This is a genomic window from Promicromonospora noduliphila, assembly GCF_056951025.1.
Window position 1 is genome coordinate 2,058,428 of sequence record NZ_CM167806.1, and the last position, 113,674, is coordinate 2,172,101.

Consider the following 113,674-nt stretch of genomic DNA (forward strand, 5'->3'; position numbering starts at 1 on the left):
GAGGTCTCTCATACCCGTCTCATCGGTGGCTCACCGCCGGCCTGTTCCCTGGACGTCGTCGGCACCCGCCGGCAGGACACGAAGGGGTGATGACCATGAAGAAGCCGATGATGGTAGGCCTGACGGGAGTCATGATGGTCGGGCTCGTCGGCGTGACGGCACCCGCCGTCGCGGGCGACACCTACGCCAAGCGGCCGGAGACGCTCGCCGGCGTGGTGGTGACGATGGACGACGACGATGACGACCCGACGACCCGCAGCCGCGCCAGCAAGTCGACGGCCGGGACGGGCTCCAGCCGCTCGCGCGCCGACGGCACCAACAGCCGCTACACCGCGGTGAGCCGCGACAGGGACCGGTCGCGTGGCGACAAGACGAAGGACCGTACCCACGACGGCCCGCGCAAGGGCCTGGTGCGTGACTGGAGCGCCAACACCACCAACGACCGTTCGCGCCACGACACGCGGCGATGACGGTTCCGACGGCAGTCCAGGCACCGAACCCGGAGCAGGGCGAGTCCTGGGCGTTCTCGCAGGGCGACCCGATCACCGCCGAGCTGACCGCGATGCGGCTGCTCGGCGGCGGGTCGTCCTACGAGGCGTACCTCGCCTTCGACGAGGTCACCTACGGCCCCGTCGTCGTGAAGGTCCTGCGGCCGAATCAGGTCGCCGACGGAACGAGCCGGCGCGGGCTGCGCCGCGAGGTCGAGGCGCTCGCGGCGGTCACGCACCCGGTGGTCGTGCGGGCCCTGCGGCACGAGCTCGACGAGGACCGGCCGCACCTCGTGCTCGAACAGATCGACGGGCCGCGGCTCTCGACGCTGATCCGCCGGTACGGGCCGCTCCCGGAGCACCAGTACCTGCCCCTGGGGATCCAGCTCGCCGGCGCACTGCACTACCTGCGGCGGGTGGGCTGGACGCACCTCGACGTCAAGCCCAGCAACGTGATCATGGGATCGCCGGCCCGGCTCATCGACCTGTCCGTCGCGCGGCGCATCGATCGCGCCAGGGACCTCGGGTACCCGATCGGCACCGACGACTACATGGCCCCCGAGCAGTGCGACCCGCCGGCCACGGGGCGCCCGGGCTTCGAGAGCGACGTCTGGGGCGTGTGCGCCACGCTGTTCCACGCGATCTGCGGGTACCGGCCGTTCCGCTCGGGGGACCCGGCGTCCGACGACGTCGCGGCGCGGTTCCCGCAGCTCGTCGACGACCCGGAGGAGCTACCGCGCTCGGTGCCGGCCGAGGTGGCCGAGGCCGTGCGGGCGGGGCTCGACAAGGATCCGGCGAAGCGCCCGCTGCCGCATGAGCTGGCGGAGGCGCTCGAGCCGGTGCTCGCGCGGCAGCCGCGGGCTGTGCTTGGGGGGTTTCGGGTGCGGTGAGCGGCTCGGGAAGCTCGTCGTGGTGGTCCTAGTCTCCGCGGACGTTCGCGGTGCAGCGACGTACGTTCCTGTGACGTCGGTCTTCGGCTCCTGAGGTGACGACCGGGGAGCTATACCGACGTCGAAGAAGTAGTACTCGGGGCATGGGACTACCCGGACGCTGCTGGTTACGGAGCTGACGGGTGCGGCGCCGGACCTCGACCGGTGCCGTCAGGTGTCGGTGCCGGAGTGGATCGTCGTCGAGCGCTGGGCAGCCCTGAGGCGGCGGCGAGCATTGCGCGCGTGCCGGAGTGAGCGACGATGCCGAAGCAATGCCTGCCACAACGCGAGCCGGTCTCTTGACTCCTGGGGCATGAGTGTCCGGGAGAGATGAACGATGAGGCTGGCCACGATGGCTGTCACGATCAGCCCCGTCGGTGCCCAAGGGGCCAGGATAGTTTGGAGGCTCGTCATATTGACCTCTCGAGGGAGAGACCATCTCCACGGTCCGGGCTGGCGCAACGTGGACCAAGCGGCGTCACACCCGAGTGTGGGTGGTGTCCAGAATCTAGCGGCTTCTGCGAGCCGGTCGCGTGCCAGGTCATGCGTGAATTGCACCAGCAGTTGAGGTGCTCGGGGAGGGCATATCTAAAAATGCCCTCCGGCATTCTGGAATCGCTACCGTGGCGACTTGGGCTGGGAGTTGTTCCAGCAGATGGCCGGAACAACGATGGCCGTGGTGACGGCGACCAGTCCGTGCCATTCCGGCATGCGGTGGCGGTCAGGATCTCGTCGGCCGTCGGGTCGCCGAGGAACGGCCGCGGCGGGCGGTCGTCGCCTGCAGCGATGCGAGGGTGATGAACGGGACTCCTCGTGGGGCTCCACTCATCGATCCCTGAGCGCCGCAGCCTTCCCCACGAGGAACCTCCGCTCCGGTTCCGTAGGTGCCAGATCGGCCCCCCGCAGAAACGCCGTCCGGGCCTCCCGCGCCCGTCCCAGCCGCTCGAGCATCGCGGCCCGCGACGCATGCAAGAGGTGATAGCCGTCCAGCCTGTGCGCGACGCCGTCGATCAGCCCCAGCGCCACCTGCGGCCCGTCGGTCTCGGCCACCGCAACGGCGTGGTTCAGCCGTACCACGGGCGTCGGCATCATCGCGAGCAGGCGCTCGTAGAGGCGCACGACGGCGGGCCAGTCGGTCTCGTCGTAGGTGGGGGCGGCGCAGTGCAGTCCCTGGATGGCGGCCTGGAGCTGGAACTGGCCCGGCCGGCCGCGCCGCAGGCAGGTGAGCACCAGGCGCTGGCCCTCCGCGATCAGCGGGGCGCTCCAGCGGCGCCGGTCCTGGTCGCGCAGGAGCACCACCTGGTGCCCGTCGCGCGCCGGCATGCGGGACTCGCACAGCAGCATGAGCGCGAGCAGGCCCACGGCCTCGGGCTCGTCGGGCATGAGCCCGACGAGCAGCCGCGCCAGCCGGATCGCCTCGGCGCGCAGTTCGCCCCTGACCGTCCGGTCGTCGGCGCCGGCGTTGTAGATCAGGTACAGCGTGGTGAGCACGGCGCGTAGCCGCTCCGGCAGCTCGGCCTGGTCGGGTACCCGGTAGGGAATGTGGGCGGCCCGGATCTTGTACCTGGCCCGGGTCAGCCGTTTCGCCATCGTTGCCTCGCTGACCAGGAACGACCGGGCCACCTCGGCAGGCGTCATCCCGGCGACGAGGCGGAGCGTGAGCGCGACCTGGTGTTCCGGCCGGATGGCCGGGTGGCAGCAGGTGAACACGAGCCGCAGCTGGTCGTCGCGCAGCACGCCGTTCTCCTCACCCTCGCCCTCGTCCTGGCCCGGACGGCGGGTCCGCGACGCCTCGACCGCCCGGGCGCTCAGCTCGCGACCGCGCGCCTCGCGCCGCACGACGTCGACCGCGCGGTTCCTGGCCGTCGCGACGATCCAGCCCGCCGGGTTGTCCGGGACGCCGTCGCGCGGCCAGCGGTCCATGGCCGAGACGAAGGCGTCCTGCACCGCGTCCTCAGCCAGCGAGATGTCGCCGAAGACCCGGACCAGCGTGGCCACGGCCGGCCAGTGGGCCTCGCGAAAAGCGCGGTCGACATCGTCCATACCCGCCCCGGCTCGTCAGCCGACGTGGTCCCGCAGCCGGCCGGTCGCCCGTAAGGGGCGCACCTCGATCGGGTGGTTGGTGGCCTCCACGACCTTCCTCGACCAGGCCAGCGCCCCGTCCAGGTCCTGCGCATTGATGACGTAGAAACCGCCGATCTGCTCCTTGGTCTCCACGAAGGGCCCGTCGGTCGTCACCTTGTCCAGGCCAGTCCCGCCGCTCACGACGGTCGCCGCGTCGGGCCCGTGCAGCGCACCACTGAAGACGAACACGCCCGCGGCGTCCATCTCGTCCTCCAGGGCCATCACGCGCGCGCCGAAGGCCCGCATCTCGTCCTCGGTCGACGGGCCGCCCTCGACCTGACCCTCCACCTGGTACACCGACAGCAGGTACTGGTTCATCGCTACTCCCGTGATCCTCGCGCGGGCGGTTCCCGCTCTCACCTGTTGACGAACGGCCGACCCCCGATCAGGACACCCTCGTCCAAGAGTGCCAGGACCGCCTGCTCACCAAGCTGCAGCAGAGCTGGGCTGGTCTGTCCGGCGGTCGCTCACCCTCGGTCGCGGGCGCCGCTACTGCGTGCTCGCCGCGGACTTGGCGAGGGCCTCCAGCCGCCCGACGACCGTGGAGGGAGTCGGGAGAGCGAGGGTTTCCAACCGGAGCGCCTCCACACGATGCTTCACCGACCGGTCGGCGCGAACGCTCACTATGGCCTGCGCAATGGCGTCAGCGGTCACCGTCATCGGATCGAGGACGTGCCCCAGGCCCAAGTCTTGTACGCGGTCGGCGGTGAACGGCTGGTCTGCTCCCATCGGGAAGACGATCTGGGCGGCCCCGCCAAGCACGGACCTCACGAACAGTCCGCTGCCTCCATGGTGGAGCACGACGTCGGCGCGCGAGAGCTCTGCGTCGAGGTCGATGTACTGATCTACCCGGACGTGTGGGGGCTGTGGCCCAAAGCGGGCGGGATCCAGGTCCCGCCCGACCGCGACGGTCGCAGGCGTTCCGACTGTGGCCAGCGCGGCCAGGATCCGGTCGAACAGATCGCCGGACTCGCTGTTGAACTCGGTGCCGAGCGTTGCGACGACGTAGGGATCGGCGCGCGGGGCGGGTCCAGGCTCGGGACGCATCCACAGGGAATCACCTGGTGCGGGAAAGCGTGGATCACGCATGGCCGGCACGAACGGGATGACGAACAGATCGCCGCGCGGGCGGATCGGCGCCCGCATGCCGAGCTCCAGGCGAAGTGCCTCCAGCGCGCCGGCGAGTCGGTCCGGCCGGACGAGAGCTCCAGAAGCGATCACCGCCACGACGACGACGGGCACGCCCGCTTTCTGGGCGGCGGCCATGGCGCCGAAGTCGACCTCGTCGCACACCACCAGGTCGACGCCAGACAGCTCACCCCTGATCGATGCTGCTGAACGCTGCGCGGCGTCGCCCGCGAAGTAGTGCCCGACGACGGACAACTCGTGCTCGATGTCGACCGGTGCAAGCGGTGCGATCGCGTCGGCGAGCTGGGCTCGTCGATCCGGCCTCGCCGCGATCCGCTGGTAGACACCTACCGGCGCAGCAGCGGCAGCCGACTCGCGCCCCACCAGCGTGAGCTCATGGCCCGCTTCGGCGAGGGCGACGTGCAGCGGGAGCTGGGGCACAAGGTGACCAGCGCCACCGACGAACGAGCAGAGAACGCGCACCGGTCGACAGTAGCCAATCGCTCGCCGCGCCGAGCGCTGTCCGGACTTCACTCAAGTAGAACGTGTGTTCGAGTAGACTCCTGTCATGTCCGTACCCGGCGCCACGATCCTGCACGCCGACCTCGACGCGTTCTACGCGTCGGTCGAGCAGTTGCTGGACCCTGCCTTGCGCGGTCGGCCGGTCGCCGTCGGGGGCGGGCCTGGCGGAGGTGTGGTGCTCGCGGCCTCCTACGAGGCCAAGGTGCACGGGGTGCAGGGCGGGATGCCCGGGTGGCGGGCGGCCCGGCTGTGTCCTGACGTCGTGTTCGTGCGGGGGCACTTCCGGGAGTACCAGCGGCTCGGCGATGCCGTGATGGCGGTCCTGGCGGACGTCACGCCGACGGTCGAGCGGATCTCGATCGACGAGGCGTTCCTCGACGTGTCCGGCGCGACGCACCTGTTCGGCCCGCCCGCGGCGATCGGGGAGCGGATCCGCGAGCGCGTCCGCGCCGAGGTGGGGCTGCCCATCTCGGTCGGCGCCGCGCGGACCAAGCACCTGGCGAAGATCGCCTCTCAGGTGGCCAAGCCGGACGGCCTGGTCGTCGTCGCGCCGGGTGAGGAGCGGGCGTTCCTCGACCCGCTGCCCGTCGGCCTGATCTGGGGTGTGGGCCCGGTGAACGAGCAGCGCCTCGCCGATCTCGGCATCCGGACGATCGGTGAGCTGGCGCGGACGCCGTCATCGGCGGTGGAGCACATCCTCGGGCTCGCCGTCGGCCACAAGCTCAGTGCGATGGCGCAGGACGAGGACCCGCGCCGGGTCGTCACCTCCCGCCGCGCGCGCTCGGTGGGGGCGCAGTCGGCCCTGAGCCGGCGCCGGCCTGAGACCGAGGATGTGCGGGCGGTGCTGGCGCACCTGTCCGACCGGGTGTCGCGGCGGCTGCGCGCCAAGGGGCGCGCGGGGCGCACCGTGACGGTCGCGGTGCGGTTCGCGGGCATGCGGCGGGCGACGCGGTCGCTCACGCTGGCGGTGCCGGTCGCGGCCACGCTGACGCTCACCGAGATCGCCGAGCGGCTGGCCTGGTCGGCGATCGAGGACGCCGCGCCGTGCGAGATCACACTGCTGGGCGTCTCCGTGTCCAACCTTGCGAACCAGCGGGCGGTCCAGCTCGAGCTCGACCTCGAGCCGTCCGACCCGTGGCGTGCCGGCTCGGCGCCGGGCGCGGCACGGCGCGCCGTCGACGAGTCGATGGACGCGATCCGGACGCGGTTCGGTGGGGACGCCGTCGGCTACCTACCCGTGGTGCTGCGCCGCGGCGGCGCCGTGCCAGACGAGTTCCGCGAGCTCGCCGAGCACGACCTGTGAGCGGACGGTCTCAGGAGCGGAGCGGCACCACCCGGAGGGTCGCCTCGCGTGCCGGTGAGCGGGTCATCCGGCGGGCGCCGGAGTCGTCGCCGTACCGGGCGCGCAGCGCCTGGTCGACCTCCGCCTCACGGCCGAGATCCGGGATGAACGCGACGGCAATGCGCTGCCCGGCGACGTCGACCTGGCCGTGACCGGACCGCGTCGCGGCGCGGTACCAGGCGCCGTCAGGCCCGTGGAGGGAGCGGACCAGCTCGTCCTGGCCGAGCCGGACGTGCCCGATCGGCACGAAGGGTCGCAGGGTGCCGTCATCGCGGGCTCCAGCGACGCGGATCAGGCCCGTCCGGTCGAGCAGGGACCGCTCGGCCTGTGTCCACGGCCGGGTCTGGCGCGGGCCGCCGCTCATCGGGCTTCCTGCGGGGCGGGTGCGAGCAGGGCCGTCAGGATGCGGGCCAGCTCGGCCCGGTCCCCGGGCGCGATCAGCGCGAGCCTGCGCTCGAACGCCGCCGCCAGTGCCGCGAAGGAGCGGTCCCGCGCGGTGACGCCGTCGTCGGTGAGCACGAGCCGGTGCCGCCGTAGGTCGGTGTCGTCGATCTCGCGCCGCACGAAACCCTTGGCGACCAGGTTGCGCACGTAGACCGTGACGCTCGCCTTGGGGATCACCAGCTCCTTCGCGAGCTGGGCCGGGTACGGCGAGGCGGCGACCTCGGCGAGCACGAAGAACTCCTTCGGCTCCAGCCCGAGCTCCTCCAGCTCGGCGCCGGCCTCGTCCAGCACGGCGGTCAGCAGGCGGTGGTTCAGCGTCCACAGCTGCGCGGCGTCGACCGGCATACGACCTCCTGGCGTCAGGTGATACGGTCAATGTAGTTCCATACTGTACTACCTAACACTTCGGACTAACACAGCCTGGAATGAAATCACGAGAGAGGTTCTCACCATGCTTCAGCACCTGACGATCCCCCGCGGGCCGATCGAGCTCGCCGCCGACCTCTATCTCCCGGACGATCTGGATGATGCCGCGCCCCTGCGTGCCGTGGTGCTCTCGACACCGGGCAGCAGCGTGAAGGAGCAGATCGGCGCGAACTACGCCGCCCGCCTGGCCGACCGCGGCATCGCGGCGCTCGTGTTCGACCCCGCCCACCAGGGCCAGAGCGGCGGCCAGCCGCGCGACCTCGAGGATCCCTACCGCCGCGGCGAGGACATCTCGTACGCGATCGACACGCTCGGCACACTGCCCGGCATCGACCCGGGCCGCATCGGCGTGCTCGGGATCTGCGCGGGCGGCGGCTACGCGGTACACACGGCCCGGACCGACCACCGCATCAAGGCGGTCGGCACGGTGGTCCCGGGCAACATCGGCACGTCGTTCCGCGGCTTCCAGCAGGACGGTCCGGCCGCCGCCCTCGACACCATGGCCGAGGCCCGCACGCGGGAGAACCGGACCGGCGAGCTGGGCCGGGACAACTGGCTGCCCGACACGCTGGAGGACGCCGCCGCAGCGGGCCTGACCGACATCGACACCACCCAGGCCATCACCTACTACCGCACCGAGCGCGGCCACGACGAGCACTCGACGAACCGCCGGCTGTCCCGCAGCGACCCGCTGCTCCTGGGCTACGACGCGTTCCACTTGGTCGATCAGCTCATGACCCAGCCGCTGCAGGTCGTCCTCGCCGGACGCATCGGCAACACCGGCTCCTACGAGTCCGGCATGCGACTGTGGAAGCTGGCGCCCAACCCCGTAGACCTCACGGTGATCGACGGCGCCGGGCACTACGAGATGTACGACGTGCCCGAGTACGTCGACGCCGCCGTCGACCGGCTCGCCGACTTCTACTCGAACCACCTGTAGGCCGGAGAAGGGGACGGCACCACGCTCTACGGCGAGGACGACGCCGCCGAGCACCCCCTGCCCGACGCCCTACACCCGGACACCGCCACCCACCGGCTGATCGGCGAGCGGTTCGCCCGGTACGCCTTCACCGGGACGGGGCCGTTCGCCGGGGCGTGAGGACGGCGGGCGTGCGCCCGGTTACACCACCGCCGCGAACGGCTGGTATGAAGCCAGCGTTCGTCGGCCCATCCACTAGGGCCCGGTCGCGGCGGTCTCCGGGTCGGGTCGCAGGGTCACCGTCTTGTGGTGCTGCTCGCCGTTGCGCAGGAGTTCCACCTGCACCGTGTCCCCGTCGGACGCCTCCACGGTGAGCCGCGCCAGGAGTGCGTCGGTCGGCGCCGCCTGGTCGTCCAGCCGCGTGATCAGGTCACCCACCCGCAGGCCGGCGGCCTGCGCGGATCCGCCCGGCGTGATGGCGGTGACGACGAGTCCGGGCGGCGCGCCGAAGCGTGCGGCGGCGGCCGGAGGAAGGGCCGAGACGGCCATCCCGAACGACGGGTGCGCGACCCTGCCGTGGGTGAGCAGCTCGTCCGTGATGGCCAGGACCGTGCCGACCGGCACCGCGAAGCCGATCCCGACACTGCCGCCGATCGGCTGTCCCGCGCTGTCCGGCACCGTCGAGATGGCGGTGTTCACCCCGACCAGACGGCCCCGGCAGTCGACCAGCGCGCCGCCGGAGTTGCCGGGGTTGATCGAGGCGTCGGTCTGGATCGCACCCCTCAGGACGGTGGTGCCGCCGTCGCCGGTGGGAACGGTCACCGAGCGGCCGGTCGCGCTGACGATCCCGGCCGTCACCGTGCTGGACAGGCCCAGCGGCGCGCCCAGCGCGACGACGGGCTGGCCGACGGCGAGGTGGTCCGAGCCGGCCGGTTCGATCGAGGGCAGCGCGTTCTCGTGGTCGACCCGGAGCACGGCGAGGTCGGTCTGCGGGTCGCGGCCCACGAGCTCGGCCGGGAGCAGCTCGCCGTTGGCCAGCCGTACCTCGATCCGCCCGCCGGGGACGGCGGGCGCGATGACGTGGTCGTTGGTGACCACGGCGCCGTCCTCGTTGAGGATCGCCCCGCTGCCCGTGCCCGACCGTGCACCTGTCGCGCTGATCGTGACGATCGTCGGGAGCGTACGTGAGGCCACCCGAGCCACATCACAGACTCCCGATGCTTCGGGAGGGCGGAACAGGAGTCGTGCGCCGAGCACGCCGCCGGCCAGACCGAGCGCGAGCGCTGCGAGCACCGCGCAGGCAACGAGCACGGCCGGGCTGCGCCACCAGCGCTGTCCAGGTTCGTCGGGCCGCGCGGCAGGCATCGTGCCTCCCTGGGTGCGGTGCCTCGCAGGTGCGGGTCGTGCTGAGATCGGGACCGCCTTCAGGATCGCACGTGCGCGGGCCGACGGCGACGCCAGGTACCGACAGTGCGCCCATCAGGGCGTCACCATGACCGGCTCGCCGGTCACCCTTTCCGAAGGTGTAGGCGTCGATCCGCGTGGGGCTCGACGGCGACGGCATTGCCTGCGAACGTACTGCTGAGCGTCTGCAGGACGACGTCGACCCCGCCGCGCTGGACCTGCCGTTCGTGTCCTACCACCGCTGGGCGGAGCGCGGCCCGTCCACGGTGCGCGTGTTCATCCCCACGACCCGATCCGAGGAGACCCGATGACCGACCCGACCACGCCGGTCACGCCCACGCCACCCCACGGCGACCTGCCCGTCCGTGCCGATGGTGCCCGCCTGGTCTGGCGGGGCGGCGGCGAGACCGTCGTCGTCGAGCCGTGGGGCCGCGACAGCGTCCGGGTGCGTGCCACGCTCCTCGGCGACGTCGAGGACACCGACTGGGCGCTGCTGGTGCCCGACCCCGCGGCGCACGCCGACGCGCGTGCCGAGGTCCGTGCCGACGGCGCGACGCTCGTCAACGGCGGGATCCGCGTCGAGCTCACCGCGGCGGCCGGGTGGCACTGGAGCGTCGGCTACGAGGTGGCGCGCTGCGAGCTGGCCTTCTACGACGCCGACGGCCGGCTCCTGCTCCGCGAGCTGGGCCAGGGCGGCTCGCTCCAGCTCCGTGCCCGGAACTTCCGCCCCCGGCTGGGCGACGACGGCCACACCCTCACGGCGTCGTTCGAGTCCGACCCGGCCGAGAAGCTGTACGGGATGGGGCAGTACCAGCAGCACGTGCTGGACCTCAAGGGGTCCACGTTCGAGCTGGCGCACCGCAACTCCCAGGCGAGCGTGCCGTTCGTGATGTCGAGCGGCGGGTACGGGTTCCTGTGGCACGATCCGGCGATCGGGCGCGCGACGTTCGCGCGCAACCGCACCGAGTGGCACGCGGAGTCCACGCGGCAGCTCGACTACTGGGTCACCGCCGGCCGCACGCCCGCGCAGATCTCGCGCGCGTACGCCGACGCGACCGGGCACGCCCCGATGATGCCGGAGCGCGGGCTCGGGTTCTGGCAGTGCAAGCTGCGCTACTGGAACCAGGAGCAGCTCTTTCAGGTCGCGCGCGAGCACCGCCGTCGTGGGCTGCCGCTGGACGTGATCGTCGCCGACTTCTTCCACTGGCCGAAGATGGGCGACTACCGGTTCGAGGACGAGTTCTGGCCCGACCCGGCGGCGATGGTCGCCGAGCTGCGCGACCTCGGCGTCGAGCTCATGGTGTCGGTCTGGCCGCAGGTCTCGCTGGAGTCGGAGAACGACTCGTACCTGCGGCGGAACAACCTGCTGGTGCGCGCAGAGCGCGGGCTCGACGTGCACATGTCGTTCCAGGGCCCGAGCACCTTCCTCGACGTGACCAACCCCGAGACACGCGCCTGGCTGTGGGAGACCTGCCGGCGCAACTACGGCGCGCACGGCATCCGCACGTTCTGGCTGGACGAGGCCGAGCCCGAGTACGGCGTCTACGACTACGACGCGTTCCGCTACCACCTCGGCCCGGCGCTGCGGGTGGGCAACGTGTACCCGCAGGCGTTCGCGCGCGCTTTCTACGAGGGCCAGCGCGCCGACGGCGAGGAGGACGTGGTGAACCTGGTGCGCTGCGCCTGGGCCGGCAGCCAGCGCTACGGCGCGCTGGTCTGGTCCGGCGACATCTCCTCGACGTTCGAGGACCTGGCGCGGCAGGTCACCGCGGGCATCCACATGGGCGTGGCCGGGATCCCGTGGTTCACCACCGACATCGGCGGCTTCCACCACGGCGACACCACCGACCCCGCGTTCCACGAGCTGCTCGTGCGCTGGTTCCAGTTCGGCGCGTTCAGCCCGGTCATGCGGCTGCACGGCGACCGGCTGCCCGGGCACGAGGTCGCCGCAGCGGACGGCTCGCCGCGGCTGGGCTCCGGCGGCCCCAACGAGCTGTGGAGCTTCGGCGAGGAGGTGTACGGCGTCCTGGAACGCTACGTGCACCTGCGCGAGGCGATGCGCGACTACGTGCGCGACGTCATGCGGGCCGCGCACGCCGACGGCCAGCCCGCGATGCGCGGCCTGTTCCACGACTTCCCCGACGACCCGCGCGCCTGGGACGTCGACGACCAGTTCCTGCTCGGCCCGGACGTGCTCGTCGCACCCGTCCTGACGGCCGGCGCGCGCGAGCGCGACGTCTACCTGCCCGCCGGGGCGCGGTGGACCGACGCCGCCACGGGCGAGGTGCACGACGGCGGGGCCTCCGTGCGCGCGGCCGCCCCGCTCGACGTCGTGCCCGTGTTCCTGCGCGACGGCGCGCTCGGGCACCTGGTCGGCCGCACGAGTGGCCGCGTCGCCCCGGGGGTGCCCTAGCTGCGCCGGGTGCGGCCGGCCGGCGCGTCCGCGAGGCCGGCAGTGCGCCGCGAGGTCGGCACTCTGCATCGAGATCGGTCCAGCACTGGACCGATCTCGATGCGAACTGCCGACCTCGCAGGAGAGCGCCGTCCGCTACCGGCCGACCGGCGTGGCCCGTTTCTCATGGCGGAAGACCGGGGGAGTGAAACTCCATTGAGTTCTGGCGCCCGCCGACCCACCATAGGTTGGTCGCGATATTCGTGCTCCTGCATCCCTGGGAGCGCTCCCACCGGTTCTGCGCTCACTCTGAATGGGTTGACGGCATGTCGACGGATTCGCATCAAGGCATCCAGGAACATCCCGGTCCAGAGGGGATCGGCGTGCTGATCCGCAGCGCCCGTCGGCGACGTGGATGGAGTCAGGACATGCTGGCCGCCCGGCTGGTCAGGGTGGGCCTGGAGAGCGTCGACCGGATCCAGGTCTCCCGCTGGGAGCGCGACGAGCGCATCCCCGGTCCGCACTCCCGCGAGAGGTTGGCCCTCGTGCTGGACATGCCGGCTGATCGGCTCGATCAGGCCGCACGTGTCAGCCGGGCGCGACGGCGCGCTCTGCACCGCGGATAGAGCTCCGCACCGCAAGTAGAGCTCCGCACCGCAAGTGGAGCTCCGCACCGCAGGTAGACATCTCAGCGGCCGATGCCGCCCGGCGCACCCACGGCGGCGAGCTGCCAGGGGTCGGTCGCATCGCGAAGACGGTCGCGCTCCCAGGCGGTGGGGACGTATCCGGCCTGGTCGATCAAGCGGCGCAGCCAGGACCGGTCGTCGTCGCTCCACGCTTCGTGAGCCCTGACGGTGAGCTCGCTGCGGGCGAGCGCGAGGGCGTGGGCGGCGTGGACCCTGAGCGCCCACCGGCCGCCGCGAACCCGCTGCCACCAGGCCTGTGCGGGGAGGTCTGCGGCAGGTCCGATGCGGAGGGCGAGCAGCCAGCGGCGGGCCAGGTGCCGCGACTCGGCGTCGGCGCTGTCGACGTACGCATCGACGATGTCGGCGGCGGCCTCGTCGAGCCGGGGCGGGGCGGAGGCCATGACGATCGCGGCCTGTTCGCGGGCACGCATGGCGGCCAGCTGGGGCGGCGTGCCCGTGGGGACCCTTCCGCCCTGCGGCGCAGGACCGGGGTGCGAGGGCACGGCAGTCGTGTAGTACTCCAGGTCGCCGTCGCCGTTGACGGCGGCGACCAGCACGCCCCTGCTGCGCGCGGCCTCGACGTCGGCGGAGCTGTCGAGCCGATGGCCGGGGGAGCGGGGTCCGAAGGCTTCGGTCGGGTCGATGAGCTGGATTCCGGTGTCCGCCGCCCGGGCGATCGAGGCCGCCCGCCTGGTCGTGTAGGCGTGGCGGGCGGTGTACTCGTCGATGGCGCGGTCGACGGTGGTGATCCACCGGTCAGGCCCGGCGTCGGCAAGGAGACGCCAGACGCCGAGCATCGTCTCGTGCGTGGCGAGCTCGACCAGCCGAAGTCCGTCCTGGATGGCCAGTTCTCCGGAATCGATGCGGGACTGGAGCTCGGCGGGCAGGTTGAGCAGTGCCAGGCGCCGGGAGACGTGCGGCTGGCTGCATCCGCTCTGACGAGCGATCTGGCGCTGCGACAGCCCTGTCTCCAGGGCCTGCTGGAAGGACCGGGCCTCGTCCATCGGAGTCAGCGGGGCGCGGGCGATGTTGTCGGTCCGCATGAACGCCAGCTGGGCGGCAGGGTCGTGAGCCAGGCCGTCGCGGCGGACCGCGACGCTGACCATGGTGTCGCCGTCGTCGTTCGCGGCCTGGGCGAGAGCGGTCAGGCGCCGGTGTCCCGACAGGGTCACCCAGTCCTTTCCGGCCAGCGCGCCCGCGTGATCGGGCCACAGCGCGGCGACCGGCTCGGCGGGGATGACGACCGGGTCGATCAGGATGCCCAGGGCCTCGATCGACGGCGTGAGCTCGTCCAGGTCGCCCGGGCTGGTGCGCGGGTGGGCGGGGTGCGGGGCGATCTGAGTGATCGGGACGATCCGGTGTTCGAGTTCGGGTTCCGCCTTCAACTGCGCAGTCCCTTCGCTTAGCCCACCGAGCGACCAAAGTGACGTCAGCGGGACGTCGACGTCGGCCAGGAGCCAGGGTGAGCCTTACGCGCAAGCGTCATCCTCGCTCATTCGGGCCGCGGGCGACAGTGGCCAGTTCTGCGAGGGACGCGGGCGGCCCGGGTCTGGTACAGCACGTGCTGAAGGGGTCGCGGTGATACCGCGGTATCACCGCGACCCGTCGCTTCGCCGTCGCCCCAGGTGCCGCATGACGTGCGCCGGCCACAACTGGCCACTACCACGGGGCGGGGACCGACCTGAGTCTGGAGCCAGGCCGCCGCCCCTGCTGTCGCAGGGCACCAGGAGGCCGCACGGGGAACTTTCGAACCGGGAGTCCCTACGCCCGTTGCCTGGCCGCCCAGGCCGGACCCGACGACGAAGGATGTGCGATGTGCGTAGCGCAACAGAGCCGGAGGTTGTCGTGAGTGCTGAGTCCAGTGTCACGGTGCCTGGCATGCTCGCGGCCAGGGCCAAGGAGCGGCCCGACGCGACTGCGATCGAGGTTGTCGGTGCGGGCCGGCTCAGCTACTCCGGGTGGAATCGGCGTGCCCGCGCGGTCGGTCATGGCCTCATCGGCAGGGGCGTCCGGCCCGGCGACCGCGTCGTGGTCTGCGCCTCCGGTGACTGGATCGCCTTCGCGATCGGGTACGTCGGGGTGCATGCCGCCGGGGCGATAGCCGTCCCCGTGCTGGCGTCCAGCAGCGATGAGCAGATCGCTCGCGTGGCTGCGGAGGCCGGGGCGGTCGGCGTCGTCGCGGACGTCCCGGTGAGTGGGTGCCCCGGATGGTCCCTGGCGGTCCACGAGCTCGAGGCGGCCCAGCCGACCGGCCCGACCGGCGTGGAGGTGAGCGGGGCGGACGACGCCGAGATCCTCTTCACCTCTGGGACGACCGGACGGCCCAAGGGGGTGGTGTCCACGCACGACAACCTGACGCACGCCGTCCGGCAGCGCGGCGAAGGTGTGCCGGCGGCGGAGGCGCCGGTGCGTACCGTCCTGCACGCGCTGCCGCCCGCGACGAACGCGGGGCAGAGCCTCATGATGCAGGCGCTCAGCGCGGCCCCGCACACCATGGTCGTGCTCGAGAAGTTCAGCGCCGATGGCCTGCTGGGTGCGGTACAGAGGTTCAGGCCGGACGATGTGGTGCTGGTCCCCGCCTACGCGCTCGCGCTGTTGCGTGTCAGGGCGCGGTTCGACCTGAGCGGCGTGCGACAGGTGCGGACCACGAGCGCACCCATCTCGGCCGCGACGCTGGCCAGGCTCGCCGAGCTGTTCCCGAACGCCAGCGTCGTCAACATGTACACCTCGACCGAGAGCTGGCCCGCGCGCCTGCGGATGCGCTTCGACCCGAGCCGGCCGTTCTCGCTCGGCCGGGCGCACGGCGGCAGTGAGGTACGCATCGTCGACCGGTCCGGTGAGCCGGTCCCCGCGGGCACGTCGGGGTCGGTGCAGCTCCGGGTGGACGGCGTGCGCCCGCGCCGCTACTGGAACGACACGGAGAACAGCGCGAGCGTCTTCCGGCCGGATCGGTGGGTGAGTACCGGCGACGTGGGCCGTCTGGACGATGGCGGGTACTTCTACCTCGAGGACCGCAGCGCCGACACGGTGAACGTCGGTGGGCGCAACGTGTCCACCCTCGCCGCGCAGGGCGTCCTCGAGGAACACCCTGACGTGGAAGAAGCAGCGGCGTTCGGTATGCCGCATCCGACGCTCGGGCAGTACCTGGTCGCCACGGTGATCGGCTCCGACGGTCTCGACCCCGACCAGGTCCGCTCCTTCGCCGCCGCGCGGCTGGGTGAGGCCGACGCGCCCAAGCGAGTCGTCCGGGTCGAGCGGTTCCCCCGGAACGCGCTGGGCAAGGTGGTGAAGCGTGAGCTGGTCGGGACCGTCTCCGCGCTGCTCGCGCGAGGCGACGGGCGCGGCCGGGCAGCGAGCGAGCCGGCGAGCGACACCGAACGCGCGGTGGCCGCCATCTGGGAGCGGGTGCTGGACGTAGCCCCCGCCACGATCGGCCCGGACGCCGAATGGCTGTCGCTCGGCGGATCGTCGCTCGAAGCGGCCGAGGTCGCGCTGCTGGTCGGTGACGAGCTCGGGCGCGACGTGCCCGAGAGAGCGCTGCACACGAACCCGACACTGCGCGCCTACGCCGGAGCGGTGGACGGGGCGCCGCTCGCGAACGAGGGCCGGCCACGGCCGATCAGCCGCATCTCCCGGGGGGTGCCAGGATGATGAGCAGGCTGCACACCGCGACGCACTACCAGCGTTCCCTCTACGACGCGACCGGCGGGCGGGCGTCCGGCGTGAACGTCGGCGCGGCCGTCCGGATGCGTGGTCACGTCGATCCCGACCGCATCAGGAGCGCACTGGACGCGCTGACGGCTCGGCACGAGGCTCTGCGGACGACCCTGACGCGGCACGCCGCCACCGGCGCTGCACACCAGGTCATCGGCCATCACGTGCCGTTGCGCCTGCGCGAGGTCAGCGTCTCCGAGGTCCACGAGGACGAGCGGGAGTCGGCCTGTGCTGCGCTCCTGCAAACGGAACTGCGCCGCCCGTTCGTGCTGAAGGACAGCCCGCTCGCTCGGGCCCTCCTGGTGACCCTCGCCGACGACGAGCGGGTGCTTGCCCTGATCGCGCACCACGCGATCATGGACGGCTGGTCCGCGGGCGTGATCCGCGACGAGCTTCCGCACCTGTACGAGCACGGCACCAGCGCGACGCTTCCGCCACCCGTGCTCCATCTCGCCGACTACGCCGCGTGGGAGGCCGAGCTGGCCGACGACCCCGCGACACAGGAGCACTGGCGCGCGGCGCTGGCCGACGCCCGCCCCCGCCTCGCCCTCCCGCACGACGTGCCGCCCGTCGGGGCCGTCGCCCGCACCACGCCGCACCCGCTCCCGCTCGACGGCGGTCCGACGCTCGGCGCGTTGCACCCGCTCATGGTCGAGGAACAGGCGAGCACGACCGCCGTCCTGCTGGCGGCGCTCGCGGCGTCCCTGAGCGATCACGCGACGAACGAGCGGATCACGTTCGGCGTCATGCGGTCGAACCGCCAGCAGCGCGACATCCGCGCCACGGTCGGGTTCCTGGCCGGGCACGTTCCGGTCACGGTGGACCTGTCCGGTGACCCCACGTGCGCGGCGCTCGTCGGCCGGACGGCCGACGCCTACGAGCGCGCGATGTCGCGCCCGGCTCCGGTCGGCGTGCTCCGCGCGGTACTGCCGGACACGGGCCGAGGGCCCCTGTTCGACGTGTCGCTGAACTACAGCCATCAGCAGGCCCGCGACCAGGCGGACGCGGTCGTCCGGCGTGCCGGGACGGAGTTCTCCCCGTTCGACCTCTCCCATGAGGAGCCAACGGACCACCCCTGGTGGGACGGGGCCTCCCTGCTGGACTTCCAGCTCAGGTCCGATGCGGCCGGGAGACTGTCCGGCGCCCTCGTGGCCGACGGCCACCTGTTCGGCGGCTCGGAGGCGGCGAGGTTCGCCGAGCGGTTCGCCGCCGCACTGCGCAGGTTCGCCGACCGCCCCGGGGACCGCCTCAGCGACCTCGACACGGCGAAGGAGCCGGCCCGGTGAGCGCGGTCGCTGCCGAGGCCCAGGCCGGTGTGCTGCCGGTCACCTATCTCCAGCAGGAGTGGGTCGCGGCGGTCGGCGGACACGAGTCCAACCACAACATCCCGCACGCGATCGAGATCACGGGACCGCTGGACCTCGACGACCTGTCCGCCGTGCTCGCGGCCCTGGTGGAACGGCACGAGACCATGCGTACGGCCTTCACCCACACCGAGGTCGGGATCGCCCAGCAGGTCATCGCGCCGTTCCGCCCCGAGTTGACGTTCGAGGACTTCTCCGGCGTGCCGCAGCCAGCGCAGCGCGCCGCGCTCGAACAGCTCGCGGTCCAGCGTTGCGAGCAGACGATCGACCTGTTCACCCCGCCGCTCTGGTCGGCGGTCGTGGTCCGGCTGGCCCCTGAGCGCCACGTCCTGCTGACCGTCTGGCACCATGCCGTCTTCGACGGATGGTCCAGCTCGGTGCTGTTCCGCGATGTCCACCAGCTCTACCGCGCCCGGCTCGACCCCGGATACCCGCCCCCGCCCGCGGCGAGGGTCCAGGCGGGCGACTACGCCGCGTACGAGCGCAGCATCGGGCTCGGGAAGCACGCCGGGTTCTGGGCCAGGCAGTTCCCGGCCGATCCGCCACGCCTGCCCGTGGAACGCACCGGCCAGGACGACCCGCTGTGGCTGCAGGCGCACCCCCTTCCGCACCTGGGAAGGGACGCGGTCAGCTCGCTGCTCCGGCTCGGCGCGCAGCACGGTGCCAAGCCCGGCAGCGCCATGCGCGCCCTCGTTCTGGCATCGCTCACGCCCTACCTCGGCGACGACGTGACGATCGGGTGCGTCACTGCCAACCGGGACACCCCCGGGCTGACCCACACCATCGGTCTGGTGAGCGACCACGTGCCCGTCCGGGTCGACCTGCGGGACAACCCCTCGTTCGGGGAGCTCGCCGGCCGCGTCCACGAGGCGACCAGACAAGCGCACCTGCACCGTGTCCCGGTCGGGGTGCTGCGCCACGAGCTGCCCTGGGCGGCCCAGGGGGCCGCCCCGTTGTTCGACATATCGATCAACTACATGCCGCACGCTCCGGGCAAGGCCGTCACGATCACGGCACGGGACGGCAGCACCATCAGGATGCGGCCGCAGATGCTGCCGACGAACGCGCTCCGGCCGATGATGACGTCGGCGTTCAGCGGGGCCGTGCGTCTCGGCTTTCAGCTCCGTCACTCGCACGAGGGACATGTCTCCGGAGACCTGTGGGCGCATCGCCCCGCCTTCACCACGAGGACGCTCGACGAGCTGACGGGGAATCTCGGCCGCACCGCACGCGAGGTGCTCGCCGCTCCTCAGCGCCCGATCCGGGACCTTGCGCTCCAGGGGAGGGGAGCGGAGTAGCTGCGCCGCCCCACTATGCCGCCATCGCGAGCCGCTGCTGGGTCGCCCACGCCTTCGCGGTCATGGCCACCGGGATCTCGGGGTCGAGCAGCCAGGCGGTCTCCAGACCGTTGATGAAGGCGATGATCTCGATGGCCTTGAGACGGGTGTCGACGTCCGCGCGAATCTCGCCGCGGTCCTGGGCAGCCGCCAGGACCGAGCTGATCCGGTCCACGGTCAGGTGATATCGGCTGGCCAACCGCGGGTGGAGAACGCCGTCGTCGCCAAGGTTCTCGACGACCAGCACGGTGTGCATACCTACCGTGTGCGAGTGGCTGGCCCAGCGGGTGACGTTGTACGCAATGATGTCGAGGATGCCGAGACCTGAGTCGGGGTCCTGCCAGAGAATCTCTTCCTCGGCCTCGTCGCGCCGATCCAGCACCGCATTGAGCAGTGCCTCTTTGCTCGGGTAGTGATAGAGCAGGCCGCTTTGTGAGACTCCGGCTTCGGCGGCGATTTCTGCAAGATTGGTGCCGCGGGACCCGTTGCGCGCCACGAGCCGAGTGGCGGCCTCCACGATCAGCTCCCTGCGCGCATTTCCCTTTGCCGAAACAGATTTCTTGACGCCGACGGGCTCTAGTGCCGTCTGAAGGTGGTCCTGCCGTCTCATATCCATATCCTATCGTCAACGATTCCTTACTTGACAGCGCCCTGAAGGAGGGCTTTTACGAAGTGGCGCTGGAAGAAGAGGAACACCAGCAGGGAGGGGGCGATGATCAGCAATGACCCGGCGCACAACAGTGCGATATTCGTGCCGTGTTCACCCTGGAAAGCACCCAGGCCGCCGGCGACGGTGCGCATGGTCGGATCGTCGATGAGCACGAGCGGCAGCAGGTACTGGTTCCAGGTCGCCAGGAAGAACAAGATCGTGAGTGCCGACAAGGCGGGTATCGCGAGCGGTAGCTGGACGCGGCGGAAGATCTGCCACGCGCTGGCGCCGTCGAGCTTGGCGGCCTCCGTGAGGGCTGTCTCCACCGTGAGAAAGCTCGCCCGCATCCAGAACACGCCGAACGGCATGAGCAGCCCGATCAGCGGCAGGATGACGGCCCACCGGGTCCCGAGCAGCCCCATGTCGCGCAGGTTGTAGTAGAGCGGGGTGATGAGCGCCTCGAACGGCAGCGTCAGCCCGACGAGCAGGAGGGCGTTGACGAGTCTGCCGCCAGGCACGTTCAGCTGCGCGAGCCCGTATCCGGCGGCGGTGGCCATGGCGACGGCGGCGGGAACGACGCCCAGCACGATCAGGATGCTCGACTGGAAGAGCGCGAGGAAGTTCGCCGCGGTCCAGGCGTCGACGAAGTTGTGCCACTGCGGGTCCTCGGGCCAGGCGAGCCCTGGCGGTGTGCTGTTCTGCGGTGCGAGCGCAGCCGTGAGCATGCTGAGCAGGGGCAGGATCGCGAACGCCATGAGCGCCAGGAGGATGACGGCACGCGAGATGCGGTCCTGGACGGTTGACGTTCCGGCGTTCATTCGTTCCTCCCGATGCGCTGGATGGGCCAGATGACGAGCAGGACGAGCGCGGCGAGGAAGACGGCGAGGGCCGAGGCCTGGCCGATCCGCTGTTCCAGGAAGGTGAGCCGGTAGATCTCCACGCCGGGCACCATCGTCTGGTAGCCCGGGCCGCCCTGGGTCGCGATCTGGACCACGTCGAAGCTGGCCAGGGCCGCGATCGTGCCGATGGTCGCGCAGACGGCGATCTCCTGGCGGAGCCCGGGAAGCGTGACCGCGAAGAACTCGCCGACGCGGCCCGCCCCGTCCAGGCGGGCGGCCTCGTAGAGCGACGGGTCGATCTTGCCGATGCCGGACAGCAGGAGGACCGTGCAGAAGCCGAACGACAGCCAGAAGCCGATGACGCCGACGGCCGGCAGCGCGAAGGTGAAGTCGCCGAGCCACGCGCGCGTCAGGGACTCCAGGCCGACGGCGCCGAGCGCCTGGTTGACGAGCCCGTCGGTGGAGAACATCCACGTCCACGCGATACCGGCCGCCACGGGTGGCAGCACCTGTGGGATGAACAGCACGACCCGTGCGGTGGTGTTGAACGCTCCGACCCGGAGCTCTCGGATGAGGCTCGCTGCGACGAGCCCCAGGCCGACCGGAAGGACGGCGTAGAAGAAGATGAGGACGAACGCGTGGATGACCGACCCGAGCAGCTCGGGTTCGGTGAAGATCGCCCTCCAGTTGTCCAGGCCCGCTGGCGTCGCCGGCCCGATGCCGTCCCAGTCGTAGAACGAGAACTGGACGGACTGGCCCAGCGGGTACAGGACGAACACGGCGTACATGACCAGCGCAGGCGCTACCCAGACCAGGGCGCACCACCGCTGTGCCGGACGCCGTCGGCGGGCGGGCGCCGGAAGCCGTCGGCGGGCGGGACGTGCGGGAGGGGGCGGCCCCTCCGCAGTGGGACTCGGCTGCACCGGAGTCACGTTCCTCACCAGGTGGCCGGTGGATGACATCTACTTCTCCGCTTCATTCTCGTAGTCCTCCTGGATTGCCGCGGAGAACTCGGACGGCGAGGTCTTTCCGGCTACGAGAAGCTGCGTCTGCGGGATCAGTGTGTTCGCGTGCATCGAGGCGGTCGAGTTCGACATGAAGTCGACGAGACCGTCGCTCTCCAGCAGCGTCTGAAATGACTCGACGGTGCCGGAGACGAGGGATCCGGGCTCGGAGTCCGGCACGGACGCGTCCGCCGGCCCGGCGGGTGGCAGGCCCAGGATGTCGAGGGTGCTCTGGCGGGCGCCGGCATCTGTCTGGATGAAGTTCAGAAATGCTGCCGCCACGTCACGCTCGGGGGCCATGGTGGGAATCGCCAGCACCCCGGCGGCGGTCATCGCGGTGAAGGGGTCACCGGCCTCCTCGGGGGGAAAGAGGAAGAACCCGATCTCGCCCCGGCCTGTCTCCTGGAGTGTCGGGGCCTGCCAGTTTCCACTCGGGAAGAAGACGCCCTCGCCCTCGGCGAACCTGGCGGGAGCCTGTGTCTGGTCGATGCTGTTGACGTCCGCCGGCAGATAGCCCTCCTCACCCCAGCGCTGGAGGGTCGCGGCGGCGTCCACCAGTGCGGGTGTGTCGATGTTCGCGCCGGGCTTGTTGTAGTTCCAGTCCTGGACCACCTCGGTGCTGCCCGCATAGTTCATCTGGAGGTTCTGCAGCGGATACGCCAGCCCTCCGTCCTTGCCGTTCACCATGATCGGCAGGAGGCCGGCGTCCTTCGCCTTCTCCAGGCTCTCCTCGAAGGCGCCGAGTGTGGCCGGTGGCTCGGTCATGCCGATCTGCTCGGCGAGGGTCTTGTTGTAGTACATGCCCGTCAGCCCGAACCCCGGCCCGGCGCCGTACAGGTGGCCGGTGCCGCGCTGCCGGCCGTCGTCGTCCACGCGGGTGGAGGCGAACTGCGACTGTGGCCATTCCGTCCACCCGTACGCCTCTGCGTACGGGTCCAGATTGGTGAGGAGCCGGTCCTTGACCAGGTTCCCGAAGGATGCGAGCCGGACCAGGTCGGGCACGTCCGTGCCGGAGATCAGGCGAGGGACGTTCGTCGTCAGGTTGTTGAAGTCCTCGCCCGTCACCTTCACGGTGACGTTGGGATGCTTGCTGTGGAAGGCGGCGCCGAGCTCCTCGTAGAGCGCCACATCGGGTGTCGAGACGAGCACCTTGAGCGTGGCCGGCTCATCGCCGATGCTCGTGCTCACGCTCTCCGGCGTGTCAGAGAGCGGGCTCTGCGCGCCCGGCGCGCCGCACGATGCCAGGAGGGCGGCAAGAATGACCGGCAGCGCGGCCCGATAGCTCGGTCGCCGCCCCCGCCGAGGCTGAGTGTCGTTGGTACGCATGATGACTCCTCACAAGTGAATCTAGGACGACGGGGGCGCTTGGCGCGCCGCCTCAGGGGACGGTCGGTGGTCGCGGTCCGCCCCTGACGACGGGTGCGCGCCGATCGACTGCGCGCTGACCGCGAGACGTGCGTGATCCGGTTGCCGGCCGGCGAATGCTCGCCGTAGCGCCGAGCCGGCCTTTTCGATGGCGTCCATCGCGTCCGTCATGACGGCGAGGTTCTCGATGAACCCGTGGATCTGACCGACGTAGTCGTGGGTCTCGACGGGGACCCGGTCTCCGCGCAACCGCCTGGCGTACTCGACGGCTTCGCCACGAAGAATGTCGTGCTCGGCGGTGATGATGACGGCCGGAGAAACGCCGTACAACGTCTCGGCATGCAGCGGCGAGACCACCGGAGACCGCCGCATCAGCCGGTCAGGGACGTAGGCGTCCCACAGATAGCCGATCCGCTCGAACGCGGTTCTGCCGTAGTCGACCCTCCCCGCGAAGTTCGAGTACGACTCCACGAATCGCCGCTTGGCCGTGGTGTCCATGGTGCTGTCCAGAACCGGGTACACCAGCAGTTGCAGCGCAAGATCGAGCTGGGAGTCCCTCGCCCGGAGCGCGGACGCCGCCGCGAGGTTGCCGCCGGCGCTGTCGCCCCCGACGGCGACCCTGGAGAAATGACGTCGGGCCCAGCCGACCGCGGCCCATGAGTCGTCGAACGCCGCCGGAAACGGGTGCTCGGGCGCGAGCCGGTAGTCGATCGTGAGGACGGCGCATCCAGCACGGTTCGCGAGCGCTCGCGCGACGCCCTCGCAGCAGTCCAGGTCGCCCAGCATCCAGCCGCCGCCGTGGATCCAGACCAGAACGTCCTCTTCGTCGCCGCGTGGTCGGTAGAGCCTTGCGGGAACCCCGCCGGCCTCGATGGTCTCCACCGAGACGACGTCCTCCAGCGGACCGCGGAACGCCAGTACGTGGTCGCGGGCCTGCTTCCGCAGCGCGGCGACGTCGCGACCCCAGTAGTTCACCTGGGGTGCGAGGGACTCGAGGTACCTGCGCACCTGCGCGCTGGGCACGGGGCCGGTCGGTTTCGTCATAGAACTCCTCCTTGAGCTGAATGGGCCCGCCACGTCACCGGGCAGGCAAAGGGACCCACCTCCTTCGTGGGCACTGTGGGCGCTGTGGGCACCGACCGCGGTAGCAGCGATCGGTCAGGTGTCCGGGAACCTGGCAACACGCGAACGACAGGGCCGACACCGATGCCGTGGGCTGAGCAGGTCCTGGCCGGGCTCGACCGTTCGGGAGATGTCGGGGCCCCGGTCGTCCGTCCGGGGCACGAGAGACTCGGGGCTACCTGCGCACGTGCGTGCTGGGCGCTGAGTCGATGGGTGTTGTCACGAGCTCCTCCTCGAGCTGAATTGCTGGCGGTGCCACCAGGCACCGGATATGAGCGGCCACCCCTTCGTGGGCGCCCTGGGCATCGATGCGGAGCTTGCGGTCACGCACTCTGTCGGACCCTTGCTGCGGATCGCTGTGTTACCAAAACCGACTGAGTAGTCAGTCTGTTCCTTTGAATGTACCTCGCCGCCGCGCGGGTGTCCAAGTCCCCGGGGAGTCGCGTAACCGTTTTGTGATCCCCTGGTTGGCTGGCGCCTGCCGGGTCAGGCCGCGCGCCCGTTACGCGCCGGGCCAGCCCCTCAGGGCGAGGTCCGCGGCGTCCTGCAGCTCGGCGCGGGGCGTCCCGCCGGCGGCCTGGACGGCGATGCCGTTGCCGACCGTGATGATGTAGCGAGCCAGCTTGCCCGGGTCGGCGTCGGGCGGCAGGTCGCCCTCCTCGACGGCCCGGCGGAACCGCTCGCGCAGCAGGGTCACGGCCTTCTCACGCCAGGCGATCAGGATGTCGTGGGCCGCGCGCCCGGCGTCGCCGGTGGCCAGCGCGCCCTGCACGCCCAGGCAGCCGGCGGGGCCCTCGGGCCGGGTGGTCGTCCGCACGGCGCCGGCCAGGTAGGCCGCGGCGACCTCGCGCGCGGTCGGCCTCTTCAGCGCGCGCTCGGTGTAGGAGGCGGGACCTTCGCTGTAGCGCTCCAGCGCCTTGCGGAACAGCTCCTCCTTCTTGCCGAAGGCCGCGTACAGGCTCGGGCGACCGATGCCCATGGCCTTCTCCAGGTCCCCCAGGCTGGAGCCCTCGTACCCGTGCTCCCAGAAGACCAGCATCGCCCGCTCCAGCGCCTCGTCGACGTCGAACTCCCGCGGGCGGCCCTTTGCGGCTCCTTGTGCTGTCACGCCTCGACGATACGCCTTAGATACCTACCGGTACATAAGTCAGTCCCGCGCGGAGCCCGCCGTCGGACCAGGACGGTCCGGGGGCAGTCGATGCGGCGTCAAGGGTGGAGGGCGCCCAGGGACGGCGGGGACCGGCTGCCGACCGCGTACACGTCGCGCACGACGCCGATCACGGACGATGCGGGCACCGTCGAGACGCTGCGTGAGTCGTGCGAAGCGCTGCGGTGGTCGCCCATGACCCAGTACGCGCCGTCCGGGACGACGACGTCGAACGCCAGCGTGCTCGGCCGGTCCCCGGGGTACAGGTAGGGTTCGGCGAGCTCGCCGTCGTCGACGACGACGGCGCGGGTACCGCGCGCACAGCACCACACGTGATCACCGGGCATCCCGATCACCCGCTTGACCGACGGCGTCCCGTCGAGCAGGACCACCACGACGTCGCCACGCCGCACGGGTCCCACCAGGTCCGTCAGGACGTGGTCGCCCGGCTCGACCGAGGGCTGCATGGAGGTCCCCTCGACCACGTACACGCGGACCAGCCAGGTCTGGGCCGCCGCGAGGAGGGCGCCGATCGTGAGCACCGCCACCAGCAGGGCCACGGCAGGACGCCGCCGCGCTGCTCGCACCCGGACCGGCCCGGTCACGACGCCTCCGGATCGTCGAGCGCCTCCAGCATCCGGTGCAGGGAGACGATCTCCTGCTCCTGCTCGACGACCACGTGCCGCGCGACGGACACCACGTACTCGTTCGAGACGCGTGTGTCGGGGGCTCCGTCCAGGGCGGCGTGCGCCATCTCCAGCGCGCCCTCGTGGTGCGGCACCATCAGCTCGAGGTAACGGTGCTCCGCCGTCCGTGCGGGGGCTGCGCGGAGCGCATCGATCTCGGCCTCGGTGAGCATCCCGGGCATGGCGCCGTGATCGTCGTCGTTCCCACAGCCCGGCAGGCCGCTCGACGACGTCGTGCCGGCCTCCGGCCGCGCGCCGCCGGCATGGCCGGCGTGCCCACCCGGAACGGTGCCGGTCGTTCCCGGCCCGGCCGAGCCGGGCGCGGCGCCGTCGGGGACCGCGACGCCGTCGGGGCGCCGCGGGCCCGTACCGCCTGCGGTGAGCTCGGCATCGGCGTCGGCCAGGGCCTCGTCCCAGGCCGCGAGCCAGGCGGTCATGGTGGTCACCTCCTGGGCCTGGGCGAGCTCGACGTACTCGGCGAACCGGCGCCCACGCTCCGAGACGCCGTCCTTGGCGAGCAGGACGCGGCTCATCTCCACCGCCTGCTCGTGGTGCGGCACCATCATCCGCACGAAGCACACGTCCGCACCGCTCGGGCGCTCGGCGAGGACCTGCGCGGCACGTTCCCGGCTGGGGTCGGCGGACGCGCAGCCCGCCGACCCCAGCACGACGGCCACCGCCGCGCCCAGGGCGAACCGCCCGGGGCGGGCGCGGCGGAAGCCGTCGGGGGCAGAGCGCATGTCAGCCCTGGTCCTCCCGCACGTCACCGTTCACGTACTCCCGGCCCTCCGGGATGTTCGGGTTCTGGGCGGTGAAGTCGCGCGGGTAGAGCGTGAAGCCCTGCCAGTGGATCGGCATCGGGCTCTGGTCCTCGTCCCGGTTGACGTGGTGGAACCCGACGTTGACCCAGGCCACGGGGCTCTTGAGCTTCTCGTTGTTCCTGATGTAGTCGGTGACCCCTTGGCCGGCCTTCGCCGGCATCAGGTTGTAGGACGCGTGCACCTCGTCCGGGTGCGGCTGGGTGAACGCGATGTCGTAGTCGGTCTCCGGGTTGAGCGCGTAGGCGTTGTCCTTCTCCATGACGATCTCGTAGGAGCGGGGGTGCCGGTCCGCGTTCTTGCTCCTGGGGTTGACCACCCGGTAGGTCTCCCGCTTGTCCAGCACGACCTTGCCCTCGCGCGGCACCGTGGTGACCTCGGTCGCGATGACCGGCGTCCAGCCCGTGTCGCCGGTGGTGCCGTGGTCGCCGGTGAAGTCGGTCTCGATCTTCTCGACGGTCTGCTTGGCCCCGTTGTCGATCCCGAACGCCACCCGCCAGAACGCCGAGTGGTAGTGGTTCACCGCGAAGTCGTCCTGGCCGGTGTCCAGCGGCCAGCCGAAGTTGACCGCGTCGGTGTAGTCGTACGGGGACAGGTCGCCCGTCGCGCCGAGCCGGACGGAGATCTCCCCGTCGTCGTGGAACCGGTACTCGGTCTGGTACTCGTACCAGCCGATCCGGGACATGGTGTGCAGCACCAGGTCGGTGCCCTGGTCGATGTAGAGCTGCTCCCCGGCGACGTTCGACCGGTGCGCGAGGCCCGACGCCTGCTCGCTGACGCACAGCACGGGCGCGTTGGGCCGCTCCTCGGTGAGGTAGGCGTTGCGGACCTCGCCGTCCGGGCAGTCGACCGCCGACTGGTCCTGCATGCGCCGGCCGCCGACCTGGTAGGTGGTGACGTCGTTGTACTCGGTCAGGCCCGTGTCGTAGGGGACGTTGAGCTGGGCGAGGCCGATCGAGTCGAGCACCATGATCGGCCGCTCGCCCGTGCCCGGCCGGTAGGCCGCCTTGTCGATGATCAGGCCCCGGTAGGAGTCGATGCGCCAGCACATCTCCCAGGCGGAGCCGATGGCGAGGGACTTCTGCACGAGCGACGGCCCCGAGCAGGACGCCTCCGTGACGGTCTGGGCGGACGCGGCCGGTGCCGCGAGCACGCTGGTCCCGGCGGCAAGGGCCACCGCGAGCACCAGCCGGGTCGTGTTCTTCAGGTTCATCCTGGTCTCCTCGACGCTCGCTCGATCGGTGCTCACTGGACCGGGGTGACGGTCTGCGCGGACAGGTTGACGACGTAGGGCGTAGTGGTCAGGTACGGCCCGTCCGCGGTCTGGACGAGGACCTGCACGCACCGGTCCGTTGCGCACTCCGGTGCCGCGTCGGTGGCCGGGCCTCCGGTCCAGGAGTGAGCGGAGACGGCGACCTCGGAGCCGTCCGTCAGCGCCTCGCCCGTGAGCTCGGTGTACTCCTCGGCGACGGCGTCGGTCTCGGCGAGCAGGAGCTCGTAGGCGACGTCGGTCTCGAGCTCGGTCGGGGCGGGCTGCACGCCCTTGGCCTTGGTGACCTCCTCGATCTCTGACGCGTCCAGGTCGACGACGTACTGCACGACCTTCTCGGCCCTGTAGTCGTAGTAGAGGAGACTCATACGGCGCACGCCGTCGCCGTACGCGCTGGCGTCGGCCAGGTCGGCCGACAGGTACTGGGCACCGGCCCCGCCGGTGACGTCGGTGGTCCTGCGGTAGGAGGCGTCCTGGCCGACCAGGTAGCGGGCGTAGGCGACCTCGTCGGCGGAGAGCTGGTCGAGCGGTGCCTTGGCGGCCGGGGCGGCGACGGGATCCGTGGCCTTCTCCGGGGAGCCGGCGTCGGTCGACTCGGCGGGGACGTCGCTGCCGGGCTCGGATGCGGCGCCGAGCTCCCCGGGGCGGGGCTCGTCGGCCTGCGCCGTCGGACGAGAGGCGACGAGGACGACGACGAGGGTGACGGCCGCGAGCCCCGCGGCCAGGACCATGAGCGAGCGTGGTGAGAACCGTCGCGGGGCTTCTTCCGGGGTGGGGAGTGGTGACGACATCGGGCTGGCCTTCCTGCTGGGGGAGCGGGCGCCGTCTGGTGTCAAGGAGGCGGCGCGTGCAGGTCGCCTACAGCCTGAGTGCTGTCAGTTCCCAGAAGGTTTCTCTGGAACGCCCCTTCTGTTGCAGTTTCGACCTGTTGCGCACGGGCCCGAAACCTGCGCGTGACGCAGGCTGGCGACCGTCTCCGGAAATCTGGCGAGGGCTGATCCAACGTTGACGCACCGACCCGCCTCCAGTACTGTCCCGTTCATCGACACAGCAGTCCCGTTCAACGGGACGTCACACAACGGAGTGAGACGTGGAGATGAGCAAGCTGACGCGCCGCGCGGTGCTGCGGGCGATCGGGGTGGCCGGGCTGGCCGGCGTCGCCACCGCGGTCGCGGGCTGCGCGCCGACCATCGGGACGGCACGGATGCCGCGCGTTCCCGTGGTCTACGAGGGGCCACCGGTCACCCTGAGGTTCTGGAACGGGCTCACCGGCGGGGACGGCCCGGTCATGCGGACGCTGATCGAGGAGTTCACGCGGGCGCACCCGTCGATCCGCGTCGACATGTATGCCCTGCCCTGGGCGGACTTCTACCAGAAGTTCCCGGCCGCGGTGACGAGCGGCCTCGCGCCCGACTTCGCCCTCATGCACAACTTCCAGGTGGCGACGAACGCCGCCCGGAGGGTGATCATGCCGGTGGACGAGGTGCTCGGCACCGTCGGCCTCGCAGAGCAGGACTACCTGCCCGTCGTCTGGGACTCCGGCGTCTACCGGGGCCAGCGGTGGTCGCTGCCGCTCGACATGTGGCCCGACTCGCTGTTCTACAACCGCCGGGTGCTGGAGCAGGCGGGGCTCGACCCGGACGCGCCGCCGGCCGACCGCGCAGGGTACGAGCACGCCCTGGACGCGCTGGCCTCCGCGGGTATCCGGGGCCACTGGCTCCCCGCCGTCGACCCGCAGGGGGTCGGGCGCGGCTTCGACTCGCTGCTGTGGCAGTTCGGGGGCACCCACTACGATGCCGCCGGGCGCAGCGCGACGTTCGCCGAGCCGGCGGGCGTCGCGGCGCTCACATGGCAGCAGTCGCTCATCAGGGCGGGCTGGAGCCCGCGGAACGTGAGCGGCTCGGACGCGAACATGGCCTTCAAGAACGACCAGAACGCGTTCCTCTGGGGCGGCCCCGGCGCCCTCATCAACGACCTCGGTTCGGTCGACGGGCTCGACTGGGACGTCGCCCCGCTGCCGCGGATCGGCGGGCAGCGGGCCGCGTTCTCCGGCTCGCACCAGTTCGTGATCTCCCGCCAGCCGAGCTTCGACGCGGACCGCCTCGCGGCCGTCGTGACCTTCCTCGGCTGGATCCTTGAGAACTCGATCGGCTGGGCGGCGGCGGGGCCGGTCCCGGCCCGGCTGCCGATCCTCGACTCGCCGGAACTGGCGGAGCTGCCGGCCCAGTCGCACGTCGCCGTCGGCGTCGAGCACATCCGGTTCTACCCGCTGGTGCCCGGGATCGCCGAGGTGCAGACGACCATCCTGTACCCCGCCGTCGGCGACGCGCTGCTGTCGCTGGGCGACCCGCGCGCCGCGCTGGAGACCGCGACGACCCAGGCGTCCTTCCTGCTCCGGGAGAACGCCGAGAAGTACGGGAGGGCCTGACATGACCGCCGTCGCCGCTCCGCGCCACGGCGCGCCGCGCTCGCCCCACCGGCCCCGGCCCTGGACGCCGTACCTCTTCCTCGCGCCGTTCCTGCTGATCTTCGGGACGTTCGTGCTGGCGCCGGCCGCGTCCGGGCTCTGGATGAGCCTGCACAACTGGGACTTCTTCCTGCCCGACCGGCCGTTCGTTGGCCTGCAGAACTACGCCGACCTGTTCACCCCGGACGCGCTCGTGGCGCAGCAGTTCTGGGAGAGCATGCGTGCGACCGGCCTCTTCGTCCTGCTGTCCGTCCCGCTGCTCATGGTGATCCCGCTCGGGCTGGCGCTCCTGCTCAACCAGCGGTTCCGGGGGCGCACCTTCTTCCGGGCCGTCTTCTTCGCGCCCTACGTGCTGGGCGTGAGCGTCGTCGGCCTGCTCTGGCAGTACCTCCTGAACGGCAACACCGGCCTGGTGAACGGCTACCTGGCGCAGCTCGGGGTCACCGAGGCGGTGCCGTGGCTGACGGCGACGCCGTGGGTCTGGGTCTCGCTGGTCGGCGTGACGGTCTGGTGGACGATGGGCTTCAACTCGGTGGTCTACCTCGCGGGGCTGCAGAACGTGGACGAGGCGCTCTACGACGCCGCCACGATGGACGGGGCCGGCCGCTGGCAGCAGTTCGTGTACGTGACGATCCCGCAGCTCCGGCCGGTCATCCTCTTCGTGCTGACCATGACCGTGCTGGCGTCGGCGAACATGTTCGGCCAGTCGTACCTGCTCACCTCGGGCAACCCGTCGAACGAGACCCGCACGGCCATCATGTTCATCGCCGAGGTGGGCCTGGAGCAGTTCCGGATGGGTCTGGCGGCCGCCATGAGCTACCTGCTCGCCCTGCTGCTGATCGCCGTCAGCGCCCTGAACTTCGTGTTCCTGCGCCAGAAGGAGAGCTGAGATGGCCACCACCGTCGAGCGTCCGGGCAGCACCCCGGGCAGCGCCGCCCGGCCTGCGGCCCCGGGCCGGTCCGATCCCCGCCGACACGGCCGGTCCGCCGCCGGCCGCGGCGTCGTCGGCACGCTGCTGCTCTACGCGATGCTGCTCATCCTGTCCGTGCTCGTCCTGGCGCCGCTGCTGTGGATGCTCTCGACGTCGTTCAAGACGACCGGCGACGCCACGGCGCTCCCGCCGCAGTGGATCCCGCCCACGCCCACCGTCGAGGGGTACACGAGGCTGTTCGCCGACGCGCAGGCGCCGCTGCTGCGCTGGCTCGGCAACTCCGTGCTCGTCGGTGTGCTGCACACGGCGCTCGTGCTCGCGACGGCGTCCGCGGCGGCCTACCCGCTGGCCCGGATGCGGTTCCCTGGCCGGCGCCTGATCTTCGCGCTGATCATCGCCACGCTCTTCGTCCCGGGATTCGTCTTCCTGATGCCGAACTACCTGATCGTCGACGGTCTCGGCTGGCTCGACAGCGTGTGGGCGCTCGTGGTCCCGGGCGCGGCCAGCGCGTTCGGCGTGTTCTTCCTGGTCCAGTTCTTCCAGAGCCTCCCGGCGGAGCTGGAGGAGGCCGCGATCGTCGACGGCGCCAACCGCTGGCAGATCTTCGTCCGCGTCGTGCTGCCCCTGTCCAGGGCGCCGCTCGCGACCCTCGGGGTGCTGTCGTTCCTCGGGAGCTGGAACGACTTCCTCTGGCCGCTGTACGTGCTGTTCAACCCGTCGCAGCTCACGCTGCCCGCGGGCCTGGCGACGCTGCGAGGCGCCTACGCGACCGACTTCCCGGCGGTCATGGCGGGCGCGGCGATCGCGAGCGTCCCTGTGCTCGTCCTGTTCGCGTTCGTGCAGCGCTTCGTCATCGCCGGGGTCGCCCGGTCGGGCCTCAAGGGATGACCGGGTGCTCGGAACGGTCCAGGAGAGAGGCCAGGAGAGAATGGCCGCGTGAATGACACGAGCAGCCGGACCTCGGCCGACGGCGGCGCCGTCGGCACCCTCGCACGCGGCCTCGACATCGTCGAGTGGCTCGCCGCGACGCCGGGCGCGACCGTCCAGCGCCTCTCGGCGGACCTCGGTCTCAGCCGCAGCGCCGCGTACCGCATCGTCGGGATGCTGCGGGAGCGTGGCTACGTGACGGGCGAGAACGAGCTGCGGCTCGGGCCCGTCGTGATGCGGCTGGGCCTGCAGGCGCTGGACGGTCTCGACGTCTTCGCCGTCGGGCCAGAGCCGCTGCGCGAGCTGGTCCGGGAGACGCAGGAGACGGCGTTCATCGCCGTCTTCGACGAGGACCAGATGTGCTATGTGATGCAGCAGGAGGGACCGCAGGCGGTGAAGGTGGTGTCCAAGCTCGGCAGCCGGGCGCCCCTGCACGCGTCCGCGCTGGGCAAGGCCTACCTCTCGGCGCTGCCGGCGGCGGAGCTCGGCGCGGTCGTCGAGCGCATCCCGCTGACGGGCTACACGCCGACCACGCTGACCACGGCGCCGGCCCTGCACGCGGAGCTCGACCGCATCCGCGACCAGGGCTGGGCGCTCGACGACGCCGAGCGCGAGCCCGGCGTGCGCTGCGTCGCGGCGCCGATCCGCGGGGTGGGCGAGGGGCCCGTCGCCGCGATCAGCGTGGCCGGCCCGCGGGACCGCATCGTGGCGGCCCAGCCCGCGATCGTCGAGGCGGTACGGCGCACCGCCGCCCGGATCTCCGCCGCGCTCGGCGCGGCGCCGCCCCACCACACCTGACCACCACCGATTGGATGCCATGGCGACCTCAGACCCGTCCGTCCGTTCCGTCCGGCTCGCATCGCTCGCCACCCGCTATCCCCGGACGGTGGGGCGCAACGCCCGGCTCGGCAGCCATGGCGACGGACCCGACTCGCACGTCGCGGTGCTGGTCACCGACGACGGGCGCACCGGCTGGGGCCTGATCGAGGGGCCGCCGGGCGACGTCGCCCGGGTGGAGGGACGCCCGCTCTCGGAGCTGATCGACCCGGCGCTGGGCGTGCGCGACGCCGCCGACCGGTGGCTGGACATCGCCCTGCACGACCTGCTCGGCGTGGTGCTCGACGCCCCCGTGCACGCCCTGCTCGGCGGGCGCGGGCCGGTCGACGTCCCGGTCTACGACGGCGCGATCTACTTCGACGACCTGGACCCGCAGGACGCGCCGCGGGGGACCGGCGTCCTCCTTGACGAGTGCCGGGCGGACGCGGCCCTGGGCTACCGCGACTTCAAGCTCAAGATCGGCCGGGGCAACCGCTGGCTGCCCCGGGAGCGCGGCGACGTGCGGGACATCGAGGTGACCCGCGCGGTCCGCGACGCGTTCCCGGACGCCCGGATCCTCGTGGACGCCAACGACGGCTACGACCTGGCCGGGTTCGTGGCCTACCTCGAAGCGGTGGCGGACGTGGGGCTGTACTGGGTCGAGGAGCCTTTCCTGGACGACGCCGGAGACCTGGCCGCCCTGCGTACGTGGCTCGACGCGCACTCGCCGGAGACGCGGATCGCGGAGGGCGAGAGCTCGCCCGACGTCGGCGCGCTGCTGCCGGTCGCGGCGGCCGGGTCGATCGACGTCCTGCTCATGGACGTGATGTCCTACGGCCTGACCGCGTGGCGCCGGCTGATGCCCGAGCTCGTGGCGGCCGGCGTGCACGGCTCGCCGCACGCGTGGGGGCGGCCGCTGAAGACGCGCTACGCGGCCCACCTCGCGGCAGGGCTCGGCAACGTCGAGCTCGTCGAAGGAGTGCCGGGGACCGTGGCCGGCGTCGACCAGCGGCTGCTGCGCCCGGTGGACGGCGTCCTGTCCCTCGACGACGCGCCGGGCTTCGGTGTGCCGCTGCCCGGCGACGCGCACCTGCGGCCGCTCCCGCTCGCCCCACGGGCGGCGTAGCGACCAGTGCGTTTGCTGTCTGCGGTTTGTCGGGCCGCTGACCTCATAGTGGTGTCCCGGTCTCGTGCGCCATGGCTGTCAGCAGGCGGTCCTGGAACGCCAGGTCGTGGGTCGCGGTGTGGGGCTCCTGCCGTTCCTGGTGGTACCAGTAGCCGCCGGTCGTGAGGGCCTGCGGGTCGTCGCTCGTGGCTAACCACTCCTGCGTGCGGTGACCCAGCTCCAGGTCGTCCGGGGCACCGGCCCCGCCCATCCGGGTGGGTACCCACCCGGGGTCGACGGCGTTGCTGAGCACCCCGGGCCGCAGGCGTGCGACGGCGGCCGCCAGGGCGGTGACGAACAGCTTGCTGTCGCCGTAGGAGCCGGGCGTGCGCCCTTGCCAGTCGACGCCGTCGATCGGGCGAGAAGGTTCTGTCGGCCAATGGGACCGAACTGGCGGTCGGCGGGCCCGCCACGGGGGCGGTGCGCGAAGGACCGGCCTACAACCTCGCAGTTCTCGATCTCCGCACCTACCACGTTGGCGACGCGGAAGTTCTTGTTCATAACTCTGGCTGCCTGCCGGTGCTCAAGAATTGGAGGCCGAAGACATTTAGGTACGGCGACACCACGCTGGTCCTGCAGCGCGGCGGGGATGCAACACATCCTCGAAAGGCATCATCCAAAGTACTTCGACCCCGATCAGGCGAGGCAGGACAACGACCTATTTAGCGAGTCCAGGACTGTCGACGACATCGTCGACCTCATTGATCAGGTCGTTCGGCAGAGGACGGACGAGTTGGCGGCCATCGCGCGAAGGCCAAGACCCGAGCAGCAGGTCGGCAACGTGAAGGCTACGATCGACGGCGTAACCTACCGGCTCGGCGTGAACCAAGGAGCGATCGGCACGTTCCACCCCGTGGGGATGAGTGAACCGTGAGTGATATCGCTATTCAGACATACCTATTCGATCGCCATGGGTCTTCGAGGTTCGAGTCGGTTCAGGACATGGATTCCTTTACCCAGAAACGGTATGGGTACGTGGAGGGATTCATCAGCATGACCATTGACGGGACCGAGATGTTTGGTCCTGATCTGTGGGACGATGTGGGAGCGCTGTGGCCGATGCTGACCAACCTGCTCGACGACTGCCGTGAAAATGGTGTGGGAGAGACGGGTCTCATGGAGCGGGCGATTCCAGTACGCCTGGAGCAAATTCGGGGCTGGGTGGGGTACCTGCTGCTGACGGTCGGGCGGCCAGAAGGTGATCATTACGGGGTAGAGATGCGCCGCACATCGGTTGCGGCAGCCGATTTGTACCCTGCCGTCGCGCGCGCCTATCTCGATGCGTTTGAGAACTTCAGGCGAATTGATGTCCCTGAGAACATCGGCGAGGTAAGTGAAATGATGGACAGCCACTTGCGATCCTGGATCGAGACGCCTCGAGACTCCTGGCTTCGGACCTTCCCTGGGTGACCTCGAAGTCACACGGAGAAGTACTTCGCTTCCGGGTGTTCGACCCCTGACCTGCACTGTTGGTGTTCGTGACCCCTTCGGGAGCACGAATTGTGCACGCTTTGCTCAGTTAGTCCACGACCGGACGGTGGGATCCTCCTCGCACCTGCCAGGCATGAAGACCACGGCCCGGCTCGATGCGGCTCGCTCCATGCTGCCCTCCGCCGCTGGTCGCTCGGAGCGCAATCCGTTCGAGACGTATGCCGCCTCGACGCCTACTCTGCTGCATCGCTTCTCGCGCTCGGAGCCAGTCGATCCACAGTACCGATTCGGTGGGGACCGCGGCGGCCGCCACGATCGGCTGGCGGCGACGGCCCGGGACGAGCCGACGGGGGGCGGCCTGATGGGAAGGGCGAAGCTGAAGCCAGGGACCAAGATCAGCGCGTGGAAGACGGGCAAGGGGCGTCGGTGGCAGGCCCGCGCAACGGCCCGCGACCTGCTCGGTGATTGCCACCAGCCGTCGGCAGTGGGCATGACCCGCGACGCGGCGGAGCACGCCCTGCTACGGTCCATGCCCGGGAAGGCCGGCGGACCGCCGTGGTGGGTATCACGCTCGGGGTCGCTTGCTCTTGTAGGACAAGGGCGGTCACCCGAAGGAGCACTGCGATGAAGCCGAAAAGCCGGCCGGCCAGGGTCTTGTTCGCGGCCGTGCTTGTGATGGTGGTGCCGTTGCTGGTGGCGACCCGGTGCACCGTGCCGGTGACGACGACCGGCAGTACGGCCCCTGAGCTCTCGTGGCAGGTCCGTGATCAGCAGACTGGGCAGCGTTTCACGTTCAGCGATGGCGCTACGCACTACGCTCCGGCGGAGGCGAGCCTGAGCGTCACGTTGCAGGTCCGGGACGACGGCGGGATCCGGTCGATCGACTTCTACGGGAGCCAAGAGGGCCGCTGCCAGGACTCCCTGGGTGACGTCGACGAGACCTACCGCGATCAGCGCCTGGACTTCACCGGTGACGCGCAGGACGGCACAGCGCCCTCGAGGTGGACAGCCGGCTTCCAGACCATCACCGGGACCTGCCCGGCCGGCGGTGCGGCATGGGTGGACGCCGAGCTGCATGGGTACGCGAGCAACTTCTCAGGCCTGGACCGCATCTCGACGCTGCACGTCAAGATCCCCTTGCCTTCCACGCCCATCGACTGAAGGTGGTGGGGACTCCCGGTCGCACTCGACGACGCAGTGCGCGCTGCCCGAGCTCAGGCCGCCGGCGTGCAGCGTCGGGGGGCCGGTTTCCTGATATGGCCCCGCCCGGTGTCCGAGATCTGCGTGTGGGCATGAGCTCCGGCGTGTGGGCGTGATGGCCTACAGCTGGCCATCGGTCCAGGTGCATGCCTGGAGCTCGCCCGGATGCTAGAGCGTGGGCGTGTCCGGGCCCGGGTTGGGTGGGGGCTTCCTCGCACTCAGTGACGTATGCGTCCAGGCGTGCCCTCCAGTTCGACGCGGGTGTGGGCAGCGGCGACGGTGTCCGGCCGGTGTGCGATGAGCAGCGTGGCGCGATCGGTGTCCCGGGTCAGGAACTCCATGATGGCCGTGTCGGCGTCGGGGTCCAGGGATGCGGTCGGTTCGTCCAGGACGAGCACCCGGGGGTCGCGGAGCAGCGCGCGGGCGATGGCCACGCGTGCACGCTGGCCCCCGGAGAGGCCCGTCTCGTGCTCGCCGACGGGCGTGTCCAGGCCGAGCGGGAGCCCGCTGCCCGGGTCGAGTAGCCCGGCCGCCCGTGCCGCGCGGTCGATCATCGCCGCCGTGGCGTCGGGGTCGCCGAGCGTGATGCTGGTGCGGATCGTCCCGCGCAGCAGCGGGGAACCCTGCGGGACGACGGCGACCAGGTCGCGCAGGTCGGCGTCCGGGAGCGTGCGGAGGTCGGTCCCGTCGACGCGGACGCTTCCCCCGTCCGGGTCCCACAGGCGCAGCGCGAGCCGGGCGGCGGTGGTCTTGCCCGCGCCGGAGGGGCCGGTCAGGGCGACGACCTGCCCGGGCCGGATGTGCAGGCTGAATCCGTCGAGCACGGGACGGTCCGAGCCGTACGAGAAGGTGACGTGGTCCAGAACGAGGCCCTGTTCGTCCTTCACCGAGGGAGCGTGCGCGGCCGGGGCGGTGTCGACGGCCGGCGGTGTCGTGAGCACGTCGGTGATGCGCACCGCCGCGGCACGCAGCGTGCCGGCGTTGCGCAGCAGGTCGGCGATCTGTGCGGCGGGGCCGAGGCCGGCGACGGCCACGGTGACCGCGAGCGGCACGTCGGCCGGGGCTATGGAGCCGCGGTCGAGCAGCACGATGCCGATCGCGCCGAGGAGGGCGCCGGCGAGCGTGGCGTCGGCGATACCGCGCTCCAGACCGAGGCGCGCGGACTCGCGGACCTGGGTGCGTGCGTGTGCGCGGGTGTCGTCGGTGATCCGGTCGAGCTGCCTGTCGAGGGCGTCCGCCCCGGTGAGCTCCCGCAGTCCGCGGACGGTGTCGAGCAGCTCGGACCGGACCGTGGCGGCGCCTGCGGCGAGAGCGTCGCTGTCCTGGCGTGCTCGGCGTGCGGTCGCCAGGGGTACCGCGACGCCGACGAGCAGCAGGGGCACCCAGACGAGCAGCAGCAGCGGGCTGAGCGAGAGGGAGACGGCGGTGCTGACCGTGAGCACCAGCAGGGCGCTCAGAGTCTGTGCGACGGTGTGGGCGTAGAGCCATTCGAGGGTTTCGATGTCGGCGACGACGGTGGTCATCAGGTCGCCGGTGCGCTGGTGGCGGGTACGGGCGGGCAGGGCTCCGCGCAGGGCGTCGAGGACCCGGCCCCGCAGCACGGCGATCAGTCGGTAGGCCAGGTCGTGCGAGACCCAGGACTCACGCCAGGCTGTGGTGGCGGCCAGCACCCCGAGGGCGCACAGCCCCAGCGCCGGCACGCGCAGGTCGACGGGCTCGCCCGCGACGACGCGTCCGACGGCGGACGCCAGGCCGAGCGCGATCGCGAGCGCGGCGCTCTGGGTGACGACACTCCACACCACGGTCTCGACGAACAGGCTCCGGTGGGTGGCGATGACCGGCAGCAGCCGGAGGACCGCCCTCATGACGCACCCCCGGCCACCAGGGCTCGTGCCGGGGGCGGTCCGTCGCCGGCCGCGGCGAGACGTCCGTCCCGGAGCGCGATCCAGCGGTCCGCGTGCGCGCAGGCGCTGGTTCGGTGGGCGATGACGAGGACGGTTCGTGCGGGTGCTGCCAGGGCGACGGCGTCCACGACGCGCCTTTCCGTATCGGGGTCGAGCGCCGAGGTGACCTCATCGAGCACGAGCACCGGCGCGGGCGAGAGGAGAGCGCGGGCGATGGCGAGCCGCTGCCGCTGGCCGCCGGAGAGCTGCTCGCCGTTCTCGGCCAGCACGGTGCCGTAGCCGTCGGGCAGGCCCGCGATCACGTCGTGGACGTCCGCGAGGCCGCAGACCCGCTCGATCTCGGCGTCGGTGGCAGCGGGCCGGTACAGGCGCAGGTTGTCGCGGACGCTCCAGGCGAACAGCACGGGGTCCTGCGGCACGACGACGACGCTGCGGCTGCGCGCGCCGTGCGTGTAGGCGCGCAGGTCGACGTCGTCGACGCGGACCTGGCCCGCGTCCGGGTCGATGTCGCGTTCGAGCAGGCGCGCGAGTGTGCTCTTGCCCGACCCGGAAGGGCCGATGACGGCGACCGTCTCGCCGGGTGCCACCCGCAGGCTCAGGTCCCGCACGCCGGTGCGGGTACCGGGGTAGTGGTAGGTGACGTCGTCGACCACCACCGATCCGTTGGGGGCGGGCGCGGCGTGGGTGCCGTCCTCGATCACGGCCGGCCGCCGGGACAGGAGCCGCTCCAGCCCGTCCACGACGGTCAGGCCCAGATATCCCGCGTGCCAGCTCGTGCCCAGGTCCTGTACCGGCCGGAAGCACTCCCGGGCCAGCAGCAGCACGGTCACGGCGTCGGTGGCGCGTGCGTCCCCGGAGAGCACGGCCGTCAGGGCGGCGAACACCGCCAGGATCGTGCCCAGGTGCAGGGCCACGCCACTGACGACGGTCTCCGCGAGCGAGAGCCGGAGCTGGGCCATGGTGGAGCCGCGCAGCTCGTCGGCGTCCGCGGCGATCCGGGCGGCGAACCGGCCGGTGGCGCCGAAGGACCGCAGCAGCGGGATCTGCTGCAGCGCCTCGACGTAGTCCGACGACAACTGGGTGAACCGTTCCCAGCGGCGCCGTCCGGTGCGCAGCAGGCGGAGGTCCCACGCGCGCGGGGCGAGCACCGCGACCGCGGCGGCGACCGCGAGCACGACGCCGGCTCCCGCCGAGCGCGTCCAGACGAGCGCCACGACCGCGGCGGGGACGACCAGCACGACGATGAGCTGCGGCAGGTACCGGGTGTAGTAGCCGTCCAGACCGTCGACGCCGTCGATCACCGTGGCCGCGGCCTGCCCGGAGTCCCGTTCCGCGGCCGGTACCGCGGAGAGCTGGAGCAGCAGCCGGCGCCGCAGCCGGATGCGCACCCCGGCCCCGACGCGCGTCGCGACGGGCTCACGGACCCAGATCAGCACGCCGCGCAGCAGGCCGAGCCCGGCCAGTGCCGCCAGGCCCGGGAGCGGGTCGCCGTCGCCGCGTACCAGTGTGGTGATGACCGACCCCGCGGTGAGCGCGAACGTGACGTGCAGGGCGGACAGGACGATCCCGAGGCCGGCCAGGGCGAGGATCGCCCCCGGCACGGCCCCGGCGAGCTGGAGCAGCCGTCGGTGGACCACCGGTCAGAACGCGTCCGGGTAGAGCTGCTCGGCGATCTCCCGCACGATCGAGATGTTGCCCAGCGTGCCGGGGAACACGTCGGCGCTGGACACGGCGATCAGCCTGTCCTCACGCACGGCGGGCATGTCCGGGAACGTGGAGGTCAGATACTCGCGCGTCGCGGCCTCGTGCTCCTCGTCATAGGCCGAGAACACCAGCGCCTCGGGTTCCTCGGCCGCCAGCGACTCCGGGGTGATGGTCGCGGCGAAGAACTCCCCGAACGCCGGGTCGTCGGGCCCGTAGACGTTGTCGGCGCCGGCCCGGCGCAGGATGTCGTACTCGACGCCCGCGCCGATCGCTTGCAGCGTGGTGCCCTCGACGTAGACCTGCGCGACACGCAGCGGCTCGACGTCCGCGACGGCGGCGGCGACCTCGTCCAGGTCGGCCTGGCTCTGGGCGACGAGGTCGGCCGCCTCGTCCTGGACGCCGAAGATCTCGCCGACGTTTTCCAGGTCCTCGAACAGGTCGGTGACCTCGCCGGACATGCGCCGGTCCGCGCACCCGCCGGTGGCGACGTAGACGGCGGAACCGGCCTGCTCGAGCTGCTCGATGCTGGCGAAGCCCTGCTCGGCGGTGAACTCGTACGTGGTCGGTGAGTACACGAAGTCGGGCTCGACGGCGAGCAGGTCCTCGCGGCTCGGGGGCATGACCTCGCCGATGACAGGGACGTCCTCGGCCAGCGACGCGACGTCGTCGGGCAGGTCCTGCGCGGCGGCCTGCGCCTGCCCGGCCAGCCGGTCGGCCAGGCCCAGGCGCAGCAGCAGCTCGGTCTGTGCGGGGTGCATGCCGACGGCCGCCATAGGGGCGTCGTCGACGACGACCTCGCGGCCGCAGTTCTCCACGGTCACCGCCTCCGCGGAGCCGGATGCGGCGGGGGCGGGCGTGACCGCAGACCCGCACCCGGCCAGGAGCAGGGTGCCCGCGGTGAGCGCGATGGCGGAGCGGTGACGGGTACGTGAGGTGCGGATCATGTCGGGATGCTGCTTTCTTCTCGAGGTTCGGCGGAGCCGGTCGTGAGGTCGCCGGTCGTGGGGCCGGTCGCGGGGAGCGGGCGGAACGCGAAGACGGGCTGGTCGCCGTCCCCGTGCACGCGGACGTCGACGTCGAAGGTGGTGCGGATCAGCTCGGGCGTGAGCACCGCGGCGGGCGGTCCTGTGGCGATGATCCGGCCGGCGTCCAGCACGACCACCTGGTCGCAGTACTGGGTCGCCAGGTTGAGGTCGTGCAGGGCGGCGATCACGGTGCGGTCCAGGCTGCGCACCGTGGTCATGAGCTCGTGCTGGTGGCTGATGTCGAGGTGGTTGCTGGGCTCGTCCAGCACGAGCACGGGGCTCTCCTGGGCCAGGGCGCGGGCGAGCATGACGCGCTGCCGCTGGCCGCCGGACAGGGTGGCGACCATCCGGTCGGCCAGGTCGGCGACGCCGGTGCGGCGCATCGCGTCAGCCACCACGTCGAGGTCGGCCGGGGTGTCTCGGCCGAAGGCCGCATGGTGCGGGGCACGCCCGAGCAGCACCGTCTCCTCGACGTTCAGGTCGAAGTCGGTCGGCGCGTCCTGCAGCATGACGGCGACCGCCCGGGCCGCCTGGCGCCCGCTCAGGCGCAGGACGTCCTGCCCGTCGACACGCACGCTGCCGTGCCGGGGCCGCACCGCCCGGTAGAGCGTGCGCAGCAGGGAGGATTTGCCGCTGCCGTTCGGCCCGACCAGGCCGACCACGGTTCCCGGCTCGACGCTCAGCGTCGCGTGCTGGACGACGTCGCGGCCACCCAGCCGGACGGTGACGTCGTCGAACTCCACCCTCATCGGCCGAAACCCGCCCGCTCGGCGCCACCACGGCGCATCAGCCACAGGAAGAACGGTGCGCCGACGAACGCGGTCAGGATCCCGAGCGGGATCTCCGTCGGCTCGGCCACCGTACGGGCGAGAAGGTCGGCGGCCATGAGGAAGACGGCGCCACCCAGGACCGTCACGGGCAGCATGCGCCGGTGGTCGGCCCCGACGGCGATGCGCGCGACGTGCGGCACGACCAGCCCGACGAACCCGATCCCGCCCGCCACCGAGACCACGGTGCCCGTCAGCAGCGACGCCACCACCAGCAGCACACCGCGCAGCCGATTGGCGTCCACCCCGAGGGACACGGCCGACTCGTCGCCGGTCATGAGCGCGTTGAGCGAGCGGGCGAGCAGGAGTGCGGTCACACCGGCCACGAGGAGGGCGACCGCAGGGCCGATCAGGCTGGACATGGTCGCCGCCGACACGCTGCCCAGCAGGAAGAACAGCACGCTCACCACGTTCTGGGCGCTCGTGGAGATCGTCAGGTAGCTCGTGACCGCGCTGAACAGCGTGCCCAGCGCGACCCCCGCCAGGATCATCCGCGTGGGGGACAGGGCGCCGTCCTTACGGGCCAGCACCGCCACGCAGACGCACGCGCCCAGCGCACCGGCGAACGCCGCGACGTTCAGCGACAGCCCGCCGAGCGTCGCGGAACCGAGCACGATCACCAGCACCGCGCCCACGCTCGCGCCCGAGGACACACCGAGGACGTACGGCTCCGCCAGCGGGTTACGGACCGTGACCTGCATCAGAGCCCCGGCCAGGGCGAGGCCGGCGCCGGCGAGGCCCGCGAGCAACGTGCGCGGCAGGCGGAACTGCCAGACGGCCTGGTCCTGCAACGGTGTCAGGGACCCGTCCGACATCCACGGCATCCCCGGCAGCAGGTGCCCGACCACGAGCTGCGCCGCCTGCACCGGGCTGACGGCCACCGAACCCACCGCGCCCGAGACCACGACCAGCACGCAGGCCGCGAACCCCAGCGCCGCGCACAGGAGCCAGGTCCTGCGGACGAGGCGGCGGCGGACGCGGCCGGGCGCGAGCGGGCCAGGGCTCGAACCCACCGGGCGGGCGAGCGAGCTCGACGTCATGCGTGCGGCCCGACGGTCACGAGGGGTGGCTTCACGATCACGATCGCGAACGATAACCGTTCTCACTTACTCCCGGCAAAGAGCCGGTCCGTTCCCCCGTCGCCGGCTGCGTGACGCTCCGCTACGTCCCGCGCGTGCCGCGGCCGTCGGGCCGGGCGTCGAGCTGGGCGGCCAGTCCGGCGATCGTGGTCTCGACGACGAACTGGTAGTAGGCCTCGCGCCGGCGGTCGACGTCGGGGCCGCCCTGGGCGAACGGGCGCATCAGCGAGTCGGTGAGCACGGCGACGCCGGGGCTGTCGGCGCCGGCGGCCTGGAACTCGCGCATCATGGTGGCGTGGTCGCGGGGGCCGTCGCCCTCGTGCAGGAGCCGGTCGTCGCCGACGGTGATCGTGAGCAGGGCGTTGTTGAGCAGCGTGGCGTAGGCCAGGCCCGTGTGCTCGCCGAAGCCCGCGCGCTGCAGGGCGGCGACGCCTGCGTCGATGATCGGGATGATCGACGGGAACGACGGCCCGTGCATGAGCAGCCACTTGGCGACGCCGGGGTACCGCGCCACCAGGGGCCTGGCCGACAGGAGCAGGGCGCGGAACCAGTCGCGCCACTCGAGGTCGGCGGACGGCGGCGCGAGGTCGGCCAGGACTCGCTCCACGACGTGCCGAGCGAGCAGGTCCCTGCCGCCGACGTGGTGGTAGACCACCGACGGCGCGACCCCGAGCCGCTTGGCCAGGTCCCGGATGGACCAGCCCAGGAGGTGCGACTCGGCGGTCAGCTCCAGCGCGGCGTCCACCACCCGCTCCGCGGTGAGTCCCACGTGGAAGGCCCCTGCCACGTCCTGTGCCACTCGTGCTCCCCCTGACCTCGTGTTCCGCTGCCCCACTTCGGGCCGTGGCGCCGCATCCCGAAAGCCTGCCTCATTCGCGCGGGCGCGGCCACGTCGGCGGACGTCGTGGCGGGACTTGATTAGAACGGCGTTCTAGATACGATAAGCATTCTCAATAAGGCGCGCACGTCGTCGGTGCGACGGGTGCGCGGTTCGGATACCGGGAGGGCACGTGCGAGAGCCAACAGGACACCGATCGGATCGAGGCGCGGCGTGACCGCACCTACCGATACCGCACAGGCCGGGACCGAGCGCACCGAGACCGCACGGACGGCGCCCGCCCCGGTAGGTCTGTTCCGGGCGGTGCGGGGCAGGATCGGCGTCATCGTGGCGCTGAGCGTGCTCGGCGCGGTGACGAGCGTGGTCCCGCTGATCGCGATCGTGGAGCTGGCCCGGACGCTGTGGCCGGCGGCCTCGGGCGGCCCCGTGGACGCCGGGCGCGTGGGGGCGATCGTGGCCGTCGCCGCCGCGGCCCTCGTCGTGAGCTTCGCGGCGGCCGGGGCCTCCGGGATGGTGAGCCACCTGGCCGACGGCGACTTCCAGCTCGACCTGCGCACCAGGATCGTGCGCCACCTGCGGTCGCTGCCGCTGGGCTGGTTCGACGCCCGGTCCTCCGGGGCGGTGCGCAAGGCCGCCGAGAACGACGTCTCGGCGCTGCACCAGCTCGTCGCCCACGCGATCCAGGACCTGGTCACGGCCGTCGCGGTCCCGGTCCTGTCGCTGGTCTACCTGTTCGCCGTGGAGTGGCGGATGGCGCTCGCCGCGCTGCTGCCGATCGTCGTCACGGTGGTCCTGTACTCGCTGATGATGCGCGGCGGCGCGGAGAAGTACGTCGAGTACGACGCGTCGGTCGTGCGGCTGAACTCCGCCACCGTCGAGTACGTGCACGGGATCGCGGTCGTCAAGGCGTTCGGCCAGGCGGGCCGCAGCCACGGGCGGTACCGCGAGGAGACCGCCGGTTTCGTGCGGTTCTACGACGGGTGGATGCGCGAGACCTCCGCCATGGCGACCGTCATCGAGATGGTCACCTCGCCGGTGGTCGTGCTGGTCTACCTGTGCGCCGTCGGCACGTGGCTGGTCGGAGCGGGCCAGGCCGCGCCGATGGACGTGCTGCCCGCGCTCCTGCTCGGCCTCGGGCTCACCGCGCCACTGCTGCAGCTCGGGTACACCGCGCAGTTCATGCGGAACGCGACCAAGGCCCGCGAGTCGCTCACCGCGTTCCTGAGCGAGCGGCCGATCCCGCAGCCGGACGCCCCGGCGTCGGCAGACGGCAGCCGCGTGGACGTGACCGACGTGTCGTTCGCCTACGACGGCACCCGCGACGTGCTGCACGACATCGTCGCCTCCTGCGCCCCGGGCACCGTGACGGCCCTGGTCGGCCCGTCCGGCTCCGGCAAGTCGACGCTCGCGCGGCTCGTGCCGCGCTTCTACGACGTCGCGGCCGGGTCGGTGTCGATCGGCGGGGCCGACGTCCGGCGCCTCGCGGCGGCCGAGCTGTACGCGCAGGTCGGCTTCGTGTTCCAGGACGCCTACCTGCTGCGGACCACCGTCCGCGACAACATCCGGCTCACCCGGCCCGGTGCCGCCCAGGACGACGTCGAGCGCGTCGCGCGGGCCGCCCAGATCCACGACCGGATCCAGCGGCTGCCCCGGGGCTACGACTCCGTGGTCGGCGACGACGCCCACCTGTCCGGCGGGGAGGCGCAGCGGCTGACGATCGCCCGTGCGCTGCTCACCGACGCGCCGATCCTCGTGCTGGACGAGGCGACCGCGTTCGCCGACCCGGACTCCGAGGCTGCCATCCAGACCGCGCTCTCCGCGCTGGCCGCGGAGCGGACCCTGCTGGTGATCGCACACCGGCTGCACACGATCACGGGCGCGGACCAGCTCCTGGTGCTCGACGGCGGCCGGATCGTCGAGCGCGGCGCCCACGCCGAGCTGGCGACGTCGGGCGGCCTGTACCAGGGCATGTGGGAACGCTACGAAGCCGGCCGTACCGCTGCTCCAACCAGCGCCGCCCCTACCAGCACGCCGGAGGCGTCGCGATGATCCGCAAGCTCCTGAACCTGACCCACGAGCGCGGCGGGAAGCTGCTGCGCCGCATGCTCGGCTGGGTTGTGGTCACCGCCGTCCTGCAGGGCGCGGCCTTCGTCGCCCTCGTGCCGTTCCTCGCGGCGCTGCTGGGCGGCGACGTCCCCGGGGCCGGCGTCTGGCTGATCGTGCTCGCCGTGCTCGGCGTCGCGTACGCGGCCGCGTTCTGGGTCGGCGGCCAGGCCGGCAACGCGGCGGCCACCGAGGTGCTGAGGTCCCTGCTGGACCGCCTGGGGGACAGGCTGGTCGAGCTGCCGGTCGGCTGGTTCGCCGTCGACCGGTCGGGGGAGCTGGCCGACGTCGCCACGCGCGGCATCGTCTTCGCGTCGACCGCGCCCTACGCGATCCTGCGGCCGATCCTGACCGCCTTCGTCACGCCCGCGACCGTGCTCGTCGGGGCGGTGCTCGTCGACTGGCGCATCGCGCTGACCATGGCCTGCGCAGTCCCGGTGATGTGGTTCGTCTACCGGTGGCTGTCGCGTCGCATGGCCGACGCCGACCGGGAGCACGTCACCGCGGTCGCGGACGCCTCCTCCCGGCTCATCGAGTTCGCCCGGGTGCAGCCGGCGCTGCGCGCCGCCGGTGACAACACCATCGCGCAGCGGCTGGTCGACGACGCGCTGCGCGGCCAGCACGCCGCCAACCGGAGGCTGTACGTCACGGGCGGTGCGGGCATCGGGCTCTTCGGGAGCGTGGTGCAGGTCGCCGTCATCGCCGTGGTGGTCGTCGGAGCGTGGCTCGCGCTGGGCGGTGAGCTCGCGATCGCGAGCCTCGTGCCCCTGCTCGTGCTCGCTGTGCGGTTCGTCGAGCCGATCACGCACTCGGGGGCGCTCGGTGGCGGCATCTCCATCGCGAACAACACGCTCGACCGTGTCCAGGCGATCCTGGACGAGCCGGCCCTGTCCGAGCCGACGGCGCCCGCCGCGCCCCGCGACCACACCATCCGCTTCGATCGGGTCACCTTTGGCTACGGTTCGAGCCCGGTCCTGCGCGACCTGTCGTTCGAGGCCCCGGCGGGCGCGATGACGGCGATCGTGGGGCCGTCCGGGTCGGGCAAGACCACCATCACCCGCCTCGTCGCCCGGTTCTACGACCCCGAGCAGGGCACCGTGTCCATCGGCGGCGTCCCCCTGCCCGAGCTGGGCAGCGACCAGGTGACCGCCGCCGTCGCGCCGGTGTTCCAGGACGTCTACCTGTTCGACGGCACGATCCTGGACAACATCTGGCTCGGGAACCCCGACGCCACGCGCGAGCAGGTCATTCGCGCGGGCGAGCGGGCGCGGGTCGACGAGATCGCGGACCGCCTGCCCGGCGGCTGGGGCGCGCGCGTCGGGGAGGGCGGCACCAACCTGTCCGGCGGGGAGCGCCAGCGGGTCTCGATCGCCCGCGTCCTGCTCAAGGACGCGCCGATCGTGCTGCTGGACGAGGCCACCGCGGCCCTCGACGTGGGCAACGAGCAGGCGATCGGCGACGCGTTCGCCGCCATCCGCACCAACCGCACCCTGGTCGTGGTCGCGCACCGGCTGCAGACCATCGCGACGGCCGACCGGATCATCATGCTCGACGGCGCCGGCGGCATCGCCGAGCAGGGCACCCACGACGAACTTCTCGCCGCCGGCGGCACGTACGCCCGCTACTGGGCCGAACGTGTCCACGCGACCGGTTGGCGGCTCACCACCGCCGGCGCCCCCGAGCCTTCCCCCAGCCTGAACTGAGGAGTCCCAGCCATGTCGACCACCACTACTTCGCCCGGCGCCGTGTCACGCCGGCTCAGCCTGCGGATGAGTCCGCGCGACCTGATCAACATCGGCATCTTCGCCGCGCTCTACCTCGTCGTCGTCATGGGCATCAGCATGCTCGGCTTCGTCAGCCCGGTCGTCATGCTGGCCGCGCTCGCCGCCGCGATCGTGGCCGGCGGGGTCCCGTTCATGCTGTTCCTCACGCGCGTGGGGCACGCCGGCATGATCACGGTCTTCGCGGCCATCACGTCCGGCGTCCTGCTGCTGATGGGGCACCCGCCGGTCAGCTTCGCGCTCACTCTCGTGCTGGCGCTGGTCGCCGAGGTGATCGTGTGGTCGGGCGGCTACCGCTCCCGGTGGATGAGCGTGCTCGCCCACACGGTCTACGCGATCTGGTTCGCGGGCCCGTTCCTGCCGATCTTCTACGCGCCCCAGGAGTACTTCTCCGGCCCGTCCATGCAGCAGATGGGCCCGGCGTACACCGAGCAGATGGAGGCGCTCCTCTCACCGGGCGTGCTCCTGGCCTTCGACGCCTGCACCGTCGTGCTCGGGTTCCTCGGCGGTCTGCTCGGCGCGCGGCTGCTGCGCAAGCACTTCGAAAAGGCGGGCCTGGCGTGATCCCGCGTCGGGACGCTGTCCGGCGTGCGCGCGGCGCCGGCTGCGCCCACCGGTGCGCGGCGTGAGCACGACCGGCCTGAGCGACCGCGCGACCAGGCCTCGATCGTGGGCGCGACGGTTGCGCCCAGGACGGGCACGTCGTCGCAACCGTGACGCCCGCAACCGACGTCTGGTCGGGTTGACGGGTGGGCGGACGGCGCGGCTCGACCCGCGGACCGTGTCGCTGCTCGTCCTGGTGACCAGCGTGGCCGTGATGGCCCCTGGTGGGCTGCGGTTCGTCCCGGCGGCGCTCGTGCTCGGCGTCCTGCTCGCGGCCCGGGAGCGCGCCTGGCCGCGGCTCGTGCTCCTGCCGGTGGTCGCCGCCGGCCTGGCCGGGATCGCGTTCCTGCTCCCGACGGCGGCGCCGCATCCGGTGGTCGGGATGGTCGCCGTCGGCGCCGCCTACTTCCTGCGGTTCGTCGCGGTCGGCGGCGTCGTCCTGCACCTGGTGGCCACTACCTCGCCGACCGAGCTCACGGCCGCGCTCCGCGCCGCGCGGGTGCCTCGCGCGATCATCGTCTCCGGTGCCGTCATGCTCCGTTTCGTCCCGGTGATCGCCGCCGAGGCGCGCGCTGTCCATGACGCGATGCGGCTGCGCGGGATCGGCGGCTGGGCCGGCCTGCTGGGCCATCCCGTGCTCGGCATCGAGCGGTTCACCGTCCCGCTGATCGCGTCCAGCCTGCGGGTCGGGGAGGACCTCTCCGCGTCCGCGCTGTTGCGCGGCCTGGGCTCCGCGGACCGGCCGACGGCGATGAACCCGCCCCGCTTCGGCCGGGCCGACGTCGCCTGCGGGCTCGTCGTCGCCGTCCTGGCGGCGGTGACTCTGCTGGGGGAGCGGGTGTCATGATCGACGTCGACGACGCCCGCTGGACCTACGCCGGCGCGGCGGCCCCGAGCCTGGACGGCTTCACGCTGCACGTGCGGCCCGGGGAGACGGTGGTGCTCTGCGGCGCCAGCGGCTCGGGCAAGAGCACAGCCTTGCGCCTGATGAACGGGCTCGTGCCGCACTTCCACGACGGCGTCCTGACGGGCACCGTCGAGGTGGGCGGGCTGCCGGTCGCGGACACCCCGCTGGACCGGCTCGGGCGGCGGACCGGGACGGTGCTGCAGCATCCCCGGCGGCAGTTCTTCACCGACCAGGTGGCGCCCGAGATCGCCTTCGCCCTGGAGAACTTCGGCGAGGACCCCGGGCGGATCCGTGACCGGGTGGCGGCCGTTGCCGAGGAGCACGACCTGGCAGGGCTCGCCGCACAGCGGCTCGGGGAGCTGTCCGGCGGGCAGCGGCAGCGGGTCGCGTGCGCCGCCGCCGTCGCGCACGAGCCCGCCGTCGTCCTGTTCGACGAGCCCACCTCCAACCTTTCGGCCGACGCGATCACGCGCCTGGTCGCCACCCTGCGCCGCCTGCGCGACGACGGCGTGACGGTAGTGATCGCCGAGCACCGCCTGCACTTCGTGCGCGAGGTCGCCGACCGGGTGGTCGTCCTGCGGGACGGCCGGGTGCACGCGGACTGGACGGCCGCCGAGTTCGCCCGGCTCGACGACGCGACACTCGAGGCGGAGGGCCTGCGCAGCGCCCGGACCGCTCCCGTGCCCCCGCTGCCCGCGGTGCGGGCGAGCGGTAGGAGCATCGCCCGGAGCCCTGACCCGGTCGCAGATCCGGACGCGGATCCGGCCGGGAACCCGCGCCAGGACACGTTCGCGGACTCGGACGGGACACCGCATCCGGACCCGTCCCCGGCTCCGGCCGGCGTTCCGGACGGGGAGTCCGGCGCCGGCCTGACCCTGGAGAACGTCCGGTGCGTCCTCGGCGGCCGGGTGGTGCTCGACGTCGAGCACGCGCACCTACCGGCCGGCGCCGTGACCGCAGTCCGCGGTCCCAACGGAGCGGGCAAGACCACCCTCGCCCGCGTCGTCACGGGCCTGCAGCGCCACCAGGGCACCGTCCGGCTGGACGGTCGGCCGCTCAGCCGGGCGCAGCGGCAGCGGGCCAGCAGCATCGTGATGCAGGACGTGCAGCGACAGCTCTTCACCGACTCCGTCACCGCGGAGGTCCGCCTCAGCCTGCCCACGGACACCGGGTCTGAGGCCGCATCCGCCGCATCCGCCGACCATGTCCGGGCGCTGCTACGGGAGCTCGACCTGGACATGCTCAGCGACCGGCACCCGCTGTCGCTGTCCGGCGGTCAGCAGCAGCGGCTGGTGGTCGCCACGGCCCGCCTGACGAGGCGACCGGTCATCGTGCTCGACGAGCCGAGCTCCGGCGTCGACCGGCGCCACCTCGCCTCGATCACCCGCACGATCCGCGACCTCGCCGCCGACGGCGCCGTGGTGCTGCTCGTCAGCCACGACGACGACCTCATCGGGCTGGCCGCCGACCACGAGCTCACGCTCACGCCGGCCCCCGCACCTGGCTTCGACGCCGTGAGCAGGGCAGCGAACCCGACGACCCTCGAAAGGACGCTTCCATGACCGCCACCACCGAGCCGCGGACCGCTCGTCCGCAGGTGCCGCTCCTGCTGACCGCCGTCTTCCTCGCGTACCTGGGGCAGCTCACGCTCAACCCGATCATCGCGCCGCTGTCGCGCGAGGTCGGCCTGGCCGAGTGGCAGATCGGGGTCACGATCAGTGTCGCCGCCGTGATGCTCGTCCTGACGAGCCAGTACTGGGGGCGGCGCTCCCAGTCCTGGGGCCGTAAGCCCGTGCTGGTGGCCGCGTTCGTGCTCGCGGCCACGAGCATGGTCCTGTTCGCGCTGCTCGCCCAGCTCGGCATGGCGGGCGTCGTCACGGGGGTGACGCTGTTCGTGCTCTTCGTGCTGCTGCGCGGGATCGGCTTCGGGACGGCGATCGCAGCGGTCCCGCCCACCGCACAGGCCTACATCGCCGACGTCACCACCGACGAGGCTGCCCGGGTCAAGGGCATGGCGGGTGTGGGCGCCGTCCAGGGGATCGCCATGGTGGCCGGGTCGGTCCTCGGCGGTCTGCTCTCGGTGTTCGGGCTCATCGTGCCGCTCCTGGCCGTGCCGGTCCTGCTCCTGGTCGCGCTGCTGCTCGTGGCCTTCCGGCTGCGCCGCGAACCGCGGCACCAGCTCGTCGAGGCTCCCGCCCGGGTGCGTCCGTCCGACCCGAGGGTGTGGCCGTTCCTGGTCGCCGGGTTCGGGATGTTCACCGCTCTCGGGTTCATCCAGGTGATCACCGGCTTCATCGTCCAGGACCGACTTGGCCTGGACGCCGAGACCACCGGGCTGGTCACCGGCGGTGCCCTCCTGGCCGCCGGGCTGGGGCTGGTGCTCGCGCAGGCGGTCATCGTCCCGCGCAGCGGGTGGACGGCGCCCACGCTGCTGCGCGTCGGCGGGCTGACCGCGCTGGCCGGCTTCGTCCTGCTCGTCCCGGACGGCGGGCTCGTCACCCTGCTCGTCGCGATCATGCTGATCGGGCTGGGCCTGGGCATCGCCATGCCCGGCTACACCGCCGGTCCCACCCTCCTGGTCGGCCGAGAGGAGCAGGGCGGCCTGGCCGGGCTCATCAACGCGAACACCGGGCTCACCTTCGTGGTCGCACCGACCGCCGGCACCGCGCTCTACGGGATCTGGGCCCCGCTGCCGATCATCGTCGGCGCCGTGATCATGGGCCTGGTCACGCTCTTCGTCTTCGCCCACCCGCGCCTTCGCCGGATGCCTGCCGTGCCTGCGGCCGAGGTGACGACGGGCGAGATCGGGTCGTAGGCGAGGGTGGACGGGGCCGGGTGGGTCACGTCAGCTTCCGCACACGAGCCCGTCCTCGAGAGCCACCAGGTTCCCGCGCATCATGTCCATGTAGTCGGCGTCCGGGTCGGCCTGGCCCTCGATGGGGTCGAGCTTGGCGGAGTCGATGCCGAGGTCCTCGGCGAGTGCCTTGGTGACCTTCGGGCTGGTGATCACCTCGAAGAAGACGGTCTGCACGTCGTCGGCCTGGACCACGGAGCGCACGGCGCGCAGCCGGGCTGGCGAGGGCTCGGCCTCTGGGTCGATGCCCGAGATGCCGACCTGGACGAGGTCGTACCGCTCGGCGAGGTAGCCGAAGGCCTCGTGCGAGACGACCATGGTGGCTCCCGCGCAGGGTGCGAGAGCCTGGCGGTAGTCCTCGTCGAGCGTGCGGAGCTCGTTCTCCAGGGCGTCGGCGTTGGCGGTGTAGTCGGACGCGTGCGCGGGGTCGGCCTCGGCCAGCTCGGCGGCGACGTCCTGGGCGACGTCCGCCAGGCGCGTGGGGTCCTGCCAGAAGTGGGGGTCGAGCGTGTCGGAGACCGACGTCGGCGCCGCGCCGCCGTTGGGGCCGGCCTCGAGCCCCGCGGCCTCGGCGGTGTCGAGCAGGCGCTCGGGCGGGCTGGCCGCCAGAGCCTCGTCGGTGGCGGGCTGCATGCCGGAGAGGTAGACGACGAGGTCGGCCTGGCCCATCTCGCGCACCCGAGCGGGTGAGAGCTCGATGCTGTGCGGGTCGGCCGCGGTAGGGGTGAGGTTGGTGACGTCGACGTGCTCGCCGCCGACCCGCTGCGCGACGTACTCCAGGGGGTAGAACGACGCGAGGACGTCGACCCTGTCGTCCTGGGCGCCGGGGGAGCACGCGGTGGCCGCGGACAGGACCAGCAGGGCAGTGGCCGCGGCGGTCAGCGGCCGGGCACGGGGATGGACGGGGCTCATGGGGCTCCTCGGTGATCGTGGTGGGGGTCCGGTCGGTGGCGGCGGGAAGCGCCGTGGCCGCGACACCGGGGTGTCACGGCCACGACGGGTGGTGAGACGGGCCGGATCAGCCCTGGTCGCCGGAGTCGGAGTGGTCGCCCTCCTCCTCGGAGTGCTCGTCGCCGGCGTGCTCCTCGTGGTCGTGCTCGTCGCTCTCGCCGTACTCGGTCGATCCCTCCTCGACATTTCCGGAGATGCCGTTGAGCTCGTTGGGCACGACGTCGAGCTCGGTGCTCAGCCAGACCTCACCGGTCTCGATGTCCACGGCGTGGATCGACTTGGTCGCGGGGTCGGTCACGTACGCCGAGCCGTCGAGCATGAAGATCGCCGGGCGCGGCTCCTGCCACTCCATCGGCTCCTCCCACTCGTCGATGACGGGGATCGACTTGGTCAGCTTCTTGCTGTCGGGGTCGATGACGTGGATCTGGCCGTCGGTGCCCAGGACGAGCGCCTCGCCGTCGTCACCACGGGCCAGTGACCGGAACGTGTAGCTGGACGGCAGGTCCACCAGGGTCATCTCGCCGGTCTTGGTGTCCGTGAGCGAGATGCGCGTGGGGCGCTCCAGCTCAGCGTCCTTGTCGACCTTGTAATCGCCCAGCACGACGCTGGACTCCTCGCTGCCGGCCTGGTTGCCGACGCGCCCGTAGTCGTCGGGGCTGTCGACCTTGGTGATCTCGCCGTCCTTGTAGATCAGGACGCCGTCCTCGCAGCCGATCAGGACGGCCTCGTCGGCGGCGACGGCCTCACCGTGCACGCCGGGGCACTCGTCGGACGACGCGATCTCCTGGTCGTTCTCGTCGAGAACCCGGATGCCGGTGCGAGCGTCCTCGGTGCCCTCGGAGACGACGAGCGAGCCGTCGTGCAGCTCGACGGCGACGCCGTGGTGGGCTTCGGGCGTGCTGTGCTGGCGGGTCTCGCGGTCCGGGTCGGCGACCTCGCTCGCGTCGAAGACCGTCACCTGGCCCGTGCCGTCGTCGAACAGTGCGACCCGCCCCTCGTGGGGCACGACGTGGCCGGGGGTCTCTGCGTCGAAGACGATGTCGGTGAGCTGCGGGTCGGCCGTGTAGTAGTGGTTGTGGTCGCCGTGCGGCTCGGCCCACGCGGCGGCGTCCAGGACCTGGAACCCGCCCGACGTGGAGACCAGGAGATGCCGGCCGTCGCCGACGCCGTTGAGCCGGTTGAAGCCGTCGAGCTCGAACTCGCCGACCGGCTCCAGGGTTCCGGCGTCGAGCACCCGGATGCCGCCGTCGTAGGTGATGGCGATGCGGGGCGTGTAGGTCGCCTCCTCCGTCGCCGGGTTCTCCGGTGCCTCGGTCGCGGCCTGCGAGGCCGTGGCGTCAGGGCTGGATCCGGTCTCGCCCGAGGAGCAGGCGGCCAGGGCCGTGAGCGGCAGGACGAGGCCTAGGGCGACCAGGCTTCTGGACCGTGAGCGGGTTCGTGCGATGAGTGTCATGTGGGTCTCAGCTCCGCTGGGTGACGCGAGGACGGAGCTGCTCCTTTCCAGAACGGTGCAGGGAGCGGCCTTGGCCGCGGCGCCGACCATATCAGAAATGAGAATCATTCTCGTTAAGTTCTCATGGACAGCCCCTGCACCGACCCCAGAGCTCGACTCGTGTCTCCACGTCGGTGAAGCCCTCTTGCGCCGCCACAGCGCGGAACCACGGCGCGAGACCGGTCGTCGGGGCGGGCGCTGCTGTGCCGCATCGCACGCAGACGAGGTACGGTCCGGTCGCCTCCCGCGGTCGTAACCGGTAGGCGCTCCCGGCCGAAGGTAGGTGGACGGTCTCGGCCAGCCCGGCGTCCACGAGTGCCGTCAGGGTCCGGTACGCGGTCGACAGGCTCGCTCGATGGCTCCGCCTGGTCAGTGCGAGGTAGATCTCGTTCACCGTGCGGAACCGGTCGCTCTGCGCCAGCTCGCGCTGGACCAGTGAGCGTGGCGAGAGTCGCGGGCGTGCCGGCCGGGTCATCGGACCTTGGTGCTCGGTGCGCCGAGGGGTCCACGCCGCCCTTGGTTGATAACCGTTCTCATCTTGGGTAGTCAACCACTCTTGAGAACAGTTCTCAATATGCGCGCCTTGCGTCAAGGCTGTTCGGGTGGTCCGCGCGGAGGGCGAGGGTGAAGCTGGTCGAGCGCCTCTTGATAACGGTTCTCACTCCTGCTTCACTCCTCGCATGCCTGAGAATCGTTCTCATTTGTCCGGAGCGCGGTATGCGCCGTCGGGTGCGACCGCGGATATCCGACCTTCAGCTCGGCGCCCGGTCGGGCTGGTCGTCGCGTCGGCCCTGGTCACCGCCGCGGTTCTCGCTCCGGCGGGCGCGGCGGGCGCGGACGAGGGTCCCGCGCCGGTCCCGGTCGAGTACCGGGTGCTCGAGAGGCTCCACACGGACGCGGTGTCGACGTTCCTCGACGACGGGACGTTCACGCTGGGCACCCGGGCGGACGTGCCGGAAGGCAACGGCACCCGCCTTTACCCCGCGCAGACGCTGTTCCATGTGGACGACGCCGCGCAGCAGACCGTCCCGGCCGGGTACGAGTTCGTCGGCCCCGCGGGCCAGACGGTGTGGATCGCGCCCGAGACGAACCCGTCCGGCGACGACGGGTACACGCAGCTCTGGCCCGGGTTCTCGACCGAGTCGGTCCCGGCCGGGGCGGTCGACGGCAACTCGACGCGGTTCCGCCTGGTCTCCGTGGACGGCCCCGACGGCGGGGACGTCGAGGTGTGGCGCGGGTCCGGGACCGGACTGACGCGGATGTGGTCGTCGGACGAGGGGATCGACGGCTTCGCCATCGGCCGCACCCACATGCACGCCAACTGGGCCTTCACCGAGCCAGGGACGTACCGGCTCACCGTGGAAGGTTCGGCGGCGATCGGTGGCGAGCCGGTCACGGACACGGCCGTGTACACCTTCGTGGTCGGCAGCCTGCCGCAGACCGTCGAGACCACGACGACGCTGGAGGTCTCGGCGACCGAGATCGTCGAGGGCAGCCCCGTGACGCTGTCGGCGTCGGTGGCACCGGGAGGCGTCGAAGGGTACGTCGAGTTCCGCGACGGCTCGACGGTCCTCGGCCACGCCGAGGCGTCCGACGCCGGTCGGGCCGAGCTGGAGGTCACCGATCTCGGCGTCGGCACACGCACCCTCACCGCCGCGTTCGTGCCCGCGGTGGCCAACTTCACGACTGGCTCGACCTCTGAGCCGGTCGAGGTCACGGTGGTGGACGGCTCCGGCGCGGAGTTCGGCATCGTCGGCGTCGCGGACTCCTACGAGCCCGGCGACACGATGACCGCGACCGTCGTCGGCGCGACGCTCCGGGGAAACCAGGTCTTTCGGTGGCGCCTGCGCACCCAGGGCTTCGACTCGACGGTGGTTCCCCAGGGCTCGACGGCCACCACCTTCACCCGGCAGCTTGACGCACTGGCCGACGACACCGAGATCAGCGTCACCATCTACGACCCCGACACCCGGACCACTCTGGCGGAGTCCCCGTGGGTCCCGATCGTCGTCGAGAACCAGGGGGCCACACCCGTTGTCACGGTGACCGAGGGGCACCACGACCCGCTGCTGCCCGGAGACGTCATCGAGTTCACCCTCAGCGGCCGGGAGCTGGCACCGGACGAGTCGATCACCTGGGGCTTCCTGCCCTACGGCGCCTTCTTCGGCGCGGAGATCGGCGAGTACGCCTGGGAGGCGACCTACCCGGACGAGAACCGGACCACGATCCGCCTGCGCTCCAAGGTCAACCCTGACCAGACCGAGCCGTACTACGGGCCGCTGACCGCGAGCATCGTCAAGGACGGCGTGGCGATCGCCCGCTCCGACTTCCACACCGTCACCACCGGGCACCGCGAGCTCAACGTCACCGGCCACCGCAACCTCTACCGCGAGGGCGGCGCCGTCACGATGGACGCCACCGTCTACCCCGAGCGCCCGGGAGACGACTTCACCTACACGTGGCGCTTCACCCAGGGCGACTCGACCGAGGTCTGGGGCACCGAGCAGCAGGAGACCGGCGTCGTGACCGGACCGCCTCTCCGCCTCGCGGACCACCACGGTGGCACGCTCCGGCTGGACGTCTACAACGACGGGGTGCTCGCCCAGCAGTCGCCCGCGTACACGGTGAACGTGACCGACGACCTGACCTCCCAGATCCTGGAGTTCGGCACCCTGTCCGGGCACTACCACCAGGGCGACCGGATCAGCCTCGGGCTGACCGTCGACCCCGAACCGGTGGCGGGCGACGACCTGCAGTGGCAGTGGAAGTGGCCACGGTCGGACGAGTGGACGCGGATGACGGGCGTCGAGGACAACCTCTACGAGGTGACCGCGGAACAGGCGCTCGACGGCGTCGAGCTGCGCGCCGTCCTGACCTACGCCGACCCGGCAACCCCGCCGGTGGTCTCCGAGATCCGCACGATCCACATCGACGACCACGGTTCGCCCGCGCGGCAGCAGGTCACCGTCTCTGGCGAGACCACCCATGTCGAGGGCGCCGTCGTCACCCTCACGGCCGACGTCGAGCCGACGACCGTGCTGACGGACTACCGCTGGGAGCGCAAGGCCGCAGGGCAGGACGAGTTCACCGTCGTCGACGGCCAGACCGGTCCGGAGCTCACCTTCCAGGCGGCGATCGGCGACGACGGCGCGCAGTACCGCGCCGCGCCCGTCACGCCGGCCGGGCGGGTCGGCTACGGGCCGTCGGAACCGGTCACGCTGACCGTCTCGGAGGCACCGGACGACGATCCCGGGAGCCAGGATCTAGCGGGGCGGCACCTGTTCGATCCGGGTCCAGCCCTTCCAGCCGCGTTCCTCCAGGAGCGCGATGACGCGTCGGCCGCCGGGTGACTGGGCCGGTAGAGCATCCATCAGGTCCACGAACGGCTGGTCGATGCTGTCATCGCCCAGCTTGCCGGCGTCGGCGGCCCGCAGTACCAGTCTCTCCATGACGTCGACGATCTCGACGATCCGCGCGTCGTCGTCGGACCAGTCATCGGCCCGGTCGGCGGACCAGTCGCTGATCAGCTTGTAGAGCTGCATCATGTCGGGGTCGTCCAGGTCCCTGAGCTTCATCGCCACGATGTTGTCGATCTCGTCCGGTGCGCGGGCGGCCACGATGATCCAGGCGTCCCGCTCGAGTGCGATGTACTCCTCGGCGACCCCGAGGCCGCGCAGCCGGTCGAGATAGTCCAGGACGCTCCGCGGGAGCGCCAGGCTCTCCCCGGCGGCGAGCCTGGCGATCCGTCTGCGGTTCTCCCGTAGCCGCCGTATCTCGGTGCGCAGCGCCTTGTCGAGCTCCTCGACGGCGCGGGCGAACTCCTCCGGCGTGGCGTCGAGCAGCTCCTGGACCCTGGCCAGCGGAACTCCGGCGTCGGCCAGGGTGCGGATGCGGATCAGCCGGACGAGCGTGGCGGCTTCGTACGACCGGTAGCCGGAGCGGTCCCGCTCCGGCTCCGGAAGCAGCCCGATCTGGTGATAGTGGCGCACGGCCCGCACCGTCACCCCGGCGTACGACGCCACCTGGCTGATCGTCAGCATGCTGCCAGCGTGCCTCAGGCGATCTTGCGCCGGTAGGCGTTCATCGCGAAGACATAGGCGACGACGAGGATGCCGACGCACCAGGCCAGGGCGACCCAGATGTCGGACCCGACCGGCTGCTGCGCGAGCAGGTCGCGGACCGTGTTGACGATGGACGTGACCGGCTGGTTCTCGGCGAACCACCGCACCGGGCCGGGCATGGTGTCGGTGGGCACGAACGCCGAGCTGATGAACGGCAGGAAGATCAGCGGGTAGGAGAACGCGCTGGCGCCGTCGACGGTCTTGGCGGTCAGGCCGGCGATGACGGCCAGCCAGGTCAGGGCGAGGGTGAACAGGACGAGGATGCCGGTCACGGCGAGCCAGTCCAGCACTCCCGCGCCGGAGCGGAAGCCCATCAGGAGGGCGACGCCCACGACCACGGCCACCGAGATCAGGTTCGCGACCAGCGAGGTCAGCACGTGCGCCCACAGCACGGAGGACCGGGAGATCGGCATGGAGTTGAACCGCTCGAAGATGCCGCCCTGCAGGTCGAGGAACAGCCGGTAGGCGGTGTACGCGATGCCCGACGCGATCGTGATGAGCAGGATGCCGGGCAGCAGGTAGTTGACATAGCTGTCCGTGCCGGTCTCGATCGCGCCGCCGAAGACGTAGACGAACAGCAGCATCAGCGCGATCGGCGTGACCGCCGTAGTGATGATCGTGTCCATGCTGCGCAGGATGTGGGTCAGGGAGCGTCCGGTCAGGACGCCGGTGTCACTGACGAAGTGCGTGGTCATCGCTGGTCCTCACCGTTCTGTACTGCTGCTGGCTTGCTCGTCTCGCCGTCCGGGCCGGCGGCCTTGCCGTCGCTCTTGCCGTCGCCGACGACGGCGAAGAAGACCTCCTCCAGGGAGGGCTGCTTCTCGACGTACTCGACCTTGGCGGGCGGCAGCAAGGCCTTGAGCTCGGCCAGGGTGCCGTTGACGATGATGCGGCCTTGGTGCAGGATCGCGATCCGGTCGGCGAGCTGCTCGGCCTCCTCCAGGTGCTGGGTCGTGAGCAGCACGGTCGTCCCGCCATCGGCGAGGTTCTTGACGGTCTGCCAGACCTCGATGCGCGCCTCGGGGTCGAGCCCGGTGGTGGGTTCGTCGAGGAAGATGACCGGCGGGTGCCCGATCAGGCTCATCGCGATGTCGAGTCGGCGCCGCATGCCGCCGGAGTACGTGTCGGCCCTGCGCCCGCCGGCCTCGGTCAGGGAGAACCGCGCGAGCAGGTCGTCGGCGGTCTTGCCGGGGTCGGTCACGTGGCGGAGCCTGGCGACCAGGACGAGGTTCTCGCGTCCGGTCAGGACCCCGTCGACGGCGGCGAACTGCCCGGTGAGGCTGATCGATTCCCGCACCTCGGCGGCCCGGGTGGCGACGTCGTACCCGTTGACGGTCGCGGTGCCGGCATCGGCCTTCAGGAGGGTGGAGAGGATCTTGATGGCGGTGGTCTTGCCGGCTCCGTTGGAGCCGAGCAGCGCGAAGATGCTGCCGCGCGCGACGTCGAAGTCCACGCCCCGCAGCACCTTGAGATCCTTGTACGACTTCTGCAGCCCTTGCACGCGGATCGCGGGGACGCCCGCGCCAGCTCCAGGACTCGTTCCCGTGTCCGTTCGAGCGTTCATTCGAGTGTTCATGGCACGAGGGTGCAGGGTTGACCCTGCGTCAGGGTCAAGCCCTGATCGCCACACCGCCGGCGACGGCGCGAACCCAGTGGGTGGAGGTCCCGCGGCCGCGAGGCGTGTTGTGCGCCGATAGTCGGTGCGCGCGCCCCTGGGGGCTCATGGTGCTGGAGGTGTCACCGGGAGCGGGGGTGGTTGCCACCGCCAGGTGGGGTTGCCGTCGGGTGCGATGCCTGTGCGCCACAGTGCTGCGGGCGTGAGCCGGATCAGCGTGGCCATGACTGGCTGCCCGAGGCGCGAGCTGGTCATGACGCCGTCGATCCGGGCGCCACGGGCGGTGGCCTGGTCGCGCGGGCGCCGTTGTGCGTCGTACTGCGCCAGTGCTACCTCGACTGTGGGCTCGGTGGTGAGTGCATGGGCGAGGACCACGGCGTCCTCGAGGGTGTGTCCGGCGCCTTGGCCGCGGTCGGGGCTCATGGCGTGCGCGGCGTCGCCGAGCAGCGCTACGCGCCCTCGGGCGTAGGTGGACAGGGGTGGGAGCTCGTGGATGTCGGTGCGGATCACCGCCCGGTCCGGTGTCGCGCGGATCAGGTCGGGCACTGGTTCGTGCCAGTCGCCGGCCCGGTCCAGCGCGGCGGCCTTCTCGTCGTCGTACCGCACACCCGGCGCGCGCGATGTCGTCAGCAGGGCCCAGTAGGCGCGGCCGCGGGATACCGGGTGGATCAGGAACATGTCCCCCCGGCCCAGGGTGACGCTCCCGGTCAGGTCGCCGGCCACGCCCGCGACGCCGGCGACGCCCAGCCACGCCGTGCGTCCCAGGTAGCGGGGTGGCTGGGCCTCCGGCCAGAGGCGGTTCCGGACGGCGCTACGGATGCCGTCGGCGCCGACCACCAGATCCCCCCGGTACTCGGCACCGCCAGCCGTGACGGTCACGCCGCCGGGGTCCTGCCGTACCTCGGTGACCTCGGCGTCCGTGTGCAGCCAGCCGGCAGGGACGGCGTCGAGCAGGACCCGGTGCAGGTCGGCGCGGTGGAACCCGAGCAGCGGCGTCGTGTCGCCGGGGCGGGCGCGCTGCAGGTAGCGGCCGTCCGGCCGGCGCAGGTTGCTCGTGGAGCAGGTGGGCACGCCGACGGCGCGGGCCTGGGCCTCGACGCCCAGCTCGGCCAGTGCACGCAGCGCGTTGGGCGCCTGCGACATGCCTGCGCCGACCTCGCCCAGCTCCGGCGCCCGTTCGAGCACCGTGGCGCGCCAGCCGATCCGGTGCAGGGCCAGGGCGGTGGCCAGTCCGCCGATGCCGCCGCCGACCACTATCGCGTGTCCGGTCATCGCACCTTCGCCTCGTCGTCGTCGTCCTCGTCTTTGTCGTCTTCGGGTTCGCCGGCGCCTGTGGCCAGCGGCGGGGCGGCGTCGAACGCGGCGGCCATCCACTCGAAGGTGCCGTGCGCTTGCCGCACCCGGTCGTCGTTGCCGGGTCCGGCCAGGGCCATCCCGTCGCGGCTCAGGTCAAGGAACGCCGCGATTCCCTCGATCTGACGGCGGACCACGACGGCCCAGGCGTCGTCGGCCATCCGGTACCAGGTGGTGCGGTCGCCCGGCCTGGTCCGCGAGGTGAGGAAGCCCATCATGGTCAGCAGGCGCAGGTTGGACGTGAGCGAGGCCCGGCTCGCGCCGATGGCCTCGCTGATCAGTCCGGCCGACTGCTCCGGCGGATCGCACACCATGAGCCAGCCCAGCACCCGGCCCGCGATGGGCGGTACGCCGTCGCGGGCCAGGTACATCGAGACGCGTTCGACCCATTCGAGGACCGGGTCCTGGGTGTTCATGCCACCTCCTATGTCAGTTGGTTCACTATCAACTGAAATTGGTGGCTGGTCAAGTGCTGAGTTGCTGGGCATGGTGATCTGGTCCGAGCTGCCTGTACCGGCTCCCGGAGAGCGCGCCGATCATCGGCTGAGCGGCAACGTCGGGGAGGCGACGTCGGGTGTTCAGCTGTTCAGGAAGTCTCGGACCGGGCTGGTCAGGAGCTCACGGCCTGGGCCGATCCAGAACAGGTGGGTGGGCGAGGGCAGCTCGACCAGCCGCGAGTTCTCGATGTGCGCCTGGAGGTCGTGGGCGTGCGCGTAGCCGACGCCGCCGTCGTGCGGAGAAGCGGTGATCAGGGTGGGGCAGGTGACGTTCCCCAGGGCGGTGCGGCGCTCACGTGAGTGTCTGGCCCGGGCTTGGCGTAGGTCGTAGGTGAATCCCGACCCCGAGCTCATGCCGTTGCCGGCCGGTCTGCCTCGGTCCGCGTGATCTCGACCGGGCCGGCCGTGGTGGCCACCAGCCGCGTGGTCGACGTCGCAGTGGTCGTCATCGGGCGGTCCCGCCGTCGGCGGTTGTCACTCCAGTGACCTGTTCCAGGATGCGCACGCCGGTGCCGAGTCCGTCCTCGGCCCGGATCGCGGCGCCCACCTCGGCGGCTCGGGTCGCGTAGGAGCCCGTGCTTACCAGGTCGCCGAGTCGGTCGGTCAAGCCTGTGGCGAGGCGCCAGTTTGGCAGTGGTTTGGGCCCGGCGCCGATCGCGTGGACTCGTGCGCCCCAGAACGGCTGGTCGCCGAGGAACGGCACGACCAGCGTCGGCCTGCCGGCCCGCAGCCCGGCCGCCGTCGAACCGGCACCGCCGTGATGCACGACCGCGGTGACCCGCTCGAACAGCCAGTCGTGCGGTGCGCCTTCGATGACCAGGACGTCGTCGGTCCCTGCCACACCGGGCGTTATGCCGCCCCATCCGGTCGCGACGATCCCGCGCAACCCATGAGCCCTGAGAGCGCCCAGGACGGCGTCGCGACGCTGGTCGGCGCCCTTGCCGAAGCCCATGGAGCCGAACCCGACGTAGACCGGGGGCTCGCCTGCGGCCAGGAAGTCCGCCAGCTCCGTGGGCGGCTCCCAGACGTGGTCGTCGAGAAACCAGTACCCGGTCACGTGAGCCGACGGTGGGTAGTCGCCTGGGACGGGCACGACATGCCTGCTGTAGGGGTACAGGATGTGGACCGGGGTGCCGTCCGGGTTCTTCAGCGGGTCGGCCAGACGGCCGATGCGGCGCAGGCCGAGCTTCCGGCGGAAGTCGTTGGTCATGCCCCCGTACATGACCCCAGCCATCCGGTTCACCATGTAGGTGGCGCGGTTGCCCCAGGCCCCGAAGGACGCACCGCCGAAGAACGGCATCGGGTGGGCGCGCGTCGGGGTGTAGAGCGGCAGCGGGAGGGACAGCACGCCGGGCACGCCCAGCGCTTGGGCGATGTGCGGTCCGGCCAGGGTCTTGGGGTGGTGCACGACGACGTCCGGGCGGGCCGCCCGCGCGGCGGCCCAGCACTCGGTGTTCAGCTCCCGCATCGCGGAGGTCATGATCCCCAGTGTGCGCAGCGCGTCCCGGGGGGCCGCTCAGCTCCGGCATGGCCTCCTGGACAAGGCGCAGCATCGTGGTCCCGGCGGGATGGTGGGTCACGGTGCCGGGACCGCCTGGCGGCACCAGGTCGGCGAACCCCTCGGGGACGGCGAGCGTGACGTCGTGGCCCGCACGGGCGAGCACACCGGCCAGGGCGGCGTAGGGCTGAATATCTCCCCGGGTGCCGAACGACATGATCAGGGCGTGCATGGCAGGTTCCTCTGGACGAACCACGTGGGCCGCCCGGGGACGGGGCGGCGTCGCCGCCGACCAGGCTTCCCGGCACACCTGCCGGTGACACTACACCCGAGGAGAACGCCTCAGACCGATGCCGAGCCCGGGTACCGGTCGCACAGACGAGGCGTTGCTCGGAACGTGTAGCCCAGCCAGGGTCAGTGGGTCTCGCGGTCGGTGGTGTCGCCGATGTAGCCGCTGACCTGGTCGGCGAGGCCGTCGAGGTTCATGTCGGCCGGTCGTGCTCGTCGCGCGTCCCAGCGGAGCAGCAGCGCGCCGAGGAGTGCGGCGATGACCGATCCGAGCAGGACGGCGATCTTCGCACCGGCGGCGTGCTCGGAGTCCTCGAAGGACAGTTCGCTGATCAGCAGGGACACGGTGAAGCCGATCCCGGCCAGGAACCCGACGGGCAGCAGGTCGCGTACCCCGATGCCGTCGGGCAGGCGCAGCGGGGTGAGGCGGGTGATCAGGGCGGTAGCGCCGAGGATCCCGGCCAGCTTGCCCAGCACGAGGCCTGCCGTGATCGCCAGCACTACCGGCTGGCCGAGCAGGGCGCCCGGCCCGTCGCCGTCGACCAGGGTGACGCCGGCGGCGAAGAAGGCGAACAGGGGCAGCGCCAGGCCCTGGGAGAACGGGCGGACCGTGTGCTCGAAGGAGTGCGTGCGCGCCTGGGGCTCCCCGTGCCGGGCGAGGGCGGGGACGGTGAAGCCGAGCAGGACGCCGGCGATGGTCGCGTGCACGCCCGAGGAGTGCATCAGCGTCCAGGCGACCAGAGCCAGGGGCACCAGGAGGAACCAGCGCGGGGTGCGCGAGCGCGCGTGCCAGCCGAACAGTGCCACGCACGCCAGTGCGCCCATCAGCTCCCACCAGTGGATCTGGTCGGTGTAGAACACGGCGATCACCACGATGGCCAGCAGGTCGTCGACCACGGCCAGGGTCAGCAGGAAGGTGCGGATCGCGACCGGCAGCCCTCGGCCGAAGATGGCCAGCACCCCGACGGCGAACGCGATATCGGTGGCCGTCGGGATAGCCCACCCGTGCAAGGCACCCGTCTCGCCCAGCGTGACCAGCACCGCCACGTAGATCGCCGCGGGCACCACCATGCCGGCCACCGCGGCGACCATGGGGACACCGGCCTCCTTCGGGTTGCGCAGGCTCCCGGCGACGAACTCGTGCTTGAGCTCCAGGCCCACCACGAAGAAGAAGATCGCCAGCAGCCCGTCGGCGGCCCAGGTCGCCAGCGACAGGTCGAGGTGCACGTGCACCGGCCCGATCCAGGCAGGACCGACCACCGCCGTCGACAACGACGTGTAGGTATGCCGCCAGGGGGAGTTGGCCCACAGCAGGGCCACGAGCGCGGCCGCGATCAGCAGCGCACCGCCGGTGGTCTCGCGGGAGACCCAGGCGCGCAGCCGCCGGGACAGCGGGATGGTGGGTGTGGTCGAGGTACGGGGCACGGCAGTCCTTGAGGGTCGACTCAGCGGGCCGGCCCTCGGCCGGCCCACGCCGACCAGACTTCCCGGCACACCCCGGGCATGACCCTATCCCACGGGCTCGCCCCGGGCGTGTGCATGCGCCGTCGCAGCCCACGACATGAGCTCGAGAAGCGGTGGACGGCCCCCGCCGCGACCTGCTCGGCGAGGTGAAGGCAGGCGCGAGGGCCGGGGCCTTCCCTTCCGACTGGACGTTCATCTAGGATACTGGATATGCATCCAATCGAAGACCTCACCGCCCGGGCCCGGATTCGCGACGCGGCGCTCGACCAGTTCGCCGAGCGCGGGTTCACGGCGGCCACGATCAAGCGGATCGCCGATGCGGCCGGTGTCTCCCACGGGCTGCTGCAGCACCATTTCGGCTCCAAGGACGATCTGCGGCGTGCCTGCGACCAGTACGTCCTGGACACCTTCGGCAGCCTGGACCGGATCGGGGCGAGGAACGGCGAGATGACCGACCCGGACTTCATGGCCGGCCTCCTGGCGCGTGGCCCGCTGGTGGCGCGGTACGTGGCACGCGCGATGGCCGAGGGGGCTCCGGTGGCGGCCGCCCTGTTCGCGCGCGGGGCGGACATGAGCCAGGAGTGGCTGGCGGCCTCGTTCCCCGACCGCTTCACACCGGACGCAGCACGGACCCGGGATGCGGCGGCGGTCATGGCGGCGATGCATCTGTCGACGATGGTGCTGCACCGCCTGCTGTCGGACCGGATGGGTGCGGACGTCCTGTCGCCGGGCCATGACCAGCGGGTGCCGCTGGCGATGCTCGACGTCTACGGGGCCATGGGCCAGTGGGTGCAGTCCGGCGAGGCAGCCGGGGTACGGAACGCGGTCAGCACCGCTGCGCCACATACCTCGAGCACCGGTACCGGGTCCGATGCCACGGCCGACAGCGGACGAACCGACGAGGAGAACCGCGATGCGTGACCTGACCGGAATCCGGGCGATCGTCGCCCACATCCTGCGACGCGACCGGTTCGTGCTGCCCGCGTGGCTGCTGGGCACGTGGCTGCTGGCGACCAGCCGCGCGATGTCGGCCACGACGATCTATCCCGACGCCGCCTCCCGCCGGTTGCGGTACGACGCCGTGATGCACGACGTGCCGATGTTCAAGCTGTTCCAGGGCCCCGCCTACGCCGACACGGTCGGCGCCCTGGTGGCCCAGGAGAGCATCGCCGGCGGGACCCTGCTGGCCGCGATGTGGGGCTGCGTCCTGGTGGTGCGGCACACCCGCGCCGAGGAGCACGCGGGGCGGACCGAGCTGGTGCAGGCCCGGGTCGTGGGCCGCCACGCACAGCTTGCGGCGGCGCTGGTCGTGGTGCTCGGCGCCGCTGCGGTCCTGGCACTGGCGGTGGCGGCCACCATGGCGGCCAGCGGTCTTGCGGTCGCCGGATCGGTGGTCTTCGGCCTGGTGCTCGGCGCCGCGACGGCGATCGGCGCCGGCCTGGCGGCGGTGGCCGCGCAGCTCACGGTCAACCCGGGCCTGGCGGCCTGGGGATCGTTCCTGGCCTTCATGGCGCTGCACTTCGTGCGTGGTGCCGGTGACCTGGCCGGCGGGCCGGCCGCCGCCGTGGTCTGGGCGGTGCCCAACGCCTGGTTGCAGCGCACCCGACCGTTCGCCGGCGAGCAGTGGTGGCCCCTGGTGCTCGCGGTCGTCCTGGTCGTCGTGCTCCTGGCCGCCGCCTTCGCGCTGGCCGCCCGCCGAGACCTGGATGCCGCTGTGTTCATGGCCCGGCCGGGACCCGCCGCAGCCCCGGCATGGTTGAGCAGCCCGCTCGCGATGGCCTGGCGGGAGCACCGCACCTCGGCGGTGGTGTGGACGGTCTGCTTGTTCGCGATCGCCGTCCCGTCCGGCCTGGCCGGGACCGCCGCGATGGAGTCGTACGCGACCAGCGACCTCATGGCCCAGTGGGCCACGGCCATGGGATCGGACAACCCGGCCGACGCCTTCTTCGCCTACATCGTCTTCACGATGGTCTTCCCGGTCACGATCTACACCATGGTCACGATGCTGCGGGTGGCCGGCGAGGAGGGCTCCGGGCGCGCCGACCTCGTCCTGGCCACGCCCACCGGCCGGCTCCGCTGGGCCGCCGGGCACCTGCTGGTCGCCGCGGCGATCCCGGTCGTACTGGAGCTGGTGATCGGGCTCGGGTTCGGTCTTGGGTCCGGACAGGTGATGACCATGCTGCGCATCACCATGGTCCTGGTCCCGGCGGTGTGGGTGATGCTCGCCATCGCGGTGGCTACCTTCGGTCTGCTGCCGCGGGCCGCACGGGTGCTGCCCTGGCTGGCGTTCGCCGTCGCCCTGACCGGCGAGCTGGGCCAGCACCTCGGGTGGCCCCGATGGACGTTCCTGACGGTGTCGCCGTTCGCACACGTGATGCCGTTCTACGGCGGGCCCGAGGTGGGCACGCTCCTCGTGCTCGTGGCGGTCGCCGCAGGCCTGACCGCCGCCGGGCTGGTCGGGCTACGGCGGCGTGACCTCGTGGCAGGCTGACCACCCCGAAACTACGGCGTCCGAACACGGTGGCCATCCCGTTCAGGGTGTGAGCTGGAGTCGGCGTTCGAGGAGTTTGGCGACGGGCCGGTAGGACGTGAGGCGCAGGGGTAGGTCGCGTAGCCAGAGCCGGAACGGGTCGGCGGGGGCGTACAGGCCCTTGACCTGGCGGCCGAGCTTCTGTTTGCGCTCGGCCTCGGGGCGGATCGTGGCCTCCCACTCGCGCAGTGCGGTGGGCAGGTCGTTCGTGTGGCGTTCGAGGGCGGCGCCGAAGGCGTCGGCGCCGGCGACGGCGAGCGAGGAGCCGTGTCCGGCGAACAGCGTGACGCACCAGGCGGCGTCGCCCATGAGCAGGACCCGGCCCTGGTGCCAGGTGTCGGTGACGATCTGGCTCACGCTGTCGAAGTACACGGACTCCGCGTCGGGTAGCTGCGCCAGAACCTCCGGTGCCGCCCAGCCCATGCCTGCGTAGGCGCGGGGCAGCGCACGCAGCGGCCCGTCGGCGAGCTCCGTCATGGGGTGTGCGGTGCGGTACCCGAAGAACGCGGCGGCTCGGTCGGGGCCGAGGCTCACGATCGCCAGCGTCCGGCCGGTGTCGGTGAGCGAGGAGGTGACCCCGGGTTCGACGCCGGCCGGGAGCGTGTCGACCATGAACACCCCGGCCATGTGGTTCAGGTCGAGGCGGACGTCGTCCTCGGGTCCGAACACGAGGCGCCGGGTCGTGGAGTGCAGCCCGTCGGCGCCGACGAGCAGGTCCACCCGCTCGGTCGTGTCGTCCTCCAGCGTGACGTCCACGCCGTCCCGGTCCTGCTGGACCGCGACGATGCTGGTGCCGAACCGGATCTCGGCGTACGGCGCCACCGCGGCGTACAGCACGTCCTCGATGCCGCCGCGCAGGACGTTCAGGGCTCGGGCGCCGAGCAGTGCGCGGACCGTGGGCCCTGGCACGGAAAAGCTGGTACGGCCGTCGGGCTTGATGTAGTCCATCCGGTCGGGTGTGATGTGCCGCTCGGCGAGGCCCGGCAGGATGCCCATCCGTTCGGCTGCGTCGTACCCGAGCCCGGCGAAGGTCACCGCGTACCCGCCCGAGCGGCGCCCGGGGGCTCGCTCGATCACCAAGGGTGCCCAGCCGGCCTGGTGCAGGCGCAGCGCGGTGGCCAGTCCGGCGATACCGGCGCCGACGACGGCGGCGCGGGGTCGAGCGGTCATGTCAGATCTCCTTCTGGGATGGTCAGCCCTGCCGTGACGACGTCGATCAGCAGGTCGAGCGACGCGCGATAGGTGGGCGCGTCGCCGAGATGGTGGGCGTTCAGCGGGACGAGCAGCACCGCCTGCAACGTGCCCACGACGGCGGCGGGGTCGTTCCCGACGAGCTCGCCGCGGCGCTGCCGGTCGGTCACGTAGGCGACCAGGGCCGTTGCCGGGTTGTCCTGCCCGAGCACCGCGGTCTGCGCCGGGTCGAGCCGTTCGGCCACGGCGCGCAGCTCCTCGGGGTGGGTGGTGAGCCGGCGCCACAACGGGTAGGTCTCCAGCACCTCGACGGTCGCGTGCAGGAACCGGCGCAGCCCCTCACGGGTGTTGTCCGTTGACAGCAGCGCCTGGTCGATGACCCGCTCCTTGACCTGGGCCGCCTCCCGGAGCATCAGCTCCAGGTAGAGCGCCTCCTTCGAGTCGAAGAACTGGTAGAAGGTGCTCTTCACGATCCCGGCGGGCGCGACCAGCGCCTCCAGGGACGCCTTGCGCAGGCCCTGCGCGACGAACACCTCCCTGCCCGTGGCCAGCAGCGACCGGGTAATCCGGTCGCGGTCCTGGGCACTGAATCCTCGTGGCACCGGAACACCCTTTCGTCTCGACTCACCCAATGAAAACACAATTGACAGATCGTTTTCACGGCCGATCGGCTCAGTCGCGGTAGGCCCGCCTGCTGAATCTGAGCACGTCCGACGTCGCCTGAGCCCGAGCCGGAACCGCCGTCAGGCTCTCCGGGCTTCCGCGCTGCGGCTACCCGACCTCGTACTCCCGGAGACGCGCGGGCTCCTCGGCGGCGTCCGCCACGGCGACCGCGGCCCGGACGAACGCCGCCACCGCGGCGGACCGCGCGCTCTGCGGCCAGGCGACCACGAGCCGGAACGGGTTGAGGTCCTGGACCTCGCGGTAGACGATCTCGGGCCGTGGATGGCGGCGCGCGAGCGACACGGGTACGAAGATCGTCACGTCGCCGAGGCCGATGAGGTTGAAGATCTGCGCCAGGTCGAGCCGGGGCGGCGGGGTGTCGCGGTCGCGCACGAGGATGCCGCCGGTGCGGGCGGGGGTTCCGTCGGGGAGGTGCTTGCCGTCCAGGTCGGCCAGGGACAGGGTGGGGCGCTCGGCCAGCGGGTCGCCCGCAGGCAGGGCCACCAGGCGCGGCTCGGTCAGGAGGAGCTCCTTGTCGAGCCCCGCGTCGTCGAACGGTTCGGGCAGGAGCGCGACGTCGGCCAGGCCGGCGCGGACGGCGGGCGCCTGCTCGCCGCGGCCGCCGAGCACGAGGTCGACGGGGACGGCGGCCGTGTCACGCTGGTAGGCGTCGACGATCCGGGGCAGCAGCCCCGCGTCGTAGTCGGCCTTGAGCGCCACGCGGAGCGTGGCGGTGGCCTGGCCGGCGTGCTGGGCGCGGCGTGCGGCGGCGGCGATCTGGTCGAGGGCGGGCTGCGCGTCGCGGAGCAGCACGTCGCCGGCCGGTGTCAGGGCGACGTGGTGGGTGCTGCGCTCGAACAGGGAGACCCCGAGCTGCCGTTCCAGGTCGCGGATCGCCCGGGAGAGCGGGGGCTGTGTCATGCCGAGACGCTGCGCCGCCCGGCCGAAGTTGAGCTCCTCGGCGACGGCCACGAAGTATCTGAGCTGACGTGCGTCCAGATCGGCCATACCCGCACGGTATCAGCGGCGTCCGAAGTGGACCTTCAGTCCACGGCGCGGTGCGGGTTGACTGGCCGGCATGGCCGATGAGGAACCGCAGCAACCCCATTCGATCTCCCGGCGCACCGTGCTCAAGGCGGGGGCCGCCGCGACGACGGCGGTGGCCGTGCCGGTGGGCGTGACGAGCGCGCTCGCCGTCCGCGGGCCGGAGCGCCTCGGCCCCGGGGTCGCGCCGGTGTCGCTCGTGGTGAACGACGTCGTGCACGACCTCGCGGTGGAACCGCGCGTGACCCTGCTGGACGCCCTGCGGGAGCAGCTCGGGCTGACCGGCACCAAGAAGGGCTGCGACCGCGGGGAGTGCGGCGCGTGCACGGTGCTCGTCGAGGGCCGGCGGGTCAAGTCCTGCCTCACGCTCGCGGTGATGCAGGACGGGCGCCGCGTGACCACGGTGGAGGGACTCGCCGACGGTGACGAGCTGCATCCCGTGCAGCGTGCCTTCGTGGAGCAGGACGGCCTGCAGTGCGGGTACTGCACACCGGGCCAGATCATGTCGGCCGTGGCGTGCATCGACGAGGGGCACGCCGGGTCGGACGACGAGGTCCGCGAGTGGATGAGCGGCAACCTGTGCCGGTGCAGCTGCTACCCGAACATCGTGGCCGCCGTGCGCCAGGCCGCCGAGGAGATGGCTTGATGGACACCTTCACGTACGTCCGGGTGCACGACGCCGCCGACGCCGTCCGCCAGGGATCCGCGCCCGGTGCGCGGTACATCGCCGGCGGGACCGACCTGCTGAACCTGATGCGGGACGGCGTGCAGGAGCATGCGCAGCTCGTCGACATCAACGGGCTGCCGGACGACGGCGTCGAGCGGACCGGCCACGGCACGATCCGGGTGGGCGCGCAGGTCAGGATGAGCGACGTCGCCGTTCACCCGGAGGTGCGGGACCGGCTGCCTGTGCTGTCGGAGGCGCTCCTGGCCGCCGCGTCGCCGCAGGTGCGGAACATGGCCTCGGTCGGCGGCAACCTGCTGCAGCGCACCAGGTGCTGGTACTTCCGCGACGCCGCGATGCCGTGCAACAAGCGGGAGCCGGGCAGCGGATGCTCCGCCCTGGCGGGGCAGAACCGGTGGCACGCGATCCTCGGCGGCAGCGACCGGTGCATAGCGGTGCACCCGTCCGACCTCGCCGTCGCCCTGACCGCGCTGGAGGCGCGGGTGCACACGCTGACCCGGAACGGGCCGCGCCGGATCCCGATGAGTGAGTTCTACCGTCTCCCGGGGAGCACGCCGGAACGGGAGACCGCGCTCGCGCCGGGTGAGCTGATCACCGGCGTGGAGGTGCCTCTGTCCGCCCGGCCGGCGACCTCGCGCTACCTCAAGCTGCGCGACCGGGCCTCGTTCGAGTTCGCGGTGGTCTCGGTCGCCGCGGTCGTGGAGGTCCGGGGCGGCCTGGTGCGCCGGGTGCGGCTCGCGTTCGGCGGCGTGGCACCCCGGCCGTGGCGGGATCCCGACGTCGAGGCGGCGCTCGTGGGCCGGCCGCTGACGGCGGCGACCGTCGCTGAGGCCGGCCGGGTCCTGGTCCGCGGCGCCGTGCCGCGCGAGCAGAACGCGTTCAAGGTGGACCTCGTCCAGCGCGCGCTGGCCCAGGCCCTGCTCACGCGGGGAGGCGGGCGATGAGCGAGCTCACCCTCGGCATGCGGGTCCCGCGCGTGGACGGCGTCGCGAAGGTCACCGGCGCCGCGCGGTACGCGGCGGACGCCGACGTCGACGGCGCGGCCTACGCGGTCATGACGCCGAGCACCATCGCCAGAGGGCGCGTCGCCGCCGTCGACACGCGGGCCGCCGCAGCGGCGCCGGGCGTGCTCGCCGTGCTCACCCACGAGAACATGTCCCGCCTGAACCCCTTCGACGACACGGTGATGTACCTCAAGCGGTACGTGCCGCTGCAGGACGACCGGATCAGGCACGCCGGGCAGCCGGTGGCGCTGGTGGTCGCCGACAGCCTGGAGCGGGCCCGGCACGCCGCCCGGCTGGTCCGCGTCCGGTACGTGGAGCGCCCGCCACGCGTGGTCCTGGCCGACGGCCTGAACGAGGGCTACGTGCCGCCGCCCGGCATCAACGGCGAGTACGAGTACGTGCGGGGTGAGCCCGACGCGGCGCTCGCGGCGGCGGACGCGCGGGTCGACCTCACCTGCACGACGCCCCTGACCCAGGGGAACCCGATGGAGCCGCCGGCCACCGTCGCCGTCTGGTCGGGCGACGCGGGCGAAGCGGGCGACGAGCTGACGGTCTACGAGTCGACCCAGGGTGTCGCCAACAGCCAGAACGCCCTGGCGCAGGCGTTCGGCCTACCGCTCGCGAACGTGCGGATCCTGACGCCGCACGTCGGCGGCGGGTTCGGCGTGAAGGGTCCGGTCTGGCCGCATACGCTGCTCGCGGTGGCCGCGGCGCGCGAGGCCGGGCGCCCGGTGAAGCTCGTCCTCACGCGCGCCGACACCTACACGGCCAACGGGCACCGCGCCGAGACCCACCAGCGGATCAGGCTCGGCGCCACGCGCGACGGGCGGCTCACCGCCATCGACCACGTGATCGCCGAGCAGGTGTCCACGACCGAGGAGGACATCTACAACAGCCCGGCGCCCAGCCGCGTGCTGTACGCGTGCCCCAACGTGCGCACGGCGCAGCGCGCCGTCCGGCTCGACCTGCCGACGGGCACCTGGGTGCGGTCGCCCGAGTCGGTGGTCGGCCATGCGCTGGAGTCGGCGATCGACGAGCTGAGCTACCGGGTGGGCCTGGACCCGCTCGAGCTGCGCCTGCGCAACTGGACCGGCCGCGACCAGGAGCGCGGGGTGCCGTACGGCAGCAACCACCTGCGGGAGTGCTACGTGCGCGGCGCCGAGCTCTTCGGCTGGTCGCGGCGCCCCGCCCGCCCGGCGACCGAGCGCGCGCCCGACGGCGATCTGGTCGGCTGGGGGATGGCGGCGGCCTCGCACGTCACGGGCGGGCTCCCCGGCTCGGCGTCGAGCGTGACCGTGCGCCCGGACGGCACCGCCGACATCCGGTGCGGCACCGTGGAGATGGGCACCGGCACGTACACGGTGATGACCCAGATCGGTGCCGACACGCTCGGGCTGCCGCTCGACGCCGTCCGGTTCGACCTCGGCGACTCCCAGCACCCGGAGGCCGTCATCTCCTCGGTGTCGACCACCGTGCCCAGCTCCGGCGCGAGCGTCGCCCGGTCCAGCGCCGCGGCGCGCGACCAGATCATCGCGCTCGCGGTCGCCCAGGAAGGCGGCCCGCTGTTCGGCCGCTCGCCCGACGAGATCAGCGTGGGCGGCGGGTACCTGTTCGTCACCGACGAGCCGCAGCGCCGGGTGCGGCACCGCACGGTGCTGCTCCGGCACGGCCGCCCGGTCACGGCCACCACCGAACCCGTCGACGCACCGCAGGGCTACTCCGTCGGCGCCGTCTTCGCCGAGGTCAGGGTGTCGCCGCGGACCGGTCGGGTCCGGGTCGCCCGGCTTGCCGGAGTCTTCGACCCCGGCCGCGTGCTCAACCGGCACACCGCGCGCAGCCAGGCCGTCGGCGGCGCGATCTGGGGCATCGGCATCGCCCTCACCGAGCACACGCTCGTGGACCAGCACCTGGGCCGGGTCGTCACGCCGAACCTGTCCGGCTACCTGCTCCCGGTCAACGCCGACGTGCCCGACATCGACGTCGAGTTCATCGACCGCCCTGACCCGGCATTCCCGCCGCTGGGCGCCCGCGGCTTCGGCGAGACGCCGTCCACCGGGTTCAGCGCCGCCATCGGGAACGCCGTCCACCACGCCGTCGGACACCGCATCCTGGACCTGCCGATCACGCAGGACAAGGTGCTCGCCGCCCTCGCCCGGCGGGAGGCCGACCGTGCTGGCTGAGGTCTGGCCCTTCGTGGACGAGCAGCGCCGGGCCGGCCGGCGGGTGGTACTTGCCCGCCTCGTCGGCCGGGACGGCCCCGGGTCGCGACCGCTCGGCGCCACCATGGCGGTCGCCGACGACGGCACCTGGCGGGGCTCGCTCTCGGGCGGCTGCGTGGAAGGTCTGGTGGTGGAGACGGCGCGAACGGTGCTCGACGGCGGCGCCCCGCACGTCACCGCCGTCCTGCCGGGCGACGAGCTCATGCCCTGGGAGGAGGCGCCGGCCTGCGCCGGTGAGCTGCGCGTGCTGGTCGCGCCGGCGCCGCCCGAGCCCGTGCACGCCGCGATCACCACGGCGCTGCGAAGGAACCAGCCGCTCGCGGTGCGGGTCGCCCTGGAGCCGCCCTACCGCTGGTCGGTCGGGCCCGCCGCCGGCCGGATCGTCGGCGGCGGAGAAGCGTTCGTCGAGGAGCTGCCGCGGCGGCGCCGGCTCGTCCTGGTCGGCGCGACGGACCTCGCGGCGACCGTCGCGACGCTGGCCGCACCGCTGCGCCGCGAGGTCGTCGTGGTCGATCCCCGGCCCGGCCACGTGGCCTCCGGCGGATTCCCCGGCACGGCGCGGGTGGTGCGCGCCTGGCCCGACGAGTGGTTCGCCGGCCACCCGCCCGAGCCGACCGACTCGGTGGTGGCGCTGAGCCACGACCCGCGCATCGACGACCGGGCCGTGACGGCGGCGCTCGCCGGCGGGGTGGGGCACGTCGCCGTGCTGGGCAGCCGCGCGACGCACGCGCAACGGCTGCGCCGGCTCGCGGGCACCCCGGGGCTCGACCGTGTGACCGGTCCGGCCGGGCTCGACCTCGGCGGCTCGTCGCTCGCCGAGACCGCCCTCTCGATCCTCGCCGAGATGATCGCCGTCGAGCACGGGCGAGCCGGCGGACGGCTGCGCGACGGCACGGGCGGCATCCGCGCCGAGCCCGACCACGCGTCCGTGCCTGCGCCGGCGCCCGAACCCGTCCACACGTAACCGTCTGCCGGCCCGCCCGGTTTGTCCTGATGGGGGCGATCATGTTGACCAGCTGCGCGAGGTTCGCGGTACAGGGCCCTGATCCTGGTCCGCCCGTCCGCTGGTGGGCCCGCCGCATGACATCGCGATCCTGGAGGGCGGGTGTCGGCGGGGCTTCGAGATCAGCGTTGCGACGACTCGGCCAGGTCGGTGAGTGCGTCAAGCGTTCCAGGCATCTCTTCGTCGAGGATCAGGCCGCTGATCAGGCCGACCGGGATCGCTGAGGGGCCCCTCATGGTGATCTGGAAGGTCACCGTGCGTTGCGTCGGTGATGTGTTCGACACCGTGTGCTCCCAGTCCATGTTCGTGGCCAAGGGCATATGGAACCGGTCGACGTATCGATGGGGTTCGTCGACGGCGATGACGGTGAACTGACGTGCGGGCTGACCCTCGAGCTGGACAGTGCCTGTAGCGCCCTCGGCGAAGTCGCCGTCGATGGAGATGCTCTCGAGTCCGGCGTCCCAGCGGTGCCGGCCATCGACGTCGGCCCAGAGCGGCCAGATCTCCTCTGCGGTCGCGGTGGTGGTCGTGGTGTAGGTCCCGACCGTCATGCCCGCGACGGAACCCCACACGGCAACGGCAGCGACTGCTAGGCCCAGGAGCCCGACCGCACTCGCGGCGATCCGGGCGATGGGGCGCTTGTTCTTGGTGGCGGTTTGCACGAACGTACAATACGTTCGTGCAACACGATCGCGCAACCCTCGTTAGGCTTTCGCCGTGGGAAATCGCGAAGCACTCCTGAAAGCCGCCCGCGAGTCGGTCGTCGAGGTCGGCTTGGCAGGTAGCTCGGCCCGCGTGGTTGCCTCCCGGGCGGGGGTCAGCACGGCGGCGATCGGCTACCACTTTGGCACCACGCAGCGGCTGGTGACCCTCGCCGTGCTCGACGGAATGCGTGCATGGGCTGAGCACATGACCCGACTGGTGGACACGGCTGCACGCTCGGGCAGTCGTGCGGCGGTATGGGATGCCCTCATCGAGTCGTTCGCCGGCCACGAAGGAGCCCTGGCGGCTTCGTACGAACTACTCTCACCCGCAGCCCAGCCGGAGGTGCGCAAAGAGCTGGCCGCCCAGGTCGACGCCGCTGGCCAGTTCCTCGCCAGGGCCCTCGGCGCGGAGGACGCTGCCGCGCGATCCGCCTACGCCCTGCTGAACGGGTTGATCACGCTCTGGCTCATCGACCCGTCGTTGGTGCCGCGCGGGTCGGCTCTCGTCGCATCTCTCCCGGCCCTCGCCTGAGCCATGTTGGGATCGGGCCGCCGGCGGCCCGTCGTTCGGCGTGGCTCACGCAGCCCTTCGCCGGCGGGTCGGCAGTAAGGAGCGGACGCCGTTGACATGCCGGGAGCGCAGGCCGAGTGGGGTCAGTGCCGACTCGGAGCGCCTGCGGAGATGGGCCAGCGGGCGTGTCACTGAGGTCGGCTCTGTCAGAGGTGGTCGTAATCCTCGATCCTGCGGCGGTAGAAGTCCTGCGCGCCTTGCTTGCTCATGCTGAGGGTCGCGCCGATCTCTTCCCAGGTCGAGCCGTTGTGACGGGCATCGCGAATGGTGAACCAGCGTTGGCTGGCCAGCAGGGAGACGAGCGCCGTGTTGGCGGCCAGCGCATCGAGTGCGTCGACCTCGGGCAGCTCGTCGAGCGCGTGCCGCACGCCGGTCGCATCTGTGCTCGTGTCGAGCATCGCAGGGCCGTTTGGCGAGAACTGGGACTTCTGACCTCGCCCCGGGCGACCTCTTGTCGGCTGCCCGTCGCCCTTAGCCGCTGATCAGCCGCGGTTGATGTCCGCCGTCGCGCCATTTGATCAATCCAAAATCATAAGTATCCGGATGTGTTTCAGAGGATGAAAAATTGAGCCCGGGCTTTGAGTGAACTCTCGCATCGCGTCGGCGACCATGGGCTGGTTCCTTGCATCAGGCAATCAATGTCGATTGAAAGGAAGCCCGATGTACCCACAACCATCACCCACCGACGTGGGCGTCCGCGTGTCTGGTCGTCGACGCGGATCGAGGCTACGAACCGGCGTCGGCGTCCTGGCGGCGCTTTCGGTGGTGGCGTGGGGCGTCGGGCCGGCGGCGGGCCCGGCCGCCGCTGAGGGCATGTCGCTGGAGGATCGCGCCGCCGCCGCGGCGGCCGCGGCTCCTCCGGAGCCGGAGTCCGACGGCGGCCTGTTGTCGACGATCGCGGACTGGCTCGACGGCAACGACCTCGATCCCGCGCCCGACGACGTCGCGCTCCCCCCGCTCGACTTGTCGCCACGGGGGCCGGTGGTAGCGACCGCCGAGGAGGTAGCTGCGGACCCGGCGACAGCGGTGTCCGTGTCCGGCATGCCCACGCGGTTGCGGGTCGGGGAGTCGGTGACCGTCGACGCGACCGTCGAGAACACCAGCGGGAGAACGTGGCCGGCTCAGGCTGTCCACCTGGTCTCGTCGTGGGAAACGCCCTCGGGCGACGTCGTGCAGAACGCCGAGACGGCGCTGCCCCAAGACCTTGCCCCGGGCGAGAGCGTCAGTGTCGAGGTCACGGTGACGGCGCCGGGTGATCTCGGCGGCAGTGCGCGCGCGGACGCCACTGTGGCCTGGAGCATGGTCCGCGGGGCGGCGAGGTCCGGCGCCTCGCTGGCCGATGGACCGGTGCACACGGTCACCGTCGAGGACTCGACCTCTGACCAGCTAGGCCTGGAGCAGTTCTACACCTACGCCGGAAAGAACACCGGCGCCGGCTCGACAGTCATGAACAACGTCGCGGCGGGCAACGCCGTGTGGTCCTACGACGCGTTCACCAACCCAGGCCGTGGGCTGAGCTCCTTCGCGCGCTTCGCCTACAACAGCCTTGATACGAGCGACACCGTACTGGGGCAGGGCTGGTCGGCTCAGATGTCCGGGCCGATCCGGCTGGGCGCGCCTTTGGACTTCCACCCCAGCTGGCACCCGACCAAGATCCTGCTGCCCGACGGCGACGGCACCACGCACGTGTTCCGGCTCAACAAGAAGACCGGCGAGTGGGCCGCTCCGGCCGGTGTGAACTACCGGCTGTCGGCCAAGGAGGGCGTGCACTGCAAGCCGCACGCCGAGGTCCCGGATGCGTGGACGATGCTGCGCCCTGACGGGACGCGGTTCTTGTTCGGGTGCGACGGCTACCTGACCACCGCGGTCGACCTGAATGGCAACCAGCAGACGTTCACCTATGCCGAGCGCCACTCGATCCTCCAGCCGCGCAAGTTCCTGAAGTCCATCACCGACCCGGCCGGCCGCACCGTCCTGACCGTGGAGTACTGGGAGAAGAAACAGGACGGCTACACGTACGTCGATGACGACGGTGAACTCGTCGAGGACGACGACAAGCTGCACAACCCCAAGATCTACGACCACGTCCGTTCCGTCACCGATGTCTCCGGCCGCACCATCGAGATGTACTACACGAAGAAGGGCCTGCTGGGCCGGATGATCGACGGTGCCGGCGCCACTGACGGCGACGGCGAATCGATCGCCAAGCACTTCCGGTTCGCCTACGAGGCCCGGGGGTGGTGGGGCAACAAGAACAAGCTCGTCACGATCACCGACCCACGCGGGAACGACACCGAGCTGTCGTACTTCGACCCGAAGGAGGGCCACGGCCCGAAGAATCACGGGTACACCCGGACGATCACCGACCGCATCGGTGGGGTGACCCAGTTTGACTACGAGCGGAACACGGACAACGACGACTGGACCGACTCCACCGTCACCGACGCCGAGGGCAACACGACCAGCTACGTGTCGGACGACTTCCTGCGCCCGAGGCAGGTGACGAATGCCGCCGGCGAGACGGTCACGCTCACGTGGGACGGCGACAACAACGTACGGACCCTCACCGAGGCCAACGGTGCGGTCGCGGCCTACTGCTACGACCCCAGGACCGGGTATCCGATCTGGCAGCGCGACGCCGTGCAGAACGAGGAGCACGGCGGCGCCCCCAGCCCGTCCGAGTGCGCACCCGGCATGACGGCAGACGAGGCACCGGAAGGCGCTTCCGTGTATGAGTACGCGACCCGGGGCGACGGCTACGCGGCAGACATCTTCCGCAAGACCAGCCCCGCCGGGCGGATGTCGCAGTTCACCTACGACGACGTCGGGAACCTGCTGACCGTCACGGACGGCAAGGGCATCGCGACCGAGGATCCGGACGACTACACGACGTCGTACACCTACGACCAGTACGGGCAGCTCGCGACCGCTACTGACGCGAACGGCAACACCACCACGTACCAGAGCTTCACCCCGGTCGGATACCCCGAGGTCACGATCGACCCGCTGGGCAACGAGAGCCGCGTGGAGTTCGACGTCCGCGGGAACGTCCTTGAGTCGACCGACGCGCTCGGCGGTACGACGACGCAGGACTACGACGTCTTCGGCCGGCCCCTGGTCGGAACCGTCGAGAAGGACGACGACGAGGACATCACCACCCCTGCGCCCGTGTGGGACCCGAACGACAACGTCATCGAGGCAACCGCACCGGACGGCACGGTCTCCAGCGCCACCTACGACGCGGCGGACCAGCTGGTGGAGGCGCACGGGCCCGACCTGGACGACGAGACTCCTCGGGTCACGGCGTACACCTACGACGGCGTGGGCAACGTCCTGACCAGGACGGAGCCGCGCGGCACCCTGACCGACGACCCGGACGACTTCACCACGACCTATACGTACGACGAGCTCTACCAGCAGGTCGCGGTGGCGAACGCGGAGGGCGACCGCGCGGAGTACGAGTACGACGAGGTCGGGAACGTGGTCGAGGTCCGCGACCCCAAGAAGGTCGCCTCCGAGGACCCGGACGACTTCACGTCGAGGATGACCTACGACCTCGACCACCGGGAGCTGTCCAGCACGGACGCGGTCGGCAGTACGACGTCCCGGGTCTACGACGCGGACGGGCTCGTCACGAGCACGACCGACCCGGACGGAAACGTGTCCCACACGGTCTACGACGAGCGTGCCCTGCAGGTCGAGACCAAGGTGCCGCACGCCGTCGTCGACGGTGAGACCGTCTACCGGACCACCACCTACGAGTACGACGAGGTCGGCAACGCGACGAAGGTGACGTCGCCGCGCGGCGTCGAGACAGCAGACCCCGACGACTTCGCCGTCCGCACCGAGTACGACCCGCTCAACCGGCCCGTGCGGCAGTACCAGCCGTACGACCCGGACGACGACCGTCACAACGACCCGAACGTATACACGGAGACCACCTACGACGCCCTCGGCCGGGCCACGGCCACGTCCGCACCACCGTCCGAGGGCCAGGACGTCCGCAACACCACGACGCAGGAGTACTTCGCCAACGGCTGGCTCAAGGCATCGGTAGACCCGTGGGGAATCCGGACAACCTACGACTACAACGACCTCGGGCAGCAGACGGCGCGGACCCTGACCAGCGCCGACGGGTCGACCAACCGGACCATGACCTGGTCGTTCTACCCGGACGGCAACAGGAAGTCCATGTCGGACGACGGTGTCCCCGTCGGCTCGAACGTCGCCGTGACCGACAACTCGGACAACCAGTCCGTCGAGACGACAGGAGCCTGGCCGACGGCCACCAGGAATGGCGAGCGAGGATACGACCACCAGACCCACGCCCGGACCGACGGACCGTCGCCTGACCAGTTCACGTGGAACCTCGACGTGCCGGCCGACGGCACCTACCAGGTGTCCGTGTCTTACCCCGAAGTGACGGGTGCCGCGACCGACGCCTCCTTCACGCTGGAGCGCGGCGACGGCCCGCCCGAGACGTACACGGTCGACCAGACCGAAGGCGGTGGCGCCTGGCGCGAGCTGGGCGAGGTCGAGCTCACGGCCAACGAACCCGTCTCCATCACGCTGGCACCGTCCACCACCGGTGTGGTCGTCGCCGACAGCGTCAGGCTCGTGCGGGACAACAGCCAGGACGAGGACACCGAGCAAAAGACGTTCACCTACGAGTACGACGTCAACGGGAACCTCGAAAGAATCGAAGACCGGTCCGCCGGCGCGGCCGTAGACGAGTACGCAGTCACCTACGACTCACTGAACCAGGTCTCAGCGGTCACAGAACTGGCTGACGGCCAGGAGATCGCCGCGACGTCGTACACGTACGACGAGCTCGGCCAGCCGCTGACCGTCGCACACCCCGACCAGCGGTCAGAGTTCACCTACGACGACCCGCGCAACCTCGTCACCGAGGTATCGATCGACGACCTGAACGACGACACCGGCGCCAAGGCCACCACGTACGAGTACACCAACCGCGGCGAGGTCCAGACCGAGACCAAGGACAACGGCAACGTCGTCCGCAACGCCTACTACCTCGACGGAGCCCTGCGGTCCACGACCGAGCGCAAGCCGGACGAGACCCTCGTCGCGTCGCACGAGTACACCTACGACTCCAACGGCCACAAGCTGCGTGACGTCGCGTCCAAGATGAACGCCGACGACCACGACCAGTACCTCGAGACGACGACCGAGTACTCGTACAGCCCCACCGACCGCCTCTCCACGGCCACCAAGACAGGCCACGGAGCCGGCACGGAAACCTACGTCCACGACGACAACGCGAACGTCATCAGCCAGACCGTCGACGGCACGACGACGACGTACAACTACGACCGCAACCGCCTCCTGTCCTCGTCCGTGGGTGGCACGACCGCCAGCTACAACTACGACTCCTTCGGCCGGCAGGCCAGTTCCGTCGCCGGTGGGCAAGTCGTGTCCCGGACCTCCTACGACGGCTTCGACCACGTCATCAAGGCCGAGAACCTGGGCGACTCCGGTTCTCTCGAGGCGACCACCTACACCTTCGACCCCCTGGACCGCACGGCCACCAAGACGGCTGACGGCGAGACCACCCGGTACAGCTACCTCGGGCTCTCGTCCGATGTGCTGGCCGAGGAGGTGGCGGGTGAGCTGACCAAGTCGTTCCAGTACTCACCATGGGGACAGCGGCTCTCCCAGATCACCCACAGGGCCGACCCGGGGCAGGACATCGAGGCGGGCGAGACCGCCTACTACGGCTACAACGCCCACACCGACGTCGAGACGCTCACCGACGAGAGCGGCGACACGAGGGCGACGTACGGGTACACCGCGTACGGGTCCGACGACGACGACGAGTTCACCGGGATCGACAAGCCCGACCCGGGCAACCCGCTGGAGGAAGAGCCGTACAACGCCTACCGGTACAACTCCAAGCGCTGGGACGGCGCGAGCCAGACCTACGACATGGGCTTCCGCGACTACAACCCGGGGCTCAACAGGTTCACGACCCGCGACATGTACAACGGGGCGCTGGCCGATATGGGCCTGGGCGCCGATCCGTACACCGGCAACCGGTACGCGTTCACCGGCGGGAACCCGATCTCCGGGATCGAGCTCGACGGCCACTTCCCGATCGCCATCCCGATCGCCATCGGTATTGGTGAGCTGATCGCCGCGGCCGCCGCCGCCACCGTTGTCGCGCTGGTAGCGGTACACGAGGACGAGATCCAGGAGGCGGTCGACAACGGGATCCTCGCTCTCGAAGGGGGAGTGGACGCGCTCAACGACTGGCTCAACCAGGAGGAAGACGCACCGGAACCAGAGTTCCGCCCGGGACACCGGATTCCTCGTGGAACCGACGACGATCCCAAACGATGCGAAGGCTCCTTCGCGGATCGGGTCCAGTACGGCGCACTCGACACGGCCAACGGCAACCGGTCGACCACCATGAGCGCCTGCCTCATCCCCGACGACCTCAGCCGCACCGGTGAGCGCCCGAAGACGGACCCGGCCGGCTACGCCGCCACCAGGAGCTGGCTGCAGGGCAAGGGCGTGAACACGGATGTCGAGCTGAACAGGTGCCACCTCCTGGGCCAGCGGTTCGGCGGTTCGGGCGACGCCGAGAACCTCGCCACCTGCCTGCGCGGAGCGAACGCCCCGCGCACCGGATCCGACCAGGGCGCCAACAACATGCGTGTACACGAGGACAAAGTGGAGGGCATGCTGGACAGGGGCTACCACGTCCACTACACGGTGGAGCCGGTCTACGATGGCTCGCACACCGTGCCGACCGCGTTCTACATCAGCGCCTACGCGTTCGACGGCGAAGGCGTGCTCCAAGACATGCTGACCGCAAAGGTCGAGAACTCGTACCAGGGGCAGTACCCAGGGCACAGGTACTGACACCGCCGGAAGGAGTGGTCACGTGTCCGAGCTCAACCGTCTCCGTGAGGTCATGTCGGCCGAGCAGACCGAGGGGGACACCTTCGACTGGTCAGCCGTGGAGGCCGAGCTCGGCACGCGGCTGCCATCCGACTACAAGGAGTTCATGTCGCTCTACGGCACCGGCTCAGTCGGGACGGAAGGGCTGACAGTCCTGCCCCCGACGGCGCCGGAGGGTTACCCCTACGGCCCAGGCGAGATGGCCGACGAGACAGTGAACCTCCGGGAGATGTGGAACTACCGGCGGGACAAACAGCCCGTCATCCAGGGACTCGACGCCGCAGAGCAGCTCCTGGCCTGGGGTGTCGGCCACAGCGATCCTGACCTGTACGGCTGGATCATGACCTCAGCCGAGCCGGACGAGTGGCCGGTCCTGGTGTGGCGACGAGGCAGGAGGCCGGACTTCGTCAGCTTCGACATGGGCATGGTCGAGTTCCTCCGCCGCCTGACGGTCGGGGACCTGCCGGAGAGCACCGCGAGCAACGACTTCGTCTGGGGCAAGCGAAAGCCGTTCATCGGATGGCGAGCGAAACTGGCCTGAGGATGACTGCGGAAATCCGCGGGTCCCGCTGCTCGACGGGCTTGCGCTATCCCTGCTCATCAAGGAGCGCGAGGTGGCGCTTCCGGAGGCAAAGGACACGCTGCGCGAGGTCATCAGCGCTGTCATCGTGGTCGATCACACGGCGGGGTCTTGATAAGGGCACGGCACCGGCGCAGTGGGGCGAAGGCTTCTGGCAAGGCTGCAGTAGCGATTGCTCCGTCCGCTACCGGGTCCGGTCTCGCCAGAAACTCACCACTTGAAGGGCCGAGAATCGACGAGATTCCCCGAAACTCTGCGGTAGGGTGCGAGTCGCAAGCGAACGCCCGATTCCGGGATGTCCCGAGGTCAGCGGTGTTTCTCCGAGAGTTGTCGAGGTCTCCCGCCGAGCCCCGTGTGCGAGTACCGCATGCAGGGGGCCGGTTTCGAATCCCTTCAGCCACACCCCCAGCTCCACCGATTGAGATGAGGCGGGGCATCTTTGACGATGCCCCGCCTCATCTCATGTCTGCGGGAGTCCGGTCAGCGCCGTTCCGGCCCTGACACGCTCGCTGCCTCGTCGAGGCCGGCTTGGTGCGCCGCGTCGGGGGCGTCCACCTCGGGATCCCCGGAGCTCCGCGTGGCGTAGAGGCTGGTCATGGTGACGACGGCGAGGACGCCGACGATGACGCCGAGCGACAGGAGCGTCGGGATCTCCGGGACGCTCGTCCAGATGCCGTGGGCCCAGTGCAGCACGAGCTTGACGCCGATGAAGGCCAGGATCGTCGCGAGCCCGTACCCGAGGTGCACCAGCTTGCTCAGGGCACCCTGGAGGACGAAGTACAGGGCGCGCAGGCCGAGCAGTGCGAAGGCGTTGGTCGCGAACACGAGGTACGGGTCGCTCGTGATGCCGTAGACGGCGGGGACCGAGTCGACAGCGAAGACGATGTCGGTGGCGAAGATGGCGACCACCACGAGGGCCAGCGGGGTGAGCACGCGTCGCCCGTTCTCCCGGACCGAGAACCGGGGACCGCGGTAGTCCTCGGTGACGGGCATGAAGCGGCGGATCAGCCGGACGGAGCGCATCTGCGAGACGTCGACGTCGTGGGCGCCCTTGAACTGGTCGAGGAGGATCTTGACCGCCGTCGCGAGGAGGATCGCGCCGAAGAGCAGGAACGCCCAGCTGAGGTTGGCTAGGACCGCCGCGCCGAGCGCGATGAAGATGCCGCGGAGCACCAGCGCACCGACGATGCCGAGCAGCAGCACCCGCTGCTGCAGCGCCGCAGGTACGGCGAAGGCGGTGAGCAGGAGCATGAACACGAACAGGTTGTCGACCGACAACGACTTCTCGACGAGGTACCCGGTGAGGTACTGCACGCCGGTGTCCGAGCCGTAGGTGGCCCAGATCCACCCGCCGAAGGCGAGCGGGAGGGCGATGTAGAAGGCGCTCCAGCCCAGGGCTTCCCGCATGGACACTTCGTGCGGGCGTCTGGTGAGGAGGAAGTCGACGGCGATCAGCGCCAGGACGGCGACGATGGTCACGGCCCACAGGGTGGGGGTGGCGACAGAGGCCAGGGCAGAGGCAGGGCTTGTGGCGGTGGTGAGCAAGGAGTCTCCGTAGTAGATGGCTCCGAGGTCTCCTTCGCCTTGCGTAGCAAGGCCGTCACCCGAGGTCGCTGGTGCGCCGTAATGACCGAGTGATGTTTGGGAAGTACTCCCCCCGCGCGCCGGAGTCTACGACACCTTGTGCGCGGGAGCACAAGCGTCGGCGTGTCCCGGGTAGGCGTTCCTCCAGGCGTCGAGCCACACGACCACCTGGTCCAAGGAGCGGCCGAGGTCGGTGAGGGAGTACTCGACGCGGGGCGGCACCTCGGCGTCGACGATGCGCACGACGATGCCGTCGGCCTCTCGGTGAGACGTTCACCGACCCGCGTTGGAACGGGTGGGAGGAAAGAGGTCGCGGCGCTGCGAGCCGACCAGGGGCTGTCCCTGTACCCACCGCCGTGCACGGTCGAGGGCCGCGACCTGGGTGCGGTCTCCCGAGCGCCCGTGCCGATCACCGAGCTTCTGGGCTACTACCCGGACGTGGCACGCGCGACCGAGGCGCGCTCGCGCTTAGCAGCGGACGAGCTGTGAGCGGAGTCAGTCGGGCTTCGTCATCCCGGAGGTGTCCGTCCTGCGTCATCGAGCTGGCGCGTGCTTATGCGGCGCAGGGGCCGGTTTGTGCTCACATGTGCGCGCGGCCGTGGTATCCGTCTGCCATCTCCTGTGCATCGCCTGCATCGCGGAGGCGGGGAATACGCGCCTCACCTCCACGGCTGATAGGACTGCTCCACGGCAGGTGACAGTTCACCGCGCGTGATTCGACACGCTCGGGTCCGTCGCGCCGAGGTCTGCGTTGGGCTCCGCGTTCGCACTTCGCGCCGTGCGGGGGCTGGAAGCCGGGCCTGCCGCCGGGGCCTGCGGCGCTCGGCAAACCACCAGGTCACGAGGCGTTTCGACGGTGTCGAAGCAGGTCAGAGCCAATTTCGTGCACTGCACGCTTTGACCACGCGCTGGAGCGCCTTCGCTGCATGTTTACTGCACGAATTGATACGCTGAGGTACGTCCAGCGGCGTCTGGATGCGGCCCCGAGGCAACCCCGCCTGCGGTGCTGAACAGCCAGAATGCCGTCAGCCAGGGCAGGCACAGAGCACTCCGGAAGTCACACGGAGAAGTACTTCGCCTCCGGGTGATGGAACACAAAGGCGTCGGTGGACTGCTCCGGATGGAGCTGCAGCTCCTCCGACAGCGTCACCCCCACCCGCTCCGGCCGCAGCAGCTCCACCACCTTGCGCCGGTCCTCCATGTCCGGGCACGCCGGGTACCCCAGCGAGAACCGCGCCCCGCGGTACTCCAGCTTGAACATGCCCTCGACGTCGGCGGGCTCCTCTGAGGCGAACCCCAGCTCCGCCCGCACCCGCGCATGCCAGAACTCGGCCAGCGCCTCGGTGAGCTGCACCGACAGCCCGTGCAGCTCCATGTACTCCCGGTACTTGTCCGCCTCGAACAGCCGAGCCGTGTGCGCGGACACCGAGTCCCCGACGGTCACGAGCTGCACCGGCAGCACGTCGAACCGCCCGGTCTCCTCGACCCACTCCCGCGGCCGCACGAAGTCGGCCAGGCACAGGTGCCGGTCGCGCCGCTGCCGGGGGAAGTGGAACCGCAGCCGTTCCGTCCCCACGGCGCCGCCCGACCCGCCGTCGGGCGCCCCGGTCCCGGCCAGCTCGCCGTGGTGGGCCACCACCACGGAGTCACCCTCCGACCAGACCGGGAAGTACCCGTACACCACCGTCGGGTCCATGATCTGGTCCGTCCGGATCCGCTCCAGCCACTCCGCGAGCCGCGGCCGCCCCTCGGTCTCGACGAGCTCCTCGTACGAGGCTCCGGCCGGACCGGCCCCCGAGGCCCGCCCCGGCTTGAGCCCCCACTGCCCCATGAACGTCGCCCGCTCGTCCAGGAACGCCGCGTACTCCGAGAGCTGCACGCCCTTCACGATCCGCGTCCCCCAGAACGGCGGCTCCGGCACAGGGTTGTCCGTAGCAACATCAGATCGCGCCGGCAGGTCCTCCGGCGCCGTCCGCGTCACGGTCACCACCCCATGCCGCCGCTTCCGCAGCGCCGGCAGCCCGACGTCGTCCGGCGCGGCCCCGCGCGCGATCCGCACCAGCGGCTCCATGAGTCGCAGCCCCTCGAACGCGTCCTTCGCGTATCGCACGACGCCGGGGAAGGCAGAGGCGAGATCGTCCTCGACGTAGGTCCGCGTCAGTGCGGCCCCGCCCAGCAGCACCGGCCACCGCTTCTCGTACCCGCGCGAGGCCAGCTCCTCCAGGTTCTCCTTCATCACCACCGTCGACTTCACCAGCAGCCCGGACATGCCGATCACGTCGGCGTCGTGCTCGACCGCGGCGTCGATCATGGCGCTCACCGGCTGCTTGATGCCGATGTTCACCACCGTGTAGCCGTTGTTCGTCAGGATGATGTCCACGAGGTTCTTGCCGATGTCGTGCACGTCGCCGCGCACGGTGGCCAGCACGATCGTGCCCTTGGACCCCGAGCCCTCGACGCGTTCCATGTGCGGCTCCAGCAGCGCGACGGCGGCCTTCATCACCTCCGCCGACTGCAGCACGAACGGGAGCTGCATCTCGCCGCGCCCGAACAGGTCGCCCACCACCTTCATGCCCTCCAGCAGGTGGTCGTTGACGATGTCCAGCGCCTTCATCCCGGCGCCGAGCGCCTCCTCGATGTCCGGCTCCAGGCCCTTGCGCGCGCCGTCGACGATGCGCCGCGCGAGCCGCTCGCCCACGGGCAGCGCCAGCAGCTCCGCGGCGCGTGCGTCCCGGATCGCCCCGGCGTCCACGCCCTCGAACAGGTCCAGCAGCTTCGAGAGCGGGTCGTACGTCAGGTTCCCGTCGGCGTCCCACTCGCGCCGGTCCCACACCAGGTCCAGCGCCGTCTCCCGCTGCTCGGCCGGGATCGAGGCCAGCGGCAGGATCTTCGCCGCGTGCACGATCGCCGAGTCCAGCCCCGCCTCGACCGCCTCGTGCAGGAACACCGAGTTCAGCACTGCGCGCGCCGCCGGGTTGAGCCCGAACGACACGTTCGAGACGCCCAGCGTGGTGTGCACGCCGGGGTAGCGCCGCGTGATCTCGCGGATCGCCTCGATGGTCTCGATCGCGTCGCGCCGCGTCTCCTCCTGGCCCGTCGCGATGGGGAACGTGAGCGCGTCGACGATGATGTCGTCCACCCGCATGCCCCAGTCGCCCACCAGCGTGTCGATCAGCCGGGAGGCGATCGCCACCTTGCCCGACGCCGTCCGCGCCTGCCCCTCCTCGTCGATCGTCAGCGCGACGACGGCGGCGCCGTGCTCCACGACCGCCGGCATGATCCGGGCGAACCGCGAGGTGGGCCCGTCGCCGTCCTCGAAGTTCACGGAGTTCACGACGCCGCGCCCGCCCAGCAGCTCCAGGCCCGCCCGGATCACGGCGGGCTCGGTGGAGTCGATCACCAGGGGCAGCGTCGAGGCCGACGCGAGCCGCGACACCACCTCGCGCACGTCCGCCACGCCGTCGCGCCCCACATAGTCCACGCACACGTCCAGCAGGTGCGCGCCGTCGCGCGTCTGGGCGCGGGCGATGTCCACGACGTCGTCCCAGCGGCCCTCCAGCATCGCCTCCCGGAACGCCTTGGAGCCGTTGGCGTTGGTGCGCTCGCCGATGGCCAGGAAGCTCGTCTCCTGCCGCAGGTCCGTCGCCGAGTACAGCGAGGCGACGGCGTTCTCGCGCACCGGCTCCCGCTCCGCCACCGGTACGCCGCGCACGGCCTCGACGACCAGCCGCAGGTGCTCCGGCGTCGTGCCGCAGCAGCCGCCCACCAGGCCGAGGCCGAACTCGCGCGCGAACTGCGTGTGCGCCGCCGCGAGCTCCTCCGGGGTCAGGGGATAGGTGGCGCCGTGCGGCCCGAGCACTGGCAGGCCCGCGTTCGGCATGCACGTCACCGGGATCTCCGCGTGCTGCGACAGGTGCCGCAGATGCTCGCTCATCTGGTCCGGACCCGTGGCGCAGTTCATGCCGATCGCGTCGATGCCCAGCGCCTGCAGTGCGACCAGCGCCGCGCCGATCTCCGAGCCCATCAGCATGGTCCCGGTGGTCTCCACGGTCACCGACACGATGATCGCCACCCGCTGCCCGACGTCGGCCATCGCGTCCCGGCAGCCCGTCACCGCGGCCTTGGCCTGGAGCAGGTCCTGGCTGGTCTCGATGAGCAGCGCGTCCGCGCCGCCCTCGATCAGGCCGGCCGCCTGCTCGGCGAACGTCTCTCGCAGGTGTGTGTAGGTGGTGTGGCCCAGGGAGGGCAGCTTGGTGCCCGGCCCCATCGAGCCCAGCACCCAGCGCGGCTGGTCGGGCGTCGCGAAGGCGTCCGCCCGCTCGCGGGCCAGGGCCGCACCCGCGCGGGACAGCTCGCGGATCCGGTCGTCGATGCCGTAGTCCGACAGGTTCGACCAGTTGGCCCCGAACGTGTTCGACTCGATCGCGTCCACGCCCACGGCCAGGAACGCGTCGTGCACGCCCGCGATGATGTCCGGGCGTGAGACCGTCAGGATCTCGTTGCACCCCTCAAGGCCCTGGTAGTCGTCGAGGGTCGGGTTGGCCGCCTGGATCATGGTGCCCATGGCGCCGTCGGCCACGACCACGCGCGTGCGCATGGCCGCCAGCAGGGCTGCGGAACGGTCGCCCAGCGCGGGCAGGGCGGCGGGGGGTGGTGTCACCTCGGCAGCGTAAGCCTTGGGCCGCCGACGGCGCGGCGCGTGCCCGCCGGTCGGTACCGGGCCGTCTCTGGGGCGCCCACCGCGGACGGGCCCGCCGTCGGTGAAGGAGCGCGGACCGGGCCCCGCCGTCGGCGAAGGAGTAGATATCGTCTCCGCATGACGACGCGCGACTACCTCACCGCCCTGTTCTCCCTGGAGGGCCGCACCGCCGTGGTGACCGGCGGCAGCTCGGGCATCGGGCGAGGGATCGCCGAGGCGCTGGCGCAGGCCGGGGCGCGCACGGTGCTCGTGGCGCGCGGCGCCGAGCGGCTCGCCGAGGTCGCCCGCGCTCTGCGGGAGCGGGGCTGCGCTGTCGAGACCGTGGTCGCGGACCTCTCCTCCCGCGCGGGCATCCACGCCGCCGCCGACGGCATCGTCGCCGCGGCGGGGGAGCCCGACATCCTCGTCAACAGCGCCGGCATCAACCTGCGCCCGCACCTGGACCAGCTCTCCGAGGACGTCTGGGACGCCACGATGACCGTCAACCTGGAGGCGCCGTTCCTGCTCGGGCAGCGGTTCGGGCCCGGCATGGCGGAGCGCGGTTTCGGCCGGCTCATCCACATCTCGTCGCAGCAGGCGCACCGGGCGTTCGTCGACAGCGGCGCCTACGGCGTCTCCAAGGGCGGCCTCGAGTCCCTCGCCCGCTCCCAGTCCGAGGCCTGGTCCGCGCGCGGCGTCACCGCCAACACGCTTGTGCCCGGCTTCGTCCTGACGCCCCTCAACCAGCGCCTCCAGGACGACGCCGACCGCGTCGCGGCGCTCGCCGCCCGCACCACCGTCGGCCGCAACGGCGTGCCCGAGGACTTCGCGGGCGCCGCCGTCTTCCTCGCCGGCCCGTCCGCGGCCTACGTCACGGGCCACTCGCTGTTCGTCGACGGCGGCTTCTCGGTCCACTGATCTCTGGGCGCGCACTCAAGCCGCGATCGGAGCTGGTGGGTGGCGCGAGTTCGGTCGGTTGCCCTGCTCCGGTTCGTGACTTCGGTCCGTTGCCTCGAGATCGGTCAATCAACCGACCGAAGTCGAGGCAACCGACCGAACTCGCATGGGGGGCACGCGCAACCGACCGAAGTCGCACAGGCTCCGCGGGCAGGTGCCACCGGCCGCCACACCGCGCAGTAGGCTCGCCGCCGTGGATGTCGACTTCCCTGGCCTGGGCACGCTCGTCAACGTCGCGACGATCGTCGTGGGGTCGCTCCTCGGGATGGCCGTGGGGCACCGGCTGCCCCAGCGCACGCACGCCGTGGTGACCGACATCCTCGGCCTCGTGACCCTGCTGGTCGCCGCGCTGTCCGCCGTCGCAGTGACCGACGCCGCCTTCGTCGCGGCGACCGGATCCGGCGCCCCCGTGCTGATCGTCCTCGGCTCCCTGCTGATCGGCGGCATCGCCGGCTCGCTGCTGCGGATCGAGTCGCGCCTGGAGGGGCTGGCCGGCGTGATCCAGAGCTGGCTGGCCAAGCGCACCGCGGGCACGCGCGCCGGGCGGCGTCGCGGGCTGATCGACGCGACCGAGACCGGGCAGGACCACGCGGCGCGCGAGCGCTTCATCGAGGGGTGGCTCACCGCGTCGCTGCTGTTCTGCGTCGGGCCGCTGACCATCCTCGGGTCGCTGTCCGACGGCCTGGGCCGCGGCATCGACCAGCTCCTGCTGAAGTCCGTCCTGGACGGGTTCGCGGCGCTGGCGTTCGCGTCGTCGTTCGGGGTCGGGGTGCTGCTGTCCGCGGTGTCGGTGGCTGTGGTGCAGGGCCTGCTGACGCTGGCAGGGGTGCTGCTCGGTTCGGTGCTGCCGGACGCGCATATCTCCGCGCTGACGGCGACGGGCGGCCTGCTGCTGGTGGGCATCGGCCTGCGGCTGCTGAACATCAAGCAGATCCCGGTGGGCGATCTGCTGCCGGCGCTCCTGGTCGCGCCGCTGCTGACCCAGCTCGTGATCGCGCTCCGCTGAGCTAGGTTCCGGCGCCGTCCGCCCGTAGGCCCCCGAACGCCAGATCGAGCAGGCGCTCGGCCTGGTCCGCGCGCCGAGCGCCGCGGATCACCCAGGCGATGCCGGCGGCGATGTCGAACAGCTCCTGCGACGTGACGTCGCCGCGCACCTCGCCGGCGTCCTGCGCGCGGGTGAGGAGACGGCCGGAGATCTCGGTCATCGACGCGCAGGTGACGCCGAGGGCCGAACCCGTGTTCTGGGCGGCCTCTGTCACGCTGCCCGGCAGCCCCTCGTAGGTACTGACCTGCGCGATCACGGCCAGAAGCCACGTGTGCAGGGCCGCTGACGCCGGCTCGGCGGTGAGCAGCTCCTCGCCGTGGGCGTAGGTCGCCGCCATGTTGTCCGCCAGCGACGCGGCGATGAGGTCGTCGCGCGTGGGGAAGTGCCGGTACAGGGTGGCGGAGCCGACGCCGGCACTCCGGGCGATGTCGTCGATCGAGGCGGTGACGCCGTCGCGGGCGAACGCCTGCCGCGCGGCGCGGACGATGGCGTCCCGGTTGCGCTGGGCGTCGGCGCGCAGCGGTCGCGAGGCATCGGTTGTCGTCACGAGACCCATTCTGTGCCACCTCCCGCCGCGATGGACAACCCCGGCGGCCCTGGAATAAACGGGGACAGTCCCCGTATAGTATCCGGGGACAATCCCCACTTAGAGAGGTCAGTGGCATGGTGAAGCAGGACAGAAGGTCGGGTCGTTCGGGCCGCGCGGTCGCGGCGGTGGTGTTGTGCCAGCTCATGCTGATGGTCGACGGCGTGATCGTCACCGTCGCGCTGCCCGACATCCGGGCCGACCTCGGGCTCGACGCCGTCGGCCTGTCGTGGGTGGTGTCCGCGTACGCGCTGGCGTACGCGGGCTTCCTGCTCGTCAGCGGACGGGTGGGCACGCTGGTCGGGCCGCGCACGGCGCTGGTCGCCGGGGCGGTGCTGTTTGTCGTCGCGTCCGCGGCGGGCGGGCTCGCGCCGGACGGCGGGCTGCTGATCGCGGCCCGCGCGCTGCAGGGGGCTGGGGCGGCGTTCGCCGGGCCGGCGGTCCTGGTGCTGCTGGTCGCGAACACGACGGAGGGGCCGCAGCGGCTGCGCGGCATGGCGTGGTTCATGATCGCCTCCAGCGCCGGCAGCTCGATCGGCCTGGTCGCCGGCGGCCTGCTGACCGTGACGCTCGGCTGGCGCTGGGTCATGCTCGTCAACGTCCCGATCGGCGTGCTCGTGGTCCTCGCCACGCTCGCCTGGGTACGGCCGGTCGCGCGGGTCACGGGCCGGCTCGACGTCGCGGGGGCCGGGCTCTCCGCCGTGGCGATGATCGGTCTGGTCTACGGCTTGACGACGGCGGGCGAGGCGGGCTGGACGAATCCTGGCGTCCTCGTCGCGCTGGCGGTAGCGGTGGTCGCCGTGCCGCTGCTGGTCGCCGTGGAGCGCGGGCGGGCCGACGCCGTGCTGCCGCTGCGCCTGCTGGGCTCGACCCGCCGCTGGGTGCCCTTCGCGGGGATGCTGCTCATGGCCGCGATGATGATCGCGTTCTTCACCTACTCGGTGATCCTGCTCCAGGATCAGCGCGGGATGGACCCGCTGCAGGCCGGCCTGGCCTACCTCCCGTGGAGCGTGTCGGTGGTGGTCGGCGGCAGGCTCGTGCCGCGGCTGGTCGGGCGGCTGGGGGAGCGGGCCACGGCGGCGCTCGGTGCGGTGGTCGCGGCCCTCGGCATCGTGGCCTTCGCCCTGCTCGCCACCGACGCGCCGCTCTGGCTCGGCGTGCTGCTGCCCACGCTCGTGATCGGGTTCGGCCCGCCGTTCTTCTTCACGCTGGCCAACAACCGGATCATGGCCGACGCTCCGGCGGCGGACGCCGGCGCCGCGGCGGCGCTGCTCCAGTCCGCCCAGCAGCTCGGCGGGGGAGTGGGCGTCGCGGTCCTCACCACGGTGCAGGTGGGCCTGCTCGGTCTCGGCGCCGAGCGGGCCATGACGGGGTCGCTGCTGGTGGCCGTCGCGTTCGCGGCGGTGCTGGCCGGCCTGGTGCTCGGCACGCGGGCATTCCCCGGTCGGCCGGCCGCGGCGTCGGACGGCGCGAGCGCCGCTCTGGAGGACGGCGTGGCCGAGCCGGTCCGGACCCCGTCGGTCCACTGATCGTGCCCGCCGGTCAGCCGTGTTGCGGAGAGTAGATCGTGTCCACTCTCCGCAACACGGCTGCGCGAGGGGTCTTTCCCCGGCGCGTGGAACGGCCTCACCCACTTAATCCCGTGCCGGGCGCGAGCCGGTCACCTAGCGTGGTCGGCACGGCCTCCCCAGCGTCTAACCGAGGAACCACCATGACCACCGAGACAAACCCCCTCGCCCCGATCGCGGAGCGCGCCGCCGCGCCCGCCACCCTGACCCTCCCTACCGCGGGCGGCCTCACCTGGCGCGCCGCCACCCGCGAGGACGTGCCGGCGTGGCTCGCGCTGCGCAACCACATCGCCAGGGCCGACGCCGAGCCGTACGTCGAGACGTTCGAGGAGATCGACGAGCTCTTCGACGGACCGTGGCGGGACCTGGCCAAGGACTCCCTGCTCGGCTTCGCCTCCGGCGGGGCGGACGACGGCGCCCTCGTGGCCTGGGCGCAGATCGAGTGCCCGCCGGGCGACCTGACCGAGGTCCGTGCCTTCACCTGGGGCGGCGTGCACCCGGACCACCGCGGCCAGGGGATCGGCCGCGAGCTGCTCGCCTGGAGCATGGGCCGGGCGCGGCAGCTCCTCGCGGCGTCGGGCAAGGACGTGCCAGGGCGCGTGGCGGTGTACGCGGAGGACAACTCGCCGGCGTCCCGGCACCGGCTCTACGAGCGTGCCGGGTTCCAGGTGCGGCGCTACTACTCCGACCTGGCGCGCCCCCTGGCCGGACCGGACGCCCAGCCGGTCCCGGAGGTGGAGCTGACGGGCTCGCTGCGGCTCGCGCCGTGGTCGGCGGACCTGGACGAGGCCGTCCGCCTGGCCCACAACGACGCCTTCCGCGACCACTGGGGCAGCCAGCCCCGCACGCGTGAGCAGCACGCGGAGCGCCCGGCGTTCGCGCCGCAGTGGTCCTACGTCGTGGTCGACGACGCGCCCGACGTCGACGCCCTGCTCGCCTCACCGGACACCGACGCCGAGACGGCCGCCGCGCTGCGGGCGGGCGAGCCGCTGGTGGTCGGCTACGCGATGGCGGACAAGTACCCCGAGGACTTCGCGGTGCGCGGGTACTCGTTCGGGTACACGGACATCCTCGGCTCGCGGCGCGCCTACCGGGGCCGCAAGGCGGCGCTCGCGGCGCTCACCGCGAACATGCGGGCGTTCGCCGCCGACGGCATGGAGTACGCGGTGCTCGACGTCGACACGGCCAACCCGACTGGCGCCCACGGCCTCTACGCGAGCCTCGGCTACGTCAAGACGACGGGCTCAAGACTGCTCTCGATCGAGCTGTAACGCTGGCCTGGGTCGGGGATCAGCCGGCCGCTCGGCGCTGGCGGCGGGCCTCGTAGAGGACCACCGTGGCGGCGTTGGCCGCGTTGAGCGAGCTCGCCGAGCCCGTCATCGGGATGCTCAGGGTCACGTCGGCGGCGTCGCGCCACGCCTGGGTCAGGCCGGTGGTCTCGTTGCCGACCAGGAGCAGCACCGGCTGGGTGAGGTCGAACGCGGAGACGTCGGCGTCGCCGTCCTCGTCCGTGGCCACGACGACCACGGGCAGGCCGGCGGCCCGGCGCGCCGCGACCCACTCGACGACCTCCGCCGACGACGGCACGCGCACGACGGGCATCGCGAAGAACGACCCGGTCGTGGCCCGCACCGACCGGGGGTCGTAGGCGTCGGCGGCGTGCCCCGTGGTGATGACGCCGTCGGCCCCGAACGCGTCGGCGGAGCGCACTATCGCGCCGATGTTGCCCGGCTGGGTGGGCCGGTCGAACACGACCCCGAGGAAGTCGGGCCCGGCCTCGATGCGGTCGAGCGTGTCGGGCCGCATCGCGACCACGGCGAGCAGCTCGGCGTCCTCCTTCTCGGCGAGCTCGGCCAGCAGGTCGGGCGCCAGCTTCACGTGCTCGACGCGCGGGTGGGCCGCGAGCAGGTCCCTGGCCCACTGCGAGAGCCGGCGTTCGGCGTCGTACAGGAGGGCACGGACCTCCCAGCCGTGCTCGACGGCCATCGTGATGGGCCGCACGCCCTGCACGATGAACTCTGCCGCCCTGTGCCGCTTGTTGCGGTTGGTGAGCAGGGTCTGGAGCTGCTGGAAGCGGGCGTTGCGCGAGGAGATCCGGGTGGCCACACCCCATCCAACCCCGGATTCACGTCCGGGGCGCAATCGCCCCGGACGTGAGTCCGGGCAGGGCGGCTCAGAGAGCTGACGCGAGCTGGGCGCGGTGCTCGATCAGCCAGTCCTCGAGCGTCCGCAGGCGCGGGTTGAGCGTGCGGGCCAGGTCGAGGTCGCGGTGCGGGACGAAGGTGTCCGCCGCCTCGGTGAAGAACTGGAACATGTTGCCCAGCTCCTCGGCCTCGGGGAACGCGGCCGCACGCATCTGGTCGTGGGTCATCGGCCGGTAGTCGACCGGCTCGCCGAGCACCTTGGCGAAGAGCCGGGCCAGCTCGGCGCCCGTGCCGTGGGTGCCGGCCAGGCCGACGGTACGGCCGACGAACCGGGCGCCGGCCCGGAAGATGCCGTACGCGGTGCGCCCGATGTCCTCGGCGGCGACCAGGGCCATCACGCTGTCACTCCTTCGCCCTGGTCGAGTCCGGGTCGCGGGTCAGCGCCCGCACGGCGAAGGGCCCGTTCCAGTCGTCCAGGACGGCGCGGACGAGGCCGCCGCCCTGCGAACCGGTCGCGCCGACCACCGCGATGATCTTCTTGTCGCTCACGTTGTGCTTGTCCTTCGTCTCGTCGGATGTGTCATGTGAGGTGTATTGCGCGCTGCCCGGCGTCAATATCCGACGGCGAGCCACGCGCGATGAGCGCTCGGCCGCTCCAGCTCGTCGGCCATCGCCAGGGCGAAGTCCGCCACCCCGATCACCGACCGGCCGGAGCCGTCGGTGACCTGTGCCTTCGTGCTCGTGCGATAGCTGCCCGTGCGGATTCCCGGTTGATGCGGGCCGAATTCCATCGCGGGGACGAGATAGAACCAATCGACGCCCTCTGGCGCCGCCGAAAGCCTTTCCAGAGCGCGGGAATGGGCCTCGACGCGCGGGACGAGCCAGGCGGGAAAGCCGGGGTTATCGGCCTGCCGGGGCCCGCCCTCGACCAGCGGGAGGACCGCCGAGCCGCCGACGACGCCGAGGCGCGCCCCCGTGCTGCCGGCCGCCCGGAGCAGGGCCGCGACACCCGTCTCGATCCCGCCGTCGTCGCCGAGGGGAGGCAGCGTCGAGACGAGGGCGTCGGCGCCGGAGGCCACGCCGTCGAGGAACGCGGGATCGTGCACCGTCCCGGTGGCGGTGGTCACGCCCGGTGGGCTGTCCGCTCTGGGATGCCGCGCGACGGCGGTGACCTCGTGGCCGCGCGCCGCGAGCTCGTCCACCAGTGCGCTGCCGACAAAACCGGTACCGAATACGACGACCTTCATGATGACCTCGTGCTGCTGATCAGGACGGGAAATGCGGACGCTGAACGGCGCGCCGGAACCAGGGAAATGAGGTTGGTAATGAAAAGTTCCCGGGTTCTCGGGAGGAACCGTCCTGGTCTATCCTGAGGAGCGTTCCGTCAAAGGGTCAATAAGGCACATTCGTGTGACCCGGTGTCATGGAGGTAACCGTGAATGCTCGCCTGGCGTCCGCTCCGGCGCCCACCTGCGACGTCCGTGAGGTCCTGGACCTGGTGGCCGACAAGTGGTCCCTGTTCATCGTCTCGAACCTCGGCGACGGCCCGCGCCGCTTCACCGAGCTCAAGCGCCTGGTCGACGGCGTGAGCCAGCGCATGCTCACGGTCACCCTGCGGCGCCTCGAACGCGACGGCATCGTCGCGCGCACCGTCCACGCGGTCATGCCGCCGCACGTCACCTACGAGCTGACGCCGCTCGGCACCAGCCTCCTGCGCGCCGCCACACCACTCATCGCGTGGAGCAACGGCCACCTCGCCCAGATCGCGATCGCCCGGGCGGGTTACGACGAGCGCGTCGGAGCCCAGGCCGCAGAGGCCTGACGCGCGTCGGCTCAGCGGCTCAGCGGCGCAGCAGCGCCGCCATCGCGGCGCGGGCGCGCTCCGAGCCGAACAGCGTGGCGGAGGTGGCCACGGCGTCGTCGACGTGCTGGTCGAAGCGGGTCAGCGCGTCCGCGTTGAGCAGCGCCTTGGTGGCGGCCAGGCCCTGCGGGTCGCCGGTGGCGAGGCCCGCGAGCACCGCCGTGACCTCCTTGTCGAGGTCGTCGAGCGGCGCGGTCCGGGTCACCAGCCCCCAGTCGGCCGCCTCGGCGGCCGTGAACGGCGTCCCCGTGAGGAACGTGCGCGACGCCGCGCGCGGCGTCATCCGCGGGAGCACCGCGAGCGAGATGACGGCGGGCGCGAGCGCGAGGCGGGCCTCGGTGAACGCGTAGGTGATCTGGTCGGCGCTGATCGCGACGTCGCACGCGGCGACCAGCCCGATCCCGCCGGCCCGCACCGGCCCGTGCACACGCGCCACGACGGGCTTGGGCAGGGCGAGCACCGCGCGCAGCACGTCGGCGAGCCTGCGCGCGGACACGGTCATGCCGTCGGCAAGGGCCTCGGTCAGGTCGGCGCCCGAGCAGAACGCGGGGCCGGTGGCGGCGAGGACCACCGCGTGCACGTCGTCGTGCGCGGCGCGGTCGAGGGCGGCCCGGAGCCCGTCGAGCAGGGCCAGCGAGAGGGCGTTGCGCCGCTCGGGCGCGTCGAGCGTGATCCGGGCGTACGGCACCGACGGCGCGTCGGTCCGCTCGAGCGCGACGACGTCGTACGCGACGGGACCGGGGCTGGGCATCAGGAACTCCTCCCGTGACGAGTCTCGGCGCCGCGAGTTACTGGCGCCGCCGGGTTAATGATGGTTAACCTCAGTGGCATGCGCAACATGCATACCTCACCAGAGAACCCGGAGCACACCAAGCTCCGGGACGCGGTACGGGACTTCGCCGACCGCGAGATCGCGCCCCACATCGCCCGATGGGACCGGGACAACCGGCTGCCCGTCGAGGTGGTGCACCAGATGGGGGAGCTGGGCCTGTTCGGCCTGACTGCCCCTGAGGAATACGGCGGGTCCGACCTCGGGCTCACCGGCCTTGCCATCGCGGTCGAGGAGATCGGCCGCGTCGACCAGTCCGTCGGCATCACGCTCGGGGCCGGCGTCGGCCTCGGCGTCGGGACCCTGCTCGCCTACGGGACCGACGAGCAGAAGGAGACCTGGCTGCCCGACCTCGTGGCGGGCCGCCGTATCGGCGCGTTCGGCCTCACCGAACCCGGCGCGGGCAGCGACGCCAACGCCATGTCCACCACGGCGGAGCTCACCGGCGGCCAGTGGGTCATCAACGGCGCCAAGCAGTTCATCACCAACTCGGGAACGCCCATCACCAGCGTCTGCACCGTCGCGGCGCGCACGGGCACCCTGCCCGACGGCAGCCCTGAGCTCAGCGCCATCATCGTGCCCACCGACACACCGGGGTACGTCGTCGAGCCCCTGCACGACAAGATGAGCTGGCGCGCCTGCGACACCCACCCGCTGCGCTTCGAGGACGTGCGCGTGCCGGAGGCGAACCTGCTGGGCGAGCGCGGCAACGGGTTCAAGCAGCTCATGATCTGCCTCAACACCGGACGGGTGGCCGTCGCGGCGCTCGCGACCGGCTGCATCCAGGCCATGCTGGACCTCACGGTGGAGCACGCCGGCGTGCGCCCCACCTTCGGCGGGCCGATCGGCCGCAAGCAGGGCGTCGCCTTCCAGATCGCCGACATCGAGGTCATGCTCCAGGCGAGCCGCGCGCTCACCTACCGGGCGGCCGCGCTGAAGGACGGCGGAGCCCCGCTCGACGAGTTCCGGCGGGCCTCCTCGGTCGCCAAGCTCTACGCCACGGAGTCCGCGGTGACGGCCACGCGCATCGCGGCGCAGGTCTTCGGCGGGTACGGCGTCATGGAGGACGGCCCGATCGCCCGCTTCTACCGGGACGCCAAGGTGCTGGAGATCGGTGAGGGGACCTCCGAGCTGCAGCGCATGCTCATCGCGCGGGGGCTGGGCCTGCCGGTGGAGTGAGCAGGGCCGCGCGCGCCATGCGGGTCAGGATCGATCGCATGGCGGCGCGGCCGATGCGCGCGCTGTGCGGCGTCGAGTTGAGCAGTCCGAATGCGGCCTGCACGGCGGCGCGCGCCTCCGCCGGGCCGAGGTCGGGGCGCAGTGGGCGCAGCGCCTCGGCCCAGACCTCGATGTACGCGAGCTGGTGCTTGCGCACCCGCGCCCGGGTCTCGGTGCCCAGCGCGCCCCACTCCCGCTCCTGCACCACGATCAGGGCCGGGTTGTCGAGCGCGAAGTCGGCATGCCGGGAGATCAGGGCGTCCAGCGCGGCCTCGGGTGCGGCTGGCGTTGTCTGGCCGACGGCGGTGCCCGCCCCGCCGTCCGGCAGCAGCTCCCGTGCCCCGCTGAGGAGCCGCTCGGAGGCCTGCAGCAGGCACTGCCCGAGGATGTCCTCCTTGCCCGCGAAGTGCTTGTAGAGGGCGGGGCCGGAGACGCCGACGGCCGCCCCGATGTCGCCCATGGAGACGCCGTGGAAGCCATGGGCCGCGAACAGGTCGGCCGCGGTGCTCAGGATCTGCTGCCTGCGCGGGGTCATCGGAGCAGTCTATGAGCGCGCGTGCCGGGCGGCGGGGACGGTCAGGGCGCCTCGTGCAGCGCCGCGGCCGACGCCACGTCGTCGTCGGACCGGAACGGCTCGGCCCAGTAGACGAACTCCTGGTGCTCGCGGAACGGCTCGACCACCTCGAAGTTCTCGTAGGAGACGCCGCCAGGGATCGGCGCGGTGCTCGCCCAGTAGGCCCAGCGCCCGTTGACCAGCACCCGGAGCTCGTCGCTCGGCTCGGGCACGCGCCAGCCCTGGACGGCCTTCGCGCCGCGGTACCGCCAGTGGTCGGCCGTCCCCTCGGCGTGGACGGCTTCCTGAGGTGCCGCCTCGTCCGGCGTCGCCCACACGCTGACGGCCCCGCCGGACTCCGCCAGGTCCGCGCGACCGAACACGCCGTGCTCGGCGAAGCCCGTGCCGGCGAACCCGGGCCAGAGCTGCGCCGGCGTGACCGTCCGGTCCCGGAGGTGGAGCCGGCGCAGCCGGGCGAAGTTGCCCATGGTGGCGGTGAGCACGCACGCGGCGAGCGGGACCGAGCCGTCCCGGAGCGACGCCGCTACCGACACCTCGCGCGGCCGGTCGGCCCGGAACCGGACGCGCACCACCACCTCGGCGCCGTTGTCGAAGCGTTCGCTGTGCACGTGGACGGTCAGGTGCTCGACGCCGCCGATCTCCTCGACCACCCCGCCGGCCGGGCGGGTGGGGTCGCGGGGTGTCGGGTCGTCGGGGCCGTCCGCGCTCCAGAACCGCTTGCCGGGCGCGTCGTCCAGGGCGCTGTGCTCCAGCTCCGAGAAGCCACGCCGCGTCTGGCCGGCCGGGATCGGCTCGACGGCGATGAAGTTGAGCACGCGGTCCGGTGGGTGCCCGAGGTACGGGGCGTACAGGCGCAGCAGCCCGCGCGGGCCGCGCAGCGGGTGCAGACCCACCTGCAGCCCGTCGGCGAACCCCCAGCGCGGCTCGTCGGGAGCGTCGGGGGTGGGCCGGAGCCATCCGGAGTCGGTGTGCGTCATGTGACCTTCCAGACCTGAGCGGTGGACGTCGTCGTGCCGGACCGTGCCGTGGGCACGCTAGACCGATCCGAAACCGGTTTCAAGTCTGTCAGGCGGATCGCGCCACCAATCTGCGGCGCGTGGCGTGGCGGCGGCCCAGATGAGCCCGAATAACGCCAAATGTCGCGCGAAAATGCGGTCAAGTTCGGGGCTTGACGCTGAAATCGGTTTCTGCGACCCTGGGGTTTATCGCCATCGATCGAGGAGGATTCATGGCACGCAGGCTCGGGCGTTCCGCGCTGGTCGTCGCACCGGCCGTCGGCGCCCTGTCACTGGCCGCAAGCGTCGGCTCCGCCGCCGTCGAGGGCCCGAAGGCCCACGACGACGAGTTCGTGCTCACCGGCGTCACGCAGGTCGAACGCGTCGGGCAGATCACCGGCGCCGAGGGCCCCGGCGACACCACGCAGTACGCCGTCAACTTCACCGACCTCGGCTCGATGTTCGAGGCCGACGGCAAGGTCTGGTTCGCGTTCGGCGACACCTTCGGCCCGCGCGACGACGGTATGACGGGCGGCGGGGGATCGCTCTGGCGGTCGAACACGCTCGGCTGGACCACGGACGCCGACCCGTCGGACGGCGTGACCATCGAGGGGATGGTCCTCGACGAGGCGGGGGCCGCGAAGGAGCTCCTGGGCTCCAGGAAGGTCGACGGCGACGAGATCACCGTGATCCCCACCCACGGGTTCGCCACCGACGCCGGGATGTACCTGCACTACATGTCGGTGCGGCACTGGGGGACACCCGGCGAGTGGGAGGTCAACCACGCGGGCCTGGCGAAGTCGACCGACCAGGGCCAGACCTGGACCAAGCTGGACGCCCCGCGCTGGGGCGGAGACTCCGGCTTCGTGCAGATCAGCCCGGCCCACGTGACGATCCGCGGCGAGGACTGGCTCTATGTCTGGGGCGTCACGCACGGCCGGTTCGGCGGCGTCTCGCTCGCCCGGGTGCCGGCCGCGCAGGTCGAGGACCCCGCGGCCTGGCAGTACTTCGCGGGCCTTGCGGGCAACGGCAACAGCCCGCGCTGGGCCGCCGACCCCGACGACGCCGCCCTGGTGCTCGACGACACCGTCGGCGAGCTCTCGGTGGTCCGGAACGACCACCTCGACCGCTGGATCATGACCTACCTCGCGGAGGGCCGCGGCATCGTCCTGCGCGAGGGGCTGACCCCCTGGGGCCCGTGGGGCGAGCCGTTCGAGCTGGTCGGCGCCGCCGAGGTGCCGGGCCCGTACGCGCCGTACATGCTCCCGCGCTACACCGAGGACGGCGGGCGAACCATCTACTTCACGCTGTCGATCTGGGATCCCTACAACGTGTTCTGGTACCGGGCAAACCTGGTCAAGGACTGAGCTCGCACAACCGAGGAGAGTTTCATGTTCAGCAAGCGATCACGCCGCACGATCGGCGTCGTCGCCGTGGCCACCACGGCCCTCGCCCTCGCCGCCTGCGGCAGCGGCGGCGGCGAGGTGGCGGCCGACGGCCGGGTGCACGTCACGTTCTGGCAGCAGAAGTTCGAGGACTACCAGCAGGCCTGGTTCAAGAAGAACGTCGAGGCCTTCAACGCATCCCAGGACGAGGTCACCGTCGACCTCCAGGTGGTTCCGGGCGACACGTGGGAGCAGAAGCTCCAGGCGGCGCAGGCGGCGGGCAAGCAGCCCGACGTCGTCACGACCAGCTACGGCAACATCAAGCCCGGTGTCGCGGAGGGCAAGTTCGCGCCGCTGGACGAGTACCTCTCGCCCGAGGCGTTCGACGACATCCAGGAGAACGTCGCCCCGTTCGTCACCGTCGACGACCAGCACTACGCGTACCCGATGCTCGTGGAGCCCTCCACGGTGCTCTACTACCGGTCGGACCTGGCGGAGGCCGCGGGCCTCGACCCGGACAGCCCGCCCGAGACGTGGGACGAGCTCGTCGAGTGGGCACAGGCCCTGACCGACGGCGACGTCAAGGGCATGACCGTCGCGTCGACCGCCGCCGACCTGAGCTGGTCGAGCTGGGGCCTGCAGCTCAACGCGTGCGGCCACCTGCCGATCAGCGACGACTGGTCGCAGGCGCGGGCGACCGAGCCGTGCTTCGCCGACCTCGCCGACTTCTACAAGGAGCTCTACCAGGGCGGCCTCATGCCGCAGCAGCCCAAGGTCGGCTACCCGGACGGCCAGCCGTACGGCGAGGGCGAGGTGGCGATGATGCAGAGCGGCTCCTGGGTCGTGGGCCAGCTCAAGAACGACTACCCCGACATCATCGACAAGACGATGGTGGCACCGTTCCCGTCGATCGACGGCGACGAGACCGCGCCGACGGCGACCCTCGGCGGCTGGACCCTCACGCTCGACTCGAAGTCGGAGGTGCCGGAGGCGGCCGCGCAGTTCATCGAGTACCTGCTGGCGGGTGACCCGGAGATCATGGCCGACTTCTTCGCGGAGACGGGCTACTCGAAGTACACCGCACGCACCTCGGTCGACGAGCTGCTTGCGGAGGATCCCGACGCCTCGGCCGACCCGTTCATGCGGGTGATCTCCGAGCAGGTGGTGCCGTACGGCGAGGCGGAGCCCGCCTACCCGTACGACATCGCGCTGGCCATGGGCACGGCGCTCGAGTCGGCGATGAAGGGCACCGCCGACGTCGATGACGCGCTGCAGACCGCGGACGACGCCATCAACGACGTCATCGAGAAGCAGCAGCTCGCCGGGACGGCGGCGAACTAGCCACGAGGGAGGACCCCACCGTGTCCATCACCGCGGACCAGCAGCACGGCACGACGTCCGGCCAGGCCGAGGCGCCCGGGAGGACCGGGCGCCGGCCGGGCGCCGTCGGACCTGCCCCTGCGCTGCACCGGGACAACGTCACCGCGTACCTGATGATCGCGCCCATGGTGATCCTGCTCGGGATCTTCGTCATGTGGCCGCTCGCCTACGCGTTCTACCTCAGCGGGTTCGAGATCAGCTTCTACTCGGACCCCGAGTTCGTGGGCCTGCAGTTCTACCGGTACGTGCTGGAGGACGAGCGGTTCTGGGCCTCGCTCGGCGTCGGCCTGTACTACGCGGCCCTCGTGGTCCCGGCGGGGATGGTGGTCTCGCTGCTGATCGCGAGCTTCATCAAGACGCTCAGCGTGCGCCTGGCGAGCTTCCTGAAGACGACGATCTACGTGCCCGCCGTGGTCTCCACGGTCGTCGCCTCCGTGCTCTTCGTCTTCATCTACCAGGACCAGGGGCTCGCCAACTGGCTGCTGGGGGTGCTGGGCGCCGGGCCGGTCGCGTGGCTCAACGACCCGGCGCTGGCCCTGCCCGCCATCGCGGCGCCCGGCATCTGGCTGGGCCTCGGGCTCACCACGCTCATCATGCTGGCCGGCCTGCTCGACATCCCGGAGAGCTACTACGAGTCCGCCGTGCTCGACGGCGCGACGTTCCTCCAGCGCACCTGGTACATCACCATCCCGCTGCTGAAGAACGTGCTCCTGTACCTGTTCGTCACGGGCGTCGTGGCGGCGCTCCAGATGCTCGACCTGCCGCTGATCATGACCAACGGCGGGCCGGTCAACGCCACCACGACCCCGAACCTGTTCATCTTCAACACCTTCCGGGACGGGAGCGAGTACTCGGTGAGCTTCTCGCTGACCGCCGCCCTGCTGCTGTTCCTCGTGCTCGGCGGCATCTCGGCCCTCGTGTTCCGGCTCATCCGGTCCGAGAAGGCGGTCGACGGCTGAGCCGTCACAAGAAAGGAAGCCATGACCCGGTCCCTGCGCACCACCGTCGTCAAGTGGGTGCTGCTCGTGCTCATCTCCGTGAGCGTGCTGTTCCCGCTCGCCTGGATGGCGATCGCCGGCTTCAAGGGCAAGACGGAGGTGCTCTCCAGCCCCTTCCAGTTCTTCCCGGAGGTCTGGCGGGTGCAGAACTACGTCGACATCGTCCAGGACCCGCAGTTCGCCCGGTCGATGCTCGTGACGCTGCTCGGCGCCGTCATCTTCACCGTGCTCAGCCTCGCCGTGAACTCGATGGCCGCGTACGCGCTGGCGCGGCTCGACTTCGCGCTCAAGCGGTTCTGGTGGGTGTACTGCATCCTGCCGATGTTCGTGCCGATGATGGCCATCCTGCTCACGTCGTTCGTCGTCGTCACGGAGCTGGGCATGCTGGACACGCTGGCCGTGCTCATCATCCCGGGGGTCGCGTCGTCGGCCCAGATGTTCTTCGTGCGGCAGTTCTACCTGGGCATGCCGATGGCGCTGGAGGAGGCCGCCCGCATCGACGGGTGCAGCCGCTGGCAGATCTTCACCAGGATCTTCCTGCCGCAGTCGGGGTCCGTGTTCGTCGTCGTGGGCATCGGGTCGTTCCTCGCCTTCTGGAACGCGTACGTCTGGCCCATCCTCACGATCACGGACCCGGGCCTCATGCAGATCATGCAGTTCCTCGGGACCTTCCGGTCCGAGCGGGGCAACGAGTGGGGCCTGCTCATGGCCGGCTCGACGCTCGCGGCCCTCCCGACGATCGTCCTGCTGCTGTTCTTCCAGCGGTTCGTCGTGGCGGGGGTGCGCATCTCGGGCATGAAGTGACCTACTTGATGCCCGTGCTCGCGATGCCCTGGACGAACGTGCGCTGGAAGACGAGGAACACCACGAGCAGCGGCACGACGGCGACCGTGGCCACCGCCATGACCGCACCCCAGGGCGAGCTGAACGCCGGGTTGTCGGTCAGCGTGGACAGCCCGACGGGCACCGTGAGGCTCTCGTTGCCCTGCAGCACCACGAGCGGCCACAGGAAGTCGTTCCACCGGTTCATGAACCCGAGGATGACGAGCACCCCCACCAGGGGCCAGCACGTCGGCAGCACCACGCGGAAGAACGTGCGCAGCTCGCCGGCGCCGTCGAGGCGGGCGGCCTCGATCAGCGCGTCGGGCACGCCGAGCATGAACTGGCGGGCGATGAAGATGCCCACGACGTCGAACAGCGTCGGCAGGATCACCGCCCACGGCGAGTCCACCAGCCCCAGCCGCGCCGTCACGAGGAACGCGGGCACGAGCGTGACCTGGATCGGGATCATGATCGTGACCAGGAACGCGGCGTACAGCAGGCCGCGGCCGCGGAACCGGTACTTGGCCAGGGCGTACCCGGCGCCCAGGGACACGCAGACCGACAGTGCCGTGCCGACGGACGCGACGAAGGCCGAGTTGCCGAGCCAGTGCCACACGGGCTGCTGGGCGAACACCTCGGTGAAGTTCTCGGTGGTCGGCGCCGCCGGCCAGAGGTAGAACTCGCTGCTCTGCGACTGTCCGCCGGGAGTGAGCGCGGAGACGATCATCCAGTACAGCGGGAAGACGACGACCATCGCGACGGCGGTCAAGACCGCGGTGAGCAGCCAGCGGCGCCGGCGGGCGCGGCGTTCCCTGAGGGGCGGGGTGGGCTCGGGGGATCGGGCGGGCCGGGCGACCCGGGAGGTCAGCGTGGTCACAGGAGCTCCTCCGCTCGCTTCGTCGCGCGCTGCCGCAGCAGCGTGAACACCAGCAGGATCAGCACGAGCAGCAGGCCGAGGGCGGCCGCGTAGCCCATGCGCGCGTCGGCGAACGCCGACCGGAACACGTACTGGATCAGCACGGTGGTCGAGAACCCGGGCCCGCCGCCCGTCATCACGTAGATGACGTCGAACGACTGGAGCGAGAACACGACGTTGAGGATCAGCAGGATCGACGTGGTCGGCGCCAGCATCGGCACCGTGAGCCGCCGGAACCGTTGCCAGCCGCTCGCGCCGTCGATCGCGGCGGCCTCGCGCAGCTCCGCCGGGATCGACTGCAGGGCGCCGAGGTAGATCACCATGCAGAACCCGATCCGGGTCCACACGACCACGGCGACGAGCGTGAACATCGCGGTGCTCGGTGAGGTCATCCAGGGCAGGCCAGACAGCCCCAGTGCGGCGAGCGCGTTGTTCGCGACGCCGTAGTCCGGGTTGAAGATCCACGACATGATGACGCCGACGACGACGCCGGCCGCGATCATCGGGACGAAGAACAGCGCCCGCAGCAGACCGCGCCCCGGCAGCGGCCGGTTCAGCGCGACGGCGAGGGCCAGGCCGATCGCCATCGCCGTCGGGACGGTGCCGATGGTGAAGACCAGGGTGTTGAGCAGGGCGGTGCGCAGCAGGGGGTCGCCGAGCATCGTCTCGTAGTTCCCGGTGCCGACCCACTCGCCGTCGCCGAGCGTCGCCGTGTCCTGGAAGGACAGCGCGATCGCGATGACGATGGGCAGGAGGGAGAAGGCGAGGAACAGCAGGCCTGCCGGCCCGACGAACAGGTAGGGCGCGAAGCGTGGCCGCCGTGCGCCGGCGTCGGGCCGCTGGTGGAGGTTCTCATCGCGTCGTGACACTGCGCATCGCCTCCGTCATCTGGGTGCCGCACTCGGCGGGCGTGAGCTCGCCGAGGAAGCACAGGTCGAGGTAGTCGGCCAGTACCGAGTTGAGCGAGCTGAAGTACTGCCCGGACTCCGCACGGACCAGCGACAGCGGGATGGTCCCCGCCTGGTCGATGAACCGCTGCATGGTGTCGGCGTGCCGGTCGTAGCCGATGTCGGCGGCGTCCAGGGAGGACCGGGCGGGCAGCCAGTTGCCCCGCCTGCAGAACTCGATCGCGTTGGCCCGGCTGGTGATGTACGCGACGAGCTCGGCCGCGAGCTCCGGGTGCTTGCTGGACTTCGTCACGGCCAGGGCGTTGCCGCCCAGGTCGGACGCCTCGCCGGCGTTGCGGATCATGGGCGCGGTGCCCCACTCGTTGGGCATGCCCTCGTCCAGCGGCGCAATCGACTCCGGGTTGTCGAGCAGGAGGCCGATCTGCCCGGTGAGGAAGAGGTCGCGGGACGGCGTACCGCCCGACTTGCTCATGTTCGCCGGGGCCACCAGGCCCTCGGCGTACCAGCGACGCCCGAAGTCCAGGGCCTCGATCGCCTCGGCGCTGTCCATGGACGGCGTCTCGCCGTCGTCGCCCAGGAAGGTGCCGCCGTTCTGGTAGACGATCGGCAGCCAGCGGTACGCCGTCTCCGCGCCGCCCCAGCCGTAGCCGAAGCCGTACGCGCCCGTCACCTTCTGGGCTTCCCGGGCGATCTCCAGGAACTCCTCCCAGTGCCACGCCTCCTCCAGCGACGACGGCGGAGTCACGCCGATCTGCTCCAGCACGCCCCGGTGGTAGTAGGTGATGAAGTTGTCCGTGTGCTGGAAGACGCCGTACAGGCCGTCCTCCCGCGCGCCGATCGCCCAGAACGGCTCGGAGTAGTCGTCCTGGTACTCCGCGGGCACCGCGCCGGTCAGGTCCACCAGGCTGCCGTTGGCGGCGTACCGGCCGATCTGCTGCGGCGTGATGCGGATGATGTCCGGCGCGAGATCCGCGGCGAGCCGCGTGATGAACCACTGGTGGAACTGGCCGGTCGTCACCTCCACCGCCACGCTCGTGCCGGGATGGGCCGCCACGAACTCGTCGGCGATCACCTGGTAGGACTCCAGGTCCAGCGGGATGTTCCACGAGGACAGGCGCAGGTGCTTGGTCCCCGTCGGGGCGCCGGAGCAGGCGGCCAGGGCGCCCGCCACGCTGATCCCCGCCACGGCCAGGAACGTGCGGCGGGACAGTCTCGCGCCGGGTGTCGGGGGTGCCGGATGAGTCGGCATGTCGTCTCCTCTTCGTTGAGGTGGTCGGCGCGGGGCCGCGAGCGTCGTCGCCCGCGGCCCCGCGTGCGCTCAGTGCTTGAGCGCGGGCGGCAGCAGCGCCGCGTGCGCCTCCAGCAGCTCGTCGGTCATCGCCCGGATCTGCTCCAGGGTGCAGTGCGCGGAGGTGAGCGGGTCCATCGCCACGGCGTGGTGCACGTGCTCGACGTCGCCGGTCAGCGCCGCGCGCACGGCGAGCGTCTGCACGTTGGTGTTCGTGCGGTTGAGCGCCGCGAGCTGCGGCGGAAGGTCCCCGACGCTGGTGGGCTGCACGCCGTTCGCGTCGACCAGGCACGCCACCTCGACGCACGCGTCGTCCGGCAGGTTCGTGATCACCCGGCCCGCGTTCGGCACGTTCCCGTAGACCACTGTCGGCACGCCGGTGACCACCGCGTTCACGATGGACGCCCCGTACTCGACCGACGGGCTCAGGTCCTCCTTGAGGCGCGCGAGCTGCTCGTCGACGTCGCCCTGCTCGTCGTGCGCCGCGCAGATCTCGTAGTAGTCCCAGCGCTCCGGGATGTACTCCTTGGTCGTGGCGGCGTCCTTGCGGAAGTACGGCACGTACTCCGACGCGTGATGGCTCGACTCCGTCTCGAAGTAGCCGAAGTGGTTCATCAGCGTGGTGCGCACCTGCTCGTTGCCGCCCTCGTAGGTGCTGGCGGCCAGCGCCTCCTCGGAGTGGTCGCCGTCGTCCGCCAGGAGGTCCGCCGCGGCCCGGCCTCGCACGTGCCGGTCCGTCATCGCCTCGCGCAGCCGCGGGTACAGGTCCTCCGTTCCCCGGCGGAACTCCAGCACCCACGACTGATGGTTGATGCCCGCGCAGCGGTACGACACCTCCTCGTACGGCACGCCGAGCGTGCGCGCCAGCATCCGCGTGGTGCCCTGCACGCTGTGGCACAGGCCCACCGTGCGCAGCCCCAGCGCGTTCAGGTACGCCGTCGCCATCGCCATCGGGTTGGCGTAGTTGATGAACTGCGCGTCCGGGCACACCTCCAGCGCATCGGCCGCGATGTCCTGGTACGCGGTCACCGACCGCAGGAACCGGAACACGCCGCCCGGCCCCACCGTGTCGCCCACGGTCTGGTCGACGCCGTAGCGCCGCGGGATCTCGACGTCGTGCCGGTAGGACTCCACGCCGCCCACCTGGAACGTGATGATCACGAAGTCCGCGTCCCGCAGCGCTGCGCGCCGGTCCGTCGTCTGCTCCACGACCGTCGGCAGGCCGTGGTGCGCCACCAGCTCCCGGGTGGCGCTCGCCACCCGGTCCAGACGCCCGGCGTCGAGGTCCATGAGGCTGAGCGTGGCGCCCTGGAGCGCCGGGAAGCTGAGCAGGTCGCCGACAAGGCGGAACGGGAAGACGAAGCCACCGGCGCCGATGATGGTGATCTTGGGGGAGGAAGCCATACGGCGACGCTAGGCGCGAGGATGACGGCGAAGCCTCCGGCTGCGTGCCCCGGCTCTCCGGGATCCTCCGGTTCTGCACCCCGGCCGCCCGGGCCCTATGCTGCCGTCCCATGGCGCTCGCGGACGACGAGGTGGAGCTGGCCGAACCCGCACTGTGGGTTCGGCAGGGCGCGCCTCCGGTGATGGAGCGGCCCCACCGGCACGACGACCTGGAGCTCAACCTCGTGCGCGCCGGGCGCCTCGACTACCTCTTCGGCGGCTCGTACCTGCGGGTCGAGGCGGGCCAGGTGGCGCTGTTCTGGGGCGGCACGCCGCACCAGCTCGTGGACCCCGGCGCGACGCCGACCGACGGGGCGTGGGTGCACATCCCGCTGACGGAGGTGCTGAGCTGGGCGCTGCCCACCGAGCAGGTGGCGGTGCTGCTGCGGGCGCGGCCCGTCGTCGTGCCCGCCGCGGACCTGGTGCGGGACGTCGGTGCGCTGTTCGCGAGCTGGCACCACGACGTCCTGGACGGCGGCCAGGACACGGTGGTCATGCTGGAGGCCCAGGCGTTCGTGCGCCGGGTCCTGGCGGGCGCGACCCGGGACGAGCCGGGGCCCGGGCCGACGGCGGAGTGCGTGCCGCTGACGCAGTCCGGTGCGGCCGAGCGTGCCACGGCGATGGCGCAGTTCATCGCCGAGAACTACCGCTCGCCGATCACCGCCGCGGACGTGGCCGGCGCCGTCCACCTGAGCCCCGGCCACGCGATGACGCTCTTCAAACGGGTGATCGGCACGACGGTCGGCACGTACATCGCGCGGTGCCGGGTCGCGGAGGCGCAGCGGCTGCTCGATCACGTCGGACCGCACCACCGCCGAGATCGCGCATGCGGCCGGCTTCACGGCCCAGAGCAGCTTCTACGAGACGTTCCGCCAGGTGTGCGGCACGGCCCCGGGCACCTACCGCCGCACCTTCCGCTGACCCCACTCAGGGGCCGGGCTCAGGCGAGGTCGGGGACGGCGGCGGTGCCGCGGTGCACCTCCATGTCGTCGGCCGACGGCGTGGCCGGGCGGTGCGCCGTCGGCCGGTCCAGGTAGAACAGGGCCGTCGAGGCGATGTCGTCGTGCAGCGGGAGGTACCGCCAGCCGCTGCGCCAGCCGAGAGCCTGGATGTCCACGCGCAGCCGCTGCGCGAAATGGATCGGGTCGACGATGTGCCAGCGGTACATGCCGAACCGCTGCTGGCTCACGTAGAGCCCGTCGGGCCGGATCACCTGGGGCATGCCGAGGTACGGCGTCGTGAACTCGGTGTACCCCTGGCCGGGGACGTCGAAGTTCCACGCGCCGCCGAAGTAGTCCTCGGTGCCGGTGCCGCAGATCGTCGGGTACTCGTCGTCGGCGTCGAGGTAGAACTTGATCTCGCCCTCGCCCCACCAGCCGTTCGAGTTCACGCCCCACGCGATATAGGTGCCGACGT

Annotated in this window: 100 protein-coding genes and 1 pseudogene (1 of these 101 only partly in view); 45 read left to right on the forward strand and 56 right to left on the reverse strand. The window is 71.4% G+C overall.

What is annotated here, in order from left to right; translation table 11 throughout:
• Positions 1-89: 89 nt before the first annotated feature.
• Both AC0QU1_RS09010 and AC0QU1_RS09015 read left to right on the forward strand, forming a co-directional pair.
• Positions 90-470, forward strand: coding sequence for a hypothetical protein (locus tag AC0QU1_RS09010; protein ID WP_483616480.1), 381 nt, complete (start codon positions 90-92; stop codon positions 468-470).
• Positions 467-1,378, forward strand: coding sequence for a serine/threonine-protein kinase (locus AC0QU1_RS09015; RefSeq protein WP_483576054.1), 912 nt, complete (start codon positions 467-469; stop codon positions 1,376-1,378). The genes AC0QU1_RS09010 and AC0QU1_RS09015 overlap by 4 nt, the downstream gene beginning before the upstream one ends.
• Before the next feature lie 864 nt (positions 1,379-2,242).
• Here the strand turns inward: AC0QU1_RS09015 and AC0QU1_RS09020 are convergent.
• The 3 genes from AC0QU1_RS09020 to AC0QU1_RS09030 form a co-directional block, all read right to left on the reverse strand.
• Positions 2,243-3,460, reverse strand: coding sequence for an RNA polymerase sigma factor (locus tag AC0QU1_RS09020; protein ID WP_483576055.1), 1,218 nt, complete (start codon positions 3,458-3,460; stop codon positions 2,243-2,245).
• A gap of 15 nt (positions 3,461-3,475) precedes the next feature.
• Positions 3,476-3,859 carry a YciI family protein gene (locus AC0QU1_RS09025; RefSeq protein ID WP_483576056.1) on the reverse strand — a complete coding sequence of 128 codons (384 nt, stop codon included), beginning with the start codon at positions 3,857-3,859 and terminating at the stop codon, positions 3,476-3,478.
• A 171-nt stretch (positions 3,860-4,030) separates the two neighbouring features.
• Positions 4,031-5,152: a glycosyltransferase gene (locus tag AC0QU1_RS09030; RefSeq protein ID WP_483576057.1), complete on the reverse strand. Its 1,122-nt coding sequence runs from the start codon at positions 5,150-5,152 to the stop codon at positions 4,031-4,033.
• Positions 5,153-5,237: 85 nt separating this feature from the next.
• Here AC0QU1_RS09030 and dinB point away from each other — a divergent pair, with 85 nt between their 5' ends.
• Entirely contained in the window at positions 5,238-6,494 is a 1,257-nt protein-coding gene (dinB, locus tag AC0QU1_RS09035; protein WP_483576058.1) for a DNA polymerase IV, read from the forward strand.
• A 10-nt stretch (positions 6,495-6,504) separates the two neighbouring features.
• On the opposite strand, the gene AC0QU1_RS09040 is transcribed toward dinB, so the two are convergent.
• Positions 6,505-6,897, reverse strand: a complete 393-nt coding sequence (locus AC0QU1_RS09040) for a DUF2255 family protein (RefSeq protein ID WP_483576059.1) — start codon at positions 6,895-6,897, stop codon at positions 6,505-6,507.
• Positions 6,894-7,322: a MarR family winged helix-turn-helix transcriptional regulator gene (locus AC0QU1_RS09045; protein WP_483576060.1), complete on the reverse strand. Its 429-nt coding sequence runs from the start codon at positions 7,320-7,322 to the stop codon at positions 6,894-6,896. The genes AC0QU1_RS09040 and AC0QU1_RS09045 overlap by 4 nt, the downstream gene beginning before the upstream one ends.
• 106 nt (positions 7,323-7,428) lie before the next feature.
• On the opposite strand from AC0QU1_RS09045, the gene AC0QU1_RS09050 reads away from it, so the two are divergent.
• Positions 7,429-8,343, forward strand: coding sequence for an alpha/beta hydrolase (locus AC0QU1_RS09050; RefSeq protein ID WP_483576061.1), 915 nt, complete (start codon positions 7,429-7,431; stop codon positions 8,341-8,343).
• 234 nt (positions 8,344-8,577) lie between these two features.
• Here AC0QU1_RS09050 and AC0QU1_RS09055 read toward each other — a convergent pair whose 3' ends face one another.
• Entirely contained in the window at positions 8,578-9,687 is a 1,110-nt protein-coding gene (locus AC0QU1_RS09055) for a S1C family serine protease (RefSeq protein WP_483576062.1), read from the reverse strand.
• A gap of 176 nt (positions 9,688-9,863) precedes the next feature.
• Here AC0QU1_RS09055 and AC0QU1_RS09060 point away from each other — a divergent pair, with 176 nt between their 5' ends.
• From AC0QU1_RS09060 to AC0QU1_RS09070, 3 genes are all read left to right on the forward strand, one after another.
• Positions 9,864-10,037, forward strand: coding sequence for a hypothetical protein (locus AC0QU1_RS09060; protein ID WP_483576063.1), 174 nt, complete (start codon positions 9,864-9,866; stop codon positions 10,035-10,037).
• A complete protein-coding gene (locus AC0QU1_RS09065) occupies positions 10,034-12,139 on the forward strand; it encodes a glycoside hydrolase family 31 protein (RefSeq protein WP_483576064.1) in 2,106 nt (701 codons plus the stop codon). The genes AC0QU1_RS09060 and AC0QU1_RS09065 overlap by 4 nt, the downstream gene beginning before the upstream one ends.
• Before the next feature lie 305 nt (positions 12,140-12,444).
• Complete coding sequence (locus tag AC0QU1_RS09070; RefSeq protein ID WP_483576065.1) at positions 12,445-12,744, forward strand: helix-turn-helix domain-containing protein; 300 nt, start codon at positions 12,445-12,447, stop codon at positions 12,742-12,744.
• A 62-nt stretch (positions 12,745-12,806) separates the two neighbouring features.
• On the opposite strand, the gene AC0QU1_RS09075 is transcribed toward AC0QU1_RS09070, so the two are convergent.
• Positions 12,807-14,189, reverse strand: coding sequence for a ParB/RepB/Spo0J family partition protein (locus AC0QU1_RS09075; protein WP_483576066.1), 1,383 nt, complete (start codon positions 14,187-14,189; stop codon positions 12,807-12,809).
• Positions 14,190-14,682: 493 nt separating this feature from the next.
• Between AC0QU1_RS09075 and AC0QU1_RS09080 the strand changes: the two genes are divergently transcribed.
• The 3 genes from AC0QU1_RS09080 to AC0QU1_RS09090 are packed head-to-tail and all read left to right on the forward strand — an operon-like array spanning position 14,683 to position 19,180.
• On the forward strand, positions 14,683-16,455 hold the full coding sequence (locus AC0QU1_RS09080; RefSeq protein WP_483616482.1) for an AMP-binding protein: 1,773 nt from the start codon (positions 14,683-14,685) through the stop codon (positions 16,453-16,455).
• Complete coding sequence (locus AC0QU1_RS09085; RefSeq protein ID WP_483576068.1) at positions 16,455-17,804, forward strand: condensation domain-containing protein; 1,350 nt, start codon at positions 16,455-16,457, stop codon at positions 17,802-17,804. Before AC0QU1_RS09080 ends, AC0QU1_RS09085 begins: the two co-directional genes overlap by 1 nt.
• Positions 17,801-19,180 (forward strand): condensation domain-containing protein, encoded by a 1,380-nt coding sequence (locus AC0QU1_RS09090; protein ID WP_483576069.1) that lies wholly within the window; start codon positions 17,801-17,803, stop codon positions 19,178-19,180. The genes AC0QU1_RS09085 and AC0QU1_RS09090 overlap by 4 nt, the downstream gene beginning before the upstream one ends.
• A gap of 13 nt (positions 19,181-19,193) precedes the next feature.
• On the opposite strand, the gene AC0QU1_RS09095 is transcribed toward AC0QU1_RS09090, so the two are convergent.
• The 10 genes from AC0QU1_RS09095 to AC0QU1_RS09140 form a co-directional block, all read right to left on the reverse strand.
• The gene (locus tag AC0QU1_RS09095) at positions 19,194-19,829 is read right to left on the reverse strand and encodes a TetR/AcrR family transcriptional regulator (protein ID WP_483576070.1); all 636 of its coding nucleotides are present in this window, start codon (positions 19,827-19,829) and stop codon (positions 19,194-19,196) included.
• A gap of 26 nt (positions 19,830-19,855) precedes the next feature.
• Positions 19,856-20,623: a carbohydrate ABC transporter permease gene (locus AC0QU1_RS09100; protein WP_483576071.1), complete on the reverse strand. Its 768-nt coding sequence runs from the start codon at positions 20,621-20,623 to the stop codon at positions 19,856-19,858.
• 59 nt (positions 20,624-20,682) lie between these two features.
• Positions 20,683-21,495, reverse strand: a complete 813-nt coding sequence (locus tag AC0QU1_RS09105; protein WP_483576072.1) for a carbohydrate ABC transporter permease — start codon at positions 21,493-21,495, stop codon at positions 20,683-20,685.
• A gap of 174 nt (positions 21,496-21,669) precedes the next feature.
• Entirely contained in the window at positions 21,670-22,899 is a 1,230-nt protein-coding gene (locus tag AC0QU1_RS09110) for an ABC transporter substrate-binding protein (protein WP_483576073.1), read from the reverse strand.
• Between the two features lie 159 nt (positions 22,900-23,058).
• Complete coding sequence (locus tag AC0QU1_RS09115) at positions 23,059-24,120, reverse strand: alpha/beta hydrolase (RefSeq protein WP_483576074.1); 1,062 nt, start codon at positions 24,118-24,120, stop codon at positions 23,059-23,061.
• A 580-nt stretch (positions 24,121-24,700) separates the two neighbouring features.
• Complete coding sequence (locus AC0QU1_RS09120) at positions 24,701-25,306, reverse strand: TetR/AcrR family transcriptional regulator (RefSeq protein ID WP_483576075.1); 606 nt, start codon at positions 25,304-25,306, stop codon at positions 24,701-24,703.
• Between the two features lie 98 nt (positions 25,307-25,404).
• A complete protein-coding gene (gene lepB / locus AC0QU1_RS09125; protein ID WP_483576076.1) occupies positions 25,405-25,950 on the reverse strand; it encodes a signal peptidase I in 546 nt (181 codons plus the stop codon).
• Positions 25,947-26,771 (reverse strand): DUF305 domain-containing protein, encoded by an 825-nt coding sequence (locus AC0QU1_RS09130; RefSeq protein WP_483576077.1) that lies wholly within the window; start codon positions 26,769-26,771, stop codon positions 25,947-25,949. The genes lepB and AC0QU1_RS09130 overlap by 4 nt, the downstream gene beginning before the upstream one ends.
• Before the next feature lies 1 nt (position 26,772).
• Positions 26,773-28,098, reverse strand: coding sequence for a copper amine oxidase (locus AC0QU1_RS09135; RefSeq protein ID WP_483616484.1), 1,326 nt, complete (start codon positions 28,096-28,098; stop codon positions 26,773-26,775).
• The gene (locus AC0QU1_RS09140) at positions 28,095-28,910 is read right to left on the reverse strand and encodes a hypothetical protein (RefSeq protein WP_483576079.1); all 816 of its coding nucleotides are present in this window, start codon (positions 28,908-28,910) and stop codon (positions 28,095-28,097) included. Before AC0QU1_RS09140 ends, AC0QU1_RS09135 begins: the two co-directional genes overlap by 4 nt.
• 305 nt (positions 28,911-29,215) lie before the next feature.
• On the opposite strand from AC0QU1_RS09140, the gene AC0QU1_RS09145 reads away from it, so the two are divergent.
• The 8 genes from AC0QU1_RS09145 to AC0QU1_RS09180 all read left to right on the forward strand — a co-directional run bounded on the left by AC0QU1_RS09145 (position 29,216) and on the right by AC0QU1_RS09180 (position 37,018).
• Entirely contained in the window at positions 29,216-30,547 is a 1,332-nt protein-coding gene (locus tag AC0QU1_RS09145; protein WP_483576080.1) for an ABC transporter substrate-binding protein, read from the forward strand.
• A gap of 1 nt (position 30,548) precedes the next feature.
• The gene (locus AC0QU1_RS09150; RefSeq protein ID WP_483576081.1) at positions 30,549-31,475 is read left to right on the forward strand and encodes a carbohydrate ABC transporter permease; all 927 of its coding nucleotides are present in this window, start codon (positions 30,549-30,551) and stop codon (positions 31,473-31,475) included.
• A 1-nt stretch (position 31,476) separates the two neighbouring features.
• Positions 31,477-32,406, forward strand: a complete 930-nt coding sequence (locus AC0QU1_RS09155; RefSeq protein ID WP_483576082.1) for a carbohydrate ABC transporter permease — start codon at positions 31,477-31,479, stop codon at positions 32,404-32,406.
• 48 nt (positions 32,407-32,454) lie between these two features.
• Complete coding sequence (locus AC0QU1_RS09160; protein ID WP_483576083.1) at positions 32,455-33,243, forward strand: IclR family transcriptional regulator; 789 nt, start codon at positions 32,455-32,457, stop codon at positions 33,241-33,243.
• A gap of 19 nt (positions 33,244-33,262) precedes the next feature.
• Positions 33,263-34,387, forward strand: a complete 1,125-nt coding sequence (locus AC0QU1_RS09165) for a mandelate racemase/muconate lactonizing enzyme family protein (RefSeq protein ID WP_483576084.1) — start codon at positions 33,263-33,265, stop codon at positions 34,385-34,387.
• Between the two features lie 628 nt (positions 34,388-35,015).
• Positions 35,016-35,300 carry a hypothetical protein gene (locus AC0QU1_RS09170; RefSeq protein WP_483576085.1) on the forward strand — a complete coding sequence of 95 codons (285 nt, stop codon included), beginning with the start codon at positions 35,016-35,018 and terminating at the stop codon, positions 35,298-35,300.
• A gap of 119 nt (positions 35,301-35,419) precedes the next feature.
• Positions 35,420-35,836: a hypothetical protein gene (locus tag AC0QU1_RS09175; protein ID WP_483576086.1), complete on the forward strand. Its 417-nt coding sequence runs from the start codon at positions 35,420-35,422 to the stop codon at positions 35,834-35,836.
• Between the two features lie 645 nt (positions 35,837-36,481).
• Entirely contained in the window at positions 36,482-37,018 is a 537-nt protein-coding gene (locus AC0QU1_RS09180; protein ID WP_483576087.1) for a hypothetical protein, read from the forward strand.
• 257 nt (positions 37,019-37,275) lie between these two features.
• Here the strand turns inward: AC0QU1_RS09180 and AC0QU1_RS09185 are convergent, their stop codons facing one another.
• The 6 genes from AC0QU1_RS09185 to AC0QU1_RS09210 form a co-directional block, all read right to left on the reverse strand.
• Positions 37,276-38,922: an ABC transporter ATP-binding protein gene (locus AC0QU1_RS09185; protein ID WP_483576088.1), complete on the reverse strand. Its 1,647-nt coding sequence runs from the start codon at positions 38,920-38,922 to the stop codon at positions 37,276-37,278.
• Complete coding sequence (locus tag AC0QU1_RS09190) at positions 38,919-40,598, reverse strand: ABC transporter ATP-binding protein/permease (protein ID WP_483576089.1); 1,680 nt, start codon at positions 40,596-40,598, stop codon at positions 38,919-38,921. Before AC0QU1_RS09190 ends, AC0QU1_RS09185 begins: the two co-directional genes overlap by 4 nt.
• Before the next feature lie 3 nt (positions 40,599-40,601).
• Complete coding sequence (locus AC0QU1_RS09195; RefSeq protein ID WP_483576090.1) at positions 40,602-41,609, reverse strand: ABC transporter substrate-binding protein; 1,008 nt, start codon at positions 41,607-41,609, stop codon at positions 40,602-40,604.
• Positions 41,606-42,439, reverse strand: a complete 834-nt coding sequence (locus AC0QU1_RS09200; RefSeq protein ID WP_483576091.1) for an ABC transporter ATP-binding protein — start codon at positions 42,437-42,439, stop codon at positions 41,606-41,608. Before AC0QU1_RS09200 ends, AC0QU1_RS09195 begins: the two co-directional genes overlap by 4 nt.
• Positions 42,436-43,557 carry a FecCD family ABC transporter permease gene (locus tag AC0QU1_RS09205; RefSeq protein WP_483576092.1) on the reverse strand — a complete coding sequence of 374 codons (1,122 nt, stop codon included), beginning with the start codon at positions 43,555-43,557 and terminating at the stop codon, positions 42,436-42,438. Before AC0QU1_RS09205 ends, AC0QU1_RS09200 begins: the two co-directional genes overlap by 4 nt.
• A gap of 121 nt (positions 43,558-43,678) precedes the next feature.
• Complete coding sequence (locus AC0QU1_RS09210; RefSeq protein ID WP_483576093.1) at positions 43,679-44,395, reverse strand: TetR/AcrR family transcriptional regulator; 717 nt, start codon at positions 44,393-44,395, stop codon at positions 43,679-43,681.
• Between the two features lie 252 nt (positions 44,396-44,647).
• Between AC0QU1_RS09210 and AC0QU1_RS09215 the strand changes: the two genes are divergently transcribed.
• The 6 genes from AC0QU1_RS09215 to AC0QU1_RS09240 all read left to right on the forward strand — a co-directional run bounded on the left by AC0QU1_RS09215 (position 44,648) and on the right by AC0QU1_RS09240 (position 52,643).
• On the forward strand, positions 44,648-46,483 hold the full coding sequence (locus AC0QU1_RS09215) for an ABC transporter ATP-binding protein (protein ID WP_483576094.1): 1,836 nt from the start codon (positions 44,648-44,650) through the stop codon (positions 46,481-46,483).
• Entirely contained in the window at positions 46,480-48,240 is a 1,761-nt protein-coding gene (locus AC0QU1_RS09220) for an ABC transporter ATP-binding protein (protein ID WP_483576095.1), read from the forward strand. Before AC0QU1_RS09215 ends, AC0QU1_RS09220 begins: the two co-directional genes overlap by 4 nt.
• A 12-nt stretch (positions 48,241-48,252) precedes the next feature.
• On the forward strand, positions 48,253-48,882 hold the full coding sequence (locus tag AC0QU1_RS09225) for an MptD family putative ECF transporter S component (RefSeq protein WP_483576096.1): 630 nt from the start codon (positions 48,253-48,255) through the stop codon (positions 48,880-48,882).
• A 217-nt stretch (positions 48,883-49,099) separates the two neighbouring features.
• Positions 49,100-49,768 carry an energy-coupling factor transporter transmembrane component T gene (locus tag AC0QU1_RS09230; protein WP_483576097.1) on the forward strand — a complete coding sequence of 223 codons (669 nt, stop codon included), beginning with the start codon at positions 49,100-49,102 and terminating at the stop codon, positions 49,766-49,768.
• Positions 49,765-51,390 (forward strand): ABC transporter ATP-binding protein, encoded by a 1,626-nt coding sequence (locus AC0QU1_RS09235; protein ID WP_483576098.1) that lies wholly within the window; start codon positions 49,765-49,767, stop codon positions 51,388-51,390. Before AC0QU1_RS09230 ends, AC0QU1_RS09235 begins: the two co-directional genes overlap by 4 nt.
• Positions 51,387-52,643 carry an MFS transporter gene (locus tag AC0QU1_RS09240; RefSeq protein ID WP_483576099.1) on the forward strand — a complete coding sequence of 419 codons (1,257 nt, stop codon included), beginning with the start codon at positions 51,387-51,389 and terminating at the stop codon, positions 52,641-52,643. Before AC0QU1_RS09235 ends, AC0QU1_RS09240 begins: the two co-directional genes overlap by 4 nt.
• A gap of 30 nt (positions 52,644-52,673) precedes the next feature.
• Here the strand turns inward: AC0QU1_RS09240 and AC0QU1_RS09245 are convergent, their stop codons facing one another.
• From AC0QU1_RS09245 to AC0QU1_RS09255, 3 genes are all read right to left on the reverse strand, one after another.
• The gene (locus AC0QU1_RS09245) at positions 52,674-53,594 is read right to left on the reverse strand and encodes a metal ABC transporter substrate-binding protein (protein ID WP_483576100.1); all 921 of its coding nucleotides are present in this window, start codon (positions 53,592-53,594) and stop codon (positions 52,674-52,676) included.
• 106 nt (positions 53,595-53,700) lie between these two features.
• The gene (gene aztD, locus AC0QU1_RS09250) at positions 53,701-55,086 is read right to left on the reverse strand and encodes a zinc metallochaperone AztD (protein ID WP_483576101.1); all 1,386 of its coding nucleotides are present in this window, start codon (positions 55,084-55,086) and stop codon (positions 53,701-53,703) included.
• Positions 55,087-55,207: 121 nt separating this feature from the next.
• Positions 55,208-55,600 carry a Fur family transcriptional regulator gene (locus tag AC0QU1_RS09255; protein WP_483576102.1) on the reverse strand — a complete coding sequence of 131 codons (393 nt, stop codon included), beginning with the start codon at positions 55,598-55,600 and terminating at the stop codon, positions 55,208-55,210.
• 205 nt (positions 55,601-55,805) lie between these two features.
• Here AC0QU1_RS09255 and AC0QU1_RS09260 point away from each other — a divergent pair, with 205 nt between their 5' ends.
• Entirely contained in the window at positions 55,806-58,475 is a 2,670-nt protein-coding gene (locus AC0QU1_RS09260; RefSeq protein WP_483576103.1) for a choice-of-anchor M domain-containing protein, read from the forward strand.
• On the opposite strand, the gene AC0QU1_RS09265 is transcribed toward AC0QU1_RS09260, so the two are convergent.
• The 9 genes and pseudogenes from AC0QU1_RS09265 to nhaA form a co-directional block, all read right to left on the reverse strand.
• Entirely contained in the window at positions 58,389-59,165 is a 777-nt protein-coding gene (locus tag AC0QU1_RS09265; RefSeq protein WP_483576104.1) for a MerR family transcriptional regulator, read from the reverse strand. The genes AC0QU1_RS09260 and AC0QU1_RS09265 overlap by 87 nt on opposite strands.
• Before the next feature lie 14 nt (positions 59,166-59,179).
• Positions 59,180-59,941, reverse strand: a complete 762-nt coding sequence (locus AC0QU1_RS09270) for an ABC transporter permease (RefSeq protein WP_483576105.1) — start codon at positions 59,939-59,941, stop codon at positions 59,180-59,182.
• Positions 59,938-60,810, reverse strand: coding sequence for an ABC transporter ATP-binding protein (locus tag AC0QU1_RS09275; protein ID WP_483576654.1), 873 nt, complete (start codon positions 60,808-60,810; stop codon positions 59,938-59,940). The genes AC0QU1_RS09270 and AC0QU1_RS09275 overlap by 4 nt, the downstream gene beginning before the upstream one ends.
• A 156-nt stretch (positions 60,811-60,966) precedes the next feature.
• On the reverse strand, positions 60,967-62,133 hold the full coding sequence (locus AC0QU1_RS09280; protein ID WP_483576106.1) for an FAD-dependent monooxygenase: 1,167 nt from the start codon (positions 62,131-62,133) through the stop codon (positions 60,967-60,969).
• A complete protein-coding gene (locus AC0QU1_RS09285) occupies positions 62,130-62,630 on the reverse strand; it encodes a GbsR/MarR family transcriptional regulator (RefSeq protein ID WP_483576107.1) in 501 nt (166 codons plus the stop codon). Before AC0QU1_RS09285 ends, AC0QU1_RS09280 begins: the two co-directional genes overlap by 4 nt.
• Positions 62,631-62,792: 162 nt before the next feature.
• On the reverse strand, positions 62,793-63,065 hold the full coding sequence (locus AC0QU1_RS09290) for an alpha/beta fold hydrolase (RefSeq protein WP_483576108.1): 273 nt from the start codon (positions 63,063-63,065) through the stop codon (positions 62,793-62,795).
• 91 nt (positions 63,066-63,156) lie between these two features.
• Entirely contained in the window at positions 63,157-64,191 is a 1,035-nt protein-coding gene (locus tag AC0QU1_RS09295) for a glycosyltransferase (RefSeq protein WP_483576109.1), read from the reverse strand.
• Positions 64,192-64,366: 175 nt separating this feature from the next.
• Positions 64,367-64,441, reverse strand: a pseudogene (locus AC0QU1_RS09300) (hypothetical protein); the annotation flags it as partial.
• A 182-nt stretch (positions 64,442-64,623) separates the two neighbouring features.
• Complete coding sequence (nhaA, locus tag AC0QU1_RS09305; protein WP_483576110.1) at positions 64,624-65,922, reverse strand: Na+/H+ antiporter NhaA; 1,299 nt, start codon at positions 65,920-65,922, stop codon at positions 64,624-64,626.
• 249 nt (positions 65,923-66,171) lie between these two features.
• Here nhaA and AC0QU1_RS09310 point away from each other — a divergent pair, with 249 nt between their 5' ends.
• Together AC0QU1_RS09310 and AC0QU1_RS09315 are read left to right on the forward strand one after the other, a co-directional pair.
• Complete coding sequence (locus tag AC0QU1_RS09310) at positions 66,172-66,882, forward strand: TetR/AcrR family transcriptional regulator (protein WP_483576111.1); 711 nt, start codon at positions 66,172-66,174, stop codon at positions 66,880-66,882.
• Complete coding sequence (locus AC0QU1_RS09315) at positions 66,875-68,452, forward strand: ABC transporter permease (protein ID WP_483576112.1); 1,578 nt, start codon at positions 66,875-66,877, stop codon at positions 68,450-68,452. Before AC0QU1_RS09310 ends, AC0QU1_RS09315 begins: the two co-directional genes overlap by 8 nt.
• A 42-nt stretch (positions 68,453-68,494) precedes the next feature.
• On the opposite strand, the gene AC0QU1_RS09320 is transcribed toward AC0QU1_RS09315, so the two are convergent.
• From AC0QU1_RS09320 to AC0QU1_RS09330, 3 genes are all read right to left on the reverse strand, one after another.
• Positions 68,495-69,661, reverse strand: coding sequence for an FAD-dependent monooxygenase (locus tag AC0QU1_RS09320; protein WP_483576113.1), 1,167 nt, complete (start codon positions 69,659-69,661; stop codon positions 68,495-68,497).
• Entirely contained in the window at positions 69,658-70,284 is a 627-nt protein-coding gene (locus AC0QU1_RS09325) for a TetR/AcrR family transcriptional regulator (RefSeq protein WP_483576114.1), read from the reverse strand. The genes AC0QU1_RS09320 and AC0QU1_RS09325 overlap by 4 nt, the downstream gene beginning before the upstream one ends.
• A gap of 169 nt (positions 70,285-70,453) precedes the next feature.
• Positions 70,454-71,353, reverse strand: coding sequence for a LysR family transcriptional regulator (locus tag AC0QU1_RS09330; RefSeq protein ID WP_483576115.1), 900 nt, complete (start codon positions 71,351-71,353; stop codon positions 70,454-70,456).
• A 70-nt stretch (positions 71,354-71,423) separates the two neighbouring features.
• Between AC0QU1_RS09330 and AC0QU1_RS09335 the strand changes: the two genes are divergently transcribed.
• Genes AC0QU1_RS09335 through AC0QU1_RS09350 form a run of 4 tightly spaced genes read left to right on the forward strand, consistent with a single transcriptional unit; the run spans position 71,424 to position 76,261 of the window.
• A complete protein-coding gene (locus AC0QU1_RS09335) occupies positions 71,424-72,035 on the forward strand; it encodes a (2Fe-2S)-binding protein (RefSeq protein WP_483576116.1) in 612 nt (203 codons plus the stop codon).
• Positions 72,035-73,018 (forward strand): FAD binding domain-containing protein, encoded by a 984-nt coding sequence (locus AC0QU1_RS09340; RefSeq protein ID WP_483576117.1) that lies wholly within the window; start codon positions 72,035-72,037, stop codon positions 73,016-73,018. Before AC0QU1_RS09335 ends, AC0QU1_RS09340 begins: the two co-directional genes overlap by 1 nt.
• On the forward strand, positions 73,015-75,258 hold the full coding sequence (locus AC0QU1_RS09345) for a xanthine dehydrogenase family protein molybdopterin-binding subunit (RefSeq protein WP_483576118.1): 2,244 nt from the start codon (positions 73,015-73,017) through the stop codon (positions 75,256-75,258). The genes AC0QU1_RS09340 and AC0QU1_RS09345 overlap by 4 nt, the downstream gene beginning before the upstream one ends.
• On the forward strand, positions 75,248-76,261 hold the full coding sequence (locus AC0QU1_RS09350; protein WP_483576119.1) for an XdhC family protein: 1,014 nt from the start codon (positions 75,248-75,250) through the stop codon (positions 76,259-76,261). Before AC0QU1_RS09345 ends, AC0QU1_RS09350 begins: the two co-directional genes overlap by 11 nt.
• A gap of 161 nt (positions 76,262-76,422) precedes the next feature.
• Here AC0QU1_RS09350 and AC0QU1_RS09355 read toward each other — a convergent pair whose 3' ends face one another.
• The gene (locus AC0QU1_RS09355) at positions 76,423-76,962 is read right to left on the reverse strand and encodes an SRPBCC family protein (protein WP_483576120.1); all 540 of its coding nucleotides are present in this window, start codon (positions 76,960-76,962) and stop codon (positions 76,423-76,425) included.
• A gap of 55 nt (positions 76,963-77,017) precedes the next feature.
• On the opposite strand from AC0QU1_RS09355, the gene AC0QU1_RS09360 reads away from it, so the two are divergent.
• On the forward strand, positions 77,018-77,536 hold the full coding sequence (locus AC0QU1_RS09360; protein ID WP_483576121.1) for a TetR/AcrR family transcriptional regulator: 519 nt from the start codon (positions 77,018-77,020) through the stop codon (positions 77,534-77,536).
• 185 nt (positions 77,537-77,721) lie between these two features.
• On the opposite strand, the gene AC0QU1_RS09365 is transcribed toward AC0QU1_RS09360, so the two are convergent.
• Complete coding sequence (locus tag AC0QU1_RS09365) at positions 77,722-77,973, reverse strand: hypothetical protein (RefSeq protein WP_483576122.1); 252 nt, start codon at positions 77,971-77,973, stop codon at positions 77,722-77,724.
• 415 nt (positions 77,974-78,388) lie between these two features.
• On the opposite strand from AC0QU1_RS09365, the gene AC0QU1_RS09370 reads away from it, so the two are divergent.
• Positions 78,389-84,460, forward strand: a complete 6,072-nt coding sequence (locus AC0QU1_RS09370) for a golvesin C-terminal-like domain-containing protein (RefSeq protein WP_483576123.1) — start codon at positions 78,389-78,391, stop codon at positions 84,458-84,460.
• A gap of 22 nt (positions 84,461-84,482) precedes the next feature.
• A complete protein-coding gene (locus AC0QU1_RS09375) occupies positions 84,483-85,040 on the forward strand; it encodes an SMI1/KNR4 family protein (RefSeq protein WP_483576124.1) in 558 nt (185 codons plus the stop codon).
• A gap of 519 nt (positions 85,041-85,559) precedes the next feature.
• Here AC0QU1_RS09375 and AC0QU1_RS09380 read toward each other — a convergent pair.
• The 3 genes from AC0QU1_RS09380 to metH form a co-directional block, all read right to left on the reverse strand.
• Positions 85,560-86,567 carry a TerC family protein gene (locus AC0QU1_RS09380; protein WP_483616543.1) on the reverse strand — a complete coding sequence of 336 codons (1,008 nt, stop codon included), beginning with the start codon at positions 86,565-86,567 and terminating at the stop codon, positions 85,560-85,562.
• 183 nt (positions 86,568-86,750) lie between these two features.
• Positions 86,751-86,906 (reverse strand): winged helix-turn-helix transcriptional regulator, encoded by a 156-nt coding sequence (locus AC0QU1_RS09385; protein ID WP_483576126.1) that lies wholly within the window; start codon positions 86,904-86,906, stop codon positions 86,751-86,753.
• 814 nt (positions 86,907-87,720) lie between these two features.
• Entirely contained in the window at positions 87,721-91,260 is a 3,540-nt protein-coding gene (metH, locus tag AC0QU1_RS09390; RefSeq protein ID WP_483576655.1) for a methionine synthase, read from the reverse strand.
• Between the two features lie 219 nt (positions 91,261-91,479).
• Between metH and AC0QU1_RS09395 the strand changes: the two genes are divergently transcribed.
• The gene (locus AC0QU1_RS09395) at positions 91,480-92,259 is read left to right on the forward strand and encodes an SDR family NAD(P)-dependent oxidoreductase (protein WP_483576127.1); all 780 of its coding nucleotides are present in this window, start codon (positions 91,480-91,482) and stop codon (positions 92,257-92,259) included.
• A 232-nt stretch (positions 92,260-92,491) separates the two neighbouring features.
• Complete coding sequence (locus AC0QU1_RS09400) at positions 92,492-93,304, forward strand: DUF554 domain-containing protein (protein ID WP_483576128.1); 813 nt, start codon at positions 92,492-92,494, stop codon at positions 93,302-93,304.
• A 1-nt stretch (position 93,305) separates the two neighbouring features.
• Here AC0QU1_RS09400 and AC0QU1_RS09405 read toward each other — a convergent pair whose 3' ends face one another.
• Positions 93,306-93,890, reverse strand: coding sequence for a TetR/AcrR family transcriptional regulator (locus AC0QU1_RS09405; RefSeq protein ID WP_483576129.1), 585 nt, complete (start codon positions 93,888-93,890; stop codon positions 93,306-93,308).
• A gap of 116 nt (positions 93,891-94,006) precedes the next feature.
• Between AC0QU1_RS09405 and AC0QU1_RS09410 the strand changes: the two genes are divergently transcribed.
• Entirely contained in the window at positions 94,007-95,458 is a 1,452-nt protein-coding gene (locus tag AC0QU1_RS09410; RefSeq protein ID WP_483576130.1) for an MFS transporter, read from the forward strand.
• A 182-nt stretch (positions 95,459-95,640) separates the two neighbouring features.
• Positions 95,641-96,768 carry a GNAT family N-acetyltransferase gene (locus AC0QU1_RS09415; protein ID WP_483576131.1) on the forward strand — a complete coding sequence of 376 codons (1,128 nt, stop codon included), beginning with the start codon at positions 95,641-95,643 and terminating at the stop codon, positions 96,766-96,768.
• A gap of 19 nt (positions 96,769-96,787) precedes the next feature.
• Here the strand turns inward: AC0QU1_RS09415 and AC0QU1_RS09420 are convergent, their stop codons facing one another.
• The 4 genes from AC0QU1_RS09420 to AC0QU1_RS09435 form a co-directional block, all read right to left on the reverse strand.
• The gene (locus tag AC0QU1_RS09420) at positions 96,788-97,603 is read right to left on the reverse strand and encodes a TrmH family RNA methyltransferase (protein WP_483576132.1); all 816 of its coding nucleotides are present in this window, start codon (positions 97,601-97,603) and stop codon (positions 96,788-96,790) included.
• A gap of 67 nt (positions 97,604-97,670) precedes the next feature.
• Entirely contained in the window at positions 97,671-98,036 is a 366-nt protein-coding gene (locus AC0QU1_RS09425) for an NmrA family NAD(P)-binding protein (protein ID WP_483576656.1), read from the reverse strand.
• Positions 98,037-98,043: 7 nt separating this feature from the next.
• Complete coding sequence (locus tag AC0QU1_RS09430; protein WP_483576133.1) at positions 98,044-98,190, reverse strand: NmrA family NAD(P)-binding protein; 147 nt, start codon at positions 98,188-98,190, stop codon at positions 98,044-98,046.
• A 62-nt stretch (positions 98,191-98,252) separates the two neighbouring features.
• Positions 98,253-98,888: an NAD(P)-dependent oxidoreductase gene (locus AC0QU1_RS09435; RefSeq protein ID WP_483576134.1), complete on the reverse strand. Its 636-nt coding sequence runs from the start codon at positions 98,886-98,888 to the stop codon at positions 98,253-98,255.
• 188 nt (positions 98,889-99,076) lie between these two features.
• Between AC0QU1_RS09435 and AC0QU1_RS09440 the strand changes: the two genes are divergently transcribed.
• Positions 99,077-99,463 carry a winged helix-turn-helix transcriptional regulator gene (locus AC0QU1_RS09440; RefSeq protein WP_483576135.1) on the forward strand — a complete coding sequence of 129 codons (387 nt, stop codon included), beginning with the start codon at positions 99,077-99,079 and terminating at the stop codon, positions 99,461-99,463.
• Positions 99,464-99,482: 19 nt separating this feature from the next.
• On the opposite strand, the gene AC0QU1_RS09445 is transcribed toward AC0QU1_RS09440, so the two are convergent.
• Positions 99,483-100,253 carry an enoyl-CoA hydratase-related protein gene (locus tag AC0QU1_RS09445; protein WP_483576136.1) on the reverse strand — a complete coding sequence of 257 codons (771 nt, stop codon included), beginning with the start codon at positions 100,251-100,253 and terminating at the stop codon, positions 99,483-99,485.
• A 78-nt stretch (positions 100,254-100,331) separates the two neighbouring features.
• On the opposite strand from AC0QU1_RS09445, the gene AC0QU1_RS09450 reads away from it, so the two are divergent.
• Positions 100,332-101,510: an acyl-CoA dehydrogenase family protein gene (locus tag AC0QU1_RS09450; protein WP_483576137.1), complete on the forward strand. Its 1,179-nt coding sequence runs from the start codon at positions 100,332-100,334 to the stop codon at positions 101,508-101,510.
• Here the strand turns inward: AC0QU1_RS09450 and AC0QU1_RS09455 are convergent.
• Complete coding sequence (locus AC0QU1_RS09455; protein WP_483576138.1) at positions 101,476-102,084, reverse strand: TetR/AcrR family transcriptional regulator; 609 nt, start codon at positions 102,082-102,084, stop codon at positions 101,476-101,478. The genes AC0QU1_RS09450 and AC0QU1_RS09455 overlap by 35 nt on opposite strands.
• Positions 102,085-102,125: 41 nt before the next feature.
• Positions 102,126-103,100 carry a hypothetical protein gene (locus tag AC0QU1_RS09460; RefSeq protein ID WP_483576139.1) on the reverse strand — a complete coding sequence of 325 codons (975 nt, stop codon included), beginning with the start codon at positions 103,098-103,100 and terminating at the stop codon, positions 102,126-102,128.
• Between the two features lie 251 nt (positions 103,101-103,351).
• Between AC0QU1_RS09460 and AC0QU1_RS09465 the strand changes: the two genes are divergently transcribed.
• Genes AC0QU1_RS09465 through AC0QU1_RS09480 form a run of 4 tightly spaced genes read left to right on the forward strand, consistent with a single transcriptional unit; the run spans position 103,352 to position 107,685 of the window.
• Entirely contained in the window at positions 103,352-104,485 is a 1,134-nt protein-coding gene (locus tag AC0QU1_RS09465; protein WP_483576140.1) for a glycoside hydrolase family 183 protein, read from the forward strand.
• Between the two features lie 24 nt (positions 104,486-104,509).
• Positions 104,510-105,844, forward strand: a complete 1,335-nt coding sequence (locus tag AC0QU1_RS09470) for an extracellular solute-binding protein (RefSeq protein ID WP_483576141.1) — start codon at positions 104,510-104,512, stop codon at positions 105,842-105,844.
• A 20-nt stretch (positions 105,845-105,864) separates the two neighbouring features.
• Positions 105,865-106,842, forward strand: coding sequence for a carbohydrate ABC transporter permease (locus tag AC0QU1_RS09475; RefSeq protein WP_483576142.1), 978 nt, complete (start codon positions 105,865-105,867; stop codon positions 106,840-106,842).
• Between the two features lie 21 nt (positions 106,843-106,863).
• Positions 106,864-107,685, forward strand: coding sequence for a carbohydrate ABC transporter permease (locus AC0QU1_RS09480; RefSeq protein WP_483576143.1), 822 nt, complete (start codon positions 106,864-106,866; stop codon positions 107,683-107,685).
• 1 nt (position 107,686) lies between these two features.
• Here the strand turns inward: AC0QU1_RS09480 and AC0QU1_RS09485 are convergent, their stop codons facing one another.
• From AC0QU1_RS09485 to AC0QU1_RS09500, 4 genes are all read right to left on the reverse strand, one after another.
• Complete coding sequence (locus AC0QU1_RS09485; protein WP_483576144.1) at positions 107,687-108,580, reverse strand: carbohydrate ABC transporter permease; 894 nt, start codon at positions 108,578-108,580, stop codon at positions 107,687-107,689.
• Positions 108,577-109,488 (reverse strand): carbohydrate ABC transporter permease, encoded by a 912-nt coding sequence (locus AC0QU1_RS09490; protein ID WP_483576145.1) that lies wholly within the window; start codon positions 109,486-109,488, stop codon positions 108,577-108,579. Before AC0QU1_RS09490 ends, AC0QU1_RS09485 begins: the two co-directional genes overlap by 4 nt.
• Entirely contained in the window at positions 109,472-110,776 is a 1,305-nt protein-coding gene (locus tag AC0QU1_RS09495) for an ABC transporter substrate-binding protein (protein WP_483576146.1), read from the reverse strand. Before AC0QU1_RS09495 ends, AC0QU1_RS09490 begins: the two co-directional genes overlap by 17 nt.
• Before the next feature lie 69 nt (positions 110,777-110,845).
• On the reverse strand, positions 110,846-112,219 hold the full coding sequence (locus AC0QU1_RS09500; RefSeq protein WP_483576147.1) for an alpha-glucosidase/alpha-galactosidase: 1,374 nt from the start codon (positions 112,217-112,219) through the stop codon (positions 110,846-110,848).
• 110 nt (positions 112,220-112,329) lie between these two features.
• Between AC0QU1_RS09500 and AC0QU1_RS09505 the strand changes: the two genes are divergently transcribed.
• A complete protein-coding gene (locus AC0QU1_RS09505) occupies positions 112,330-113,295 on the forward strand; it encodes an AraC family ligand binding domain-containing protein (RefSeq protein WP_483616486.1) in 966 nt (321 codons plus the stop codon).
• Here the strand turns inward: AC0QU1_RS09505 and AC0QU1_RS09510 are convergent.
• Positions 113,199-113,674 carry the 3' end of a glycoside hydrolase family 172 protein gene (locus AC0QU1_RS09510; RefSeq protein WP_483576149.1) on the reverse strand. The gene runs 622 nt beyond the window's last position, so 476 of the gene's 1,098 nt are visible here — the last part of the coding sequence; its start codon lies beyond the right edge, outside the window — the gene reads right to left on this strand; it ends in the stop codon at positions 113,199-113,201. The two genes, AC0QU1_RS09505 and AC0QU1_RS09510, sit on opposite strands and share 97 nt — an antisense overlap.

Excerpts from the sequence above, each read along its gene's own strand:
- AC0QU1_RS09365 (WP_483576122.1), bottom strand. The coding sequence starts at position 77,973 with ATGCTCGACACGAGCACAGATGCGACCGGCGTGCGGCACGCGCTCGAC.
- AC0QU1_RS09315 (WP_483576112.1), top strand. The coding sequence starts at position 66,875 with ATGCGTGACCTGACCGGAATCCGGGCGATCGTCGCCCACATCCTGCGA.
- AC0QU1_RS09450 (WP_483576137.1), top strand. The coding sequence starts at position 100,332 with ATGCGCAACATGCATACCTCACCAGAGAACCCGGAGCACACCAAGCTC.
- AC0QU1_RS09480 (WP_483576143.1), top strand. The coding sequence starts at position 106,864 with ATGACCCGGTCCCTGCGCACCACCGTCGTCAAGTGGGTGCTGCTCGTG.
- AC0QU1_RS09330 (WP_483576115.1), bottom strand. The coding sequence starts at position 71,353 with ATGGCCGATCTGGACGCACGTCAGCTCAGATACTTCGTGGCCGTCGCC.
- AC0QU1_RS09155 (WP_483576082.1), top strand. The coding sequence starts at position 31,477 with ATGGCCACCACCGTCGAGCGTCCGGGCAGCACCCCGGGCAGCGCCGCC.
- AC0QU1_RS09500 (WP_483576147.1), bottom strand. The coding sequence starts at position 112,219 with ATGGCTTCCTCCCCCAAGATCACCATCATCGGCGCCGGTGGCTTCGTC.
- AC0QU1_RS09130 (WP_483576077.1), bottom strand. The coding sequence starts at position 26,771 with ATGCGCTCTGCCCCCGACGGCTTCCGCCGCGCCCGCCCCGGGCGGTTC.
- AC0QU1_RS09105 (WP_483576072.1), bottom strand. The coding sequence starts at position 21,495 with ATGTACGCCGTGTTCGTCCTGTACCCGCTGGGCCAGTCCGTCCAGTTC.
- metH (WP_483576655.1), bottom strand. The coding sequence starts at position 91,260 with ATGCGCACGCGCGTGGTCGTGGCCGACGGCGCCATGGGCACCATGATC.
- AC0QU1_RS09320 (WP_483576113.1), bottom strand. The coding sequence starts at position 69,661 with ATGACCGCTCGACCCCGCGCCGCCGTCGTCGGCGCCGGTATCGCCGGA.
- aztD (WP_483576101.1), bottom strand. The coding sequence starts at position 55,086 with ATGACACTCATCGCACGAACCCGCTCACGGTCCAGAAGCCTGGTCGCC.
- AC0QU1_RS09280 (WP_483576106.1), bottom strand. The coding sequence starts at position 62,133 with ATGACCGGACACGCGATAGTGGTCGGCGGCGGCATCGGCGGACTGGCC.
- AC0QU1_RS09020 (WP_483576055.1), bottom strand. The coding sequence starts at position 3,460 with ATGGACGATGTCGACCGCGCTTTTCGCGAGGCCCACTGGCCGGCCGTG.
- AC0QU1_RS09180 (WP_483576087.1), top strand. The coding sequence starts at position 36,482 with ATGAAGCCGAAAAGCCGGCCGGCCAGGGTCTTGTTCGCGGCCGTGCTT.
- AC0QU1_RS09045 (WP_483576060.1), bottom strand. The coding sequence starts at position 7,322 with ATGCCGGTCGACGCCGCGCAGCTGTGGACGCTGAACCACCGCCTGCTG.
- AC0QU1_RS09285 (WP_483576107.1), bottom strand. The coding sequence starts at position 62,630 with ATGAACACCCAGGACCCGGTCCTCGAATGGGTCGAACGCGTCTCGATG.
- AC0QU1_RS09015 (WP_483576054.1), top strand. The coding sequence starts at position 467 with ATGACGGTTCCGACGGCAGTCCAGGCACCGAACCCGGAGCAGGGCGAG.
- AC0QU1_RS09435 (WP_483576134.1), bottom strand. The coding sequence starts at position 98,888 with ATGAAGGTCGTCGTATTCGGTACCGGTTTTGTCGGCAGCGCACTGGTG.
- AC0QU1_RS09140 (WP_483576079.1), bottom strand. The coding sequence starts at position 28,910 with ATGTCGTCACCACTCCCCACCCCGGAAGAAGCCCCGCGACGGTTCTCA.
- AC0QU1_RS09410 (WP_483576130.1), top strand. The coding sequence starts at position 94,007 with ATGGTGAAGCAGGACAGAAGGTCGGGTCGTTCGGGCCGCGCGGTCGCG.
- AC0QU1_RS09235 (WP_483576098.1), top strand. The coding sequence starts at position 49,765 with ATGATCGACGTCGACGACGCCCGCTGGACCTACGCCGGCGCGGCGGCC.
- AC0QU1_RS09225 (WP_483576096.1), top strand. The coding sequence starts at position 48,253 with ATGTCGACCACCACTACTTCGCCCGGCGCCGTGTCACGCCGGCTCAGC.
- AC0QU1_RS09040 (WP_483576059.1), bottom strand. The coding sequence starts at position 6,897 with ATGAGCGGCGGCCCGCGCCAGACCCGGCCGTGGACACAGGCCGAGCGG.
- AC0QU1_RS09205 (WP_483576092.1), bottom strand. The coding sequence starts at position 43,557 with ATGACGTCGAGCTCGCTCGCCCGCCCGGTGGGTTCGAGCCCTGGCCCG.
- AC0QU1_RS09095 (WP_483576070.1), bottom strand. The coding sequence starts at position 19,829 with ATGAGACGGCAGGACCACCTTCAGACGGCACTAGAGCCCGTCGGCGTC.
- AC0QU1_RS09265 (WP_483576104.1), bottom strand. The coding sequence starts at position 59,165 with ATGCTGACGATCAGCCAGGTGGCGTCGTACGCCGGGGTGACGGTGCGG.
- AC0QU1_RS09170 (WP_483576085.1), top strand. The coding sequence starts at position 35,016 with ATGCAACACATCCTCGAAAGGCATCATCCAAAGTACTTCGACCCCGAT.
- AC0QU1_RS09455 (WP_483576138.1), bottom strand. The coding sequence starts at position 102,084 with ATGACCCCGCGCAGGCAGCAGATCCTGAGCACCGCGGCCGACCTGTTC.
- AC0QU1_RS09175 (WP_483576086.1), top strand. The coding sequence starts at position 35,420 with ATGACCATTGACGGGACCGAGATGTTTGGTCCTGATCTGTGGGACGAT.
- AC0QU1_RS09465 (WP_483576140.1), top strand. The coding sequence starts at position 103,352 with ATGGCACGCAGGCTCGGGCGTTCCGCGCTGGTCGTCGCACCGGCCGTC.
- AC0QU1_RS09495 (WP_483576146.1), bottom strand. The coding sequence starts at position 110,776 with ATGCCGACTCATCCGGCACCCCCGACACCCGGCGCGAGACTGTCCCGC.
- AC0QU1_RS09295 (WP_483576109.1), bottom strand. The coding sequence starts at position 64,191 with ATGACCTCCGCGATGCGGGAGCTGAACACCGAGTGCTGGGCCGCCGCG.
- AC0QU1_RS09195 (WP_483576090.1), bottom strand. The coding sequence starts at position 41,609 with ATGATCCGCACCTCACGTACCCGTCACCGCTCCGCCATCGCGCTCACC.
- AC0QU1_RS09310 (WP_483576111.1), top strand. The coding sequence starts at position 66,172 with ATGCATCCAATCGAAGACCTCACCGCCCGGGCCCGGATTCGCGACGCG.
- AC0QU1_RS09055 (WP_483576062.1), bottom strand. The coding sequence starts at position 9,687 with ATGCCTGCCGCGCGGCCCGACGAACCTGGACAGCGCTGGTGGCGCAGC.
- AC0QU1_RS09220 (WP_483576095.1), top strand. The coding sequence starts at position 46,480 with ATGATCCGCAAGCTCCTGAACCTGACCCACGAGCGCGGCGGGAAGCTG.
- AC0QU1_RS09370 (WP_483576123.1), top strand. The coding sequence starts at position 78,389 with ATGTCGCTGGAGGATCGCGCCGCCGCCGCGGCGGCCGCGGCTCCTCCG.
- AC0QU1_RS09335 (WP_483576116.1), top strand. The coding sequence starts at position 71,424 with ATGGCCGATGAGGAACCGCAGCAACCCCATTCGATCTCCCGGCGCACC.
- AC0QU1_RS09070 (WP_483576065.1), top strand. The coding sequence starts at position 12,445 with ATGTCGACGGATTCGCATCAAGGCATCCAGGAACATCCCGGTCCAGAG.
- AC0QU1_RS09065 (WP_483576064.1), top strand. The coding sequence starts at position 10,034 with ATGACCGACCCGACCACGCCGGTCACGCCCACGCCACCCCACGGCGAC.
- AC0QU1_RS09115 (WP_483576074.1), bottom strand. The coding sequence starts at position 24,120 with ATGACGAAACCGACCGGCCCCGTGCCCAGCGCGCAGGTGCGCAGGTAC.
- AC0QU1_RS09260 (WP_483576103.1), top strand. The coding sequence starts at position 55,806 with ATGCCTGAGAATCGTTCTCATTTGTCCGGAGCGCGGTATGCGCCGTCG.
- dinB (WP_483576058.1), top strand. The coding sequence starts at position 5,238 with ATGTCCGTACCCGGCGCCACGATCCTGCACGCCGACCTCGACGCGTTC.
- AC0QU1_RS09470 (WP_483576141.1), top strand. The coding sequence starts at position 104,510 with ATGTTCAGCAAGCGATCACGCCGCACGATCGGCGTCGTCGCCGTGGCC.
- AC0QU1_RS09165 (WP_483576084.1), top strand. The coding sequence starts at position 33,263 with ATGGCGACCTCAGACCCGTCCGTCCGTTCCGTCCGGCTCGCATCGCTC.
- AC0QU1_RS09460 (WP_483576139.1), bottom strand. The coding sequence starts at position 103,100 with ATGACGCACACCGACTCCGGATGGCTCCGGCCCACCCCCGACGCTCCC.
- AC0QU1_RS09150 (WP_483576081.1), top strand. The coding sequence starts at position 30,549 with ATGACCGCCGTCGCCGCTCCGCGCCACGGCGCGCCGCGCTCGCCCCAC.
- AC0QU1_RS09505 (WP_483616486.1), top strand. The coding sequence starts at position 112,330 with ATGGCGCTCGCGGACGACGAGGTGGAGCTGGCCGAACCCGCACTGTGG.
- AC0QU1_RS09395 (WP_483576127.1), top strand. The coding sequence starts at position 91,480 with ATGACGACGCGCGACTACCTCACCGCCCTGTTCTCCCTGGAGGGCCGC.
- AC0QU1_RS09100 (WP_483576071.1), bottom strand. The coding sequence starts at position 20,623 with ATGGCGTTCGCGATCCTGCCCCTGCTCAGCATGCTCACGGCTGCGCTC.
- AC0QU1_RS09445 (WP_483576136.1), bottom strand. The coding sequence starts at position 100,253 with ATGCCCAGCCCCGGTCCCGTCGCGTACGACGTCGTCGCGCTCGAGCGG.
- AC0QU1_RS09425 (WP_483576656.1), bottom strand. The coding sequence starts at position 98,036 with ATGGCCCTGGTCGCCGCCGAGGACATCGGGCGCACCGCGTACGGCATC.
- AC0QU1_RS09010 (WP_483616480.1), top strand. The coding sequence starts at position 90 with ATGACCATGAAGAAGCCGATGATGGTAGGCCTGACGGGAGTCATGATG.
- AC0QU1_RS09245 (WP_483576100.1), bottom strand. The coding sequence starts at position 53,594 with ATGAGCCCCGTCCATCCCCGTGCCCGGCCGCTGACCGCCGCGGCCACT.
- AC0QU1_RS09290 (WP_483576108.1), bottom strand. The coding sequence starts at position 63,065 with ATGAGCTCGGGGTCGGGATTCACCTACGACCTACGCCAAGCCCGGGCC.
- AC0QU1_RS09080 (WP_483616482.1), top strand. The coding sequence starts at position 14,683 with ATGCTCGCGGCCAGGGCCAAGGAGCGGCCCGACGCGACTGCGATCGAG.
- AC0QU1_RS09240 (WP_483576099.1), top strand. The coding sequence starts at position 51,387 with ATGACCGCCACCACCGAGCCGCGGACCGCTCGTCCGCAGGTGCCGCTC.
- AC0QU1_RS09270 (WP_483576105.1), bottom strand. The coding sequence starts at position 59,941 with ATGACCACGCACTTCGTCAGTGACACCGGCGTCCTGACCGGACGCTCC.
- AC0QU1_RS09145 (WP_483576080.1), top strand. The coding sequence starts at position 29,216 with ATGAGCAAGCTGACGCGCCGCGCGGTGCTGCGGGCGATCGGGGTGGCC.
- AC0QU1_RS09340 (WP_483576117.1), top strand. The coding sequence starts at position 72,035 with ATGGACACCTTCACGTACGTCCGGGTGCACGACGCCGCCGACGCCGTC.
- AC0QU1_RS09025 (WP_483576056.1), bottom strand. The coding sequence starts at position 3,859 with ATGAACCAGTACCTGCTGTCGGTGTACCAGGTGGAGGGTCAGGTCGAG.
- AC0QU1_RS09050 (WP_483576061.1), top strand. The coding sequence starts at position 7,429 with ATGCTTCAGCACCTGACGATCCCCCGCGGGCCGATCGAGCTCGCCGCC.
- AC0QU1_RS09345 (WP_483576118.1), top strand. The coding sequence starts at position 73,015 with ATGAGCGAGCTCACCCTCGGCATGCGGGTCCCGCGCGTGGACGGCGTC.
- AC0QU1_RS09255 (WP_483576102.1), bottom strand. The coding sequence starts at position 55,600 with ATGACCCGGCCGGCACGCCCGCGACTCTCGCCACGCTCACTGGTCCAG.
- AC0QU1_RS09415 (WP_483576131.1), top strand. The coding sequence starts at position 95,641 with ATGACCACCGAGACAAACCCCCTCGCCCCGATCGCGGAGCGCGCCGCC.
- AC0QU1_RS09085 (WP_483576068.1), top strand. The coding sequence starts at position 16,455 with ATGAGCAGGCTGCACACCGCGACGCACTACCAGCGTTCCCTCTACGAC.
- AC0QU1_RS09200 (WP_483576091.1), bottom strand. The coding sequence starts at position 42,439 with ATGAGGGTGGAGTTCGACGACGTCACCGTCCGGCTGGGTGGCCGCGAC.
- AC0QU1_RS09275 (WP_483576654.1), bottom strand. The coding sequence starts at position 60,810 with ATGAACGCTCGAACGGACACGGGAACGAGTCCTGGAGCTGGCGCGGGC.
- AC0QU1_RS09185 (WP_483576088.1), bottom strand. The coding sequence starts at position 38,922 with ATGAGGGCGGTCCTCCGGCTGCTGCCGGTCATCGCCACCCACCGGAGC.